We start from the raw sequence: 110,567 nt of genomic DNA, 5'->3' as shown, positions 1-110,567 counted from the left end.
CGGCTTGAAGACCTTCTGCTGCTCCGCGGTGGTCTGCCGGGCGTAGAGGGGGAGGATCTCGATGCCGGGGAAGTCGCGTTTGGCCAGGCCCTCCGCGGTGTCGCGGATCTCCCGCTCCCCGGGCAGGAACACGAGGATGTCACCGGGACCCTCGCGGCGCAGCTCGGTGATCGCGTCGGCGATGGCGTCGAGCTGGTCGCGGTCGGGATCGTGGTCCGGGTCGTCGAGGTCGACGATCGGGCGGTAGCGGATCTCCACCGGGTACGACCGGCCGCTGACCTCGATGATCGGCGCGTTGCCGAAGTGCTTCGAGAACCGCTCGGGATCGATCGTCGCCGAGGTGATGATCACCTTGAGATCGGGCCGGCGGGGGAGCAGCTGAGCCAGGTAGCCGAGGATGAAATCGATGTTCAGGCTGCGCTCGTGGGCCTCGTCGATGATCAGCGTGTCGTACTCGCGCAGCATCCGGTCGCCGGCCAGCTCAGCCAGCAGGATGCCATCGGTCATGAGCTTGACCAGCGTGGACTCACCGACCTGGTCGGTGAAGCGGACCTTCCACCCGACGGTCTCGCCGACTTCGCAGCCCAGCTCCTCGGCGATGCGGGCGGCGACGGTGCGCGCCGCGAGCCGCCGCGGCTGGGTGTGCCCGATGGTGCCGCGCACACCGCGGCCCAGCTCCAGGCAGATCTTCGGGATCTGGGTGGTCTTCCCGGAGCCGGTCTCGCCGGCGACGATCACCACCTGGTGGTCGCGGATGGCGGCCGCGATCTCGTCCCGCTTCGCGCTGACCGGTAGGTGCTCGGGGTAGGTGATGCGGGGGACCGCCGCGCGTCGGGCCGCGATCCGCCGCTCGGCCTCGTCGACCGCGGCCGCGAGCCCCGGGTCTCCGTGCCGGCGGGCGCTGTCGATGCGCCGCCGCAGCCGGGCCTCGTCGCGCAGGGTCAGCTCGGGCAGCCGGGCGGCCAGCGCGTCCAGCTCGGGGTCCGCGACCGGCGCCGGGCGGCGGCCGCTGCGGCGACGAGGCCTCCCGCGCCCCGGCCGCCGGTCACCCCGGGGCGGGACCGCGGTCTGCGCCTCGCCCTCGGAAGGGGGCGCGGACGGATCGACCGCCGCAGGGCGTGCGTCAGCAGCTCGGGGCGCGGGAGGGGCCATGGTGAGGAACAGTCTGCCTGGGTCGGCTACGCCGCCGAGCGTAGGGCGGCGCCCAGCTCGTCGGCCACCGGGTTTTCCGACGCGGGGTGTTCGACCAGCGCGATCACGCGGTTGGCCAGGAAGCGAGCGGTCCGCACGGGGGTGCCGCCGCGCGTGACCTCGGTGACCTCCACCGTGCCGCGCGTGTGTGAGATCTCCAGGCGGCGCCCGGCGCGCGTCGCCTCGATCTCGTAGGTACGGGTCGTGCCGCTACCGGCGTCGACGACGATCTCGACACGATCGCCCTTCATGGTTCGCCTCCGGGACGTTGGGGCGGCGCCGTTCGGGGAGACGGCGCCGCCGGGCAGCCGGGCGCGGCGGTGGCGGGAAGGCACCGCGGCCCGGCGGGTCTGGTCGGGTGGTGGGAAGAAGGATCCGAACCGGGCGCCGGTCGCCTCTCGGCGCGTGGCGCAACCCGTAGGCGGCAGTGAGTGAGACCCGGGGACTCGGAACGCCCGGCTCGGACAGTGACCTCAACGGTGCGGGCGCGCGGAACATTCCCGCAGTTGCCGCCGGGGGTGAGGGGTGGGTCTCAGCACGGCGAGTCGTGGGTCTCGGGATGCGTGCGCGCCCGGAGGGGACGACTCAGCGTCCTCGGGGGGCGACTCGCCCCCCTCGGGGGGACGACTCGCCCTCCACTGCGGGACAACTCGCCGGCGGGGGAACCGCGACTCGCGCGGTCAGAGGGCGGCGAGCACCGTGTCGGTCCAGCGCGGCCAGGCCTCGATCGCCCACTCGCCGAAGTCTCGATCGGTCAGGACGACGGCTGCGGCCCGGGCGTCCGGGTCGACCCACAGGAACGTGCCGCTCTGCCCGAAGTGGCCGAAGGTGCGCGGCGAGCTGGCCGAGCCGGTCCAGTGCGGGCTCTTTCCGTCGCGGATCTCGAAGCCCAGGCCCCAGTCGTTCGGCTTCTGCCGACCGAAGCCGGGCAGGATCCCGTCCAGCCCGGGGAACGCGACGGAGGTGGCCTCGACCAGCGTGTCCGGGTGCACCAGCGTGGGGGCCTGCAGTTCGGCGGCGAAGCGGGTGAGATCGTCGACGGTGGAGACGCCGCCGGCGCCGGGGGAGCCCGCCAGCCGGGTGGCCCGCATGCCCAGCGGGGTGAGCACCGCCTCGGACAGGTACTGCGCGAACGGCATGCCGGCCGCCTCGGCGATGGTGTCGCCGAGCACCTCGAACCCGCTGTTGGAGTAGATCCGGCGGGTGCCCGGTGCGGCCTGCACCACGGCCTCGGAGAACGACAGCCCGGACGTGTGCGCGATCAGGTGGCGGACGGTCGAGCCGGGTGGGCCGGCCGGGGTGTCCCACTCGACGGCCCCCTCCTCGACCGCGACGAGCACCGCGTAGGCGGTCAGCAGCTTGGTCACCGAGGCGAGCCGGAAGACGCGGGTGGTGTCGCCGGTCGTCGCCGCGACGGTGCCGTCCGTCCGGATGATCGCGGCCCCGACGTGGTCGACGGGCCAGTCGAGTGCGGTGCCCACGGCGCGGGAGAGGTCCACGCGGACATCCTGCCGCGCAGCGGGGATCATCGCCGGGATGACGCGTGTGATGGTGGGGACGTCCGGGTGGCGGTACCCGCCGTGGCGGCGCACGTTCTACCCACCCGGGCTGCCGCAGCGCCGCGAGCTGGAGTACCTGTCCCGGCGGGTGACCAGCATCGAGGTCAACGGCTCGTTCTACTCGCTGCAGCGCCCGGAGAGCTACGCGAGCTGGGCCGCCGAGACGCCCGACGGGTTCGTCTTCGCGGTGAAGGGCGCCCGCTTCGTGACCCACCTCAAGCAACTGCGCGACGTCGCGACGCCGCTGGCGAACTTCTTCGCGTCCGGCGTGCTGGCGCTGGGCCCGAAGCTGGGCCCGGTGCTGTGGCAGCTGCCGCCGCGCATGCGCTACGACCCCGACCGGGTCGAGGCGTTCCTCGAGCTGCTGCCGCGCTCGACCACCGAGGCCGCGGAGCTGGCCACCCACCACGACGAGCGGCTCGAAGGCCGCGCGCTCACGGTCGCCGACGCCGAGCGCCCGCTGCGGCACGCGATCGAGGTGCGCAACGAGAGCTTCCGCGCCCCGGCGTTCACCCAGCAGCTGCGCAAGCACGGGGTGGCGCTCGTGGTCAGCGACTCGGCGGGCACCTGGCCGGTGTTCGATGAGCGCACCGCCGACTTCGACTACGTCCGGCTGCACGGGATGGGCGAGCTCTACGTGGGCGGCTACCCGCCGGAGGCGCTGGACGAGTGGGCGGCGCGGATCCGGTCGTGGGGCCGTGACGCCTACGTCTACTTCGACAACGACGTGAAGGCGCGGGCGCCCTACGACGCAGTGGCCCTGCTGGAGCGGCTCTCCTCCGCGGCCTGACCGGTGATCTGGGTGATGGCCCACTCCGCCCAGCCGTGCACGGCCTCGTACTGCCGGCGGCCGTACTCGGCGGCGAGCAGGCCGAACTTCTCCGGGTCACCCTGGACGATCGGTCCGGTGGCGGCGAGCAGCTTCGCCAGCTCCGCAGCCTTCTCGGCGGACTCCTCGGCGATGCCGCGCAGGTACGCCACGGCGTCGTCGGGGTCGAGCGCGGAGATGAGGAACATCCGCAGGACTTCCTCGTTGCGCACCTTCCGGCTGCGGTCGCGGTCGAACATCCAGCGGCGCAGCTCTGCGCGGCCCGCCTCGGTGGCGGCGTAGGTGCGGCTGCCGCGGGCGCCTTCATGGGTGACCTCGACCAGGCCGTTCTCGGCCATGCGGTTGAGCTCGGGGTAGATGCTGGTGTGCCCGGCGGCCCAGGCGTGCCGGCCGATGTGGCTCTCGAACTCCTTCGTCAGCTCGTAGCCACTGCGGGGCCGGACGATGAGCAGGCCCAACAGGGCATGGGGGAGCGACATGTCGGCATCGTACATGAAAGTTCCAACATGTGGATATTGACACGTCAACCGCCTGCTGTCACGCTCCCTGCCATGACGACGACCGAGCTGCCATGGCACATGAGGGGGCACTACGCGCCGGTCCCTGACGAGATCAGCGCGACCGACCTGCCGGTCGAGGGAAGCATCCCGCCGGAGCTGTGCGGGCGCTACTTCCGCAACGGGCCGAACCCACTGCCGGGCGAGGTCAGCCCGCACTGGTTCGTCGGTCACGGGATGCTGCACGGCATCCGCCTCAAGGACGGCAAGGCCGAGTGGTACCGCAACCGCTGGGTCAAGACCAAGGCCCTCGAGGGTCAGGACTCGATCAACCGGGAGACCGGCGAGGTCGACTACACCGTCAGCCTCGCCAACACCGACGTCCTCCCGCACGCCGGCCGGATCATGGCCCTCGTCGAGTCCAGCTTCCCGACGCTGGTCACCCCTGAGCTGGACACGATCGGCCCGTTCGACTTCGACGGCCGGCTCAAGACGGCGATGACCGCGCACCCGAAGATCGACCCGGTCACCGGGGACATGCACTTCTTCGGCTACGGGTTCATGCCGCCGTTCCTGACCTACCACCGCCTCAACGCCAAGGGCGAGCTCGTGCTGAGCAAGGAGATCGAGGTCCCCGGGCCGACGATGATGCACGACTTCGCCATCACCGACCGGCACGCGATCTTCCTCGATCTGCCGATCACCTTCCAGATGCGGCTGCTCGAGCGGGGCATGCCCTACGGGTGGGACCCGAGCTACGGCGCGCGCCTCGGCGTCATGCCGCTGGACAAGCCGGGCGAGGTCACCTGGTTCGACGTCGATCCCTGCTACGTCTTCCACGTCGGCAACGCCCACACCGACGATCAGGGCCGCATCGTGCTGGACGCCGCCCGGTACGCCCCGGATGACGTCATCGCGATGTGGGAGTCCGACACCGGGCCCGCCGCCGAGGACGGCCCGGCGAAGGAGGCCGGTCCCGCCGCGGCCGCGGCCGCCACCGGGACGGCGCGGTTCTACCACTGGATCCTCGATCCGGCCTCCGGGAAGGTCGAGGAGACCCAGCTGGCCGACCGGTCCGTCGAGTTCCCGACCGTCGACGACACGCGGGTCGGCCGGCGCGCGCGCTACCGCTACGCCGTCGCCGAGGACCCCGGCAACCGCTCGGCCATCGTCAAGTACGACGACGAGCTCGGCACGGTCACCGCGCACGAGCTCGGCACCGAGGTGGTCGGCGGGGAGGCGGTGTTCGTGCCGTCGAGCGCGCCCGACCGGGCGGAGGACGACGGCTGGCTGCTGACCCTCACCACCCGCCGCGACGGGGCCGGCGCGCAGCTGCTGATCCTCGACGCGACGAACGTCGCCGCCAAGCCGGTCGCCGCCATCACCCTGCCGCGCCGGGTGCCGGCCGGGTTCCACGGCTCCTGGATCGACGACAGCGAGATCTGATCAGCTCGCCGGACGACCAGCACCGGATACCGACAGCGCCGGAGACGACGAACGGCCCTTTCGTCCACTTCGAGTGGACGAAAGGGCCGTTCGTCGCGATCGGCGCCGGGCGGGTCAGCCACGGATGCGGCTCGCCTCGCCCTGCCACTCCTTCTCGCGCAGTTCGAACTTCTGCACCTTGCCCGTCGAGGTCTTCGGCAGCTCGGTCACGAACTCGACGGCCTTCGGCGCCTTGTACCGGGCGATGCGCGACTTCACGTGCTCGATGATCTCGTCCTCGGTGGCCGTCTGACCCTCGGCGAGCACCACGAACGCCTTCGGCCGTTCGCCGAACTTCTCGTCCGGCACGCCGACGACCGCGACCTCCAGCACCGATGGGTGGCTCATGATCGCCTGCTCCACCTCGACCGTGGAGATGTTCTCGCCGCCGGAGATGACGATGTCCTTGGCGCGGTCGCGCAGCTCCACGTAGCCGTCGGGGTGCATCACGCCGAGGTCACCCGAGTGGAACCAGCCGCCGGCGAACGCCTTGGCGGTGCCCTCCGGATCCTCGAAGTAGCCCTTCATGACGTTGTTGCCGCGCATCACGATCTCGCCCATCGTGGTGCCGTCGGCGGGCACGTCGTCCATGTTCTCGTCGACGACGCGCAGCCGCTCCGCGCACACCATCCCGACGCCCTGGCGCGCCTGGCGCTTGGCGCGCTCCTCGGGGTCGAGGTCGTCCCACGCGCGCTGGTACTGGTTCACCGAGTACGGACCGTAGGTCTCGGTCAGCCCGTAGACGTGGACGATGCGGAAGCCCAGCCGCTCCGCCGACATGATCGTCGTCGGGCTCGGCGGCGCACCCGCGGTCGTGATCACCAGGGGCCGGTCGAGCTGCTTGGCCTCCTTCGCCCGCACCACCGTGGTGACGACGGTCGGCGCGCCGTTGAGGTGGGTGACCCCCTCCTCCTCGATGAGCCGCCAGATCACGTCGGCGCGCACCTCGCGCAGGCAGACGTGGGTGCCGCCGACGGCCGTCACTGCCCAGCCGGTGCACCAGCCGTTGCAGTGGAACATCGGCAGCGTCCACAGGTACACCGAATCGAAGGTGTGCCCGGAGTGGATGATCTCGCCGTACGAGTTCAGGTACGCGCCGCGGTGGCTGTACTGCACGCCCTTGGGCCGCCCGGTCGTGCCGGACGTGTAGTTGATCGAGATCGTCGCGTCCTCGTCCTCGACGGCCCAGGGCAGGGGCCCCTCCTCGCCGGAGCCGCGGGCCAGCAGGTCGTCGTAGCGGACGCCGCTGCCGACGCCGTCGCCCGGGTTCGCCGGGTCGATGACCGTGATGATCTCCTCGACGGTCTTCAGCTCGCTCGCGATCGGCGCGACCGCCGGGTACAGGGCGGCGTCGACCACCAGCAGCTTCGAGCCGGAGTGGTCGAGGATGTAGCGGATCTCCTCGGTCGACAGCCGGGTGTTGATCGCGACGAGCACCGCGCCGGCCAGCGGCACGGCGAAGTGCGCCACGAGCATCTCCGGCACGTTGGGCAGCAGGTACGCCACCCGGTCGCCCGGTTCGATGCCCGAGCCGCGCAGTCCCTTCGCGACCTGCTGGACCTCCGCCGCGAACTCGGCGTAGGTCGACCGGCGCTCGCCGTAGACCACGGCGGTCTTGTCGGCGAAGACGTCCGCCGACCGGCCGAGGAAGGACAGCGGGGTCAGCGCGGTGTGCCAGACGGGGTCCATACCGCGATCCTCTTGCGCCGCACCCCGGCGGGCAAGGGACGCGCGGGCCGTACCATCCGTCCGCTCAGGTGACGGACCGGCGCGGCCGAACGCAACGAACGGCACTCTCGTCCACTCCGAGTGGACGAGAGTGCCGTTCGTTGCAGACCGGGTGGTTCAGTGCGGGCCGGGAGTCAGTCCTCCTCGATCCGGATCGCGGCTCGCGGGCACGACCGCACCGCTTCCTCGATCTCCGGGCGCAGCGACTCCGGCGGGTGTTCGTCGAGGATGTACAGGAAGTCGTCGTCCCGCACCTCGAACACCTCCGGGGCGATGCCCATGCAGACGGCGTTGGACTCGCACAGATCGAAATCGACCACAACCTTCATGGAGACATCGTCCTCCGCCCGGGTGTGGCCGGCAGTACTCAGGCGAGCCTCACCCGGTCTTCTCCTTGCGCAGGATCGGGCGCAGCGCCTCCAGCACCTCGACGCTCTCGATCGTCGACGGCACCGGCTCGTCGAGCCCGTCGGCGATGCCGCGCATGGTCTTGCGCAGGATCTTGCCCGAGCGGGTCTTCGGCAGCGCCGGCACGACGTCGATCTCCTTGAGCGAGGCCACGGCGCCGATCTGGTCGCGGACCATCTGCACCAGCTCGGCCGCCAGCTCGGCGTGGTCGCGCTGCACGCCGGCCTTGAGCACGACGAACCCGCGCGGGATCTGCCCCTTGAGCGGGTCGGAGACGCCGATGACCGCGCACTCGGCCACGTCCGGGTGGGAGGCGAGGACCTCCTCCATCCCGCCGGTGGACAGCCGGTGCCCGGCCACGTTGATGACGTCGTCGGTGCGGCCCATCACGTAGACGTAGCCGTCCTCGTCGATGCGTCCGCCGTCGCCGGTGAGGTAGTAGCCCTGGAACGCCTTCATGTACGAGCTGACGAACCGCTCGTCGTCGTTCCACAGGGTCGGCAGCGCACCGGGCGGCATCGGCAGCTTGACGACGATGGCGCCGTCGGTGCCCGGCTCGACGGGGCGCCCGTTGATGTCGAGCACCTGCACGTCCCAGCCGGGCAGCGGGACCGTCGGTGAGCCGGCCTTGAGCGGGAGCAGCTCGATGCCGGCCGGGTTGGCCACGATCGGCCAGCCCGTCTCGGTCTGCCACCAGTGGTCGATCACCGGGATGCCGAGCAGGTCGGACGCCCAGCGGTAGGTCTCCGGGTCGAGTCGCTCGCCGGCGAGGAACAGGTACTTGAGGGAGGACAGGTCGTACTTGCGGGTGTACTCGCCGTCCGGGTCCTCCTTCTTGATCGCCCGGAACGCGGTCGGCGCGGTGAACAGCGTCTTGACGCCGTGCTCCTGCACGACCCGCCAGAACTGGCCGGCGTCGGGGGTGCCGACCGGCTTGCCCTCGTAGAGCACCGTCGCGGCGCCGGCCAGCAGCGGCCCGTACACGATGTAGGAGTGCCCGACGACCCAGCCGACGTCGGACGCGGTGAACATCGTCTCGCCGGCGCGGATGTCGTAGACGTTGGACATCGACCAAGCCAGCGCCACCGCGTAGCCGCCGCCGTCGCGCACCACGCCCTTCGGTTTCCCGGTCGTGCCGGAGGTGTAGAGGATGTAGAGCGGGTCGGTCGCCTTCATCGGCACGCAGTCGGCCGGGGTGGCCTCGGCCGCCGCCGTGGCCCAGTCGACGTCGCGCTCGCCCAGCTGCGCGGTGGCCTGCGGGCGCTGCAGCACGACCACCCGCTCGGGCTTGTGCTGCGCCATCTCGATGGCCTGGTCGAGCAGCGGCTTGTACTCGATGACGCGGGTGACCTCGATGCCGCACGACGCGGAGACGACCACCTTCGGGGCGGCGTCGTCGATGCGCACGGCCAGCTCCTTGGGGGCGAACCCGCCGAACACCACGGAGTGGATCGCGCCGATCCGCGCGCACGCCAGCATCGCGACGGCCGCTTCGGGCACCATCGGCATGTAGATCACGACCCGGTCGCCGCGCTGCACGCCGAGCCCGGTGAGCACACCGGCGAACGTCGCCACCTCGTCCCGCAGCTGCGCGTAGGTGTAGGTCCGCTTGCTGCCGGTGACGGGGGAGTCGTAGATCAGCGCTGTCGCATCGCCGCGCCCGGCGGCGACGTGCCGGTCGAGCGCGTTGTGGCAGACGTTCAGCTCGCCGTCGGGGAACCACCGGTAGAACGGCGGGTTCGAGTCGTCGAGCGCGGTGCGCGGAGCGACGTGCCAGTCGATCGCTTCTGCCGCGCGCAACCAGAACGACTCCGGGTCGTCCACGCTGGAGCGGTAGACCTCCTCGTAGGCACCCATGCCTCTCCTCCTCTCCGTGCCGCGCATCCCGCACTGTAGCCGCGCCGAGGCGCCGCGACCGGGACTCGAGCGGGGAAGGGATGGATCAACCTGACCGAGTGGTCGGCCTGCGGCTGAACACCCCGATCCGATGGTCCGCGACCCGGATGCGCGCACAGTGATCACGGAGGGTCATCGGGTCCACCCGATCGTCAGACTCACGATCGGGTGTCTGGCTCGTTCCACCGAACGTGACCAGTCGAGCACGTGGCGTCGACCTCGGCAAGACCGCGTCCCCGGCACCCGGCGAGGTCGGCTCACCGGACGGGGAGGTGCGGCGATGACCGAGGCGCTGCCGGCGCGCCCGACCGGGCTCCTCCCGCGCGTCGCCTGGACCCGCGAGCCCGCCCCGGGCTGGACCGTGCCCGCCCTCCCCGCGGCCCCGGCCCGGGGTGCTCACCGCGGTCGTCGCCGTCGCTGGTCGGCGGGGCTGGCCGGGCTGCTCGCCGTCCTGTGCGCCGTCGGGGTCACCGGGGGGGCCGACGCGCCGGTCCCCGCCCCGGCCGCGGTGGTCGCGCCCGCCGCCGATCCGTGCGGTCCGACGTGGGTGCGCGCCTGGCAGGCCAGCGTCCAGCCGGGCGGGGCCGAGCTCTCCGGCGCCACGCTGCGGATGGTCGTCCATCCTCAGGTCACCGGCGACGAGGTGCGGGTGCGGCTGTCGAACCGCTTCGGCGCCGGGCCGCTCGTGATCGGCAACGTCGCGGCCGGGCGCTCCGACGGAAGCGCGGGTGTGCTGCCCGGCTCGACGCGGGACGTCCCGTTCGGCGGCGCCCGCGGGGTCACGATCCCGCCCGGGGGCGAGGTGACGAGCGACCCCGTCCCCCTCGACGTCACCGCCGGCCGGCCGGTCGCGGTCAGCCTGCACGTGGTCGGTGCGCCCGGCGTCGTGGCGACGCACCCGGTCGCCCTGCAGACCAGCTACGTCGTGCCCGGCCGGGACGTGACCGCCGCGCCGACGGTCGCGGCGCTCGCCGAGGAGACCGGCTCCTGGTTCGTGCTCACCGGACTGGACGTGTGGACTGCGCGGCCGGTGTCCGCCGTCGTCGCGGTCGGGGACTCGATCACCGACGGGGTCGGCGCCCCGGTCGGGGCGGAGCAGCGCTGGCCGGACGCGCTGGCCGGGCGGCTGTCCGGTGCCGGCGGCAGCACCGAGATGGCGGTGCTCAACGCCGGGCTGGCGGGCAACCGGCTGCTCGCCCCCGATCCGGCCGCCGACGTCGACTCGCCGTTGGCCCGGTTCGCCGACGACGTGGCCGCGGCCGCGGGCGTCACCGACGTCGTGCTCAACATCGGCACCAACGACCTGGCCGCCGGCCGCTCCGCCGCGGAGGTCATCGCCGGGCTGCAGGCCTTCGCCGACCGGGCGCGCGCCGCGGGCAAACGGGTGCTGCTCTCCACCATCACACCGTCGACGACCGGCCCGCACGGCACCCGGGCGGCGATCGCGGCCCGCGAGGAGATCAACGAGTGGGTGCGCACGGAGGGCCTCGCGCACGCCGACGGGATCGTCGACTTCGCCGCGGCCGTGGCCGACCCGGCCGATCCGCGCCGCCTGGCCCCGACCTACGACGCGGGCGACGGGCTGCACCTGTCGGCGGCCGGGTACCGGGCGATGGCGGCGGCACTCGACCCGGCGCTGCTCTCCGGCAGCCCCTGCCGGGCCGACCGGACGTCCGCGGTGGTGGCGGCAGGATGATCGGGCCAGCTGATCGGCACGGCTCAGCGCCAGCCGAAGCGGCGCAGCCCGCGCCGGCGCTCCTGCGGGGCGGGCTCGCCGTCGTCGAGGACCGGCGGGAGCGGCCCGGTGGCGGTGTCCTCCTGGTCGAGTCGCTCGATCACCCAGTCGACGGCCAGTGCGCTCGGGCTGACCCCGCGCTCCTGCGCGAGCCGGCGCAGCTGCTCCATGCGCAGCTCGGGCAGCCGCAGGGTGAACACCTGGGCAGTGCCGAACCGGGTGTCGTCCGGCGTGGTCGTCGGCGCGAGCGCCGCCAGGTAGGAGTCCAGCTCGGGATCGGGCGGCGCCTCGTCGAACGGGCCGGGCTCCGGCTCGCTCGCCTTCCGGCGGGAGCGTCGCGCGGGTTCGGGTGAGCGGTGGCGGGCGCGCCGGTGCGGCTCGCGGGGCTGCGGCATGTGCGTCAGCTCACGACCGCGTAGCCGGCCACCGCGACGGCGGCCGCGATCTCGGCCGGATCCAGCTCGCGGGTAGACCGGATCGTGACCGTGCTCCCCTCCGGGCGGTCGTTGAGCGCCACGTCGACCGACCCGACCCCGGTGATCTCCTCGAGCTCCTCGGTGATCGACATCACGCAGTGCTGGCAGGTCAGCCCGGAGACGACCACCTCGGTGCGGAACGGTGCCTCGACGGCCACGGCGACCCTCCTGACGTGCGACGACGGTGTGCTTGCCAGCGCATACTCTCCACCTGCGCCGGCCGGGGGCTGCGCCCGGGGGTGGGGCTCGCCCGGTGTGCGCGGAGGGTGACGTACGCGGCGTTCCGCGACCCACCAAAGAGGGGTGCGACGACGCTCCGCGAAATGTAACGTCTCGGTCACGGCCGCCGGGGGGCGGCGGTGAGACGACTGGTCGGGGAGGCGTCGATGGGCGGTATCGGGAGCATCCGGCGAGAGATCGGTGAGGAGCGCGTCACCGGATCGGGCGGCGGGATCCCCGCGCAGCGCACGGCTGCGGACGCGTACCGGGTCACCGACGAGCAGCTCGACCGGGCGCGGCTGGTGGTCGCGCGCAACTCGTCCGATGCCGAGGACCTGCGCCGGCTCCTCGACATGCTGGGGTTGATCTCGACCAATCCGGACCTGCCGCCGCCGGTCCTGCGATGATCGTCGGCAAGTACTGGTCGCCGGTGCGGATCCAGGGCGCTGACCTGCAGCGTCGGCTCGGAACGGCGCCATAGGGGACCCCGGTTGCAGGGGCCGTTGCGGCGTTGTCCTATGCTTGAGCGGCACCCAACGGGACAGCCGTTGGGGGGTCGGGTTCGCTCCGGCGGGCCACGCCCCCATCGTCTAGTGGCCTAGGACGCCGCCCTTTCAAGGCGGTAACGCGGGTTCGAATCCCGTTGGGGGTACGGAGTACGCTTCGGTGCAGTACTGCAAGGCCCAGTGGCGCAGTTGGTTAGCGCGTCGCCCTGTCACGGCGAAGGTCGCGGGTTCGAGTCCCGTCTGGGTCGCTCCACCTCCCGGTTCCCCGGGCGGGGCCAGGTAGCTCAGTTGGTACGAGCGACCGCCTGAAAAGCGGTAGGTCGGCGGTTCGACCCCGCCCCTGGCCACCAGTCGATCAGCTCCACCTCACCGGTTGATGGTCGGCGGCTGCTGAAGTCGGCATCATGTGATGCTCCGCACGGCGGGCGTTGATCCGTGCGGGCTCGTCCGCAGCCGCACCGGTCGGAGTCCTGCGCTCGCCGCCCGATCCGGCAGCCCCGAGCAACCGGTGGGAGGATCGACGGCCATGGCCGACGTCAGGCGGACGAGCGCCGACGAGCCCGCGTTCCTCGCGGCCGTCCGCTCGGCCGATGCCACACGGTTCGCGGCCCTCACCGAGCGCTACCGCCGGGACCTGATGGTCCACTGCTACCGGCTGGTCGCGAACTACGACGACGCCCAGGACCTCACCCAGGAGACGTTCCTGCGGGCGTGGCACAAGCGGGGCTCGTTCCGGGGCAACGCGGCGCTGCGCACCTGGCTGCACCGGATCGCGACGAACGCCTGCCTGGACTTCCTGGAGGAGAAGGCCGAGCGCACGCCCACCCCGGCCGAGCCGGGCGGCGCGATCTTCGAGGTCCCGCACCTGCAGCCCTTCCCGGACCGGATGCTGCCGGCGGACCCGGCGGACTCGGTGGTCGCCCGGGAGACGATGGAGCTGGCGTTCGTCGCCGCCGTCCAGCACCTGCCGCCGCGTCAGCGGGCCGCGTTCATCCTGCGCGACGTCCTGGGCTGGCCCGCGGCCACGACGGCGAGCGCGCTGGGGCTGACCGTCGCCTCGGTGACCAGCGCGGTGCAGCGGGCCCGTGTGACGCTGCGGGCGCACCTGCCCGGCAGGCGCTCCGACTGGCACACCCCCACCACCCACGAGCTGTCCGAGGTGGAGCGAGCGGTCCTGCGGTCGTACATCGAAGCGCACGAGCGCAACGACCTCGACGGGCTCGCCTCCCTGCTGCGCGCGGACCTGCGCTTCACGATGCTGCCCGAGCCCGGCACGGTGGTCACGTCGGCCAAGGACGCGGTGGCCGGTTGGGTCGCCGGTGGCCTCTTCAGCCGCTACTGCGATCTGCGGGGCGTCCCGACGACCGTCAACCTCATGCCGACCGCCGCGCTGTACCTGCGCTCTCCCGGCCACCCGTCGCACCGGCTGTGGAACATCGCGGTCCTGCACGTCGTGGGCGGCAAGATCGCCGAGCTCACCGGGTTCGCCGCCGCCGACACGCCGTGGTTGGGCCTGCCCGCCGAGCTCTGACCGGCATCAACCTGCGATCGTGTACTGCAACAGCACCACTCCTCCGGGGAACGTCCGGGTCTCGCGCAGCTCCAGCGGTACCCGCGCGCCGAGCGCGGGGAAGAACGGGGCGCCGCCGCCGACGACGACCGGGTGGACGGCGAGGGTGAACTCGTCGACGAGCCCGGCCCGCACGGCCGCTGCGGCGAGCGTCGCGCCGCCGATGCTCATCGGGCCGCCGTTCCCGCTCTTGAGCTGGGTGATCTCGGCGACCGGGTCACCGGAGACGGCGCGCGCGTTCCAGCCGAGCGCGCCGCCGAGGGTGGCCGAGAACACGATCTTCGGGGTGTCCCGCCAGTGCCGCGCGAACGCGATCTCGTCCGGCGTGGCGCCGGGCTGCTCGTCCCCGGTCGGCCAGTAGGCGCTCATCGTCTCCCACAGCCTGCGCCCGTACAGCGTCAGCTCGGTCGCTCGCTCCTGGTCGAGCCACCACCGGAACAGATCGCTGCTCGGCGTGCTCCAGCTGATGTCGTCGCCCGGCGCGGCGACGTAGCCGTCCAGGCTCACGTTCATGCCGAAGAGGAGTTTCCGCATCGCCGACCACCCTTCGTGAGTCATCTCACATCAACAGACGGTCACGACGCGCAGAACTCATCGGTCCCCGGGCGTGCTGGAGACGTGCACGGTGCGTCGGATGCTCGTCACGGCTCGTCCGCGTCGGGTGTGGACGAACGCAGTTCGTGATCACTCACCGCTGCCCTACAGTGATCGTCGCTTCACCGACCGCCGCCGCGGGTCCTGTCGACGGGTGGTCGGCGCCGATACGATCGCCCAGATGGGGGGCTCGCGTGGGGGCGGAGGGTGCTCTTGACCGGTTCCGTGGTGCTGCGACGCCAGCGGCGTCGCCCGATCGGGATAGCGGGCTGGGCGCTGTGGTCGCTTCCGCGCCGGGTCCTGTGGGTGGTGCTGCCCGTCGAGCTGGTCACCGTCGTCACGGTGTTCGCGACCGCGGAGCGCTGCATCTCGGCGATGCCGGAGAACTGGCTCACGCGGATGGCCGTCCTCGTGCTGGCCGGCGTGATCAGCACCGAGGTGTCCCGCGGCGTCGAGCGCGTGCGGCACCGGCGGGAGACCGCCCCGCACATCGATCTCAGCTCGGTGTGGACGTTCGCCGCCGCCGCGCTGCTGCCGGGCATCGCGGCGGCCGCGGTCGTCGCGATCCTCTACGCGCACATCTACCTGCGCGTCGACCGGCCGGCCGGGGTGCGGGCCCACCAGGTGATCTACACCGTCTCCACGATCGTCCTCGCCGTCCAGACGGCGTCGGCGATCATGGGTGTGGCCGGCCCCAACCCGTACACGAGCGGGCTCGGGCTCGTGCTGGTCGCGCTGGCCGTGCTCGCCTACGCCGCGGTGAACATGGTGCTGGTCACCCTCGTCGTGCTGCTCATCGGTGAGCAGCACGACCTCGCCACGTTCCTGCGGCTGCTGCGCGGCGACAACGAGTGCGTGCTGGAGTTCGCGTCCCTCTCGATGGGGGCACTCGTCGGCGGGGCGATGGTGTCGCTCGGGCTCGGCTACGCCGTGCTCGTGCTGCCGCCGCTGGTGATGCTGCACCGCACGGTGCTCGTGCGGCAGCTCGAGGAGAAGGCGAACCTCGACGCGAAGACCGGCCTGCTCAACGCCGCGGCCTGGCACGAGCGCGCCGGGCACGAGCTGCGCCGCGCCGAGCGCGCCAACCAGCAGGTCGCCGTGCTGGTGCTCGACCTGGACCACTTCAAGCAGATCAACGATCGGCACGGGCACCTCGTCGGCGACACCGTGCTCGCCGCGGTCGCGGACGCGGTTCGCGCCGAGGTGCGTGACGAGGACGTCGTGGGCCGGTTCGGCGGCGAGGAGTTCGTGGTGCTGCTGCGCGACGTCGACGTCGCCGACGACCGCCGGCACGCCGAGGCCGTGGCCGAGCGCATCCGCCGCCGGGTGGCCGAGCTCGCGGTGGACATCAAGGGCCCGGACGGCACCACCGAGTGCATCGCCAACTTCACCGTGTCCATCGGCGGCGCGGTCCGGCCGCCGGACGGACCCGATCTCGTCCAGCTCCTGGAGACCGCCGACGCGGCCATGTACGAGGCGAAGAACACCGGCCGCAACTGCGTGCGGATCGGCGCCCCGGGCGGCTGACCCGTCGGTGGGCCCGCCGCGGCATGTCAGAATCGGCGTATCCGCGGGAGAGGGGCATGTCGGCTACTTCCATAGAACGGGTGCCCGGCCAGCGCCGGGCGGGCCGGCGTCCCGTCACATCCCGGTCGGAGATCGAGCACGTCGCGCTGGACCTGTTCACCCGCAACGGGTTCGAGACCACCACGGTCGACGACATCGCGGCGGCCGCCGGCATCGGGCGGCGCACCGTCTTCCGCTACTACGCCTCCAAGAACGACATCCCGTGGGGTGCGTTCGACGAGCAGCTCGGCCGCATGCGGTCGGTGTTCGCGGCGCTGCCGCCCGATGTCCCGGTGATGACGGGGATCCGGGAGGCGGTGCTGGACTTCAACGAGGTGGAGCCCGCCGAGCTGCCGTGGCACCGGCAGCGGATGCAGCTGATCCTCAACACGCCTGCGCTGCAGGCGCACTCGACGCTGCGGTACGAGGCGTGGCGGCAGGTCGTGGCCGACTACGCGGCCGACCGGCTCGGCCTGCCGTCGGACGCGTTGCTGCCGCAGACGATCGGGCACGCCAGCCTGGGTGCGGCGCTCGCGGCGTACGAGCGGTGGCTGCGGGTCGAGGGGGCGGAGCTGCGGAGCCTGCTCGACGAGGCCTTCCGGGCACTGGAGAACGGGCTGACCGGGGCCCCTTAGCGTGGACCCCGGTCAGCGCGGGTCGGGAGGTCAGGCCGTGCCGCCGCTCGGGGGCACCGTCACGGTCACACCCGGGGTGGGCACGTCCGTAACCGGTGCGGGGAGGGAGCCGACGGGCGGCAGCTCGGTCGGCGCACCCACCGCCGGCAGCTCGGGTACCGACGGCACGGAGGGCCCTGACGGGACGGACGGCACCGCGGGCAGGCAGTCGGCCGGGACGGCTGAGGTGACGGCCGCCGGGTCGCTGGCTGGGTCGCTGGCTGCAGTCGGGTCGGGCAGCTCCGTCGGGCACGGCACCGGCACGGTGGGGAGCGCCGGCGCGTCGGCCGGGAGCGCGGGGGCGGGCAGCGCCGGCAGCTGCGGCGCGGGCAGCGCAGCCGGGGCCGGAGCCGGGGCGCTCGGGTCAGCGGCCGCGGGAGCGGGCAGCTCCGGAACGGTCGGCAGCGCCGGGGTGGCCGGCAGCTCGGGTGCGGCGGGGAGCGCCGGGGTGGCCGGGAGGGCCGCCCCGACGTCGGGGACGGTGGGATCGGGAACGGGGATCGGCGGCGCGACCTGCTGGACGGCCGTGGCCTGCGGTGCCTGGGGGAGCGCCGGCAGGCCTGCGGCCGGGGCCGCGCCGGTCGTTCCCGGCAGCGAGATGGGCAGCAGGTTGGGCAGCAAGCCCGGGAGCAGCGAGTCGACCGTGCTGAGGAGACCGGTCAGCAGACCGGCGACCGGGCCGACGGGAAGGTCCGAAGCGGCGGCGGGCACCTCCGGGGCCGGCACCGGGAGCGGCGGCAGTGGTTCCTGAGCATGTGCGGTCGTCGCCGACGCGACGGTGATCAAGGCCCCCGTCGACACCGCGGCGATGGAGAGAGTCAGTCTGCGACCCCGCATCGGAGCCTCCCTGTGTGCTCGGACGGTGTTGCGCGGGGGAGATCATGCGACCCGTCCGGCGGGGGAGACCAGGGCGCGAAGATCACCGCAAAGGCGCTGGTGAGGACGATTTCGTGACCGCTGGTGGCGATCATGGACGGCGTCGCCGGTTCGGAGGACGCACGGCTGGGTGGCGCGCGCGGTCCGCTCACCCGGCGGTCGTGTGACTCACCCGACCGGGTCTGAGCCATCGGCGCAACCGATCACCCGACGGCATGGCGTGCGCGGATTCGTACCCGTCCGTGTCGCGTCGTGACCTTCCGTGTGCCGAACGGCGTCCGATCGTCACGATTCGTCGCAGTCGTCACACGCGTCTCACGCGCCACCGGGATCGCCGACCTCCTGGTGCAGCGCGCGAGGCCGGGACCGTGGTAGGTTCATCCACGGTTGCAGTACCGAGTTTTCCTCGATCGTTGTGAAGCGTCCGTGGAGAGTGACGGTGGGCTTCGCGGGCGTTCGAGGACTCCCTGCGTTCGACCCGTGAACCCGTGCAACCCCCGGCCGGCACGCAGTCGGCAGGGTCGGATTCACGTAGGAGAAACACGCATGCCGCAGGGCACCGTCAAGTGGTTCAACGCCGAGAAGGGCTTCGGCTTCATCGCCACCGACGACAACGGTCCGGACGTCTTCGTCCACTACTCGGCGATCCAGAGCGACGGCTTCCGCACGCTCGAGGAGAACCAGCGCGTCGAGTTCGAGGCGAGCCAGGGCGCCAAGGGTCCCCAGGCCGACTTCGTCCGCGCTCTCTGATCAGCTCGCGCTGATCGCACAACTTCAGCAGGACACTCCAGCACGACGCGGAGCCGGTGGTCCCTCGCGGGATCACCGGCTCCGCCGTGTTGTGGGGCCGGACCGATCCGCGCACCAGGCGGCGGTGAGCCGCACACCATCGGCGACGCCGCGCGGGGCGAACCCGAGCCGGCGTGCCCCCGCGTCGGCCACGCGCAGGGGTGGGAACCGGCCGTAGACCTCGGTGCGGGCCGCGAACGTCGGCGCGTCCGGTCCCAGGGACGATCCGGGCGGCAGCAGCGCGACCCGCCGGCCGCCCACGGCGTCGGCGAACGCGTGCAGCACCGCGCCCACCCGAGCCACCTCCCCGCAGAGCACGTAGCGGCGCCCCGGCTCGCCGCGGTCCAGGGCCAGCAGATGGCCGCGCGCGGCGTCCTCGGCGAGCACCCAGCCCATCGGGGCGTCGACCACGGCCGGCACCTCGCCCGCGGCCGCGGCCAGGAACAGCCCGGTGTAGGACTGCGGGCCGCGCGGGCTGGGGCCGTACACGCCGGCCGGGCTCACCACGACCGCCTCGACGTCCTCCGCGGCGAGCACCAGCTCCTCGGCGGCGACCTTGCTCGCCGAGTAGGGGTCGGTCAGCGCGGGCGGGGCCGCCGGCTCCTCGGCCACCGACCCGGTCGCGTCCATGATCGCGGCACCGGTGCTCGTGTGGACGAACCGCGTCACACCGGCCGCCCGTGCCGCGGTGAGGACCCGGTGCGTGCCCTCGACGTTGGCCGTGCGGATCTCCTCCGGCGTGCCGCCCACCGTCGCCGCCAGATGCAGCACCGCCGAGCAGCCCGCGGTCGCGCGGGCCAGCGCGTCGGGATCGAAGAGATCCCCCGCCACGACCTCGACGCCGGGCGGCAGCATCGCCCTGGCCCGCTCTGGGTCGCGCGCCAGCACCCGCACCGCCCGGCCCTCGTCGGCGAGCAGGGTGACGACGACGCTGCCGAGGTACCCCGTCCCGCCGGTCACGAGCAGCATCCTTCCTTCCTACCGCCCCCGCCGCTTGTCGAAGATCACGTTCGACGACCGGTCGTCGTCATCGATCGGAGTAGCCGCCCGTCGCACTCCGCTCGGCCGATCACCGGACGCCGAACGGAGGGCGAGCGTTCCGATGATCGTCGCGCTCCATTCGTCTCCGGCCGTCTGACGGTCGCCGCCCGGGCGCCCCACGGCCGCATCCGTCGCGGCATATTCGTGTTGCACCTCACAGCAGTGCAGGGAACGTCTTCGAGACGGAGTTGAGCAGATGTCGGGCTGGGACAGCTACCGCGCGGTGTACGGCGCGGAGCTGCGCGCGGCAGCGCGGGAGTACAGCGACCACGGATGGCCGGTGGTGGAGCCGGGCGCGGGGATCGGCGGCGCGACCGTGTCCGTCGTGACGGGCACCGTGCTCGACATCCTCGAGGTACCGGCGACGCTGGGGCGCGGGATCTGCGCCCACCTGCGGGCCGCGAAGCGCGTCGTCCCGGTGGCCGCCACGCCGACCGGGGTGTGGTTCTACCCGGTCCGCTCCGGCGCGACGCTGCCCGCCGAGCTGGCCGGCGAGCCCGGCGTCGTCCTCCGCAGCGGTGGTGAGCAGGTGCTCATGCCGCCCTCGACCGTCCCCGACGGGTGGGTGCACTGGCGGGTGGCCCCGGCGCTGTGCGGCTACGAGCTGCCCGACGCCGAGCCGCTCCTGCGCGCTGCCGTCCACGCCGCGCGCGAGCGCACCGACAAGATGATCATGAGCCCGGGTGCCCAGCGACCCGCAGGCATGATCCCCGTCGGTCCGCGGTCCTAGCGACCGCACGCTGCCGGCGCTCCCGGACTCCCGCTCCGCTGCCCGCGACCGCATCCGGTCGCGCCGGAGCCCGGGGTGCGCCGGTGGTGCGGCGCCCGAGCAGAGGGTTCCCCGGCCTACCCGCTCGCCGCGCAGCCGCACCACGGACCTTGGCCGGGGCCGGCAGGCATGCAGCCGCCGGCTCCGGCCATAGCCACGGTCCGGTCACAGCAACGGTCCGGCGACGTCCGCCCGCCACGCCCGGCCGGTTCCGGGCAGTATTGGTGCGTGCAGAATCCGCAGCCCGCACCGGCGGCCGCGCCCGAGCGGCCCCGGGCACGTCCGGCCGTCGCGGTGGGGTTGGGCGTCGGCCGCATGGACGCCGCCGCGAAGGCCGCCGATCTGCGGCGGATGAAGCGGCTGGCCACCGGGCTGCTGGTCGTCGCCACCCTGATCTTCTTGGGCTTCCGCTGGTGGGAGGTCAACGGCGGCCCGGCGTTCGCCGGGTACGTCCGGGCGATGGCCGAGGCCGGCATGGTGGGTGCGCTCGCCGACTGGTTCGCGGTCACCGCCCTGTTCCGCCGCCCGCTGGGCCTCCCGATCCCGCACACGGCGATCATCCCGACGAAGAAGGACGTGCTCGGCAACAGCTTGGGCGACTTCGTGGGGGAGAACTTCCTCGCTGAGGACGTCGTGCGCGACAAGCTGGCCTCGGTGCAGGCCTCCGCCCGGGTCGGGGAGTGGCTGCGGCAGGAGGCCAACGCGGAGCGGGTCACCGCCGAGCTGGCCAACATCGCCAAGGGCGTGGTCACCGTCCTGCGCGACGACGACGTGCAGGAGGTCATCGAGCAGGTCCTGGTGCGCAAGCTCGTCGAGCGGCCGATCGGCCCGCCGCTGGGCACGATCCTGGAGGGCGTGCTCGCCGACGGCGCACACCACCGGCTCGTCGACCTGGTCTGCGACCGCGCCTACGACTGGGTCAGCGCCAACCACGACCTGGTGCTGCGCGTGGTGACCGAGCGGGCGCCCGCGTGGTCGCCGCGGTTCGTCGACGAACTCGTCGCCGACAAGGTGTTCGTCGAGATCCAGAACTTCGCCTGGGCGGTCAAGACCGATCCCGAGCACCCGATGCGCAAGGCGGTCGACCGGTTCCTCGCCGAGTTCGCCGCCGATCTGCAGAAGGACGAGGACACGATCGCCCGGGCCGAGCGGATCAAGCAGCAGATCATCGCTCACCCGAACGTGCAGAACTTCATCGGGCAGGCGTGGGGAACGGTCAAGACGATCATCCTCGATGCCGCGGCCGATCCGTCGAGCGCGCTGCGCACCCGGGTCTGCGACGGGTTGCTGCGGTTCGGCGATCGCCTCGCCACCGACGCGGAGCTGCGGGCGAAGCTGGACGGGTGGCTGGTCGACGCCGCGGGGTACGTCGTGCGCCACTACCGCTCCGAGATCACCACGCTGATCACCGACACGGTGGCGCGCTGGGACGCGCAGGAGACCAGTCGCAAGATCGAGCTGCAGGTGGGCCGCGACCTGCAGTTCATCCGGATCAACGGGACCGTCGTCGGGTCCCTGGCGGGTCTGGTGATCTACACGGTCGGCCAGCTCGCGTTCGGCGGCTGATCACCCGGAAGATAGACGCGATGATCACCTCCGGTGTAGCCGGCCCTCCGCAAGGAGTACCCCGCCGGGACCGTCGGTGGGGCCGACTAGGCTGAACGAGTGCAGCGCTTCATCTCCCGACCGCCATCCCGGCCACGAGGCCCAGGGCGGCCGCGACCGACCCGGCCGACAATGTCCCGAGCGCGTTGAGGAGAGCCGCGCGGCGGTCGCCGCCGCGCGCGAGCGCCACGGTGTCCTGGGCGAGGGTCGACCAGGTGGTGAACGCCCCGCAGAACCCGGTGCCGACCAGTGCGGCGACGACGGGCGGTGCCGCAGCTCCGGCGACCACGCCCAGCACGAACGAACCCAGCACGTTCACGACGAGGATCCCGCGCGGGAACGCGCCGCCGTGGCGTGCCTGGACGTACCGGTCCAGCAGATAGCGGGCGGGCGCCCCGACGGCCGCGCCCAGCGCCACCCACAGCGCGGTCACGGCCGCACCAGCAGGGCGCCGAGTGCGGCCGCTCCGACCGCGCAGACCACCGTGCCCGCCGCGTAGAGCAGGCCCAGCGCAACCTGCAGCGGCGGGCCGGACAGCAGCTCGACCGTCTCCACGGCGAACGCGGAGAACGTGGTGAAGCCGCCGAGCACGCCGGTGCCGAGGAACGGCCGCAGCAGTGGATGCGCGCCCGGTGTGCGGGCGAGTGCCGCGACGAGCGCGCCCATCAGTGCACAGCCCACGACGTTGACCGCGAACGTCGTCAGCGGGAACGCGCCCGCTGCGGTGGGGAGTGCGACGCCCGCGCCGTAGCGGGCCAGTGCGCCGATCACGCCGCCCGCGGCGACAGCACCCGCGATCGCCGGCTGGGCAGTGGGTCCCGCGTCACCCGATCTCACGGTCCCAAACCTCCCACAACGGTTCCGTTCTGTGCGCAAGGCCACCTACCTGCGCAAGCAGAGTGCTTGCAAGAGTTAGCGCAGGTAGCTACCGTGGAGGTCATCGAGGACGGAGGTGAGCAGTTGCCGGAGTCGGACAAGGTGTCGGAAGCGGCTGCCAAGGCGGCCCGCCCGGTCGAGAAGACCGTCGAGCAGATGGGCCAGGTGGTCGAGCAGGCCGGACAAGTCGTCGGCGACATCGGCCGGGACATCGGGCGCGACATCGGCGCCTTCATCCGCGCACAGCGGGAGCACGCGCAGGTCTCGCTCCGCGAGCTCGCCCGCGCCGCCGGCGTCAGCAACCCCTACCTGAGCCAGATCGAGCGGGGGCTGCGCAAGCCGTCGGCCGAGATCCTGCAGCAGATCGCCAAGGGGCTGCGGATCTCCGCGGAGGCCCTGTACGTCAAGGCCGGGATCCTCGAGGAGAAGCCGGCGAGCGCCGTCGCCGACGCCGTCCTCGCCGACTCGACGCTCACCGAGCGCCAGAAGCAGGTGCTCCTCGACATCTACCGGTCCTTCCGCCGCGAGAACGGCGCGGACGGATCAGGTGTCGCGTCCACCTCCACCCGCCACGAGCCCACCACTGAGGAGTGATCACCATGGCCGTTTCGCTGCCCACTGCGGAGGACGTCCGCAAGGTCCGCGAGTCCGCCCGCAAGGCCGCCGCCGAGCGCGCCGAGCTCGTCCGTACGCCGGCGCTGGCCGTGCTCGGCGCCGCCGACGCCGCTGTCGCCGCCGTGACGAAGGCCGTCGCGCTCGCCCGGGCCCGCGCCACCGAGCAGGCCGGTCAGGCCCAGAAGGGCCTGACCGACGTGCAGATCCGCTTCGCCGAGCTGCCGCAGAAGCTCTCGGCCGAGGAGCTGCGCAAGAGCGTCGAGGAGCTGCGCAAGCAGGCGAGCAAGTCCTACGTCGACTTCGCCGCCCGCGGCGAGCAGGCCCTCGTCCGGCTCCGCGAGCAGCCGCAGGTCAAGCAGGCGCTCGAGACCATCGAGCAGGCCACCGAGCAGCTCGACGCGCGCGTCGACGCGTTCGTCGAGGACGCCCGTGAGGCCGCCGAGAAGGCGCTGTCCACGGTGAGCGCGCAGACCCGGTCCACCGGCGAGAAGGTCGCCCAGGCCGCCCAGCGCTTCACCGGACAGGCCGCCACCACCATCTCGAAGACCACCGAGGAGGTCTCCGAGACCGTCGCCGAGGCCGGTGCCGAGGCGGCTGCCGAGGTGACCGAGGCCGGCGCCGAGGTCGCGAAGGAGACCCGCAGCACCACTCGCCGGGCCGCCAACCGCACCGCGCCGAAGTCGCAGGCCAAGGCGCCGTCGGCCCGCACCCGCCGGACCACCACCGAGTGACCGCCTGATCCCGCGGCGTGACGCAGCGCCCCCGAGGGCTCCCGTGCCTCGGGGGCGCTGTCGTGTGGTTCGCGCGGTACCGGGGGTGTGCGAGCGCGTCCCGCCCCGTAGTCTGGGCTGGTGAGCTGGCTCTACCGTCTCGACAGCTGGATCCTCTTCGGCATCTGGCTGCTTGCCATCCCGGTGGGCGGCTACGCCTTCGTGCACGCGTTGCTGCAGCGCGCCGATGCCTTCACCGCCGCGGACAAGCTGACCAAGCCGGCGTGGCTGGGCATCACGGGCGCCAGCCTCGCCGTGCTCATCCTCTTCGAGGGCCCGCGCAGCAGCGGTCTGATGTTCTGGATCGCCGCGCTCGTCGCGGTGCTGGTCTACATCGTCGACGTGCGGCCGGCCCTCATCAAGGTCCAGGGGGGTGGCCAGCGCTGGTGAGCACGTCCCGCTGGTCCGTGCTCGGCACGCTGTCGGCTGAGCCCGCGCTGACCCGTCCCGATCTGCTCGGCGCGCCCGTCGCCGCCGCCCTCAAAGCGCTCGATCCCGCCGACGCCGCCCAGATCGGCGTGGCTGAGATCGATCCCGCCCTCGCCGACACGGCCGCGTTCTGCGAGGCCTACTCGTCGCCGCTGGAGGGCTCGGCGAACTGCGTCGTCGTCTCCGGCAAGCGCAGCGGCGAGATCCGCTACGCCGCGTGCTTGGTGCTCGCCACCACGCGCGCGGACGTCAACGGCTTCGTCCGCACGTACCTCGATGTGCGCAAGGCGTCGTTCGCGCCGATGGAGGACGCCTGCGAGCACACCGGCATGGAGTACGGCGGCATCACCCCGATCGGCCTGCCCGAGGGCTGGCCGATCCTCGTCGACGCCGCGGTCGTCGCCTCGCCCGAGGTCGTCATCGGCAGCGGCATCCGGGGGTCCAAGCTGGCTCTGCCCGGCTCGGTGGTCGCCCGGCTGCCCGGGGTGGAGGTCGTGGAGGGCCTCGCCCGCTGACCGGGCTTCGTCGGGGTGTGCACGTAGGCTCCGATGATGATCGGGCCGCACCCCGTGATCATGGCGGCGCCTCGGCAGCCTCGACGTCCGCCGCGTGGCAGCACCCGGCCGTTGAGGTCTGCGCCGGCGGGCGACCGGTCGGCTGGGTCCCCGGTCTCATGGTGGGCTTCGTGCGCACCGCGCGGCGTACGCGGAGCTGCGCCTGACGGTGACGCACGTCAACGGGTCCGACGCTCCGGCCCATCTCCGGGTGCTCGTGCGGCTGGAGGGTCGCGTGCCGCCCGGCTAGCGGCCGCTGACGGGGCAAGGGCCGGGAGCCGTTCGTCGTCGACCGAGGACTCGTCGCGGACGTCGTCGTCCTCGGCGCAGTGCACCCGGGAAGCACTGCCCGTCCTGCAGCGTTTGTGCGGGAATGGCGATCCATCCCGCTGCCGCGGCCATGCGTCGCTCTCACGACGCGCTGGCCGCTCTCGTGCCGACCCTCACCCCCGACCAGCTCACCGGCCCCGCGTACCCGAGCGAGTGGACCGTCTCGGACACGCTGTCCCACATCGGGTCGGGCGCGGTCATCGGGCTGATGGCCCTGGACGCCGCGCTGTCCGGGGAGCCGCCGCCGGACCGGTCGGCCTTCAGCGCCGTCTGGGACGAGTGGAACGCGAAGGACCCGCAGAGCCGGGCCGTCGATGCCGTCGCGGCGAACGCCAAGCTGACCGAGGCCTGGGCGGGCGTCGACGCGGACCGCGTCCCGGGCCTGGAGTTCCGGCTCGGTCCGATGCAGGTCGACGGGCCGACGATGGTGCGGATGCGCCTCGGTGAGCTGGCGCTGCACACCTGGGACGTCGCGGTCGTCGTCGATCCGGCCGCGATCGTCGAGCCCGCCGCCGTCGAGCAGCTCGTCGACGACCTGGGCCTGGTGGCTTCGTTCTCCGGCGTGCCGGTCGACGGGGTGCCCGAGGTCGTCGTCGCGACCACCGACCCGGAGCGCCGGTTCACGATCGGCATCACCGACTCGGTGTCGCTGGGCCCGGCGGGGGCCGGGTCCGGTGCGGCCGACGCGGTGCTGCCGGCGGAGGCGTTCGTGCGGCTGATCTACGGCCGGCTCGATCCCGCGCACACCCCCGCCGGGGCGACGGGCGGTGCGGTCCTCGATCGCCTGCGCACCGTCTTCCGAGGGTTCTGACTCTCAGCACTGAGCCGATCTCGCTCAAGGTTCTTGCGTTCGCTCGTGGCTGAACGGGAATCGGTCGGGCGCTTACAGCGTTGCAGCGGACATGAACGAGACGCTGCACCTGCCGGTGCTCCCGCTCGCCGATTCGGTGGTGCTGCCCGGCATGGTGGTTCCCGTCCGGCTCGACGAGCCGGAGATCCAGGCCGCGGTCGACGCCGCGCTCAGCGTCGACAGCGTCGACCGCCGCACCGAGCGCAAGGTCCTGGCGGTTCCGCGCCCGGACGGCAAGTACACCGCCGTCGGCACGATCGCCGTCATCGAGCAGGTCGGCCGGCTCCCCAACGGGGACAAGGCCGCCGTCGTGCGCGGCGAGCGCCGCGCACGGATCGGCACCGGCGTCCCCGGCCCGGGCACCGCGCTCTGGGTCGAGGCCACCGAGGTGGTCGACCCGCCCGCCACCGGGCGCACCCAGGAGCTGGCGAAGGAGTACAAGCAGCTCGTCGTCGGCATCCTGCAGCAGCGCGGGGCCTGGCAGGTGATCGACTCCGTCCAGCAGATCACCGATCCGGGACAGCTGGCCGACACCGCGGGCTGGGCGTCCTGGCTCGACCTCGACCACAAGATCCAGCTGCTCACCGAGACCGACGTGGCGAGGCGGCTGGAGCTGCTGATCGAGTGGAACAAGGCGCACATCGCCGAGCAGGAGGTCTCCGAGAAGATCTCCAACGAGGTCCGCGAGGGCATGGAGAAGGCCCAGCGCGAGTTCCTGCTGCGCCAGCAGCTGGCCGCCATCCGCAAGGAGCTGGGGGAGGACGACCCCGACGGGGCCGAGGACTACCGCAAGCGGGTCGAGGAGGCCGACCTGCCAGAGCACGTCCGCAAGGCTGCGCTCGTCGAGGTCGGCAAGCTGGAGCGGGCCTCCGACCAGAGCCCCGAGGCGGGCTGGATCCGCACCTGGCTGGACACCGTCCTCGACATGCCGTGGAACACGGTCACCGAGGACTCCCACGACCTGGAGGCCGCCCGCGCGATCCTCGACGCCGACCACGCCGGGCTCGACGACGTCAAGGACCGGCTGATCGAGTTCCTGGCCGTCAAGGCGCGGCGGGAGCGGGCCGGCAAGGGCAAGGTCGGCGGCCGCGGCTCGGGCGCCGTGCTGTCGCTGGTCGGCCCGCCCGGTGTCGGCAAGACCTCGCTGGGCGAGTCGGTGGCCCGCGCGCTGGGCCGCAAGTTCGTGCGCGTCGCCCTCGGCGGCGTGCGGGACGAGGCCGAGATCCGCGGTCACCGGCGCACGTACGTCGGGGCGCTGCCCGGCCGCATCGTCCGGGCGATCCGCGAGGCCGGCTCGATGAACCCCGTCGTGCTGCTCGACGAGATCGACAAGGTCGGCAGCGACTTCCGCGGCGACCCCACGGCGGCGCTGCTCGAGGTGCTCGACCCGGCGCAGAACCACACGTTCCGCGACCACTACCTCGAGGTCGACCTGGACCTGTCCGACGTGCTGTTCCTGGCTACCGCCAACTCGATCGACACGATCCCGGGCCCGCTGCTGGACCGGATGGAGGTCGTGACGCTCGACGGCTACACCGAGCAGGAGAAGATCGCCATCGCGCGCGATCACCTGCTGCCGCGCCAGATCGAGAAGGCCGGCTTGGAGCCGTCCGACGTGGAGTTCACCGACGTCGCGCTCGGCATGATCGCCGCCGAGTACACCCGCGAGGCGGGGGTGCGCCAGCTGGAGCGGGGCCTGGCCAAGGTGCTGCGCAAGGTCGTCGTCCAGATCGACGAGGGCGCGCAGACGCCGATCCACGTCGACGCGGACGCGCTGGTCACCTACCTCGGCCGGCCGAAGTTCACGCCCGAGTCGGCGGAGCGCACGTCGGTGCCCGGCGTGGCGACCGGCCTGGCCGTCACCGGCGCCGGTGGCGACGTCCTGTTCATCGAGGCCACCGCGATGGACGACGGCGAGCCGGGTCTGACCGTCACCGGGCAGCTCGGCGAGGTCATGACCGAGTCGGTGTCGATCGCGATGTCCTACCTGCGCTCGCGCGGGCTGGCCGGGGACCTGGCCAAGCGCCGGGTGCACGTCCACGTGCCCGCGGGCGCGGTGCCGAAGGACGGGCCGAGCGCCGGCATCACGATGACGACCGCGCTCGCGTCGCTGGCCAGCGGTCGGCCCGTGAAGTCGTCGGTCGGCATGACGGGTGAGGTCACGCTGCAGGGCAAGGTGCTCCCGATCGGGGGAGTCAAGCAGAAGCTCTTGGCCGCGCACCGGGCCGGGCTCACCGACGTGATCATCCCGAAGCGCAACGAGCCCGACCTGGACGATCTGCCGGAGAACATCCGCAGCGAGCTGCGGATCCACCCGGTGTCCGACGTCGCCGAGGTGCTGGAGCTGGCGCTGGAACCGACCCAGCAGGAGGCCAAGGCCGCGTGAGCGCACGGTCCTGAACGCAACGAACGGCCCCGTCGTGAGGAGAGGTGCTCACGAAAGGGCCGTTCGTCGTGTCTCGGGCTAGTGGAACACCACCGTGCGGTTCCCGTGCACCAGCACTCGGTCCTCCAGGTGCCAGCGCAACCCCCGGGCCAGCACGAGGCGCTCGATGTCGCGGCCGCGGCGCACCATGTCCTCCGCGGTGTCGGAGTGGTCGACGCGGATCACGTCCTGCTCGATGATCGGCCCGGCGTCCAGCTCCGGCGTCACGTAGTGGCAGGTCGCGCCGATCAGCTTCACACCGCGGGCGTGCGCGCGGTGGTACGGCCGCGCGCCGACGAACGACGGCAGGAAGCTGTGGTGGATGTTCATGGCCCGCCCGGCCCAGGCGTCGCACAGCTCCGGCGGCAGGATCTGCATGAACCGGGCCAGCACCACCGCGTCCGGGTCGTGCTGGTCGACGAGCTTGCGCACCTCGGCGAACGCGGCGGCCTTGTCGGTCTCCGGGAACGGCACGTGGTGGAACGGCACCCCGTGCGCCTCCACGATCTCCGCGGCGTTCTCGTGGTTGCCGATCACGGCGTCGATCTGCACGGGCAGCTCGCCGAGCGCGACCCGGCCGAGCAGGTCGTGCAGGCAGTGCAGTTCCCGGCTGACCAGGATCACCATGTGCTTGATGACGCCGGTGTCGGTGACGTTCCACGTGGCGTCGCCGAGATCGGCGGCGACGGCGGCGAACCGCTCACGCAGCTCCTCGACCCCGAACGGCAGCGAGTCGGCGCGCACCACCTGCCGGGTGAAGAAGCGCCCGGTGGCCGGGTCGGAGTGGTAACCGGCCTCGGTGATCCATCCGCCCGCATCGGCGAGGAACCCGGCGATGCGGGCCACGATGCCGGTCGTGTCCGAGCAGCTCAGCGTGATCACGTACTGGCGCTCGTTCGGCGGCTCGATACCTGCGGTCATACCACCCTCTGCTCCAGCCAGCGGTCGGTGAACTGCGACTCCAGTGCCAGCAGCTCCCGCACCTTGCCTGCGACGAACTCCTCAACCTTTCCACCGAACAGCGGCAGCGACACCGAGACGTCGGCCACGACCCGGTACTCGCTGCCCCCGCCCGCGTCGGCGACGGCGAGCCGGCCGCCCGCCTTCGCCGGCACCGGCGCGCCGATGACCTTCACGTCCACGGTGCCGGTGCGCGCGTCCGGACCGACCACCCACACCTCGGTGCGTTCCAGGGTGAGCTGACCGGGCAGGAAGCTGCGGATCGACGAGGGCAGCCCGTCGATCTCCAGCTCGTGGCGGAGCGTGAAGCGGGCACCGTTCGGGTCGGACCGGTGGGAGACGATCGCTGCCTCCCGACCGCCGAGCTCGCCGAGGCGAGCGCGCAGGAACTCCTCGTCCACCAGCGCGCCGTAGAGCGCGTCGGCCGGGAAGGCCGAGGTGTACCGGTAGTCGATCTGGGTGGGCATTCTGCGGAGGCTACCGTTGGCCATCGTGACCGTGCCCGACACAGCCTCCGTACCGACCGCCGCGCTCACCACGCTGCGGCTCGGCGGGCCGGCCGCGCGGTTCGTCGACGCCACCTCCGCCGAGGACGTCGTCGCGGCCGTCCGCGAGGCGGGCGACGAGGTGCTGCTGGTCGGTGGCGGCTCCAACCTGGTGATCGCGGACGAGGGCTGGCCCGGCACGGTCGTGCGGGTCTCCTCGACCGGGCACACGGTCGAGCGCAGCGGCGACACCGCGCTGGTCGTCGTCGAGGCGGGCACCGAGTGGGACACGCTCGTCGCGGCCACCGTCGCGGACGGACTCGGCGGACTGGAGTGCCTGTCCGGCATCCCTGGTCGCACCGGAGCCACGCCCGTGCAGAACGTCGGCGCCTACGGGGTGGAGATCGCCGAGGTGCTCGTCGACGTCGATCTCTACGACCGGCGCACCGACACCGTCCACGAGCGGGTGCCGGCCGCGGAGCTCGGCCTGGCCTACCGCACCAGCGTGCTCAAGGGCCGCTCCGACGCGGTGGTGCTGCGGGTGCGGCTGCGCCTGTCGACCGACGCCACCAGCGCTCCGATCCGGTACGCGGAGCTGGCTCGCGCGCTCGGCGTCGAGCAGGGCACCCGGGTGCCGGCGGAGGCCGCGCGGGAGGCCGTGCTCGCGCTGCGCCGCGGCAAGGGCATGGTCCTCGATCCCGACGACCACGACACGTGGAGCGTCGGCTCGTTCTTCACCAACCCGGTCGTCGACGAGGACCGCGCGCCCGCCGACGCGCCGCGCTGGCCGGCGGGGGAGGGCAAGGTCAAGCTGCCCGCCGCGTGGCTCATCGAGCGCAGCGGGTTCCCCCGGGGGTACGCAGGTCCAGGCGGCCGGGTGGCTCTGTCCACCAAGCACGTGCTCGCCCTCACCCATCGCGGAGGCGGCCGCACCGCCGACCTGTTGGCGCTGGCCAGGGAGGTGCGCGACGGGGTGCGCGCCCGGTTCGGGATCGAACTGGCGCCCGAGCCGGTGCTCGTCGGGTGCCGGCTCTGAGCGGCATCCGTACGGTGGATCCCAGGTTGCTCCGCGAGTCGGGCAACCGCACGCGCGAACCTGACGTCCTTGTAGGGGGCGTCCACGAGGGGGTAGGTGCATGCGTCGGCTGCTGCTCGTCCTGGCGGTGCTGATCGTCGGAGCAGGCGGGATCCTGTTCGCGACGACGGCGTCCGGCGGCGTGCCGCTGGCACCGTTCGCTCCGCCCCCACCCGTCCAGGTGGTCTACGAGCCGGCGGACGGCGCCACCGACGTCGACCCGAAGGCGCCGGTGAGCATCGCGGTCACCGACGGCCGGATCGTCGAGGTCACGCTGACCGGCGACAAGGGCGGCGAGATCGAGGGCACACTCAGCCCCGACGGGTTGCGCTGGGAGGCGCAGGGTCCGCTGCGCTACGGCGCGACCTACACCTGGTCGGGCACCGTCGAGGACACCGCGGGCACCCGCTCGCCGTTGCAGGGTTCGTTCACCACGAAGAAGCCCACGAAGGTCGTCCGCGGCACCCTCAACATCGGCGACGGACGCACCGTCGGCATCGCCGCGCCGATCCGCATCCAGTTCAACGCGCACGTCGCGGACAAGGCCGCGGTCGAGCGGGCGCTGAAGGTCACCACTTCCAAGCCGGTGGAGGGCTCGTGGGGCTGGCTGCCGGACGAGGGCGGCGGCTCCCGCGTGGACTTCCGCCCCAAGGAGTACTGGCCCGCGTACACCGAGGTGCGGGTCGAGGCGAACCTGGAGGGCGTCGACTACGGCGGCGGCGCGGTCGGCGCGGCTAACCTGACCAGCTCGTTCACCATCGGCCGGGCCCAGATCGTCAAGGCCGACGTGAACAGCTACCGGATGATCGTCATCCGCGACGGCAAGCAGGTCATGGACTTCCCGGCCAGCTACGGGCTCGACTCCGATCCCGAGCGCAACACCCGCTCCGGCATCCACGTCGTCAGCGAGAAGTTCACCGACAAGCGCATGGTCAGCGAACGCTACGACTACGACGTGGTCGTCAAGTGGGCCGTGCGCATCTCCAACAACGGCGAGTTCATCCACGCCAACCCCGACTCGCTCGCCGCGCAGGGCTCGTCCAACGTCACGCACGGGTGCGTGAACCTGTCGGTGGAGAACGCCAAGACCTACTACGACTCGGCGCTCTACGGCGATCCGGTCGAGGTCACCGGTACCCCGATCCAGCTGGGTCCGCGCGACGGCGACATCTGGGACTGGACGGTGCCCTGGTCGCAGTGGAAGACGATGTCCGCGCTGAACTGAGTCGGCCGGGCCGGTTCAGCCCGTGCGGTGCACGCGCATCGCGTCGGCCTGGTCGCGCGGCTTGAGCACGATCTGGTCGATGTTGACGTGGCTGGGTCGGGTCACCGCGAAGGTGATCACGTCGGCCACGTCCTCGCCGGTCAGCGGCGTCATGCCGCGGTAGACGCTCTTCGCCCGCTCGGCGTCGCCGTCGAAGCGGACCAGCGAGAACTCGGTCTCCACCAGGCCGGGCAGGATCTCGGTGAGCCGCACCGGCTGCCCGAGCAGCTCGCCGCGCAGCGTGCGGTGCAGCATCGCCTGCGCGTGCTTGGCACCGGTGTAGCCGGCTCCGTTGTCGTAGGGGGCGAGCGCGGCCACCGAGGTGACGGTGACGATGTGCCCGTCGCCCGAGGCGATCAGCTTGGGCAGCAGCGCCTTCGTCACGCGCAGGGTGCCCATGACGTTCGTCTCGAACATCCAGCGCCACTCGTCCTCGTCGGCCTCCGCGACCGGGGCGAGGCCCTTCGCGCCGCCCGCGTTGTTGACCAGCACGCGGGCCTCGGGCACCGCGTGGGCGAAGGCGGTGACCGACTCGGCGTCGGTGACGTCGAGGGGGAGTGCGGTGCCGTCGATCTCCTCGGCGATCGCCTTGCAGCGGTCGAGCCGACGGGCCCCGAGCACCACGTGGAACCCGGCGGCGCCGAGCGCGCGGGCCGTGGCCGCGCCGATGCCGGAGCTCGCGCCGGTGACGACGGCGGTCGGTCGGGCGGATGCGGCGGTGCTCATGCGTCCTCCAGGCCTTGTTGTGCCGTGCGCGAGCCGCGCCGGGCCGCGGAGCGCTGCCACCGGAAGATCCCGTAGCCGACCCCGCCGAGCGCGGCACCGACCACGCACGTGACGAACCAGATGTCGAGCGGGCGGCCCCCGAACAGCCACGCGAGGAAGAAGCCGACGGCGGCGAGCGCCCACAGCGCCGACCCGATCGCGACGACGTCGGTCACCCGGGTGAACCGGGCGGGGAGCGGCGGTGGATCGACCACGACACCACCGTAACCGTGATCACCGGTGCGGGTGCGATCAGATCGCTTGTACCGAGATCTTGCACGACAAGCGAGGTAAGGCTAACCTATATCTCGTCGCTTCGTGGTGGGAGCGGCGCGTCAGTTCGGGAAAGTATCGGGGCCCTGGTCGCGCGGCCAGGGCCCCGATACCGCGTTCAGCGCCGGATCAAGCGCCGGATCAGGGCAGCGGCCAGGTGTGGACCGGCTCGTTCGCCTGCGAGGCCGCCAGGTAGCCGTCCAGCATCGTCCGCAGCGCCTCCTGCCGCGAGTGCCCGCGGCTCTCCAGCGCGGCGACCGCGTCGAGCTGCCACGACGCACCCGAGCGCCGGGTCGCGCACCGCTGCTCGATCACCCCCAGGTAGCGATCGATCACCGAGCTCGCGACGCCCCAGCGGGTCAGGCCCTGAGCGGCGTCGGGCAGCAGCTTGCGCAGGATCAGCTCGTCGGGTCGGATCCAACCGGTGCCCGGCCAGTAGAGCGGTCCGTCCAGGCCGTGCCGGGCCGCGGTGGTGAAGTTCTCCTCCGCCGCCTCGAACGACATCGACGTCCACAGCGGGCGCTCGGCCTCCACCAGCCCGCGCAGCAGCCCGTAGAAGAACAGCGCGTTGGCGACCATGTCGATCGGGGTGGGGCCGGCCGGTAGCACCCGGTTCTCCACCCGCAGGTGCGGCTCCCCGTCGGCGACGTCGTAGACCGGCCGGTTCCACCGCCAGATGGTGCCGTTGTGCAGCCGCATCTCGTCGAGCGTCGGGATGCGGCCGGCGTCCAGCTCCTTCATCGGGTCGTCGTCCTGCGTGCGCGGCAGCAGCCCGGGGAAGTAGCGGCCGTTCTCGGCGAACAGGTCCAGCGCCGAGGTGATCCAGCGCTCCCCGAACCACACCCGCGGCCGTACGCCCTGGTTGCGCAGCTCCACCGAGCGCACGTCGCAGGCCTGCTCGAACAGCGGTACCCGCGTCTCCGCCCACAGCCGCGAGCCCAGCAGGAACGGCGAGTTGGCGCCCACCGCCAGCTGCACCCCGGCCAGGCACTGCGCGGCGTTCCAGTAGGCGGCGAACGAGTCCGGGTGCACCTGGAGGTGCAGCTGCAGCGACGTGCACGCCGCCTCAGGGGCGATCGAGTCGAAGTCGGCGGTCAGGTGGTCGGCGCCCAGCGGGTGCCTGCCCGACGCGTCGTCGCCGGCGATGTCGAGCCGGATCGGCTCGCCCCGCGCCGAGAGCAGCTGCTCGTTGAGCACGGTGTAGCGGGCGTCGGCGCACAGCGAGTCCTTCACCAGGTCGCTGCGCTGCAGCGTGGGCAGGATGCCGATCACGGCGAGCCGGGCCTTGTGGTCGGCCGCCGCGGCGCGCACCTTCGCCAGCTCGTCGACCAGCTGCTGTTCGAGCCGCAGCCACTCGTCGCCGGGCAGCGGCCGCGGCGGCAGGTTCAGCTCGAGGTTCCAGCGCCCCAGCTCGGTGGTGAACTCGGCCGCCCCCATCGTGTCGAGCACGTCCTGTCCGACGAGCGCGGGCCCGAGCGACTCGTCGACGAGGTTGAGCTCCAGCTCCAGGCCGGTCATCGGCTCGGCCTCCGCGAAGCGCTGCTCCCGCAGCATCACGGCGAGGGCCTCGACGCACCTCTGCACCTTGGCTCGGTAGTTCTGCCGATCCCGTCGACTGAAAGTGATCCGGTCGACGTCTTGGCCCACCGCGCACTGCCTCCTAGATGTTCCCCCCGGCCCCGCGAAGTGGCCGGGCGGTTGTCCACCGTGACATATCTGTGATCTCTTCGCTACGGCTGTACGGATGACGCCCTGCGCACGGTTCGCTCCGACGGGTGCGAACATCGCGGTCCGTGGCCACTCTCACGACGATCACCGACGCCGCCGATCCCCGGGTGGACGACTACCGCGACCTGACCGCGGCCGACCGCCGCCCGGACCGCCCCGGCGGCCGCGGCCTGGTGATCGCCGAGGGGGTCGTCGTCGTGCGCAGGCTGCTGGACTCGCCGTACCCGGTGCGGTCGCTGCTGGGAGTGCCCCGGCGGCTGGAGGAGCTGGCCGACGACCTCGCCGGCCTGGACGTGCCCGCCTACGCCACCGACGCCGAGACGATGGCGCGGGTCGTCGGGTTCCACCTCAACCGCGGCGTGCTCGCCGTCGCCGACCGGGCCCCGCAGCCGGCCCCGGCCGAGCTGGTGCGCACCGCGAGCACCGTCGCCGTCCTGGAGGGCGTGAACGACCACGAGAACCTCGGCTCGATCTTCCGCAACGCCGCCGGGCTCGGCGTCGACGCGGTCTTGCTCGGGCCGCGCTGCTCCGATCCGCTGTACCGGCGCAGCGTGCGCGTCTCCATGGGGCACGTGCTGCGGGTGCCGTTCGCGACGCTCGACGGGCTCTGGCCGGCGTCACTGGACCTGCTGCGGGACGCGGGCCTGCGGATCGTCGCGCTGACCCCGGCTGCCGATGCGGTGCCGCTGCGGGAGGCGGGCCTGGCCGGTGCGCGGGCCGCGCTGCTGCTCGGCGCCGAGGGGCCGGGCCTGACCCCGGAGGCGCTCAAGGCCGCGGACCTGCGGGTGCGCATCCCGATGGCCGAGGGGGTGGACTCCCTCAACGTCGCCACCGCGGCGGCGATCGCCTTCTACGCGGTGCAGCGCTGAGCCTGCCTCTAGGGTGTGCGCGTGGAGCTCGGCGACCGGCAACCCGGCGACCCACCGCTGCCGGCGGACCTGCAGGCCGCCGTCGACGAGTGGGTGACCTACGCCGGCGCGGTCGCCCGGTCCGGCCGGCCGGAGGAGCTGGAGCTGCTGCGCCGGCGCGGGCGCCAGCTCGCCTCCCGGGTCTCCGGGGTGCTCGGCCGCCCGGTGGAGTTCGTCGATCCGGTCAACGGGGCCGTGGAGCACGTGACGGTCGGCACCGGGCCGCTGCCCCGGCTGCGGGAACCCACCGGGCCGACGCCGTGGGGCACCGGCCTGGTGATCTCCGGGTTCACGGGGGTGTTCGTCGCACTCGCCGATGTGACGCTGTGCTGGGCGTTCGCGGACGCGTTCGGTGCCGTGTGGGTGCCGGCGAACCTGCTCGTCTGCTTCGGCCTGGCGCCGAGCCTGTGGCTGATGCGCCGGTTCGCGGTGTGGCGCTGGTTCGCCTACGGCGCCGCCGCGGGGCTCGCAGCGGCGTGGATCGTGCTCCTGCTGGGTTCCTTGGGGCCGGGCTGAACCCCGCTGCCGGCATCAGCGCTGGCCGCGAACCCCCAGCAGCACCTCGTCCCACGACGGCATGACCGGCTTGCCCTTCTTCGTCCGCTTCGGCGGCTGCTTCTCCGGCGCGGCGGGTGGGGGCTCGGGCGCCGGCTCGGGCTGCGCCGCGGGCGGTTCCGGCTCCGGAGCAGGTGGTGCAGGCGTTGTCGACGGCGCTGTCTCGGCGGCGGCCGGGGGCTCGGTATCCGGCTGTGCGGCATCCGGCGGGGCGGGCGGTGGCGTGGGTGCCGCGGGTGGCGGTGCTGGTGGCGGGGTGGGCGACGCCGTACGGGTGGCCGGCCGCGTGGTCGGCGGGGGAGCCGACTCGATCGGGTCGGCCTGGCGCGGCGCGGGCGGGCCCGCGTGCCGGTGCTCGGCGGCGCGGGTGGCCGGGGGCACCCCGGCGTGGTGGCCGGGTACATCGGTGCCGTCGGCGGTGCGGCGGCCGACCACCCGGACCTCGTCGTGGCCGGTGCCCGGGCCGTCGGCTCCGGGGCGGGCCATGTCGATGACCGCGGCCGTGCGCAGCTGCCGCTGCGGCAACCCCTCGACGAGGTCGCTCGCGTGCTCGTCGATCGCGGTGACGGTGCCGCCGTGCGCGCCGGGCTGGAACGTCCAGTGCGCGACGTTCTCCGACCGTCCTGCCCGCCAGGACAGGCTGACGATCCAGCGGCCGTCCTCGCCCTTCCAGGAGTCCCACTCGACGCCGGAGTACTCCAGCCCGCGCAGGCTGAACGTGTGCGCGACGACCTCGCCGAGCGTCCGCGAGTCGGGAGCGCCGTCGGTCCGCACCGGGTGCGCGTACTGCGCCAATTCGGCCGTGCGGGATCTCTCCAGCAGGACCGGGTAGGCGAACCGTTCGATCTTCGCCACCGGGACGCCCGCGGCGGCCGCAACCTGTTCCACGGACGCGCCCGCGCGGATTCGTGCCTGGATCTCGCGTGGCCGCAACTGGCTCTCCAACTCGATCGAGATCTGTCCGAGCCGCGTCAGGTCGCCTCGGGCGGCGGCGCGCAGCTTCTCGTCGGCGGGGACGATGAAGCGCTCCTCCTTGTGGGCGGGATCCTCGAGGACGACGGAGAGCACCCCGTTGTCCTCGGTGATGCCGACGACCCGTAGCGCGCGCATCTGATCCCCTGCCGCCCCGCTGTCTCGTGTACTTCTCCCCGTCCGAGTGACGGTAGATGCCGAATCGCAACCCGCCTCGGAGGCGCGCCGAACCGACATCCCCCGGTTCGGGGGGTACAACCGTGGACCCCGCCATGTCGGGCACACAACGTGGTGCCACCCAAACTATCGGTGACGCCCCGCTGTTGATCACTCCGGAGCGGGAGGTTCACCCGATGCGGTCGACCACCCAGTCGATGCACGCGGTCAGGGCGGCGACGTCGGCCGGGTCCACGGCCGGGAACATGCCGATGCGCAGCTGGTTGCGGCCGAGCTTGCGGTACGGCTCGGTGTCGACGACGCCGTTGGCGCGCAGCACCTTCGCCACCTTCGCCGCATCCACCTCGTCGACGAAGTCGATGGTGCCGACGACCTGCGAGCGCAGCGCCGGGTCGGCGACGAACGGAGTGGCGAACTCCGACTTCTCCGCCCACGTGTAGAGCGTCGTCGACGACTGCCGGGTGCGGGCGACGCAGGCGTCGAGGCCGCCGATGCCGAGCATCCACTCGATCTGCTCGGCCATCATGATCAGCGTGGCGATCGCCGGGGTGTTGTAGGTCTGGTCCTTCAGCGAGTTGTCCATCGCCGTGGCCAGGGACAGGAACGGCGGGATCCAGCGGTCCGACGCGGCGATCTCCGCGGCGCGCTGCAGCGCGGCCGGGCTCATCAGCGCGATCCACAGCCCGCCGTCGGCGGCGAAGCCCTTCTGCGGGGCGAAGTAGTACGCGTCGGCGTTGCGGATGTCGACCGGCAGCCCGCCCGCGCCGGACGTCGCGTCGATCAGCACGAGCTGGTCGGAGCTGGCCGACGTCGGCCGCACCACCGGCACGGCGACCCCGGTCGAGGTCTCGTTGTGCGCCCATGCCACCACGTCGCAGCTCGGGTCGCTGGTGGGCTCCGGGGCCGAGCCCGGCTCGGCCTTCACCACGACGGGGTCGGCGAGGAAGGGCGCGCCCTTCGTCGAGTCGGCGAACTTCGCCGAGAACTCGCCGTACACCAGGTGCAGGGAGCGCTCCTTGACCAGCCCGAACGCAGCGGCGTCCCAGAACGCGGTGGAGCCGCCGTTGCCGAGCACGACCTCGTAGCCGTCGGGGAGCGAGAACAGCTCACGCAGCCCGGTGCGCACCCGCCGCACGATCGACTTGACCGGCTCCTGCCGGTGCGAGGTGCCCAGCACGTCGCCGGCCGCGGCGAGCGCCTGCACCTGCTCGGGCCGGACCTTCGACGGGCCGCACCCGAACCGGCCGTCGGCGGGGAGGAGATCGGCGGGGATCGTGAGTTCGGCGGTCACGTCAGCCATCCTCGCATCCGCACCGGGCTCGTCGCGGCGTGCGGGTGGTCACCCCGCCCGGTCGCCCCGGTACGTCCTCCGGTACGCCAGCGGGGCCACCCCGATCGCGGCGTGCAGGTGCTGGCGCAGCGACGCGGTGGTGCCGAACCCGGCCTCGGCGGCGACCCGCTCGACCGGCAGATCAGTCTCCTCGAGCAGCTGCCGGGCCCGCTCCACCCGTCGGCCGATCAGCCACTGGGCCGGGCTCTGGCCCGTCTCCCGGCGGAACCGGCGGGTGAACGTGCGCACGCTGGTGCGGGCGTGGGCGGCGAGATCGGCGACGGTGAGCGGCTCGGTGAGGTGCTCCAGCGCCCACGCCTGGGTGGCGGCGGTGCTGCTGCCGCGCGGCTCGGGCAGCGGCTCGGCGAACTGGCTCTGCCCGCCCTCCCGCCACGGCGCGACGACGGACCGGCGGGCCACCCGCGCAGCGACGGCGGCGCCGTGGTCGCGGCGCACGAGGTGCAGCAGCAGGTCGATGCCGGCGGCGTTGCCGGCGGAGGTCAGCACGTCGCCCTCGTCGACGTAGAGCACGTCGGGATCGAGCTCGACCCGGGGGAACAGCCGCCGGAAGTGCTCGGCGTACATCCAGTGCGTGGTGGCCCGGCGCCCGTCGAGCCGCCCGGCGGCGGCGAGCACGAACGCGCCCGTGCAGATCGACACCAGCCGAGCGTCGAGCCCGGCCAGGGCCGCCGCGAGCTCGTCGGCGAGCTCGCCGCGCCGCACGGCGGGGTGGTCGGACACGCCCGGGATCACCACGGTGTCGGCCTCGCGCAGGATCGCCGCGTCGTGGTCGGGCAGCACCGTGTACTCGGCCGACGTGCGGACCGGCCCGCCGTCCAGGCTCGCGGTGCGCACCCGGTAGAGCGGGCGCCCGTCGGCGCCCACGGCGCTCCCGAGGAACTTGTGGGGCAGCCCCAGCTCGAACCCGATCACGCTCGGCAGGGCCAGCACCGCGACCTCGTACATGGCCTGATCCTTGCAGATATTGTCCTTTCGGCCACTGGTTCGTGATCGGACGGTGGGTGAGGGTGGATCCGATGTCCGTGATCTCCGCTCACCGCTCCCGCCGCGTCCACCCCGCGTGGTGGGTCGCCGCGGCCACGTTCCTGGCCCTCGTCGGCGCCGCCGGGTTCCGCGCCGTCCCGGGCGTGCTGCTCGATCCGCTGCAGGCCGAGTTCGGCTGGTCGACGGCCACGGTCTCGCTCGCCACCGCCGTGAACATGGCGCTCTACGGCTTGACGGCGCCGTTCGCGGCCGCGCTGATGGAGCGGTTCGGGATCCGGCCGGTGATCACCTCAGCGCTGCTGGTGGTCTCCGCCGGTAGCGGCCTGACCGTCTTCATGACGGCCAGCTGGCAGCTGGTGCTGTGCTGGGGCGTGCTCGTCGGGCTGGGCACGGGCTCCATGGCGCTGGCGCTGGTCGCGACCGTCACCGGGCGCTGGTTCGTCGCCCGCCGCGGGCTGGTCTCCGGTGTGCTGACGGCGTCCGGGGCGGCTGGTGGGTTGGTCTTCCTGCCGCTCGTCGCGCACGTCGCGCAGGACCAGGGCTGGCGGGCGGCATCGCTGTGGGTGGCGTCCGCTGCGCTCGCGGTGGTCCCGGTGGTGCTGGTGTTCGTGCGGGAGCGGCCGGCCGACGTCGGCGTCGCGCCCTACGGCGGCACGCCCGAGGACGACGTGCCCCCGGTGCGCACCGGCGCGGCGCGCACCGCCCTGCGGGGCCTCGCCACGGGCGTGCGCACCCGCGCGTTCTGGTACCTGGCCGTCGGGATGGTGATCTGCGGCGCGACGACGATGGGCCTGATCCAGCCGCACTTCGTGCCCGCCGCGCACGACCACGGCATGCCGGTCACCGCGGCCGCGGGCCTGCTCGCGCTGGTCGGGATCTTCGACCTGGCCGGAACCGTCGCCTCGGGCTGGCTGACCGACCGGGTCGATCCGCGTCTGCTGCTGCTCGCCTACTACGTGCTGCGCGGATGGGCGCTGCTCGCGCTGCCGGTGCTGTTCGGCCCGTCCGTGGAGCCGCCGATGCTCGCCTTCATCGTCTTCTACGGGTTGGACTGGGTGGCGACCATCCCGCCCACCCTGGCGCTGTGCCGGGAGGCGTTCGGCGCCGCCGCACCGGTGCTCTTCGGCTGGGTGTTCGCCGGGCACCAGGTCGGGGCCGCGTTGATGGCGCTGATCGCCGGCGTCGTCCGGGACGAGCTGGGCAGCTACGACCTCGCCTGGTACGCGGGCGGCGCGGTGTGCGTGCTGGCCGGGGTGATCTCGCTGTTCGTGCCGCGCCGGCGGGTGGTCGCGCCGGTCGCGCCGTGACGGGCGACGGTCCTCCCACTCGGGGGCGGGAGGACCGTCGCGGTCACCGGCTCACAGGTGGGCGATCTCGTCCCAGCCCTCGACCTCCTCGGGCCTGCGCGGGCCGGGGCCGACGTACTGGGCGGACGGGCGCACGAGCTTGTTCTCGCGCTTCTGCTCCAGGATGTGCGCGCTCCACCCGGCGGTGCGGGCGCTGGTGAACATCGCCGGCATCATGTGCGGCGGCACCTCGGCGAAGTCGAGGATCACCGCGGCCCAGAACTCGACGTTCGTCTCGATCGGGTGGTCGGGCCGCCGCTCGCGCAGGATCTTCAGCGCGGCCTGCTCCAGCGCGGCCGCGACCTCGTAGCGGGGCGCGTTGAGCTCCTTGCAGGTGCGGCGCAGCACCCGGGCCCGCGGGTCCTCGGCGCGGTAGACCCGGTGGCCGAAGCCCATGAGCTTCTCCTTGCGGTCGAGGATGCCCTTGACCAGACCCTCCGGGTCGCCGGTCCGCTCGACCTCCTCGATCATCGGCAGCACCCGGGCCGGCGCGCCGCCGTGCAGCGGGCCGGACATCGCGCCGATCGCGCCGGAGAGCGCCGCGGCCACGTCGGCGCCCGTGGAGGCGATCACCCGCGCGGTGAACGTGGAGGCGTTCATGCCGTGCTCGGCGGCGGAGACCCAGTAGGCGTCGATCGCCTTGATGTGCGCCGGGTCGGGCTCACCGCGCCAGCGGGTCATGAAGCGCTCGGTGATCGTCGTGCACTCGTCGATGCGCTTCTGCGGCACGGCCGGCACGCCGATGCCGCGCGCGGACTGGGCGACGTAGGACAGCGCCATCACCGAGGCCCTGGCCAGCTGCTCGCGGGCTTCCTCCACGGACGTGTCGAGCAGCGGCCGGTACCCCCAGTACGGTGCGAGCATCGCCAGCGCCGCCTGCACGTCGACGCGGACGTCGCCGGTGTGGACCGGGATCGGGAACGGCTCGGCGGGCGGCAGGCCGGGCCCGAAGCGCCCGTCCACCAGCAGCGCCCACACGTTGCCGAACGTGACCTTGCCCACCAGGTCCTCGATGTCGACGCCGCGGTACCGCAGCGCCCCGCCGTCCTTGTCGGGCTCGGCGATCTGCGTTCGGAAGGCGATCTGCCCCTCGAGACCGGGCTTGAACCCGGGCGGGGGCGGGGGTACCTCCCAGTCGCCCGACTCCGACTTCGGCTCCGTTGGCGCAGCGGTCACCGCGACCTCCTCGTTGTGGTCCCCTGACGCGGGCGGTCAGCCCCTGATCGCAGGGTGCTCGACGGCTAACGTGGTTGGCGTCACCCTGCCCCCCGGCGCCGCCACCTGCAACGGTGCAAGGGGGTGGCATCTGTCACCGGGTTTCGCCGTGAGACGGGGAGTGGATGGACGAGCCGCAGCTGGCCGGTATGCGCGTGGCCTACGACACGCCGGGGTTCGACGTCGGCGATCTGGCTCCCACCTGGCACGAACAGCTCGCCAGATGGCTGGCCGAGGCCGAGGCCGCCGGGGTCGCGGAGGCGAACGCGATGGTGCTGGCCACCGTCGACGAGGAGGGGCGGCCGAGCTCGCGCACCGTGCTGTGCAAGGGCCTCGACGAGCGCGGCGTGGTGTTCTACAGCAACTACACCTCGGCGAAGAGCCACCACCTGCGCACCTCCCGGTACGCGTCGGTGACGTTCCCCTGGTACCTGGTGCACCGGCAGGTGCACGTCCGCGGCCCGGTGGAGCGGGTCTCCCCGGCGGAGACGCAGGCGTACTGGGCGACGCGCCCGCGCGGCTCGCAGCTGGGCGCGTGGGCGTCGGCGCAGTCGACGGTGGTGCGCGACCGGCGCGCGCTCGACGAGGCGCTGGCCGCCACCGCGGCGCGGTTCGGGGGCCAGGAGGTGCCGGTGCCGCCGCACTGGGGCGGCTGGCGGATCGTCCCCGAGCAGGTGGAGTTCTGGCAGGGGCGGGCCGACCGGATGCACGACCGGCTGCGCTTCGAGGTCGATCCCACCTCGCGCGAGTGGACCGTCCACCGGCTCGCGCCGTGACGCACGTTGCGGTGTCCGAATTCGCCTCGCCGATCGTGGTAGGTCTCGGGGAGTGACAGCTTCCGAGCCACGCACCCGGCTGCGCCGGGTGCGTGGCGTGCTCGCGGACACCCGGCCGCTGCGGACGCCTGCCTACCGGCGGCTGTGGCTCGCCGCGATCGTCACCACGATCGGGGCGCAGCTGACCGTCGTGGCGGTGCCGTACCAGCTGTTCCAGCTCACCGACTCCTCGGCGTGGGTCGGGCTGACGGGCCTCTTCGGCCTGGTGCCGCTGATCGTGTTCGGTCTGTGGGGCGGAGCGATCGCCGACGTCGTCGACCGGCGGGCGCTGATGCTGGTCACCGTCTCCGGCATCGCGGTGACGTCGCTGCTGCTGTTCGTGACCGCCGCGACCGGCGTGGGCGGACCGTGGCTGGTGCTGGTGCTGTTCGGGGTGCAGACCGCGTTCATCGCCGTCGACCAGCCGACCCGGCGGGCGGTGCTGCCGCGGATCCTGCCCGAGGAGCAGCTGCCCGCCGCCAACGCGCTGACGATGACGGTGTTCCAGACCGGTGCGGTCGTCGGCCCGCTGCTGGCGGGTGCGCTGATCCCGGTGATCGGGCTGCCCGCGCTGTACCTGATCGACGCGATCGCGCTCACCGCCACGCTGTGGGCGTCGTGGCGGCTGCCGCGCATGCCCGTCGACCGCACCTCGGACGCGCGCCCGCGGGCTGGGCTGCGCGAGATCGCCGCGGGCTTCCGCTACGCGGCGATGCACAAGGTCCTGCTGGTGTCGTTCCTGATCGACATCGTGGCGATGGGCTTCGGCATGCCCCGCGCGGTGTTCCCCGAGCTCGCCGAGACGCAGTTCGCCGAGCCGCTCGGCAGCGACGCGGCGCTGGGTGCGCTCTACGCGGCGATCCCGATCGGGATGGTGGTGGCCGGGCTGTTCTCCGGCTGGCTCTCCCGGATCCGCCGGCAGGGTGTCGCCGTCGCGGCGTCGATCGGCGTGTGGGGGATCGGTGTCGCGCTGTTCGGGATGACCGGGTCGATCTTCCTCGCCGTCGCGTTCCTCGCGATCGCCGGAGCCGGCGACCTGGTCAGCTCGGTCTACCGGTCCTCGATGCTGCAGTCGGTGGCCACCGACGAGATGCGCGGCCGCATGCAGGGCGTGTTCATCGTGGTGGTGGCCGGCGGGCCGCGCCTGGCCGACCTGTGGCACGGAGCCGCGGCCGACTGGATCGGTCCGGGCGTCGCGGCCGCGGTGGGCGGGATCGCGACGCTGGTCGCGGCCGCCGCCGTGCTGGTCGCCTTCCCGGCGTTCTGGCGGTTCCGGGTCGACGAGCCCGGCGCCAAGGCGTAGCGGTCAGCGCTCGGTGCGGAGGTCGAGCGCCGGGTCGCGCCGCGGGCCGGTGCAACCGGCGGGCCGAGACCGCGTACCAGCCGCCCACCAGCGCCAGCGCGCCGAGCACCGCGACCGGCGCGTAGTTGACGTACTCCCAGGAGGACTCCGCGGTGCCCGGGATGCCGCGCGGGGAGAACAGCAGCGCGAACAGCACGCACACGACGATGACCCACAGCACGGCCAGCGGCGAGACCCAGCGGTGGTGGCCGCGCAGCGTCCACTCGCCCGCTGCGAACGCCCGGCCCCGCCGGATCCGCAGCAGGATCGGGATCCCGTACCCGACGTGCAGTGCGATCACCGCGATCGAGGCGCTCGCCGGGTAGCCGATCGGGCCGACGGCCGGCGTCGGCAGCAGCAGCACCCCAGGCCGCGAGGCAGACTGCGCGCACGGCGTTCACCGGCGTCCGCCGGGTCGAGACCCGCCGCCAGACGGGGGAGAACGGCACGGCGCGGTCGCGGGAGAACGCGAACGTCGTCCGCGACGCCGCCGTGACCGCGGCGGCGCCGCAGAACAGCTGTGCGACCACCGCGACGAGCAGCAGGAACCCCGCCCAGGTCGGGCCCATCGCCGTCCGCCGGATGTGGACCACGGCGATCTGGCCCGCCCGCGCGGTGGACGGCGGATCGACGAGCACGTACGTGATCGCCACCGGCAAGGCGAACCCGAACACCACCGCGACGACGACCGAGGCCACCACGCCGCGGGCCACCGCGCGGGACGCCGAGCGGGTCTCTTCGGCGAGGTGCGCCGACGCGGCGTAGCCGGTGAGCGTGAACTGCGCCATCTGCAGGACGAGCCCGAACACGAAGAAGAGCGCGGTGTCGGGGAACCCGGAGTTGTTCACGACCTCGCCGAAGACGAACGCGACCGACTGGTGCTCGCGCGGCACCACCACCAGCCGCACCACGATCAGCGCGACGCCGGCCATGTGCCACCACGCCGACACCGAGTTGAGCAGCGAGAGCACGTTGAGGTTCGCCAGGTTGAGCACCAGGTGCAGCGCGACGATCAGCGTGCAGACGACGAGATCGTCGGGCCGTCGGTGCCGACCGCGCCGGGGAACCCCAGGTTGAGCAGCGCCGTGGTGGAGATCGCCGCGCCGTGGCAGGCGGCGGCCGTGAGCGCGACCAGTCCGATCAGGTTGAACCACCCGGTGAACCAGCCCCACGCCCGGCCGCCCAGCTTCGCCGCCCAGTAGTGCAGCGCGCCCGCGGTGGGTATCGCCGAGGCGATCTCGGTCAGCGCCATCGCCACCACGCCGCAGAAGGCACTGACGAGCAGCCAGCCCCAGGTGATGACGACCGGGCCGCCGTTGGCGAGCGCGACGTGGTAGGAGGTCAGGCACCCGGCGAGCACCGAGACGACCATGAACGAGATCGCGAAGTTCGCGAACCCGCCGAACCCGCGGTGCAGCGTGCGGGGATAGCCCAACCGGGTGAGCAGGGCCTCGTCAGGATCGATCCCGGCGACGGCGGCGCCGGTCGCGGGGCCGGCGTCGTAGCGGCGCGCGAGTGCCGCCGGCGGGGGCGTGTGCGTGTCCGCGAGCGGTGCTCGTGTCATCCCGATGTCGCTCCCCCGATGCTCTGGGAGGCCGATCGCCACGGGCATGGTGCGACGGAGAGCAGACGAATTGCCGCTGAACGAGTGAACAGCGCTGCCGTAGATCACCAAATCGGTGACTATTCGTGATGACTCCGGCTGGGCCCGGTCACGATCACGAGCCTCGCGCACGGCCGCGACCGAACCTGCACCCGGCCGATGCGGGCCGTCCGGTCCTCGTCGGCGGGTGCGGGTGGACGCTGCGAGCGTCGATCCAGGAGGGCGCCGGCCGACAGGCGCGGGGCCAGCCGGCCGAGCGGCGCACACCACATCGGACCAGGGGTGGAACGCTCCTGACCGGCGCCGGAGGGCCGCGGCGTCCGGTAGATCACACGCCTCACCGGGCGCATCTGCGCTCCGGCGCACTAGCGTTGCACCGAACCCGGCAACCTTCAGTGCGAGGGAACCTCCACATGTCCGACGAGACCACCACGGCCGTCCTGCGAGTAGGCACGGACGAGTACGAGCTGCCGATCCAGCAGGCGACCGAGGGGGCAGATGCCTTCGACATCAACAAGCTGCTGTCCCAGGCGGGGATGACCGCGCTGGACTACGGCTACGGGAACACCGCGTCCTGCCGGTCGGCGATCACCTACATCGACGGCGACGCGGGCATCCTCCGCTACCGCGGATACCCGATCGAGCAGCTTGCCGAGAAGTCCACTTTCCTCGAGACCAGCTATCTGCTCATCTACGGCGAGCTGCCCACGCAGTCCGAACTGGACTCGTTCACCAACAAGATCCGGCGGCACACGCTGCTGCACGAGGACCTGAAGCGGTTCTTCGACGGATTCCCCCGGGACGCGCACCCCATGCCGGTGCTGTCCAGTGCCGTCAGCGCGCTCTCGACCTTCTACCAGGACTCGCTCGACCCGTTCGACCAGGAGGCGGTCGAGCTCTCGACCGTCCGGCTGCTGGCGAAGGTGCCGACGATCGCGGCCTACGCCTACAAGAAGTCGGTCGGCCAGCCGTTCCTCTACCCGGACAACTCGCTCGGCCTGGTCGAGAACTTCCTGCGGATGACCTTCGGCTTCCCCGCTGAGCCGTACGAGGTCGACCCGGTCTTCGTCAAGGCACTGGACACCCTGCTGATCCTGCACGCCGACCACGAGCAGAACTGCTCCACCTCGACGGTGCGGATGGTCGGCTCGTCGCAGGCCAACCTCTTCGCCTCGATCTCCGCCGGCGTGAACGCCCTGTTCGGCCCGCTGCACGGCGGCGCCAACCAGGCCGTGCTGGAGATGCTGCAGCGGATCGAGCGCGAGTTCGAGGGCGACGTCGACAAGTTCGTCGAGCGGGTCAAGAACAAGGAGGACAAGAGCGCCCGGCTGATGGGCTTCGGCCACCGGGTGTACAAGAACTACGACCCGCGGGCGAAGATCATCAAGCAGCAGGCCGACGAGATCCTCAAGGGCCTCGGCGTCAACGACCCGCTGCTCGACATCGCGATGCGCCTGGAGGAGCGGGCACTCGCCGACGACTACTTCATCGAGCGCAAGCTCTACCCGAACGTCGACTTCTACACCGGTGTCATCTACCGGGCCATGGGCTTCCCCACCCGGATGTTCACGGTGCTGTTCGCGCTCGGCCGGCTCCCCGGCTGGATCGCCCACAGGCGCGAGATGATCAACGACCCGACCACGCGGATCGGGCGCCCGCGCCAGCTCTACGTCGGGGCCACCAAGCGGGACTACGTGGAGATGTCCGCCCGCTGAGGCGCCCGGCCACTGCTGCCCTGACGACGCAACGAACGGCACTCTCGTCTACTCCGAGTGGACGAGAGTGCCGTTCGTCCACGTTCGGGACCGATCCCGACACCGATCCCGACGCTGCCCGTTCGAGCAGGTGAGGGGCCCTCGCACGGCCCGGGCTCGATAAGGTCCGGGCAGCGACGAGAGGAGGTCGAGGATGGCGGAGCGGAGGAGGCCGCGCCGGCGTCGCACGTGGATCCTGCTGCTGGCCGCGATCGCGATCGGTGCCTGGCTCGTACGGTCGCGCCGGGCCGTCGAACCGCAGCCGTGGGACCCGCCGATGCCCGTCCCGACGACGCCACCGGACGCCGCCGAGGCGATCGAACCCGAACCGGTGCCGACCGAGCCGCCGCTGGCCGAGATGCAGCCGCCCGCGCTGCCGGCTGCCGTGCCCACCGCCGAACCCAGGGTCGTCGAGCCCAGTGGGCCCGAGCTCAACGGTGCCGGACCGGCCGAGCCCGCACCCGACCCGCTCTTCACCCCCGCCCCGCCGGACGAGCCCGTCACGCCGCCGGAGCCGGGACCGAACCCGCTGTCCACCGAGGACCCGGCCGGGGAACCGGGTCCGGAATCGGCCCCGGAACCAGCTCCGGAACCGGCGGCCAACCCCTTGTTCACCCCGGCGCCGCCCGAGGAGCCCGCGAAGGGTGTTCCCGCCCTGCCGGACGGCTCCCCGCCCGGCCCGGAGTTCGTGATCAAGGGCAACGCCGGGTCGAAGCTGTTCCACACCGAGGACAGCCCGTACTTCCGCCGGACGAAGGCCGAGGTGTGGTTCCGCACCGAGGAGGAGGCCGTCGCGGCGGGCTACACCAAGTGGAACCGCCGCCGAACCAAGCGTTGACCATGGACATCCGCGAGATCAACCGCACGGTGATCACCCGCTTCCGCGCCGGCGAGGACCCGGAGGGGATGCACCGCGACCGGTTGCTCCTGCTCACGACCACCGGACGGCGCAGCGGCACCCCGCACACCGCGCCCATGGCGTTCTTCCGGCACGGCGACACCCCGGTCGTGTTCGCCTCGAACATGGGCGCGGCGCAGCACCCGCAGTGGTACCGCAACCTGCTGGCCGATCCGCACGTCACCGTCGAGCTGCCGGACGAGACCTACCAGGGCAGGGCCCGCACCGCTGCCGGCGAGGAGCGGGCTCGGCTGTGGGCGATGGCGGTCGAGCAGTACCCCTTCCTGCCCGACCACCAGCAGAAGGCGGGGGAGCGGGAGATCCCGCTCGTCGTCCTCGAGCGGGCCGGCTAGGCCGCCCGGCCCAGCGCCTCCCGCAGCGACACCCGCGCCCCGGTCCGCAGCACCGAGTTGCGGTACACCCGCCCGGCCAGCCGCACCACCACGACGATCGCCACCAGTGCCAGCAGCGCGGCGATCCCCACTTCCCACAGCTCCGCGGTGCCGAGCGCGTAGCGGGCCGGCATCACGGTCTGGGAGAAGAACGGGATGTAGGACAGCACCGTCGCCAGCGGGTTGCGCGGGTCGCCTGGCAGCAGGTTCACGGTGAGGATGAACGGGATGAGCAGCAGGAAGATCATCGGTGCGACCACCGAGTTGAGCTCCTCCTGACGGGACACCGTGGACCCGATCGCGGCGTAGAGCGAGGCGAACAGGAAGAACCCGAGCAGGTACCAGACGAGCACCATCGCGAACATGCCCAGCGCGGCGCCGGGCAGCGTGAGCAGGCCGAACGAGATCCCGGCGATCGCCGCGATCCCGCCGAGCACCACCAGGTTGAGCAGCCCGACCGCGCCCAGCCCGATGATCTTGCCGGCGAGCAGCTCCCACGGTTTGATCGTGGCCAGCAGCAGCTCCACCACGCGGCTCTGCTTCTCCTCGACGACGCCGGTGGCGACCAGCTGCCCGTAGCCGGAGAGCGAGATGAACAGCAGCACCGTGCCGACGATCGCCAGCGCCAGCCGCTGCCCGCGGTCCGGGTCGACGGGCTCGAGGGTCTCCTCCGCCACCGTGCTGCGCGCCTCGAGCGCGTCCGGGTCGGTGCCCGCCGCGCGCAGCGCTTCCGTCAGCTCCGTCTGGCGCACCGCCGTGCCGACGACCGCGGCGAGCCGCTCGTCCACCGCGTCCCGCCCGAGCAGGGTGTAGCGGCCGCCCGGGTCGGCGACCAGCAGCCCGTCGAGCTCGTCGGCGGCGAGCGCGGAGCGCCCGGCGGCCTCGGCGACGTCGCGGATCTCCAGCGTCAGGTCCTGCGTGCGGGCGGTCGCCTCCAGCGCGGGCGCGAGTGCGGAGGCGCCGGGGGTGACCCCCAAGGTGCTCGTCGACTGCTGCCCGGCGATGAACGCCGAGATCGCGCCGACCACGCCGAACAGCACGATCGTGACGATCAGGCCGATGACGAAGCTGCGCGAGCGCACCTGCGTGACGAACTCCCGCTTGGCCACCAGGCGGATCGCCTCGACGGACGACAGCGGCGCGCTCATCGGGCCCGCTCCGGCGCGGCGGCCGACACAACGTCGCGGTAGACCTCGGTGAGCGGGGGCCGGTGCCGGCGGAACTCGTGCACCGGGCCCGCGGCGAGCGCGGCGGCGAGCACCTGCTGGTCGTCGGCCCCCAGGAGGCGCACGGTCGTGCGGGTGCCGGCGGCCGCCACCACCTGCACCCCGGGTAGTGCGTCGGCCCAGCCGGCGGGCGGTCCCTCCACGACCAGGACGACGCCGTGGTCGCGGTCGCGCAGCTCCTCCACGGTGCCGACGGCGACCATCCGCCCGTCGGCGATGATCCCGATCCGGTCGCAGAGCCGCTCGACGAGATCGAGCTGGTGGCTGGAGAACACCGTGGGGATGCCGCCGTCGGCCTTGTCGCGCAGGACCTTGCTCATCACCTCGACGGCGGTCGGGTCCAGCCCGGAGAACGGCTCGTCGAGCACGAGCACCTCCGGGTCGTGCACCAGCGCGGCGGCGAGCTGCACCCGCTGCTGGTTGCCGAGGGAGAGCTTCTGCACCTCGTCGCCGAGCCGTGAGGCGATGCCCAGCCGTTCGGTCCAGTGCCGAGTGGAGCTGCGTGCCTCGCCCGGGCCGAGCCCGTGCAGCCGCGCCAGGTACTGCAGGTGGTCCTCCACCTTCATCTTGGGGTAGAGGCCGCGCTCCTCCGGCATGTAGCCGATGCGCCTGCGCACGTCCGCGTCGATCGGCGCGTCCTTCCAGCGCACCTCGCCGGAGTCGGCGGCGAGCACGCCCAGGACGATCCGCATCGTCGTGGTCTTGCCCGCGCCGTTGCTGCCCACGAACCCGAACACCTCGCCCGGCCGCACCGTGAACGAGACGTCGGACAGCACCGTGCGGGTACCGAACCGCTTGCTGATCCCCCGGATGTCCAGCACGAGGGGACCCTAGAGCACGGGCTCCGCCCGGCCCACCGGCCTCAGTGCCGTGATCGCCGCCCGCCACCCGGTTCGGTGATCGTGGTCGAGATGCCGTAGCCGCGGATCTTGCGGTAGATCGTCGCCCGCGACATGCCCAGGTGCCGGGCCGCCTCCGCCTTGTTGCCGTCGTTGTCGATCAGCGCGTCGACGATCGCGTCGCACTCGATCGCCTCCAGCGGCGTGAGCACTCGGCGGGTGATCGCGCGGGTCTCCGGCGGCAGGTCGTCGGGCATCAGCACCCCGGCGCGGCGGCGGGCCACGGTCTTGCGCAGCACCTGGTAGAGCTGCTCGACGTTGCCCGGCCAGCGGTTGCGCATGAGCACCCGCAGCGCGGCGGGGGAGCAGGTGAGCTCCGATCCGCGGGTCAGCCGCGCGATCAGGTGCGGCACCAGCTCCTCGACGTCCTCCAGCCGGTGCCGCAGCGGTGGCACCTCGACCGTGCGGGGAAAGAACTCCAGCAGGTCGACGCCGTCGTCGCCGAGCGGCAGCCCCTCCGGCCCGACGGTCGCCACGACCCAGGGGTCAGGCGACTCGCGGTGCGGTTCGAGCACCTCGGTGAGCGCTTGTCGGCCCTCGGGGCCCAGCTCGTCGAGGTGGGTGAGGACCAGCACCCCTGCCCCGTTGTCCAGCTCGGCCGCCACGTCGGCGATCCAGCGCGGGCCGTACTCGCGCGCGTCCAGCACCCGCAGGTGCGACGCGGGCGCGCGCATCTGGTGCGCAGCCTTCGCCAGCGTGGTCTTCCCGACGCCCGGCTCGCCCTGCAGGACGAGCCACTCCCGGCTGCGGAAGTGCCGGTCGGCGGCCTGGCAGCACTTCTGCCACAGCAGGCTGGAGCCGACGGCGGCGGTCGGCACCGGGGTGGACGCCTGCGCCGAGCGCCGGGAGTGCTGGGCCGGGGCGGATGTGGCCAGCTGCACGTTCAGCACGCCACCCGCGGCGCCGCGGTCGACCCAGCTGGGCCGGCACTGCACCCGGGCGACCGCCCCGCTGGGCAGGTCGAGCATGAGCAACCGCTGCCCTGAGGTGAGCGCTTCCGTGGCCGCGTTGATCAGCACGAGCTGGTCGGCCGGGGTGATCGTCTCGCGTGCGACGTCGTTCATCATCACGACGTCCGGGCCGACGGCGATCACCGCGCCGCGGGCGCGCCGCGCGGTGGTGAGGTAGTCGTGCAGCAGCGCCAGCTCACGCGGTCCGGATTGATCCAGGAGCGCCGACTCGATCTGGCGGGCGATCCGCGACACCGTGGTGGCCATGAACCGCCCGGCATCGGGCCGCCAGCAGGTCAGGTCGACGACTCCGAGCAGCTTGCCGCTGACCGGGTGCCAGATCGGCGCGCCCGCGCAGGCGAACGGGGCGAGCGGCTCGACGTAGTGCTCGTAGCCGAACACCTCGGCGGGCCGGCGGCCCTCCAGGGCGGTGCCGATGCCGTTGGTGCCGACGTACTTCTCGGCGTAGCTGAACCCCGGCGCGAGCCAGATCCGGTCCAGCGCCTGGCGCAGCTCGGAGTCGCCGGTCCGGCGGTCGAGGACCACGCCGTCGGCGTCGGTGAGGATCACGCTGACCGGTTCGGTGGCCAGCTCGTCGGAGATGTCGTTCAGGATCGGGCTCGCCGCGCGCACCAGCGGCGAGTCGGGTTCGAGGTCCCAGTCGTCGCTCAGTTCGACGCTGTGGACCGGGATCGCCCATTCCCGCGAGCGTGCCCACGACGCCAGGATCGTGTCGCGGACGATCCCGGTGGGCACGACGTCGTCCACGAGGAACGACGTCCGAGCACGAAGCAGCTGGTCACCCGTCAGCTCTGCCGGGTGATCGGATGTCCCGTCGGTCACGCGCCCCAAGCGGTGCCCTCCTCGGCGCAGCTCACGTTCCGTCGCGATGCGGAAGCTGGTGCACCTGAAGCTACTCGCTGCCGGGGCTCACGGACAGCATGCAGACGAAGGCTCATCGTCTCATATTGAGACCTCAGCCCGGCAGTGAGGGCGGTGTGATTCCGAGCACGAGGGAACCGCAACGGTGCTGGCCCACGCACCGGGACCGCTGCTGCACCTCGGGTCCTCCAGCGGCCGGCGCCACCCGCGCACGGCTCGGTTCGCGAGAGGGGGCGCACAGGAGGGACGAGCTGACGCTCCCGTCCTCCGGCCCGGTGGGGCCGGCGGACGGCCCGCGGGGCGGAACGCGCACTTCCTCAGCCCACCACCATGTGAGGAGACGACGTGAGTCGGCAGAGCTTGGCAAAGGCTCACCAGAAGATCCAGGAGCTCTCCTGGGAGCCGCAGTACCACGAGCCGTACATGAAGTACGGAACCGACTACACCTTCCGCAAGGCAGCGAAGAAGGACCCGCTCAAGCAGGTCCTCCGGTCGTACTTCCCCATGCAGGAGGAGAAGGACCACCGGGTCTACGGCGCGCAGGACGGCGCCATCCGCGGGAACATGTTCCGGCAGGTGCAGGAGCGCTGGCTGGAGTGGCAGAAGCTGTTCCTGTCCATCATTCCGCTGCCCGAGATCTCCGCTGCCCGGTCCATGCCGATGCTGTTCCACGCGGTACCGAACCCGGAACTGCACAACGGCCAGGCGATTCAGATGATCGACGAGGTCCGGCACTCGACGATCCAGCAGAACCTGAAGCGCCTCTACATGAACAACTACATCGATCCCGCGGGCTTCAACAACACCCTGCGTGGCTTCCACGGCGACTACTGCGGCACCATCGGCCGGCAGTTCGCGGAAGGCTTCATCACCGGTGACGCGATCACCGCGGCCAGCATCTACCTGACGATCGTGGCCGAGACGGCGTTCACGAACACCCTGTTCGTGGCCATGCCGGCCGAGGCGGCGGCCAACGGCGACTACCTGCTGCCCACCGTGTTCCACTCGGTCCAGTCCGACGAGTCGCGCCACATCTCCAACGGTTACGCGACGCTGCTGATGGCCCTGTCCGACGAGGACAACCGCCAGCTGCTCGAGCGCGACCTGCGCTACGCGTGGTGGAACAACCACCGCGTCGTCGACGCCGCCATCGGTACCTTCATCGAGTACGGCACGAAGGACCGCCGCAAGGACCGCGAGTCGTACGCGGAGATGTGGCGCCGCTGGATCTACGACGACTACTACCGGGCCTACCTGATCCCGCTGGAGAAGTACGGCCTGGTGGTTCCGCACGACCTGGTCGAGGAATCCTGGAAGCAGATCTGGGAGAAGGGCTACGTCCACGAGGTGGCGCAGTTCTTCGCTACCGGGTGGCTGGCGAACTACTGGCGAATCGACAGCATGACTGACGAGGACTTCGAGTGGTTCGAGTACAAGTACCCGGGCTGGTACGACAAGTACGGCAAGTGGTGGGAGAACTACAACCGCCTCGCGCTGCCCAACGGGCACAACCCGATCGTGTTCGAGGACGTCGACTACGTCTACCCGCACCGCTGCTGGACCTGCATGGTCCCGTGCCTGGTGCGTGAGGACATGGTCATGCAGGAGGTCGACGGCCAGTGGCGGACCTACTGCCACGAGGTGTGCCGGTGGACCGACGCCGAGGCGTTCCGGCCGGTGTACCAGGGTCGCGAGACCCCGAACATGGGCAAGCTGGTCGGCCACCGCGAGTGGGAGACGCTCTACCACGGCTGGAACTGGGCGGACGTCGTCTCCGACATGGGCTTCGTCCGCGACGACGGCAAGACGATGACGGCGCAGCCGCACCTGAACCTCGACCCGTCGAAGATGTGGACGCTCGACCACCTGCGGCGCTGCCCGCCGCTGCAGAGCCCGAACGTGCTCCTGAACGAGATGACCGACGAGGAACGCGCCGCCTTCGTCGACGACTACCACCGTCAGGGGCCCGCGGGACGTCCGGCGCCGAAGGCCGATGCCCGATAGGGCCGGCTGCCTGATCGCCTGAGCGCGGGTCAGGCGAGGGGGGAGGGCCCCGCGGGGCCCTCCCCCTGCTCGATCCTGCGCGCAAACCGGTCCGCCGGTTGGTTCACCCGGGTCCCCGCCCGAATCCAGATGAGGACACACATACATGGGAGAGAAGCACGTCGTCCGGTTCGAACCGGTCGGCATCGAGATCGAGGTCGACGAGGACCAGACGATCCTGCGCGCGGCCGCCGAGAACGGCGTCCAGCTCATGCACGGCTGCAAGGAAGGGCAGTGCGCGGCCTGCAAGTCGTTCGTGCTCGAGGGTGACATGGACGACATCGAGCTCGACCGCTACTCGACGTTCGCTCTTCCCGACTACGAGAAGGAGGAGGGCTCCACGCTCCTCTGCCGGGCGCACGCCTACGGCGATCTCGTCATCGAGCTGCTGCAGTACGACGAGGAGATCATCCGCAACGGCCTGCCGCTGACGCGCGGCGTGGTCGAGGTCGTCGCGATCGAGCCGGTCACGCACGACATGCGCCACCTCGTGGTCAAGCTGGTGGAACCGGCTGAGATCAAGTTCTTCCCGGGCCAGTACATGGACTTCCTGGTCCCGGGCACGGACGAGACCCGGTCGTTCTCCATGGCGAACACCCCGAACCGGGAAGGGATCTTCGAGTTCGTCGTCAAGGTCTACCCGGACGGGCTGTTCTCGCAGTTCCTCGACACGCGACTGCAGGTGGGGGACCGGCTGGAGGTCGAGGCCCCGTTCGGGACCTTCACCCTCCGGGAGAACCGGACGTCGGACATCGTCTTCGTCGGCGGCGGTGCCGGGATGGCGCCGGTGCTCGGCCTGCTGCGGTCGATGGCCGAGCGCGGCGTGCAGCGCCGAGCGAGGTTCTACTACGGCGCACGCACCACGAGGGACCTGTGCTTCGAGAAGGAGCTCGCTGAGCTCGGCGAGAAGCTCTTCGACTTCACCTTCGTACCCGCCCTCTCCGAGCCGGATCCCGGTGAGGAATGGGACGGCCACGTCGGGCTCATCACCGAGGTGGTCAAGAAGAACGAGACGAGTCTGGAGGGAATGGATGCCTACGTCTGCGGTCCGCCGCCGATGGTGGACGCGGCGATCGTGACGCTGACCGCACTGGGCGTGAACGAACACAACATCTATTACGACAAGTTCACCACCACCGGTGAACAAGAAGGCGAGGACGGCCAATGACCACCACCGAGCGGCCCGAACGCAGCGTTCCGAAGCCCGTCTTCACCGACGCGGAAGCCGGTGCGCGCGAATTCCCCGACTCCGGCCCGAGTGCGCGTCGGTACAACTACTTCAAGCCGGCGAAGCGCAAGCAGACCCACTACGAGGACGTCACCGTCGAGGTGCAGCCCGATCCGCGGCATTACCTGTCGCAAGGTTGGATCTACGGTTTCGCCGACGGGTCGGCCGGCTACCCGCTCAACTGGACGAAGTTGAAGGCCTGGGGCGTCGACGACCCTGAGCCGCAGCGCGGCATCGGATCCGGAGGGCTGCCGAAGGACTTCTCCTGGCCCGCCCACGGCTGGCACGAGTTCCGCGATCCCAACGAAGAGTGGGAGATGACGTTCTACCGCTACAACGCGAACGTCGTGCGGCAGATCAACCAGAACGTCGAGAACGCGCGCCAGGCCAAGGCGTTCGACCAGTGGACGGAGAACTGGAAGCGCTTCGTCGAGCGCAACGTCGGTGCCTGGATGCACATCGAGCACATCATCGGGCTGTACGTGTTCGCGGCGTGCAACCGGTCCGGCCCGACGAACATGCACAACACCGCGATGGCGGTGAACAGCATGCACAAGATCCGGTTCGCGCAGGACCTCGCCCTCTACAACCTCACGCTCTCCGAGGAGATCGAGGGCTTCGACGGCGCCGCGCACATCGCGGCGTGGGACTCCGACGCCGAGTGGCAGGGCGCCCGGGCCCTGACCGAGGCGCTCACGGCCGTCGAGGACGACTGGGGCGAGTCGGTGTTCGCCACGAACGTCGTGTTCGAGCCGCTGATCGGGGAGCTGTTCCGCTCCAACCTGGTCATGCAGTCCGCGGCTCCCAACGGCGACTTCGTCACCCCGACGGTGTTCGGCGCCGGCGAGTACGACTACGCCCAGCGCGACCTGCGCTGGACGATCGCCTGCTTCGCCCCGCTCACCGAGGACCGCGAGTTCGCCGACCACAACAAGCAGCTCATGCAGAGCTGGTTGGCGAAGTGGGTGCCGCAGGCGCTCGACGCCGCCCGGAAGATGCAGCCGCTGTGGTCGCAGCCCGACGCCAAGCCGCCGCGTTTCGAGGACTCGCTGGACAAGGCGAAGAACCGGTTCGCCGGGATCTGCACCGATCTCGGTCTGACCCCTCCCGAGGAGCTGAAGCAGTGACGACCTTCAAGGCGCCGGAAAGCCCGTTCAAGGCCGACAACACCGCGTCCGGTAAGGCCGGTGTCACACTGATGAACAACCAGATCGGTGTGGTCGTGGCCGATGTCATGAAGAAGCACGACAACGTCACGGTGACCTACCTGCCGTCGATGATCCGGGTCGACTGCGTAGGCCGGATGGACTTCGTCTACTCCGAGATCTCCGAAGCCCTCGGCGAGGACGAAGGGTTCTTCGACGCCGCCGAGTTCGAGGAGAACATGTCGACCCACTACGGGAAGATGATCCACATGGATGACCGGACGGTGATGTTCGGGAACCTCGAGGAGGCCGCCGCGTTCATCGGCGACATGCTCCCGCCCGAGGTCAGCCGGTAATCATCCAGCACGTCCGGCCGGGTCGTCGTCCGTGGGCAGACACGGGCGACGACCCGGGCTCGTTGTTCCGCACCCGCGCCGCAGACCAACGTTGAGCAACTTTTCCAGGAGGACGATTCATGGCCAAGGAACTACGTTTTGGTGAGGAGGCACGCCGGTTGTTGCAGGCCGGGGTGGATCAGCTCGCCGAAGCCGTCAAGAGCACACTCGGGCCGAAGGGCCGCAACGTCATCCTGGAGAAGATCACCGGGACACCGGAGGTCACCAACGACGGCGTCACGATCGCGCGGGAGATCCACCTGCGCGATCCGTTCGAGAACATGGGCGCCCAGATCCTCAAGGAAGCCGCCGTCAAGACCAACGACACCGTCGGCGACGGCACGACGACCGCCACCGTGATCGCTCAGGCGATCGTGCGCGCCGGCATGAAGGCGATCGCCGACGGCGGCAACCCGGTGCTGGTCAAGCGCGGCATCGACCTGGCCGTCGCCACGATCGTCGACCGGCTGGCCGAGGTCGCGCACCCGGTGTCGAGCGAGGAGGACCTCGCCCGCGTCGCGGCGATCTCCGCCAACGACGACGAGACGATCGGCCGCGTCGTGGCCCGGACCCTGCACACCGTCGGCGACGAGGGTGTCATCTCCGTCGACGACGGCCCGGTGCCGGGCATCACGGTGAACTTCGTCGAGGACTTCGAGTTCGACAACGGCTACGTCTCGCCGTACCTGGTCACCGATCCCGGCTCGATGACGGCCGTGCTCGACGATCCGTACCTGCTGTTCTCCGCGGAGAAGATCTCCGACGTCCGCACGCTGATGCCGGTGCTCGAACGGATCATGCGCAACCCGAAGCCGCTGGTCATCGTGGCCGAGAAGGTGGAGGGCACGGCGCTGCAGATGCTCGTGCACAACCACGTGAACGGCCACATCAAGGTCACCGCGATCCAGGCGCCCGGCTTCGGCGAGAAGCGGGTGCACCTGCTGGAGGACATGGCCGCGCTCTGCGGCGGCAAGGTGCACTCGAAGGCGGCGGCGTTCGCGCTGGAGCAGATGGGGCCGGAGCACCTGGGCACCGCGCGGCAGGTCCGTGCCACGAACGAGCGGACTGTGTTCATCGGGGGCGGGGGTGATCCGGGTCGGTTGGAGCAGCGGCTGGCGCAGCTGCGGGCCGAGCTGTCGCGGGCGGTCATCGGCACCGACCAGGACTGGCTATCGGACCGCATCGCGCGGCTGTCCGGCAAGGCGGCGATCGTGCTGGTCGGTGCGCCGACGAACGCGGAGCTGAAGGAGATCCGCCACCGCGTCGACGACTCGCTGCAGGCCACGCGGGCCGCGATGGCCGAGGGCATCGTCGCGGGCGGCGGCGCGGCGCTGCTGCACGCCGAGCCGGCGCTCGACGCGCTCGACGTGACCGGGGACTACCGCATCGGCGTGGAGATCGTGCGGACGTCGCTCACCGAGCCGGTGCACCTGATCGCCGAGAACGCCGGCTACGACGGCGACTCGGTGGTCAAGCAGGTGACCGCGCTCGGTGTCGACGAGGGCTTCGACGCGCTGGAGGGCCGCTTCGGCGACATGGTCGAGCTGGGCATCATCGATCCGCTGCGGGTCGTCCGCTCCGCCCTGCAGAACGGCGCGTCCGTGGCCGGGCTGATCCTCACCACCAACTCGCTGGTGGCTGAGGAGCAGACGCCGTGGAACAAGGCGCTCATGACCGAGTTCGGTCAGTTGGACGAGGGCATCCCGCAGCCGTCGCCGGACTCCAGCACTCCGCAGTCGCTGGGTCTCGGCCCGTCCATGGGCTGAGCCGGGCCGGATCAGGAGGTCGATCGTGTTCACCTACCGCGGCGAGACCTTCCGCGTCGTCGACGGTCAGGTGCACGTGTGGGACGCGAGCCCGCACAACCAGGCCATCCCGGACGGGGAGCTGTACGCCACTGATCTGCTGCGCCGCCACCGCGAGCTCGACGGGGTCGGGGTACCCCGGCACGAGGCGGAGCGGGTCTCCGAGGAGAGCCTGCTGCGCGACGTGTTCGACACCGGCTACGTCGATCGCGCGGTGCTGCAGCCGGTGGTTCTCGGCGATCTGTTCGTGCTGGGCTTCAGCCCGCTGGAGTGGCACGCGGAGATGGCCGAGTGGATGCCGGGCCGGTTCGTGCTGTCGGGCGAGCTGGACCCCGAGGGCGGGCAGCCGGGCGCGCGCGGGCTGGTCGCGCGGGTGCGCCGACACGATCTGCGCGGCATCACGCTGTGCGAGACGCGTCGTCCCACGGGGCAGCAGCCGCTGGGGGAGCCGTGGCTGCGCCGGGTGCTGGCCCGGTGCGCGGAGGCGGGCGCCGACGTCGTCCACGTCGGGGTGGGGCCGTCCACGCGGCCGGCTCCGTGGCGGCGCGATGAGCCCGATCCTCTGCCGCCGGGCCGGCGCCGCCCCCGCGTGCCGCGGTGGGCGGAGCCGCTGCAGTCCGGGTCGATGCTGCCGGTGCGCCGGGCCGCCGCGCGCATCGCCCCGCCCGGGTTCGATCCGGCGCAGCTGCGCACGCTGGCGTCCGATCTACCCGAGGTGTCGTTCGTGCTGGGGGCGGGCTGCCTGCCTGGCCAGCAGCTGTGCGCGCTCGCTGATCTGCCCAACGTGTACGTGCTGCTCACGGAGATCCTGCCGTGGATGGGATCGACGGACTTCGCGCACGCGTTCGGCGGGCTGCTGCGGGCGTTCGGGGCCCAGCGGCTGCTGTTCGGCAGCGGCTACCCGATGGTGCGGCCGGGCCGGCTGGTGCGGGAGCTCGCGGCGTACCGGTTCCCGCCCGAGCTGATCCACCGCTGTCCCCGGTGGGACACCGCGGCCGTGCGGGCCGTGCTGGGCGGCAACGCGGCTCGGCTGTACCGGATCGGCGGGCTGCCCGCTGCCGCGTCGGTGGCCGCGGCCGGTGCGTGAGATCCGATCGGTGGTTGCTCCGCCGAGCCGGTGCGCAGCGCGCCCGGGAGCGCAATCATGGCTCGATGGACGCCGTCGCGGAGTTCACCCGGCTCGTGCGCTCGGGCGAGCCGCCGCCGCTCGACCGGGGCGCCCTGCTCATCGCGGCAGCGGCCGAGCCCGACACGGACGTCGAGCGCTGGCTGCGCGCCCTCGACGGGCTCGCCGACGGGATCGATTCGCTCCCCGCACTGCGCCGCAGGCTGTTCGTCGACATCGGGCTGACCGGCAACCGCGCCGACTACACCGATCCGCGCAACTCGTTCCTGCCGCACGTGCTGGGCCGCGGCCTCGGCATCCCGATCTCGCTCGCCGTCGTCACGATCGAGGTGGGCCGGCGCGCCGGCATCGCGCTGGAGGGCGTCGGCATGCCCGGCCACTTCCTCGTCGGCATCCCGGGCACCGGCCGCTACCTGGATGCCTTCGACGGCGGTACCGAGCTGGACGCCGCCGGCGCTGAGGAGCGCTGGCGCGCACTCGGCGGCCAGGGCCCGTTCCAGGTGGGCTACCTCGACCCTGTGCCGACCACGGCGATCCTCGCCCGCATGCTGGAGAACCTGCGCGTCAGCTACCGCACCCGCCGCCGCCCCGCCGATCTCGAACGGGTGCTGCGCATGCGGCTCGCGCTCGGCGGCGAGCTCGACCACATCGTTGAGCTGGCCGATGCCCTCGGCGAACAGGCCCGCTGGCCCGAGGCCGCCGCCCTGCTGCGCGCCACCCCACCGGACTTCCCGCCTGAGCAGCGCTACGCCCTGGAGCTGCGGGCGAAGTCGATGCTGGCGAACCTCAACTAGCGCTGCTCCGAGTTGCCGGTCCCGGCACGTCCACTTAGCGTCGTCACGCTCGCAAGGGGGGCGCTGATGACGACGACGAAACCGGCCGAGGTCGATGAGGCCACCGTCCGCAAGGCGGTGGGCGCCGCCGCGATGGGCAACTTGGTCGAGTGGTTCGACTACGGCATCTACAGCTACGTGACGATCCAGATCGGCCTGGCCCTGTTCCCGCCGGGCGGTGAGTCGTCCAACCAGCTCCTCGTGCTGGCGACCTTCGCGATCGCCTTCCTCGTCCGGCCGCTCGGCGGCATCGTCCTCGGCCCGCTGGGCGACCGCATCGGCCGCAAGCGCGTCCTCGCGATGACGATCGTCACCATGTCGGCCGCGAGCTTCATCCTGGGCTGCTTGCCCACGTTCGCCGCGGTCGGCTGGTGGGCACCTCTGCTCCTCGTCCTCACCCGGCTCGTCCAGGGCTTCGCAACCGGCGGCGAGTACGGCGGCGCGGCCGCTTTCATCGCCGAGTACGCCCCCGACAAGCGCCGCGGCTTCTACTGCTCTTTCCTGGAGTTCGGCACCACCGGCGGGTTCGTCCTGGCGGCGGGCCTCGTCACCGTCCTGCAGGTGACCCTGCCCGAGGCCGCGATGAACGACTGGGGCTGGCGCATCCCGTTCTTCGTGGCCGGCCCGCTCGGCCTCGTCGGCCTGTGGCTGCGCTCGAAGCTCGAGGACACCCCGGCGTTCCTCGAGATGGAGGCCCAGAACGCCGGCTCCGCCTCTCCGCTCAAGGACGTGCTGACCAAGCACTGGCGCCCCGTCCTGGTCTGCGTGGGACTCGTGCTCTTCTACAACGTCGCCGTCTACACGGTTCTCTTCTACATGCCGGACTACCTGCAGCGGACGGTCGACCTGCCGGCCACCACCGCTCTGGTCTCCATCCTCGGCATGATGGTCCTGATCATGATCGTGATCATCCCGGTGGGCGCCCTGTCCGACCGCGTCGGCCGCAAACCGCTCATCACCACGGCCTGCGTCGGCTTCATCGTCCTCGGCTACCCGGCCTTCCTCCTGCTGGACACGGGCACGATCGCGGGCACCGTCGGCGGTCTGTTCGTCCTCGGCATGCTGCTCGTCCTGCTCCTCGGCACGATGTCGGCCACCCTGCCCGCCCTGTTCCAGACCGACACCCGCTACGCCGGCTTCTCCGTGGGGTACAACCTCTCGACGTCGATCTTCGGCGGCACCGCCCCGGCGGTCATCGCCGCCCTCGTCACCGCCACGGGCAACAACGCCATGCCGGGCGCCTACATCGCCGTCGCCTCGCTCATCTCGCTGACCACGGTCCTCATGCTCCGCGAGTCCGCGCGCAAGCCGCTACCGGGCGCCAGCGGTGTCCGCCTGGCACCCGCCCCGGCGTAGGGAACAAGGAACCTGATCATGGACTTGCGTCCTTGACCGACGCCTGGTGTGCAGATCCTGTTGGGTTGGTGCCGCGCACGCTCGTAGATGGGGTTGCGTAGGTCGTACCGTTGTTGTTGCGCCGTTCGCGCGCTCACGTTTCGAACCTCGACTTCTTGTCGTTGAGGAGAACTGGGTGGCAGTGACGTTCCTCTAGTGTGCTCTTCCGCCTCTACGGCTCGCCCTGTATTTGTTTTCGAGGCTCATGCTCGCGTAGCATTGTCGAGGGTTTTTCGCGAGTTCGGTGATTTCGAGGATGGCCGCGGTGTCTGTGACCGAATCGACTCGGCTTCTGCGGTCGGCGTTGTCATTGTGATTCGCGTCCAATGCGGTTGACGGGTGTGCCACGTTCGGCTCGACCGAATTCCTTGGTCCGGACATTGACTCGGTTCCGTCGATGTAGACGGCCGGTAGGCCGCGACCGTGTGCCGATCAGATCTCGATCCCATCGGCCGCACGGCGACGACGTTCGAGTCAACTTCTGCGAGCCCTGCAGGCCCCGAGGCAGCGCCCAGCGTCACGCCTCACGAACCCTACCCGCCGTCCAACCGCCGAAACCCGTTGACCGACCCTCGCCACGCGTAAGCCCAGCACACCCGCCCACCGGAGACCGCAACTCGGACCCGGGCGTACCCCGGCCCCTCGTACTCGTCCAACCGGCACAGGACCCGAGCCACCGACCGCACCGACACGACCCACCCCGGCGTGACCCCAAGGCAGGCCGGTACCCAAGCCGGATACCCCTGCCCCGTGTCGAACACGGCCCCCTGGACAACTGCTCGGGAGGGTGCTCCGAGGACGTGGGGCGCCAACAACCCCCAAGCGGACTGCCCGGGCTGCAGCGATCCGTAGACGAAGAGCGAAGAGGGCCAGGATGCGGGATCGGGCGCCCCGGTTTCGGTCGCAGCAGAGAGCCCGTCGGACGCAGCAGGCTCCCCGACGAGCCCAGCAGCGACGGACTGCGGAACCGAGGCGCACCGCACGAAGGACCCGGCAACGGCGAGCGGTCGCCGGATCGGCGAGGCCCCGAGGTAGCACCAGGGCCGCTCGATCAGCTGACCGTCCTCGGTGCGAACGGTCCCGGTGGACAGCCGAGCCAACCGATACCGATCCCCGCGCCCTTCACACCGATCCAGTACCGCGATCTGGGTCGGAGTCGCCAACCACAGGGCGTGCGACTCGACGACCCCAGGAGCAGCGGCGAGGACCGCAGGCCGCTGCCCGTCCCGCTTCCGCAGCCCCGACGCCCAGACGGCCGCCATCCCCGTGGTCCGCACCCGGAGGACCACGACCGGGTCCGCACCCAGCCCGTGCGTCCTCCGCAGCCACGTGATCTTCGACGGGCACTTGTTGGAGCCGTAGGTCAGCAGCGGCACCCGTTCCCGGCACGGCGGGGCACCGTGCCGGGCGAGCCAGGTGTCGAGCGGGACACCGTCGACGGTCCAACCGCCCGGGCCGGGCCGCAGCGGGTGGCTGTGCCCCGCGACGTGGACGAACGACTGCTCCGGCACCGCACCCGGGTAAGGGTCCTCGGGGAACAGTTCGTCCGGCCACACAACGGTTTCAGTGTGCGATCCCGGTGAGTGCGCTGGCGTCCAACGCGCGGTCAGCCCGGCAGGTCCGTCACCTGGTCGGCGGGCGGCGCTTCGACGCTGACCGGGGCGCCCCAGTCGGAGAGCTTCACGGTCGCGCTGACCGGCTGGCCCTGCGACGTGAACGAGGACCGGAACTGGCGGGGCAGGTCGGAGGAGTCGATCCACAGCTGCATGTCGACGTTCTGGACACCGGCTTCCTGCAGCGGCCGCAGCTGTTCGCGGGTCTGGGCGTCCGGCGCCTCGGCCAGCGCCTTCGCGACGTCGACCTTGACGTCGTAGCGGGTGGTGGCGGCGCCGTCGATCGTGTCCGGTGAACTGCCGGTCAGCTCGCCGCCGATCTTGAACTGGTCGAACTGCTTCGACACGTCCACCTGGTCGATGATCTGGGCGAACTCCGCGGTGCGCGGGTCGTTCGGGTCGATCGGCATCCGCAGCCACGCCGGGTTGGCCGGACCCGCCTTCACGTACAGCACGTTGTCGACGAGCCGCATCTCCATCTCGCCGGCCTGGGGGATGCTCATCGTGAGCCGCATCTTCACGTTCCGGCCCTCGATGGCGTAGGCCCCCTCGCCGGTCATCGACTGGCCGCCGAGCCCGATGTCCATCTGCATCGTGGCACTGTGCTTGTCCGCCGTGGCCTTCGCCATGGCCGCGGACAGTTCGTCGATCGAGGTGTAGGCGACGGGTGCCGGTGGGGCGCCGGCGGGCGCGGCGGTGCCGGCCGTGGCGCCCCCGCAGCCCGCCAGGGCCACCACCACCGCCGCGAAGGCTGCGAGCAGGAACGGTTTGCGCATCTGTGTTGAACCCCCAGGGTGTCGGCTCGGCCGGGCCCGAATGCCTGATCCTCCCATCGCCCGCCGGGAGGGTTCCCCGGGGTTCTAGGGTCGGGGCGTGCTGCCACGGGCGATCGACTGGGCCGGCGACAGGATCGTGCTGCTCGACCAGACCGCGCTGCCCCGCCTCACCACGGTCGAGGTGACCGACGTCGACACGTTGATCGACGCGATCCGCCGGCTCGTCGTGCGCGGGGCGCCCGCGCTCGGGGTCGCCGGAGCGCTGGGGGTGGCACTGGCAGCGCGCACGCTGGAGGGTGCGGAGCTGGAGACGGCGGCCGAGCGGATCGCCGTGGCCCGGCCGACGGCGGTGAACCTCGCCGGCGGGGTGCGGCACGCGCTCGCGGCGGCGGCCGAGGGTCCGGACGCGGTGCTCGCCGCGGCGCTGGAGCTGCGCGACGCCGACATCGCCGCCTGCCACGCGATCGGCGACCGCGGCGCGGATCTGCTCACCGAGCTGTGCGGTGATCGCCCGCTCCGGTTGCACACCCACTGCAACGCGGGCGCGCTCGCGTGTGTGGAGTGGGGGACCGCGCTCGGCGTCGTCCGGTCGCTGCACCAGCGCGGCAGGGTGGAGCTCGTGGTGGCGGACGAGACGCGCCCCTTGCTGCAGGGCGCCCGCATCACCGCGGTCGAGCTGGCCGCCGAGCAGGTCCCCTACCGCGTTGTCGTCGACGGCGCCGGCCCGTCGCTCATCGCGCGCGGGCTCGTGGACGCGGTGGTGGTGGGCGCCGACCGGGTGGCCGCGAACGGCGACGTCGCCAACAAGATCGGCACGTACCCGCTGGCGCTCGCCGCGGCCCGCGCGGGCATCCCGTTCGTCGTGGCTGCGCCCGAGACGACGCTGGACCCCGACACCCCGGACGGCTCGGCCATCGAGATCGAGGAGCGGGCGCCGGAGGAGGTGTTCACCGGGGGACCGGCGTGGAACCCGGCCTTCGACGTGACCCCGGCCGACCTGGTCACGGCCATCGTCACGGACGAACGGGTCTGGCGGCCGGGGTGAGTGATCAGCAGCGCGCCTCGTCGAGGGGTTCTGGCGCCGGTGACCCGGGCGTGCCGCGCTGCTCCGCCGGACGGATGCGGACGGCCGCGTCGTCGCCGCCGGACGAGTCGGGGGCGCTCATCGGTTCTCCGCAGCGCCCCCGACCGGGATCAGTACCCGCGCGCGATCCACTCCTCCAGGTGCGGCGCCTCGGCGCCGATGCTGGTGGAGTCGCCGTGCCCGGTGCGCACCGTGGTCTCGCCGGGAAGTGTGAGCAGCGTCGAGCGGATCGACTCGATGATCGTGTCGAACGACGAGTACGACCGTCCGGTGGCGCCGGGGCCGCCCTGGAACAGGGTGTCGCCGGTGAACACCGTGCCCAGCTCGGGCACGTACAGGCAGGTCGAGCCGGGCGAGTGGCCCGGCGTCACGAGCCTGCGCAGCTCGATCCCGCCAGCGGTGATCGTCTCGGGGATCTCGCCGTCCGGCTTGCGGTCCGGCCAGGTCATCTCCCACAGGACGGCCTCGTCCGGGCTCAGCAGGATCGGTGCGGAGAACCGGTCCGCCAGCGCGGGCGCGGCGTCGATGTGGTCGTTGTGCGCGTGCGTGCACACGACGGCCACGACCCGCCGGTCGCCCACTGCGGCGGCGATCGCATCGGCGTCGTGGGCCGCGTCGATGACGACGACCTCGTGCTCGTCGCCGACGATCCACACGTTGTTGTCGACGTCCCAGGTGCCGCCGTCGAGGGAGAACGTGCCGGACGTGACGACGTGGTCGATCGGGCTCATCAGAGGACGACCACCGATCGCAGGACCTCGCCGCGCTCCATCTTGTGGAACGCCTCCTCCACCTGGTCGAGGGAGATCGTCTCGGTGACGAACTTCTCCAGCGGCAGCCGACCCTGCAGGTGCAGGTCGATCAGCATCGGGAAGTCCCGGCTGGGCAGGCAGTCGCCGTACCAGCTGGACTTCGTGGCCCCGCCGCGGCTGAACACGTCGATCAGCGGCAGGTCGATCGTCATGTCCGGGGTGGGCACACCGACGAGGACCACGGTGCCGGCGAGGTCGCGGGCGTAGAACGCCTGCTTGAAGGTCTCCGGGCGGCCGACCGCCTCGACGACGACGTTCGCGCCGTTGCCGTCGGTCAGCTCCTGGACGGCCTCGACGACGTCGCGCTCACGGGCGTTGACGGTGTGGGTGGCGCCGAACTCCTTGGCCCACTCCAGCTTCCGCGGGTCGACGTCGACCGCGATGATCGTGGTGGCGCCGGCCAGCTTCGCGCCGGCGATCGCGGCGTCACCGACCCCGCCGCAGCCGATGACCGCGACCGAGTCGCCGCGGCGGACGCCGCCGGTGTTCATCGCCGCGCCGATGCCGGCCATCACGCCGCACCCGAGCAGACCCGCGACCTCAGGCTTCGCGGCCGGGTTGACCTTGGTGCACTGCCCGGCGTGGACCAGCGTCTTCTCGGCGAACGCGCCGATGCCGAGTGCGGGGGAGAGCTCCTGGCCGGACTCGAGGGTCATCTTCTGAGCGGCGTTGTGGGTGGAGAAGCAGTACCAGGGCTCGCCCCGGCGACAGGCGCGACAGGTGCCGTCCACGGCGCGCCAGTTGAGGATCACGAAGTCGCCGGGAGCCACGTCGGTGACGCCTTCACCCACGGACTCGACGACCCCCGCAGCCTCGTGGCCCAGGAGGAACGGGAAGTCGTCGTTGATGCCTCCCTCGCGGTAGTGCAGGTCGGTGTGGCAGACCCCGCAGGCCTGCACGGCGACCACGGCCTCGCCCGGGCCCGGATCGGGGATCGTGATCGTCTCGACGGTCACCGGCTTGCCCTTACCGGTCGCGACGACTCCCCGCACCTGCTGTGGCATCGGTCATCCCCTCTTCCATGAACTCATGCGTACCTTGCCACTCGACACGGAACTTGTACCGTTCCGTGTCGTGATCGAACGCGAGCGGGTGGACGGCATCGCCGTGGTGCGCCTGGCCCACGGCCCCGTCAGTGCGATGGACCTCGAGCTGTGCACGGCCATCACCGAGACCTTCCGGGCATTGGCCGACGACGACGCGCAGGCTGTCGTCCTCACCGGCACCGGCTCCGCGTTCTCGGCAGGCGTCGATCTGCGGCGCATCCTCGACGGCGGGGTGGCGTACGTCGACGAGTTCATGCCCGCGCTGAGCGAGGTCCTGCGGACCGCGTTCACGTTCGGCAAGCCCGTGGTCGCCGCGGTCAACGGGCACGCGATCGCCGGTGGGTGCGTGCTCGCCGCCAGCGCGGACACGGCGCTGATGGCTGAGGGGAAGGGCCGCATCGGGCTCGCGGAGCTGCAGGTCGGGGTGGCGTTCCCGCAGGTCCCGCTGCAGGTGATGCACCACGCGGTCGGCCCGGTCGTGGCGCGCAGGCTCGTCATCGGCGCGCAGACCTACGACCCGGCGACGGCGAAGGAGCTGGGCCTGGTCGACGAGGTGGTGGCCCCGGACGAGCTGCTCGACCGGGCGATCGCCGCCGCGAAGGCGCTCACGAAGATCCCCGCCGACACCTTCGCGATCACCAAGGAGCAGCTGCGCCGGCCGTTCGTGCAGGCCATGGACGAGTCGAAGGACGAGGAGCGGGTCGCGGAGATCTGGCGGCGCCGGGCGACGGACGGGATCATCGCCGACTACATGGCGCGGGCCACGGGGAAGAGGAAGAACTGAGCTCGACCCCACGCGAAACTCGGACGAACGGCCCTTTCGTGAGGAATGGTGCTCACGAGAGGACCGTTCGGAGTTTCGGTGCTGCGCGACGGTGATCGACTTCGCCGGATCTGCGGCTGACCTTCGGGTGAGGGCGCGGGGTGTCGCGTTCGTCCAATACGCCCGGCCGGTCGCGCGGTCATGATCGCCGGCATGTCGACCACCACGGGACGCTTCGACCTCACGCGCTGGGACGAGGACACCTACCACGACGAGCACGGCGTTCGGCTGGTCGCCGTCTCGGTGGCGAAGGCCTTCGAGGGCGGGATCTCCGGCACGAGCACCGCACGGCTGCTGCAGGCGCTCGCGAAGGAGGGCGCCGCGGCCTACGTCGGCATCGAGCACGTCAGCGCTGCCGTCGACGGGCGTTCGGGCACGTTCGTGCTCCAGCACTGCGCCGTCGCCTCGGACACGGGCCGGCAGCTCACCGTCGAGGTCGTGCCGAACTCGGGCAGCGGACAGCTCGCCGGCATCTCCGGCGAGCTCACGATCACCGTCTCACCCGAGGGCGAGCACACGTACTCGTTCACCTACGAACTCGGCTGACGTTCGTGTGGCCACCCCGCACAGGCCCTCGCCGTGTACGGGGTGGCCACTGCTCGTGAGGGGTCAGGCCGTGACCGGGCACCCCAGGTGGTGCGCGGCAGGCGACTTCAGACCCCAGCGTTCCCCGCACACCCGGCACATCCGGCTCGCGTTCTCCCCGTCCGCCAGGGGTACGACCGGGTCGCCGCCGGTCAGTGCGTTGTTCGCCAGCGTGTAGACGGCCAGCTCGGCGTCGGTCATCTCGGACCGCGGCTTGTCGACCAGCTCGCGGATGCGCATGAGCGCGTACTGCATCCACGCCGCACGGGTCAGTGGGCGGTCGAGCGTGGTGGACATCGAACCTCCGGGCTCAGTCGGGCTGCTCGGTAGTGTGCGGCATGCTCCGGGGTGCCGGATGTGCCGATGTGAGACAGCCCGCACGAGGTTCGCGCAACCGGAGGAGTCCGATCACCCGGGCAGCAGCGGCGCCGGCTCGCCGAGCGCCTCGGCCAGGACCGGCGGGATCGGCCGCTTGCCGGAGAAGTCCGCGGCCACCACGACGTAGACGTTGCGCCCGGTGGTGCACACCTCGTCGCCGCGCAGCACCTGGAAGTCCAGCGCGAAGCTGGTGTTGCCGATGCGCCCGGTGGAGACGGCGACCTCGACCTGGTCGCCCCACCGCACCCCGGCCTTGTAGTCCAGCTCCGAGTGCGCGACGTGGACGTCGAAGCCCGCCTCGATCAGCTTCTTGTACGGCAGGCCGCGGTGCGCCAGGTACGCGGCCATGGCCTCGTCGAACCAGGTGAGGTACCAGCCGTTGAAGACCACCCCCTGTGCGTCGACCTCCATGTAGCGCGGGGTGATCGGCATGCGGAAGGTCATGGCCCCTGACGTTAGATGGTCCGTTCCCGGATCGCGCGGTTCACCGCGCGGCCGAACGCGTTCACGACCCCGCGGACGGTGATCGGCTTGAGCCGGCTCAGCGTCTCGGCGAGGCGGCTGCGTTCCTCGGGCGGGCGGCCGCGGTCGCGGTAGGGCTGCAGGACCTCGGTCTGGAACAGCGTCATGAGGTCCTCGGCCAGCGCCGAGGTGTGCTGCTCGATCAGCTGGTGGGCCTTGCGCCACAGGTCGGTCGGCAGGCCGGAGTCGAGCACGGCCATCCCGGTGCCGAGCAGCGCGGCGCCGTGCAGCCGGATGCGGCCGTCGTCGAGCACCTCCAGCACGCCGAGCCCGACCAGCGTCTCGACGTCGTCGTCGGAGAGCGGGCGTCCGGCGCGCCGCTGTAGCTCGGCGCGGTCGACGTCCTCGATGTGCTCGGGCACCCACGGGGTGAGCAGGGCACGCTGCAGCGCCAGCTCGGCCGGTCCGGCGTCGGGCGGCAGCTTGCGCAGGTACGACTCGATCGCGCTGAGCGTGAACCCGAGCGCCGACAGCTCACTGACCAGCTGCAGCCGCGCCAGGTGCGCAGGCCCGTACAGCCCGGTGCGCCCGCGCAGCCGCGGTGGAGGGAGCAGGCCGCGCCCGGCGTAGAAGCGGATGTTGCGCACCGTGACGCCGCTGCGGGCGGCGAGCTCGTCGATGGTCAGCAGCTCCGGGTCCTCTTCCGCTGCCGTCATGGGTGAGAGGTATACCCGATCCTTGACCTATGTGACAGTACTGCTGTAACAAGGCGGCATGACCCAGATCCCCGAGGCGTACGTCTACGACGCGATCCGCACTCCACGCGGCCGGGGCAAGGCCTCCGGTGCGTTGCACGAGGTCAAGCCCGTCTCGCTCGTCATCGGGCTCATCGACGAGTTCCGTCGCCGGTACCCCGATCTCGATCCGAGCACCATCGACGATGTCGTCCTCGGCGTCGTGTCGCCCATCGGCGACCAGGGCGGTGACATCGCCAAGACCGCGGCCATCGCCGCGGGGCTGCCGGAGACCGTCGCGGGCATGCAGCTCAACCGGTTCTGCGCCTCGGGGCTGGAGGCGGTGAACACCGCCGCGCACAAGATCCGCGCCGGCATGGAGGACCTGATCCTCGCCGGCGGTGTCGAGTCGATGTCCCGGGTGCCGATGGGCTCCGACGGCGGTGCGTGGGCGATGGACCCGGAAACCAGCTACGCCACCGGGTTCGTGCCGCAGGGGATCGGCGCCGACCTGATCGCGACGCTGGAGGGCTTCTCCCGCACCGACGTCGACACGTACGCCGTCGAGTCGCAGTCGCGGGCGGCGAAGGCGCAGGCCAACGGGTACTTCAGCCGCTCGCTCGTGCCGGTGAAGGACCGCAACGGCCTCACCGTCCTCGACCACGACGAGCTGATCCGGCCCAACGCCAGCGTCGAGGGGATGGCCGCGCTGACCCCGTCGTTCGCGGCGATGGGCGAGCAGGGCGGTTTCGACGCCGTGGCCCTGCAGAAGTACCACTGGGTCGAGAAGATCAACCACGTCCACCACGCCGGCAACAGCTCCGGCATCGTCGACGGCGCCGCGCTCGTGCTCATCGGCAACGAGGAGGCCGGCAAGCGCAACGGCCTCACCCCGCGCGCCCGGATCGTCGCCACCGCGCTCTCCGGGGCCGACCCCACGATCATGCTGACGGCGCCGGCGCCGGCCAGCCGCAAGGCACTGGTCAAGGCCGGGCTGACCGTGGACGACATCGACCTGTTCGAGATCAACGAGGCGTTCGCCGCCGTGGCCATGCGCTACATGAAGGACATGGGGATCAGCCACGAGCAGACGAACGTCAACGGGGGCGCCATCGCGATGGGGCACCCGCTGGGCGCTACCGGGGCGATGATCCTCGGCACCCTCATCGACGAGCTGGAGCGCCGTGATCTCCGGCGTGGCCTGGCCACGCTGTGCGTGGGCGGCGGCATGGGTATCGCGACGATCGTGGAGCGGGTCTGAACCATGAGTGACCAGAAGGCAGTGCGCTGGGAGAAGGACGCCGACGGCATCGCGATCGTCACGCTCGACGATCCCGGCAGGAGCGCCAACACCATGAACGACCGCTACCGGGTCGCCATGGGTGAGGTCGTCGACCAGCTCGTCGCGGCCAAGGACGAGATCCGCGGCGTGATCATCACGTCGGCGAAGAAGACGTTCTTCGCCGGTGGGGACCTGGAGATGCTCTCGTCGGCGGGCCCGGACGACGCGCAGCGGGTCTTCGACATGGTCACCGAGGTCAAGGCCCAGCTGCGCAAGCTGGAGACGCTCGGCCGGCCGGTCGTCGCGGCCATGAACGGCACAGCGCTGGGCGGCGGCCTGGAGATCGGCCTCGCCTGCCACCACCGCATCGGGCTGGACGCGAAGGGCGTGGTCTACGGGCTGCCCGAGGTGACGCTGGGCCTGCTGCCCGGCGGCGGCGGGGTCACCCGCATCACCCGGATGCTCGGGATCATGAACGGGTTCATGAACGTCCTGGCCCAGGGCCAGCGGCACAAGCCCGCCAAGGCACTGGAGATCGGGATCATCGACGAGCTCGCGTCGACGCCCGAGGAGATGATGGAGAAGGCCAGGGCGTGGATCGCGGCCAACCCGGACGCGGCCCAGCCGTGGGACAAGCCCGGCTACAAGATCCCCGGCGGCACTCCGTCGAACCCGAAGCTCGCGGCGATCCTCCCGGCGTTCCCCGCGAACCTGCGCAAGCAGCTCAAGGGCGCGCCGATGCCGGCGCCGCGCAACATCCTCTGCGCCGCCGTCGAGGGCACGCAGGTCGATTTCGACACCGCGCTGCGCATCGAGAGCCGCTACTTCACCGAGCTGGTGATCGGCCAGACGTCGAAGAACATGACGAAGGCGTTCTTCTTCGACCTGCAGGAGATCAACAACGGCCGCTCCCGTCCGTCCGGCTACGAGAAGTGGCAGCCCACCAAGGTCGCCGTGCTCGGCGCCGGGATGATGGGCTCGGGCATCGCGTACGTGTGCGCGCTCGCCGGCTGGGAGGTCGTCCTCAAGGACGTCGCGCTGGAGAACGCCCAGAAGGGCAAGGCCTACGCCGAGAAGCTGGTCGCCAAGGGCATCGAGCGCGGCAAGACCACCAAGGAGAAGGGCGAGGCGCTGCTCGCGCGGATCACGCCCACCGCCGACTACGCCGATCTCGCCGGCTGCGACGTGATCATCGAGGCGGTCTTCGAGTCCGTGCAGCTCAAGCAGGAGGTCTTCCGGGAGGCGATGAAGGTCGTCAAGCCGGACGCCCTGCTGTGCTCCAACACCTCGACCCTGCCCATCACGGAGCTCGCCTCCGGGTTGGACCGGGCAGGCGACTTCATCGGCCTGCACTTCTTCTCGCCGGTCGACAAGATGCCGCTGGTCGAGATCATCAAGGGCCGCAAGACGTCCGACGCGGCGATCGCCAAGGCTTTCGACCTCACGCTGGGCATCAAGAAGACCCCGATCGTCGTCAACGACAGCCGCGGCTTCTTCACCTCGCGGGTGATCGGCACGTTCATCAACGAGGGCGTCGCGATGATCGCCGAGGGAATCGACCCGCAGACGATCGAGCAGGCTTCCGCGCAGGCCGGCTACCCGGCCCCGGTGCTGCAGCTGATGGACGAGCTGACGCTCACCCTGCCGCAGAAGATCCGCAACGAGTCGAAGGCGGCCGTCGAGGCGGCGGGCGGCACCTGGGAGCCGCACCCGGCCGAGGCCGTCATCGACCGGCTCGTCGACGAGTTCGGCCGCAAGGGCCGTTCGTCCGGCGCCGGGTTCTACGAGTACGAGAACGGCGAGCGGGTCCGGCTGTGGCCGGGGCTGCGCGAGCACTTCGGCGCCACCAACCACGACGTCGACCTGCACGAGCTGTCCGAGCGGATGCTGTTCGTCGAGTCGATCGAGACCGTCAAGTGCTTCGACGAGGGCGTGGTGGAGACCGTGCCGGACGCGAACATCGGCTCGATCTTCGGCATCGGCTTCCCGGCGTGGACCGGTGGCGTGATCCAGTACATCGAGGGCTACCCGGGCGGGCCGGCGGGCTTCGTCAAGCGCGCTGACGAGCTGCGCGCCAAGTACGGTGACCGCTTCGCGGTGCCGGAGAGCCTGCGCAAGCGGGCCGCGGAGGGGGCGCCCGCGGTGGCGTAGGCCTGGCCACCCTCTCCCGCAACGCTGCGAACGGCACTTTCGTGAGCAGCACCGCTCACGAAAGTGCCGTTCGTAGGTTTTCCGGAGTTGATCAGCCCGCCCCTGGCTGCACGGGCGAGATGAACGTGCCGGGGTGCGTGGCCGCGTCCTGCCGCAGGACCGCGCCGCCGGGCCACTGCAGGTGCGCGGAGTGCGTCTCGTCCGGCGGAGTGACGTTCATGCCGGTCGGGGTCCAGCCGGGCCCGTCCTGCGGCGGCTGCCAGGTGATCACGGTGTGGGCCACCCCTCCGGGCGGGAGGTGCACGGTCGTCGGGGTCGCGGACTGGCGGGGCAGCGAATAGGTCGGGCCGAACACCGGGTCGTTCGGGCCGACGAGATCGACGCCGCCGAATCCGTGCATGCTGCACGCCCTGTTCGAGTGGTTGGTCCAGACGATGACGGTGTGTCGGGTCCCGGCCTCACCGGTGGTGCGGCCGACCGAGGGTTTCACCTCGTTCAAGGTGCATTTGCCCTCGGTGGTTGCTGCTTGATGAGTGGGCGCCGCGGAATGGTGTGCGGGCGCTGCGGAATGTTCCGGGGTGGTCGGCGCCGCAGCGGTTGTGGTCTCCGTCGCCGCCGGCGTGGGAGAACCGCAAGCAGTCAGAAGTGCTGCTGCGCCAACCATCGCCAGGGCGACCGTTGCCCATCGAATGATCGACATGGCAACCATCTAGGAGATGACCAGGCTGCATCGGCAAGCCTAATCACTCGATCGTGTAAGAAACCCGATCCGGGTAGAACGCAACGTGGTCCTTGATGGCCGCGACTGCGTCGTGAGGTGTGCGGTAGATCCAGACGGCGTCCTTCTCCTCGCCGTCCCGGCCGAGATGGAAATAGTCGGCCTCGCCCTTGTACGGGCAGTAGGTGTGGTGGTCGCTCGGATGCAGAAAAGCAGGGTCGACCGCCCCGAGAGGCAGGTACTGCACGGCCGGGTAGGTCGACTCCTGCAGGGTCAGTGCCTCGGCGGTGTCGGCGATGACGACGCCGCGGAACTCCACCACGACCCGTTTCCCGGTCGGCGTGATCGTGATCGGGTGGGTGGCGTCCGGCAGCTTCTGGCGAGGATCCATACCCCGCCCAACACCGGCGGGGCACGGGAACTTCCTCGTCAGCCCTTGTTCTCGTGCGTCGCGACGATGACGGCGCGGGCCAGCGTGTGCGAGAACAGGTTGAACCCGAGGAACGCCGGGGTGGCGTTCTCCGGCAGGTTCAGCGACTCGACGTCGACCGCGTGCACGGCGAACCAGTAGTGGTGCACGCCGTGTCCGGGCGGCGGGGCGGCGCCGAGGAACCGCTTGAGCGAGGCGTCGTTGGTCAGCGTCACCGCGCCTTCGGGGAGGCCGGAGCCGGTCTCGTCACCCGCGTTGGTCGGCAGCGAGGTCACCGACACCGGGATGTCGGCGACGGCCCAGTGCCAGAACCCGGACCCGGTCGGGGCGTCCGGGTCGTAGCAGGTGACCGCGAAGGACTTCGTTTCCGCGGGGAAGCCGCTCCAGGACAGCTGGGGCGACGCGTCCTCGCCACCGGCGCCGAAGATGCCCGAGAGCTGCGGCTTCGCGAGCGGACCACCGTCGGTCAGATCGGTGCTGGTGAGCGTGAAGGACGGGACCTTCGGCAGATCTGCGTACGGATCACGAGACATGCGCTCAGGTTAGTCCCGGTACTGTCGTCCGCGGTCCGACTGCTCGGTGGCATCCTGCTCCGGTGGTCCGGCTGCGCGGGGCGGGCAAGCGCTACCGGCGCCGCGCGGTGCTCGCCGGGGTGGGCCTCGACCTGGACCCCGGTGCGCCGGTGGTCGTGACCGGGCGGAACGGGTCCGGGAAGTCGACGTTGCTGCGGATCGCCGCGGGCGCGGCAGCGCCCTCGGCGGGCACGGTGCGCGGACGCCCGCCCGTCGTCGGGTACCTGCCGGTGCCGTACCCGGCTTCGGCGCGGATGCCGGTGCGCGACCATCTGCGCCGTCTCGCCGCGGTGCACGGCCGCCCGGCGGAGCACACGCGGGTGCTCGCCGCACTGGGGTTCGACGGTGCGCTCGACGGACCGGTCGCGCAGCTGTCGACGGGCAACGCGCAGAGGGTGGGCCTCGCGCAGGCGATCGGCTGTGCGCCCGGCCTCCTCGTGCTGGACGAGCCGTGGACGGCGCGGCCGCCGTCGCACTGGAACGGCTCCTCGCCGACGTCGTCGAGGCCGGTGCCGCTGTGCTCGTCGCCGACCACACGGGCCGGGCGTTCACGCTGTCCGGGGTGGTGGCGTACGAGCTGGTCGACGGCAGCTCGTGCCGGTCGCACCGCCGGAGCCGGATCCGGCCACCGCCGTGATCGCGCTGCGCTGCCCCGGCGACCCCGCGGCCGTGCTGCGCACACTCCCACCGGTCGAGGTGGTGTGGTGCGACCGCGACTGCCGCACTGTCCGGGTCCGGGCAGTGCGGCACCGACGCCGTGCTGGCGGCGGCGCTCGCGGTGGGCTGCTCGGTGCTGTCGGTGCACCGCAACGACGTCTCCGCGGGGTGGCACCGATCGGGTGGCGCTGATGAGGACGGTGGCCTGCGCGCGGTTCCTGCTGGCCGACGTGCTGCGGTCGCAGCGGGTGCTGCTTCCGGTGATCCTCTGCGCCGGGGCGCTCGCCGTGTTGTACGGGGGCGATCCCGGTGCGCTGCCCGCGCCGTGGGCGGCGTCGGTGCTGGTGCTGTACCCGGTCGCGACGTGGCTGGCGCTGGTGGTCGCCAACACCGAGGATCCGCCTGCGCGGCCGGTCGTGATCGCCGCCGCGGGTGGGACGGGCCGGGTCGTGGTGGCGAGGCTCGCGCTCGCGCTGGCTGGAGGTGCTGCGGTCGTGGTGTGGGCGGTGGAGCGCCGTCGTTGAGCGTCCGCTCGGCAGGAATTCGTTCCTGATTGTCAGGATGCGCCGTGTTCTCGGCTGATCGCCCCCGAGAGAATGCGCCGTCGCATGTGGACGGTTCGCATGGACTGGACAAGGGGGGACCGAGATGCAGACGCTCGTCATGTACAACACCACGGTCGGCGTGATCGCCGGGCTCGTGCTCCTGCTCGTGCCGCGTTTCTGGGCGGTCGTCACCGGCGCGCAGGCGCCGCTGCTGCTGATCGCCCGGGACACGTTCTCCCGGACGGGGTGGGTCGCCGCGTTCGCCGCGCTGGCCCTCGTGCTCTACCCGCTCGCGCTGATCAGCACCGTCACGCATCCCCTGCACAGCGCGAAGACCTGGATCGACACCGTCTTCAGCGAGCCGGCGCTGATCCTGGCCGCCGTGCTCGTCGCCGCGACGTGGTGGCTGGCCCGGCACGCCCGCGCGGACGAGGGGGACCCCGAGCGCATCGACGTCGACCGGCTGCGCGCCGCGCTGGCCCCGGTCACCTGGATCGTGTTCTGGCTCGGCATCGTGCTGGTCGTGTGCGCCGTGGCGATCATCCGGTTCAACGCCGTCGGCGGTGCCCCCGAGGCCGAGCCGATCACCGGTCGGTTCGGTCACCTGCCGGTGCTGGAGAACCTGTTCTTCGGGATCGGGCTCTACGGGCTCTCCGCGATCGGCTGCCTCGTCTTCCCGCGAGCGGTCCGCGGAAACCACCGGGCCTGGCTCACCCTGTACTGGTGCTGGACGCTCGCCGGCCTGGGCTTCGCGGTGTTCAGCGCGCTGAACTTCTACACGCACACCGGAATGCTGATCAACTTCGCCAGCCTGGAGGCGGATCCGGCGAGCCCGATCTTCCTCTGGTGACGGGTCAGCTCGTGCGGCGGCGGAACAGCGCGCCCGCCGCCGCGACCCCGGCCACGAGCAGCCCGGCGCACCACAGCACCGCCGGGACGGCCGGGCTGCTCTCCGCGCCGCCGAGCAGCAGCGCCCGCAGCGTCTCCACCACCGGGGTGGTCGGCTGGTGCGCGGCGAACCCGCGCAGCACCGCGGGCATCGTCTCCGGTGGCACGAACGCGCTGCTCACGTACGGCAGGAACAGCAGAACGAACGCGAGCGCCCCGGCCGCTTCCGGGCCGCGCACGAACAGGCCCCACGCCGCGGCGATCGCCCCGAACGCAGCCATGAACAGCGCCAGCAGGCCCGTGGTCAGCACCCAGTCGAGCGGCGATGCGGCCGGTCGGAACCCGAGCAGCACCGCCACCGCGATCACCACCGCGGTCGAGACGAGGTTGCGCAGCACGCCCGCCACCACGTGCCCGACCAGCAGCGACGCGCCCACCACCGGGAGCGAGCGGATGCGGTCGACCATGCCGGTCGTCAGGTCGTGGTTGACCGACGTGGCCGTCATCGCCGAGCCGTGCGCCGCGCAGAGCACGACGATGCCGGGTACGACGTAGGTGAGGTAGTCGGTGCCGGTGTCGATCGCGCCGCCGAGTACGTAGACGAACGTCAGCAGGATCATCACCGGCAGCACGATCGCGACGATGGTGGCGTCGACGCTGCGCGCGGTGTGCCGCACGCTGCGTCCGATGAGCGTGCCGACCTCGGTCATGACCGTCATGCCGCGACAACCCCGCGGGGCCCGGTGAGGGCGAGGAAGACGTCGTCGAGGGACGGCCGGTGCACCGCGATCCGCTCGACGGGGACGTCGCGGGCGGCCATCAGCGCCAGCAGGTCGCGCACCGCGGCCGCACTGCCGTCCGTCGTGACGTGCAGGGAGAGTCCGGCCTCGTCGATGCGGGCCCGCCCGTCGACCGCGGTGAGCGCGGCGGACAGGGCGGCGGCATCGGGCAGCACCAGCTGCACGGTCTCGCCGCCGATCCGCGACTTCAGCTCGTCCGCCGTGCCCTCGGCGGCCACCTCCCCGCCGGCGAGGACGGTGATGCGGTCGGCGAGGCGGTCGGCCTCCTCCAGGTACTGGGTGGTGAGCAGCACCGTGACCCCCGATCCGGCCAGCTCCTCCACGGCTGCCCATACGTCGCGGCGGCTGCGCGGATCGAGCCCAGTCGTGGGCTCGTCGAGGAACAGCACCTGCGGTTCGCCGACGAGGCTGAGCGCGATGTCGAGCCGGCGCGCCGTGCCGCCGGAGTAGGTGCCCACCCGGCGGTCGGCCGCGTCGAGCAGGTCGAACCGGGCCAGCAGCCGATCGGCCGCGGCGCGCGCCTCCGCCCGGCTCGCGTGCCGCAGCCGCGCCATCATCACGAGGTTCTCCCGTCCGGTGAGCACCTCGTCGACGGCGGCGTGCTGGCCGGTGAGGCTGATGACCCGGCGCACCGCCGCGGGTTCCTCCGTGACGTCGTGCCCGGCCACGACGACCCGTCCGGCGTCGGGTGCGACGAGCGTGGCGAGGACCTTGACCGTCGTCGACTTCCCGGCCCCGTTGGGGCCCAGCAACGCATGCACGCTCCCCTTCGGGACGTGCAGATCCACCCCGGTGAGCGCCGGGTTCGCGCCGTAGGACTTCTGCAGTCCCTCGACGGCGATTGTGTATGTCATAAGCAAAGTATATGCCATACACATCGCATAGGATCAACACTCGATGAGCGACGTGACGCCACTCGAGGCGGTCTGGACGGCCACGCCGGGCCCGGCGCCCCGCGAAGGGCTGACGCTCGACCGCGTCGTCGAGGCCGCGATGGCGATCGCGGACGCCGAGGGTCTCGACGCCGTCTCGATGAGCCGCGTCGCCAAGCGCCTCGGCTTCACCCCGATGGCGATCTACCGGCACGTGGCCAACAAGGAAGAGCTGCTGCTGCACATGCAGAACCGGGCGGTCGGCGTCCCGCCGCCCGAAATCGCGCCCACCGGGGACTGGCGGGCCGACATCACCCGTTGGGCATGGGCAGGCCTCGCGGGCGTCCGCGCCCATCCCTGGTACGTGCAGACGCTCTCGCTGGTCGGCGCGCCGGCCACGCCCAACCAGCTGCTGTGGATCGAGGCCGCGCTGCAGGCACTCGCCCCGACAACGCTCACCGAGGCGGAGAAGATCGAGACGATCCTGCTGATCAACGCGCACGTCATCGCCGACACGACCTTCCGCGCGATCGACGACGCCGCGACCGCTACCGGCAGCAACGAGAAGGTGATGGCCCGGGCGATGGACCCCGAGCGGTTCCCGGCGTTCGTCCGCGCGGCGGCTGCCGGGGCGTTCGCACCCGGACCGGATCCCGCGGCCGAGCGCGACGAGCTGTTCCGGTTCGGCCTCGAACGGATCCTGGACGGGGTGGAGGCCTACCTCTCCCGCTCCGCCTGAGCGCGGGCGTCGTACTCCGCGCGGGCCCGGGCCACCTGCGGGCGGTGCCGCAGCGCCCAGTCCGTCAGGTCGGCGAGGATGGCGGCGAGCTCGCGGGCCTCGGGCGTCAGCGAGTACTCGACCTTCGGCGGCACCGTCGGGTGCACGGTGCGCACCAGCAGGCCGTCGCGCTCGAGGTTGCGCAGGGTCAGCGTCAGCATCCGGCGGCTGATGCCCCGCACGCCGCGCTCCAGTTCGGTGAACCGGATCGGGCCGCGGTCGCCGACCAGCGTCAGGATGCCGATCGCCCACTTCCCGCTGATCCGGTCGAGCAGCTCGTTGAGCGGGCAGATGTGGTCCAGCGGTCCTGCCTGGACGGTCACATCCGTGTGTCCCTGAGACATGAAAGTGCCTTCTTCCCAGCTCGCCAGCGGTGACAGAGCATCGCCTCAGTTACCAATCGTGCACCAAGGAGATGTTCTGTGCCCACCACCGTCCGGTCCCGGACCGGCTTGCGCATGACGGTGCTGGCCGTCGCCCAGTTCCTCGTCGCCGTCGACTTCGACATCGTGTTCGTCGCCCTGCCGCAGATCGGCCGGGCGCTCGGCTTCCCACCGGACGGGCTCCAGTGGGTGGTGTCGGCGTTCACCGTCGTGCTCGGCGGGTTCCTGCTGCTCGGCGGCCGCTGCGCCGACCGGCTCGGGAAGCGCCGGATGTTCGCCGTCGGGATGGCGGTGTTCGGCGCGGCGTCACTCGCGGGCGGGCTCGCCACCACGCCGGCCGCGCTCGTCGCGGCGCGCGCCGTGCAGGGGCTCGGCTCCGCGCTGATCGTGCCGGCGAGCCTCGCCCTGCTCGGGGCCACGTTCGCCGAGGGAGCCGAGCGCAACCGCGCGTTCGCGCTGTGGGGGGTGGCGGGCGCGTCCGGGGCCGCGGTCGGCGCTCTCGGCGGTGGCGCGCTCACCGCCGCGTTCGGCTGGCAGGCCGTGCTGCTCGTCGCCGTGCCGGTCGCGGCCGTGCTCGTCGCGGCCGCCCGGGTGTTCCCCGCCGACGGTCCAGGGCGGCCCGGTGCGTTCGACGCGCCGGGTGCGGTGGTGGCCACCGCCGGGGCGACCGCGCTGGTCTACGGCATCGTCACCCGGGGTTGGGCGATCGTCGCAGGGCTGGCGCTGCTGGTCGTGTTCCTGCTGGTCGAAGCGCGGACGGCGGATCCGCTGCTGCCGCCCCGGCTGCTGCGCGGGCGAGGGATCGCGGTGCCCACCGCTGCGGTGTTCCTCTTCATGGGCGCCGTCGCCGCCGCCTACTACCTGATCACCGTGTTCCTGCAGGACGTCCTCGGGTTCACCCCGCTGGCGGCGGGGCTGGCGTTCGCGCCGATGAGCCTGCTGTCGATGGCCGGGTCCGGATTGCTGTTCCCGCGGCTGCTCAACCGGTACGGCCCGGTGCGGGCGCTGGCCGTCGGGCTCGCCGGGATGGCGGCCGGAGTGGCCGGGGTCGCGATCAGCGTGCCCGCCGAGGACTACGTGGTGACGCTGCCCTGGCTCGTCTGGGCGCTGTTCGCCGGTGTCGCGTACCCGGCCGTCTACCGGGCAGTGGGGGCAGCCGCGCCGGCCGGGGAGCAGGGGGTGGCCGGGGCCGTCGCGTCGACGGCGCAGTACGTCGGCGGGGCCGTCGGGCTGGCCGCGATCCTCGCCGCGACCGGGCTCGACCACGCCGTCGGCGACGCGCTGCCAGGGGCCTTGAGCACCGCCGGGCTGGTGGCGGCGCTCGTCCTCGCCGCCGGGGCGGTGCTGGTGGTGGCGCTGCGTCCCCGCTCGTGATCCGCACTACCACTGACCGGCAGATCCCCCGCGCCCGTGGCGCCGTTGTGGTGGACTCGCCCCGTGGAGCCCTTCATCTACGACGCACTGCCCTCGCGGGTCGTGTTCGGCGCCGGTGCGGCGCGCACCCGGCTCGCCGCCGAGGTCGACCGGCTGGGTGCGAAAGCCGTCCTGCTGGTCGGGTCCGACCGGTACGCGGCGCTGGCCGAACCGTTCGCCGGCCGCGTCCACGGCCGGTTCACCGAGGTCCGCGAGCACGTGCCCGTCGGGACGGCGGAGGCGGCGCGGGCCGCGGCTCGGGGCGCGGACGCGGTGGTCGCGATCGGTGGCGGTTCGGCGATCGGGGCCGCCAAGGCCGTGGCGCTGACCGAGGGGTTGCCGATCGTCGCCGTCCCGACCACGTACGCGGGCTCGGAGATGACCCCGATCTGGGGGCTCACCGAGGGCGGCCGGAAGATCACCGGTACCGATCCGGTCGTGCTGCCGAAGGTGGTCGTCTACGACCCGGAGCTGGTGGCGTCCCTGCCGCGGGACCTCGCCGTGGCGAGCGGGCTGAACGCGATGGCGCACGCCGTCGACGGGATGTGGGCGCCGGGGCGCAACCCGATCAGCGCCGTGCTGGCCGAGGACGGGATCCGCGCGCTGGCCGCCGGCCTGCGCACGGTCGATCCCGAAGAGCTGCTGCGCGGGGCGTGGCTGGGCGCGGCGGCGTTCGCCGTCACGGGATCGGGGCTGCACCACAAGCTCGCGCACGTGCTGGGTGGGATGGGCATGCCGCACGCGCGGACGCACGCGGTGCTGCTGCCGCACGTGCTGGCGTTTAACGCCCCGGGCGCGCCGGAGGCCGCCGAGCGGATCGCCCGCGCGCTCGGGGCGGACGACGCCGTCGCCGGGCTGCGGGCGCTCGCCGACGAGCTGGGGGTGCCGCGCGGGCTGCGGGAGCTCGGCCTGGCCGAGGACCGGCTCGCCGAGGCCGCCCAGCTCGCCGCTCCCGCCGTGCCGAAGGACAACCCGGTCCCGGTGGACGAGACCGGGCTGCGAGAGCTGCTGCGGAGGGCCTGGGCGGGGTGAGGCCGCCGATGGGTGATGCGTCGAGAACGACGTTGCGGTCGTCCGAAACGATGGGATCCCGCCACGGGTTCGTTCTCGACGCTCGGCGGGTTCAAGCGGCCGGGCGCACCCTCCGATCGACGCGAGCCAGCAGCCGGTCGAGGGCCGCGGCGAACACGTCGGGCCGCTCGACCGGCGGCATGTGCGCGGCCCGCTCGACGACCGTGAGCTCGGCGCCCGGGATCTGCGCCAGTTCCTCGGCGGCGGGGAGCGGGGTCAGCTCGTCGTCGGCGCCGACGATCACCGCGGTCGGCACGGCGATGCCGGCCAGCCGGTCCCGGTGATCGGGGCACCAGGCACGCAGCCGGTGCGCCGCCGCGACCCCGGCCGGATCGGCGTCACGCATCATCGCGAGCACGTGCTCGACGATCCTCTCGGAGCAATCTGGTCGGACCATCCGGTACAGCGTCTCGACCGTGTACGGGTCCATGCCCTCGCGCTCCAGACGGTCGGCCAGCGCGTGCCGGGCGGCGGGGTCCGGGTCGGGGCCGGCGGTCGTGTCCACCAGCGCGAGGCCCGCGACCAGGTGCGGGTACCGGTCCTGCAGGTCCAGCGCGACGAGCCCGCCCATCGAGAACCCGACGACGACGGCCGGGGGCACGCGCCGGTCGGCGAGCAGCGTGGCCAGGTCATCCGCATACCCCGCCCAGCTCGCCGGCGGGCCGGAGCTCCGGCCGAAGCCACGCAGGTCGGGGACGATCACCCGGCGCTCGGCCGCGTACCGGTCGACGTGATCGCGCCACATCGTGCGGTCGAACGGCATGCCGTGCACGAACAGCAGCGGTGCGGGACCGTCCGGGCCGTCGTCGTCGAAGGCCAGCACGCCTCCGGGCCGGGACAGGGTGTGCATGCGGGCACCTCCTCGAGTTGACGCCTCGAGCATGACCGGTGCAATATCACAGTTCAATAGCGACAATGATCTCGGAGCAATCGTGGACGACTTCCGCGTCCTGGCTGATGCCGTGGCCGCCGACATCAAGGCCGGGCGGCTCAAGCCCGGAGACCGGCTGCCCACCCAGCGCCGATTCGCCCGCGAGCGCGGCATCGCCGTCTCCACGGCCTCCCGGGTCTACGGTGAGCTGACCCGGCGCGGGCTCGTCGTCGGCGAGGTCGGGCGGGGCACGTTCGTCCGCAGCGGGGACGCCGACCTGCGGCGGGGCGCCGTCGAACCCTCCCCGCGCACCCGGGTCGACCTGGAGCTGAACTTCCCCGTCCTGCCTGGACAGGCCCAGCTGCTGGCCCGCTCGCTCGACGGGATGCTGCGGCCCGAATCGCTCGGCGCCGGGCTGCGCGCCCCGCTCGCCGGCGGCACCCCGGCCGCCCGCGCCGCCGCCGCGGTCGCGCTCTCGCGCTCCGGCTGGACCCCCGCCCCGGAGTGCATCCTCTTCACCGGCAACGGCAAACAGGCGATCTCCACGGCGATCAGCGCGTTCGTCCCGGTCGGCGGGCGGCTCGGGGTGGAGGCGCTGACCTACCCGGTCGTGCGCGGTATCGGCCAGCGGCTCGGGGTGCAGTTCGTGCCGTTGGCCGTCGACGAGGAGGGCGTGCGCCCCGACGCCATCGCCGCGGCCGGTCCGCTCTCGGCGCTCTACCTGCAGCCAACGCACCACAACCCGCTCGGCGTCACGATGTCGCAGCAGCGGCGTGAGGAGCTCGCCGAGGTCGTCGCCGAGCTCGATCTCGTGGTGATCGAGGACCTGATCAACGCGTTCCTCGCCGTCGACGCCCCGCCGCCGCTGGCCGCGTTCGCACCCGAGCGCACGGTCGTCGTCGACAGCCTGAGCAAGCGGCTCGCCCCCGGGCTCTCCGTCGGGTACGTCGTGCCGCCCCCCGGCAAGGTCGGTCGGGTGGCCGGGGCGCTGCGGGCCGCCGGATCGCTGGCGCCGACGTTCGCCGTCGAGGCCACCACTCGGGTGATCAACGACGGCACGCTGCGCCGACTCGAGGAGGCCAAGCGGGCCGACGCCGCCGTGCGGCAGGCCCTCGTCGCGGAGAAGCTCGCCGGGTTCGCGGTGCGCGCCGATCCGCACGCCTACTACTGCTGGTGGGAGCTTCCGGCGCCGTGGCGGGCCGAGATGTTCGTCGCGGCTGCGGCCCGGGCGGGGATCGGCGTCACGCCGGCGGCGGCGTTCGCCGTCGGGTCCGCGCACGCGCCCAACGCGGTGCGCCTGGCGCTGGCCATCCCGCCGCTGCCCGTGCTCGGCGAGGCCCTCGACACGTTGGCGACGATCGCCCGCGGTAACCCGGGCGACGAGGGCGGGACTGAATGAGGGCGGGCGTGCTCGCCCGTGTCGTGCGCGGCGGGTTCGTCGAGTCCGTGCACCTCGGGCACGCGGTCGCCCGGGACGGCGGCGGGCGGACCGTCTGGTCGATCGGCGACCCCGCCACGACGTTCCTGCCCCGCTCCGCGCTCAAGCCGGTGCAGGCCGTCGCGATGCTCGAGCACGGCCTCGACCTGTCCGGTGAGCTGCTCGCCCTCGCCGCGGCCAGCCACTCCGGCGAGCCCGCCCACCGCGCCGGCGTCGCCGGGATCCTGGCCGGCGCCGGCTTCGCCGAGGCGGACCTGCAGAACACCCCTGCCCTGCCGTGGGACGCGCAGGCAGCGTTCGCGTGGCGAGCCGCCGGGCGCGGCCCCGAACCGATCGCGCAGAACTGCTCCGGCAAGCACGCGGCCATGCTCGCGACGTGCGTCGCCGCCGGTTGGGATCCCACCGGCTACCGCGATCCCGGGCATCCGCTGCAGCGCGCCGTCCGGGCCGCGATCGCCCGGCTGACCGGGGACGGCGACCCGGCGGTCACCACCGTCGACGGCTGCGGCGCCCCGCTCTTCTCCTGCACCGTGGCCGGCCTAGCCGAGGCGTTCGCCCGGATCGCTGCGGCCGCGCCGGACACCGCGGAGGGCCGCGTGGCTGCGGCGATGCGCGCGCACCCGTGGTGGGTGTCCGGCACCGGGCGGCTGGAGGTCGAGCTGGCCGCGGCCGTCCCCGGTGCGATCGGGAAGATCGGCGCCGAGGGCGTGTTCGCCGCCGCCCTGCCCGACGGCCGGGCGCTGGCCGTCAAGGTGCTCGACGGTGCGGCGCGGCCGCTCCCGGTCGTGGTCGCGGCCGCTCTGCGGGCGCTCGGCGAGACCGAGCTCGGCACGTTCGGCGAGGTGCCGGTGCTCGGCCACGGTGTGCCGGTCGGCCGGCTCGAGCTCTAGTTCTGCCCCGCCTTCTCGCCCGTGGGCGTGATCACCGACCAGCCGTTCTCGCCGTGGTGGCCCGCCGTGGTGAGGCCGGGCTCGTCGGTCGCGTTGTAGTACAGCGGCCAGCCGCCGAGGGTGAGCTGCACGGTCCCGTCCGGGCGGGTCAGCTGCCCGACCTTCGACCTGTCCACGCCCAGCAGCGCAGGCTCCTGCCCCTCGGGGAGCAGCACCGGCTTCCACGTCTCGGTGCAGGGGCCGGTGCAGTTGCTGGTCGGCGGCGTGGCGGAGTCGGCGTCGGAGCGGTAGAGCAACCGGCCCGCCCCGTCCGTGGTGACGACGCCGAGCGGTCCGCTCTGCACGGCCCACAGCTCGGGCAGGCCGCTGTCGTGCCCGGAGTGGCCGGCGGGCGCGGCGACGACGGGCTCGGGCGCCGGTTCCGCCGGCGCGCCGCCGCCGCAGCCGGACACCAGAAGGGCGGTGAGGACACCCGCCGCGGCCGCGGCGGGGATGCGGAATGGGGAGCGCATGCGGCCACCGTCCCTCAGGGCTGCCTGCCGTGACCGCCTCCGTCGCCCGGACGTCGCCGGCGCGCGGCGAGCGCGGCCCCGACTCGTCCGAGTGGTCGAACATCATCTGCTGACCTGCGGCTCGACGGTGAACGGTCGGCCGCTGACGGTCACCTGCCGTGATCGTCGCCGCTCCACCGCACCCTCGTTGGGTGGGTGCGCCGGGAGCCGCGGTGGGCGGTGGTGACAATGACCGCATGGGCAACCCGCTGGCCGAGACGTCCGACGAGTTCCGCGAGTTCTGGGCCGAACGCCGGGTCTGCCTGCTCGCCACGGTCTCCCCGGACGGCACCCCGCACGTCGTCGCCGTCGGGGTGACCGTCGATCCCGACGCCGGGCTGGCACGGGTGATCACGCGGCGGGGCTCCAAGAAGGTCCGCAACGTACTCGCGCACGGCGACGCCGGTGCCCGCGCCTCCGTCACCTGCCACGACGGGTTCCGCCGCTGGTCCACGCTGCAGGGCGTGGCGCACGTGCGCACCGACCGCGAGTCGGTCGCCGAGGCCGAGCGGCGCTACGCGCAGCGGTACCGTCAGCCGCGGGAGAACCCGGAGCGGGTCGTGATCGAGATCGCCGTCGATCGGCTGTTGGGCAGCGTGAAGTGAGCGGCGTGGAGGTCACCGTCGTCGGCGTCGGGGCCGACGGCTGGGCCGGGCTCACCGATCCCGCGCGCGCCGCGATCACCGACGCAGAGGTCGTGCTCGGCGGTCGGCGCCAGCTCGACCTGGTGGCCGGCCGCACCACCGCCGAGCTGGTGGCTTGGCCGTCGCCCATGCTGCCGCGGCTGGCCGCGTTCCTCGACGGCTTCGCCGGGCGCCGGGTCGTCGCACTGGCCAGCGGCGATCCCATGTTCTACGGCCTGGGCGGCACGCTCGTGCGGGTGCTGGGCACCGAGCGGGTCCGGGTGATCGGGCACCCGTCGTCGGTGTCGCTGGCCTGTGCCCGGCTGGGCTGGCCCGCCGACGACGTCGAGGTCGTCTCCGTCGTCGGGCGCCCGCTGGACCGGCTGCGCCGCGTGCTCGCCGACCGGCGGCGCATCCTCGTCCTGTCCGCGGGCGCAGACACCCCCGCGGAGATCGCCGCCCTGCTCATCGAGGCCGGGTTCGGCGCCACCGAGATGACGGTGCTGGAGCAGCTCGGCGGGCCGGACGAGCGCCGCGTCGACGGTGTGGCGGCCGAGTGGACGGCCGAGGTCGATCCGCTGAACATCGTCGCGCTGCAGTGCCGCGGCGACTCCGGGCTCGGCGAGACCCCCGGCCTGCCCGACGACGCCTACCAGCACGACGGGCAGCTGACCAAGCGGGAGGTCCGAGCGGTCACCCTGGCCCACCTCGCGCCGCGGCCCGGTGAGCTGCTGTGGGACGTCGGCGCGGGCAGCGGCTCGATCGGCATCGAGTGGATGCGCGCTCACCCGAGCTGCCGGGCGATCGCGATCGAGGCCGATCCCGGCCGCGCGACCGTGATCAGCGCCAACGCTGCTGCGCTCGGCGTGCCCGAGCTGCGGGTCGTGGTGGGCAGGGCCCCGGAGTCCCTGTCCGGGCTACCGCAGCCGGATGTGATCTTCATCGGGGGCGGACTCACCCGCGAGGGCGTGCTGCCCGCGTGCCTGGCCGCGGTGCGGCCGGGCGGGCGGATCGTCGCCAACGCCGTCACCGTCGAGTCGGAAGCCGCGCTCGCTGCTGCTCACGCTGCTCACGGCGGGCGGTTGGTGCGGATCTCGGTGGCGCGCGCCGGGCCCGTCGGGGGCTTCCACGGCTGGCGCCCGGCCATGCCCGTCACGATCTGGAGCGCGACCCGTCCCACCGAGCCCGCCTGACGCGCTGGTAGGACTGGTTCGTGACCGTGCACTTCATCGGCGCGGGTCCGGGCGCGGTCGATCTGCTCACCCTGCGCGCCCGCGACCTGATCGCCTCTTCCCCGGTGTGCCTGTACGCCGGCACCTACGTGCCCCCGGAGATGCTGGAGCTCTGCCCGCCGGGGGCGCGGCTGGTCGACACCGCGGACCTGTCCCTGTCCCAGATCGTCGACGAGATGATCGCCGCGCACGGCGAGGGCCTCGACGTGGCGCGGCTCGCGTCCGGCGATCTGTCGGTGTTCTCCGCGGTGGCCGAGCAGATGCGCCGGCTCGACGAGGCCGGGGTGCCCTACGACCTGTGTCCCGGGGTGCCCGCGTACGGCGCCGCGTCGGCGGTGCTCAAGCGCGAGCTGACGGTGCCGACGATCGCCCAGACCGTCACTCTGACGAGGATCGCGGCGGTGGCCACCCCGATGCCCGACGCGGAGGGGCTGAGCAAGCTGACCGCGGCCGCCGGGACGCTGGTGCTGCACCTGTCGGTGCACCGCATCGAGGAGGTCGTCGAGGCGATCGAGCACGTGCACGGGCCGGACGCGCCCGCGGCGGTGGTGGCGTGGGCGAGCCGGGAGAACGAGATCGTGCTGCGCGGGCCGCTGTCGACGATGCCGGACGCGGTCCGCGAGGCCGGCATCACGATGGCGGCGGTGATCATCGTCGGGCCGGCGCTCGCGGCCGAGCACTTCCCGGACAGCCACCTGTACTCGGACTCCCGGCCGCGGCACTCGTCGAGGACGGACCAGGCGTGACGGGACCGGTCCTGATCCTCGGTGGCACGACGGAGGCGCGCGAGCTGGCCGGTGACCTCGTCGGCGAGCACCGGGTGATCACGTCGCTGGCCGGGCGGGTGCGCGCGCCCAAGCCGCTGCCGGGCGAGGTGCGCATCGGCGGCTTCGGCGGGGTGGACGGGCTGGTGGAGTGGCTGCGGACGGAGCGCGTCGCAGCGGTCGTCGACGCCACGCATCCGTTCGCGGCCCAGATGACCGAGCACGCGGTCGCCGCGACCGCGCAGGCCGGGGTGCCGTACCTGCGGCTGGACCGGCCCGGGTTCCCGCCCGACCCGGCGTGGACGGTCGTGCCGACCTTGGCGGCGGCCCCGGCCGCGCTGACCGGCGACCGGGTGTTCCTCACGACCGGCCGCCAGCACCTCGCCGTGTTCGCCGACTGTCCGCAGTGGTTCCTCGTGCGCGCGGTCGATCCGCCGACCGGGCCCGCACCCGCGCGCATGCAGGTGCTGCTGGACCGCGGCCCGTTCACCGTCGAGGGGGAGCGGAAGCTGCTCCGCGAGCACCGCATCGACGTGCTCGTCACGAAGGACAGCGGCGGCGGTGCCACGGCGGCGAAGCTGGAGGCGGCCCGCACCGAAGAGGTCGCCGTGGTGCTGGTCGCCCGCCCGCCGGCCCCGGCCGGGGTGGCGACGGTCGCCGACGTGGCCTCGGCCGCGGAGTGGGTCCGCACCACCCTCGCGTCGAGAACGAACTCGTGGTGATCAATTCGGCCTGTTGATCACCACAGGTTCGTTCTCGACGGGGACCCAGCGCGGGGTGTAGACCGCCGGGCCGTCCGCGCGCTGCACCACCCGGGTGCGGGACGAGCCGATGATCACCAGCGTGCGCATGTCCACCTGCTCGGGATCCAGCTCGGCGAGCGTCGTGATCGTGATGCGCTCGCCCGGCCCGCCGACGTCGCGGCCGAGGACGACGGGGGTGTCGGGGGCGCGGTGTTGGAGCAGGAGGTCGCGGGCGGCGCCGAGCTGCCAGGGGCGGGCTGTGGAGCGGGGGTTGTAGATGGCGATGGCGAGGTCGGCTGCGGCGGCGGCGATGAGGCGGTTGGTGATGACTGGCCAGGGTTTGAGGCGGTCGGAGAGGGAGATGACGGCGTGGTCGTGGCCGAGGGGGGCGCCGGCGGCGGCGGCGACGGCGCTGGCGGCGGTGACGCCGGGGAGGACGCGGATCGGGATGTGGCGGTACTTGTCCTGGGCGGCGACTTCGTGGACGGCGGCGGCCATGGCGAAGATGCCGGGGTCGCCGCCGGAGACGACGGCGACGCGGCGGCCGGTGGCAGCGAGGTCGAGGGCGTGGGCGGCGCGGTCGGCTTCGACGCGGTTGTCGCTGGGGTGGCGGGTCTGGCGCGGGTTGGGTGGGACGCGGTCGAGGTAGGGGCCGTAGCCGATCAGGTCGTCGACGTCGGCGAGTGCGGCGGCGGCTTGGGGGGTCAGCCAGTCGCGTCCGGCGGGGCCGGTGCCGACCACGACGACTTCACCGACGGACTCGCCGCCGATTTCACCGGCGTTCTCGCGGGTGGTGGTGTTGGTGCTGTGGGGCTGGGTGGCGGCGGTGGTGCCGGGCACGATCGCGATCGCGAAGTAGGGCACGGAGGCGGGGTCGACGTCGTTGACGTGGGCGGTGTGTTGGTGGGGGGTGGTGGCGTGGGCGACGTAGAGGGCGTCGCGGCCGGAGTCGGTGATGGCGGCGGCGACGGTGGGGAAGGTACGGCCGAGTTTGAGGATCGCGGCGGCGTCGGTGTCGGCGAGGCGGCGGGCGAGTTCGTCGCGGGGCAGGGTGCCGGGCAGGACGGTGAGGACCTCGTCGCGTTCGACCAAGGGTTGGGCGAGGGCGGCGGTGGCGCCGGCGAGGGAGGTGACGCCGGGCACGATGTGGGTGCGGTAGCGGTGGGCGAGGCGTTTGTGCAGGTGCATGTAGGAGCTGTAGAACAGCGGATCGCCTTCGGCGAGCAGGACCACGTCGCGGCCGGCGTCGAGGTGTGCGGCGAGCCGGGTGGCGGCGTGGGTGTAGAACTCGTCGATGGCGCCTTGGTAACCGCCCGGGTGGTCGGTGGTTTCGGTGGTGACCGGGTAGATCAGGGGTTCTTCGATCTGTCCGGGCCGCAGGTAGGGTTCGGCGATGCGGCGGGCGTGTGAGCGGCCGTGGCGAGCGGCGTGGTAGGCGATCACCGGTGCGGCCGTGATCAGCCGGGCGGCTTTCACGGTGACCAGCTCCGGGTCTCCTGGGCCGACGCCGACGCCGTAGAGGGTGCCCTGCTGGACGGTCACAGGATTTCCTTCGCGGTGGCCAAGGCGTTGACGGCGGCGGCGGTGATGGCTGAGCCGCCGCGGCGGCCGTGCACCACCAGATGCTCCAGATCGGTGCGGGTGAGAGCGGACTTGGACTCGGCGGCGCCGATGAACCCGACCGGGATCCCGATCACCGCGGCGGGTCGGGGTGCGCCGGCGTCGAGCATGTCGAGCAGGTGGAACAGCGCGGTGGGGGCGTTGCCGATCGCGACCACCGCACCGGCCAGGTGCGGGCGCCACAGCTCCAGCGCCGCCGCCGAACGGGTGGTGCCCAGCTCGTCGGCCAGCGCGCCGACGTCGGGATGGCGCAGGGTGCAGATGACCTCGTTGTCGGCCGGCAACCGGGAACGGGTGATACCGGACGCGACCATCTGCGCGTCGCACAGGATCGGCGCCCCACCCTGCAGCGCGGTCCGCGCGGCGGTCACGACCCCCGGGCTGAACCCCACATCAGCGGCCAGATCCACCTGACCACACGCATGGATCATGCGCACCACCACCTGCGCCACATCCGCCGGGAACCGAGCCAGATCCGCCTCCGCCCGGATCGTCGCGAACGACCGCCGATAGATCTCCGCACCATCGCGGACGTAGTCCCTCACAGGTAGTGCTCTCCCGCCACGAACTCGATGTGCTCCCCGCGCGGCGCCCCGCAGCGGCGCGCGCAGCCCGACACGTGCACCCGCCCCGCGGGCAGCCGGCCCGCCGCCAGCGCCGCCCGGGTGTCGGCCCGGACGTCGGCCAGCGCCTTCGCGCAGCCCGGCCTCCCGGCGCACGCGGAGACCCGCGCGATCTCCGGATCCGTCGGCAGCCCGTCCGGGACGTGCGTGGGCTCGACCAGGATCACCGTCCGCCACGGGGTCACCACCGCGGACGGAGCGGCGTCGGCCATCGCGTGCACCTGCGCGGCCGTCAGCTCGCCGAGGACCGGGGCGACGACGACGTGCGGCGGGGGAGCGGCCGGAGATCCACCTCCCCGCCGGCTGGCAGGCAGGTCGCGTTCGCGCAGGACTCGCACCATCACCGACCGCTCCGCCTCGCCAAGCTCCTGCACCCGCCACTGCGTCGACCGCACCGCCAGGAACGCCTCCGCCGCGGCGAGCAGCGCCGCGACCGGGTCGACGTCCACCAACCCGGCGTCGCGCCCGGCGAGCAGCACCCGCCCCGTCTGCCAGCACACGTCCGGCTCCTGCGCGAGGATGTCGCCGCGACCGTCGTCGAGCCCGAAGAGGAACCGCCCGGGCAGCCGCGCCAGCCCCGGCCGTGCGCACAGTTGCCCGTCGAGCTCCCGCGCGACCTCGGCCAGCCCGGACAGCGGAGTCGCCTGGATGTTGCGCACCCGCTCGTGCGTCCGCGACGGCAGCAGGCCCGCCGCGGTCAGCCGCTGCGCCGCCGACGGGTCGGTGCGGTCCAGGCCGCGCAGCTGCAGATTGCCCCGCGACGTCAGGTGGACGTGACCGTCGCCCAGCTCGGCGGCCAGATCGGCCACCGCGTGCAGCTGGACGGAGGTGATCACCCCACCGGGCACCCGGATGCGCGCCAGCGCGCCGTCGGCGGCGTCGTGCGGCGCGAAGACGCCGGGGCAGGCGTCGGGTACGGCTCGGACGGACACCGGGTCACTGTAGGTCAGCACCGCGCCCCCGCCCCGCGATGCCGATCACGTCACCCCGCTACCACAACCATCGGGCAGTGCGCCCGTGGACCTGCGCCATAACGGTGACGCGGGAAACGTGGTTACAGTGCAGGCGAACCGACAACGGCGAGCGGTGCCAGGAAGCCGGTGCGAGTCCGGCGCGGTCCCGCCACTGTGACCCCCGTCGCGGGGGAGCCAGACACTGCCCCTCGCCGTCCGCCGTGACCCGGGACGCGGATCCCAGGAAGGTGCTCCCCGCGTGCAGCCATCGACCGAGCCCACGATCCTGCTGCTCTCCACGTCGGACACCGACTTGCTGTCGGCCAGGGCGTCGGGCGCGGCGTACCGGCTGGCCAACCCGGCCCGGCTGCTCCTCGACGATCTCCCCGCCCTGCTGGACGGGGCGGCGATCGTGGTCGTGCGGATCCTCGGCGGCCGCCGGGCCTGGGAGGACGGCCTCGCCGCCGTCCAGGCGTCCGGGGTGCCGCTCGTGGCGCTCGGCGGGGAGCAGTCGCCGGACGCGGAGATGCTGGAGCAGTCGTCGGTCCCGGCGGGTGTCGCGGCGCAGGCGCACACCTACTTCGCCCAGGGCGGCCCGGAGAACCTCGCCCAGGTCCACGCCTTCCTCACCGACACCGTGCTGCTCACCGGCCGCGGGTTCGCCCCGCCCGTCGAGCTGCCGAGCTGGGGGATCCTGGAACGCGACGCGCGCCGGGTCGACGGGCCGACGGTCGCCGTCCTCTACTACCGGGCCCAGCAGCTGGCCGGCAACACCGCCTACGTCGAAGCGCTCTGCAGCGCGCTCGAGGACGCCGGCGCCCGCCCGCTGCCCGTCTACTGCGCGTCGCTGCGCGCCGCCGAACCCGAGCTGATCGACGTGCTGCGCACCGCCGACGCGCTGGTCGTCACGGTGCTCGCCGCCGGAGGGACCCGGCCCGCGACCGCCGGCGCCGGTGGCGACGACGAGGCGTGGGACATCGGCGAGCTCGCGGCCCTCGACGTGCCGATCCTGCAGGGCCTGTGCCTGACCACCAGCCGCGCCGACTGGGCCGAGAACGACGACGGGCTCTCCCCGCTCGACGTGGCCACCCAGGTCGCCGTCCCCGAGTTCGACGGCCGGCTGATCACGGTGCCGTTCTCGTTCAAGGAGTTCGACGACGACGGCCTGTCGACCTACGTTCCCGATCCCGAGCGCGCCGCCCGCGTCGCCGGTATCGCGGTGCGCCACGCTCGGCTGCGCCACATCCCGAACGCCGAGAAGCGCATCGTGCTGATGCTCAGCGCGTACCCGACGAAGCACGCGCGGATCGGCAACGCCGTCGGCCTGGACACCCCGGCGAGCGCGATCGCGCTGCTCGACGCGCTGCGCGAGGCCGGTTACACCGTCGGCGAGCTGCCCCGCACCGGCGACGACCTGATGAAGGAGATCATCGCCGCCGGCGGCCAGGATCCGGACTGGCTCACCGAGGAACAGCTCGCCGGCAACCCCGTGCGGATCTCCGGGGAGACCTACCGCCGCTGGTACGACCAGCTGCCGCAGGACTTCCGCGAGGAGGTGGAGCGGCACTGGGGCCCGCCGCCCGGCGAGGTGTTCGTCGACCGCGGCGACATCGTCGTGGCCGCTCTCCTGGCCGGCAACGTCGTGATCATGGTGCAGCCGCCGCGCGGGTTCGGCGAGAACCCGGTCGCGATCTACCACGATCCCGATCTGCCGCCGTCGCACCACTACCTCGGCGCGTACCGCTGGATCGCCGCACCGCGCGAGGAGGGCGGCTTCGGCGCCGACGCGATCGTGCACCTGGGCAAGCACGGCAACCTCGAGTGGCTGCCGGGCAAGACGCTCGGCATGAGCGCGAGCTGCGCCAGCGACGCCGCACTCGGCGATCTGCCGCTGATCTACCCGTTCCTGGTCAACGACCCCGGCGAGGGTACGCAGGCCAAGCGGCGGGCGCACGCCACGCTCGTCGACCACCTGGTCCCGCCGATGGCCCGCGCGGAGACCTACGGCGACATCGCCCGGCTGGAGCAGCTGCTCGACGAGCACTCCACCGTCGCCGCGCTCGATCCCGCCAAGCTCCCGGCCGTCCGCCAGCAGATCTGGACGCTGATGCAGGCGGCCAAGCTCGACCACGATCTCGGCATCACCGAGCAGCCGGACGAGGAGCGGTTCGACGACTTCCTGCTGCACGTCGACGGTTGGCTGTGCGAGATCAAGGACGTGCAGATCCGCGACGGGCTGCACGTGCTCGGTGAGGCCCCGACCGGGCGGGCCCGCGTCGATCTCGTGCTCGCGATGCTGCGGGCCCGGCAGATGTGGGGCGGCGAGCAGACCCTGCCCGGGCTGCGCGAGGCGCTCGGCCTGACCGACGACGCGCCGAAGGCCCGCGTCGACGAGGTCGAGGCGCTGGCCCGCGCGCTCGTGGCGGACATGGAGGAGGCGGGCTGGGACCCAGCCGCCGTCCCCGAGGTGGTGGCGCGGCGAGAACGAACCTGTGGTGATCAACAGGCCGATTCGATCACCGCAACTTCGTTCTCGACGCAGCAGCGCGCACAGGTGGAGGCCGTGCTGCGGTTCGCCGCCACCGAGGTGGTGCCCCGGCTGAACGGGACCGCGCGCGAGATCCCGCAGGTGCTGCACGCCCTGGACGGCGGGTTCATCGAAGCCGGCCCGTCCGGCTCCCCGCTGCGCGGGCTGATCAACGTGCTGCCCACCGGCCGGAACTTCTACTCGGTCGACCCGAAGGCCGTCCCCAGCCGGCTGGCGTGGGAGACCGGGCAGGCGATGGCCGAGTCGCTCATCGAGCGCTACCGCGCCGACCACGACGGCGCGTACCCGCAGAGCGTGGGCCTGTCGGTGTGGGGCACCAGTGCGATGCGCACCGCGGGCGACGACGTCGCCGAGGTGTTCGCCCTGCTCGGCGTGCGCCCGGTGTGGGACGAGGCCAGCCGCCGCGTGACCCGCCTCGAGGTGATCGACCTCGCCGAGCTGGGCCGTCCGCGCATCGACGTCACCGTGCGCATCTCCGGCTTCTTCCGCGACGCGTTCCCGCACGTCCTGGCCCTGCTCGACGACGCGGTGCAGATGGTCGCCGCCCTCGACGAGCCGCCGGAGCAGAACTTCGTGCGCGCCGCCGGCGAGGAGCGGCCGCTGCGGATCTTCGGCTCCAAGCCCGGCACGTACGGGGCGGGGCTGCTGCAGCTGATGGACTCGCGCAACTGGCGCGACGACGCCGACCTGGCCGAGGTCTACACCACGTGGGGCGGCTACGCCTACGGCCGCGGGCTCGACGGTGTCCCCGCCCGCGACGCGATGGAGCGGGCGTACCGGCGGATCACGGTCGCGGCGAAGAACACCGACACCCGCGAGCACGACATCGCCGACTCCGACGACTACTACCAGTACCACGGCGGCATGATCGCCACGGTCCGCGCGCTCACCGGGCGGGCGCCGGAGGCCTACATCGGCGACTCGACGCGGCCGGAGTCGGTGAAGACCCGCACCCTGCACGAGGAGACCGCTCGGGTGTTCCGCGCTCGCGTGGTCAACCCGCGCTGGATCCAGGCGATGCGCCGGCACGGCTACAAGGGCGCGTTCGAGATGGCCGCCACCGTCGACTACCTGTTCGGCTACGACGCCACCGCTGGCGTCGTCGCGGACTGGATGTACGAGAAGCTGACCGCCGAGTACGTCCTCGATCCCGACAACCGCAAGTTCCTGCAGGAGTCCAACCCGTGGGCGCTGCACGGGATGGCGGAGCGGCTGCTGGAGGCCGTCGAGCGGAGGATGTGGGAGTCACCGGAGCCGGAGACGCTGGCCGCGCTGCGCCAGGCGTACCTGGAGACGGAGGGCGAGCTCGAGGGTGAGTGAAAGCCGACCGATTTTCCTATAGTGAACGGATGGAGTCGCTCACCGAGATCGTCGCATCGGTCCTCGCCAACCCCGGCCTCGCGGCGAAGGCCCGCATCGGGCCCGTCCTGGAGGAGCCCGGCACCGACTGGGTGAGCGGCCCTGGTGACGACGGCGCCGTGCTCGACGCGGGCGGCACTCGGGTGGTGGCCTGCGGGGAGGCGATCCTGCCGGCGTTCGTCGCTGCCGATCCGCACGGAGCGGGCGTCGCCGCCGTCCTCACCAACGTCAACGACCTGGCCGCGATGGGCGCGGTGCCGCTGGGCATCGTCGACACGATCGCGGCGAACGAGCCGGTGGCCCGCCAGGTGCTCGCGGGGATGCGGGAAGCGTGCGCGTTGTGGCAGGTCCCGCTGGTCGGCGGGCACCTCACGCTGCACGACGGGCCGCCGTCGCTGTCGGCGTTCGGCATCGGCCACGCGCCCGCGCCGCTCTCGGTCACCCGGGCCGCGCCCGGCCAGACGCTCGTGGTCGCCGCGGCGCTGGACGGTCGGATGCGCCCGGACTTCCCGTTCTTCCCCGCCTTCCGCGAGCGCGGCGAGCGCTGCGGCGGCGACGTGCGGCTGCTCGCACGGCTGGCCGCCGACGGGATCTGCGTCGCCGCGAAGGACGTGAGCATGGCCGGTCTGGTCGGCTCGCTCGCGATGCTGCTGGAGTGCGGCGGCTGGGGCGCCACGGTCGATCTCGACGTCCTCCCCGCGCCGGACGGGGTGCCGCTGACCCGCTGGCTGAACTGCTTCCCCAGTTTCACGTTCCTGCTGTGCGTGCCCGCGGGCCGGGAGGACGAGTGCGTCGCGGCGTTCGCCGAGCGCGACCTCGTCGCCGCCCCGGTCGGGGTGCTCGACGACACCGGCGTGCTGGCGCTGGCCAGGGGCGGCGCCGTCGAGAAGGTCCTGCACGTCGGCGAGATCGCGATCACCGGGCTGCCCCGCCCCTAAGCGGGGCGCTTGCCGATCTGCAGCAGCGGAGTGCTCGGGGTCCCGGCCGGTCCGCACGGCGGCCGGGATCCGGCCTGCTGCACCAGGTTCAGCGACGAGCAGGCCTGGCAGCGGGCACAGCCCGCGACGGCGGTGTCGGCGCCCAGCCCGCGCTGGGCGAGGTACGCGGCGACCTCGCGGTAGATCGGCTCGGTGTAGCTGCGCGGCGGGGCCGGGACGTCTTCCATCAGCGAACCCGCGACCGGCCGGAACGGCACCACGAACGGGTAGACGCCGATGTCGACGGCGCGCTTGCACATCTGCACGGTGAGATCGGGGTCCTCACCCATGCCGAGGATCACGTACGTCGAGACGCGGCCCTCGCCGAACAGCTCCACCGCCCGCTCCCACGTGCGGAAGTAGGTCTCGATGCCGGTGCGGAACTTGCCGGGGGCCACCCGGCGCAGCACCTCGGGGTCGAACGACTCGACGTGCACGCCGATCGCGTCGATGCCCATGGCGTGCACCTGCTCGAGCACGGTCGGGTCGCGCGGCGGCTCGAACTGCACCTCGACCGGCAGCCCCGCGGCCTCCTTCACGGCCTGCCCGCAGCGGGCCACGTAGAGCGCGCCGCGGTCGGGGGCGACGGACGAGCCGGTGGTGAGCGTCGCGTCGACCGCGCCGTCCAGCTCCTTGGCCGCCACCGCGACCTCGGCCAGCATCTCCGGGGTCTTCTTCGCGATCGTGCGGCCCGAGGCCAGCGACAGCCCGATCCCGCAGAAGCCGCACTGGTCGGAGGTCCCCCAGTAGTTGCACGCCTGCACCACCGTGGAGGCGAGCGAGTCCAGGTGCAGCAGCGCGATCTGGTGGTAGGGGATCCCGTCAGCGGTCGTCAGGTCGTAGAACCTCGGCCGGCTCGTCCCGGACACCGACGCCAGCTTCACGCCGTCGCGGTAGATCCCCTGGCCGTCGTCGTCGGCGAGCAGCCGGTACGGGGAGGTCGCACTGGGCGGCACCGTCACCGGCACGCCGTCGATCCACAGCATCCCCGAGTCGGACGGGCCGGCCCCGCCGGTGCGCGTGGTGGCGAGCGTGGTCTCGATCCGCAGGCCGACGGCCTGCAGGTCCATGATCAGGGCGGCCACATCGTGATCGAGCATCCATCTACTATAGTAGAATTCCGATCCGGTACCAGGCCGAGAGGTACGTGGTGAACCAGCTGTCGCTGCCGAGGTCCGTGGCCGTCGTGAACATCGGGTTGCCGATGTTCGCCGGCGCCGTCCGCGATCAGGGCGTCCCCGTCCAGCAGGTCGACTGGCGCGTGCCCGCGGACGGGGACCCGGCCGCGATCGACGCCCTCGTCGTGCTGCACGGCGAGCGCGCCGTCGCCGTCGCGGAGGCCAACGCCGAGGTCCTGCGCCGCCTCGACCAGGGACAGCCGAAGCTCGTCGGGGTCGCCACCGTCGCGGACACCCCGGGTTACCCCGGCCGCACGCTGCTGCACTGCGGCCCGCCGATCACCTACGCCGGGGCGTGCGACCCGCTGCGCCGCTCGATGCGCGCGGCCGTCGTCGCCGAGGGCTGGGCCGAGGACGTCGCCGGTGCGCACGCCCTGCTCGACGCCGGCGACGTCGGCCTCGCCCCGGCCAACCACCACGACGCGGTCGTCCCGATGGCCACCGCGGTCGGTCCGTCGCAGCCGATGCTCGTCGTGGAGAACGACCTGGGCGGCACCCGCGCCTACGCCCCGGTGAACCAGGGCCCTGGCGAGGTCGCCTGGTTCGGCCGCGAGACCGACGCCGCGATCGCCCGGCTGCGCTTCCTCACCGACACCGCGGGCCCGGCGATCGCCGAGATCCTCACCGCGGCCGGCCCGCTCGACGTGCTGGCCGTCGCTGCGCAGGGCATCAGCATGGGCGACGACCTGCACATGCGCACGCAAGCCGCGACGAACCTGCTCACCCGGCAGTGGCTGCCGCGCATCGCCGCGCTGCCCGGCCGGCTGCGGGAGCCGTTCGCGCACTTCCTGTCGGGCAACCACCTGTTCTTCCTGACCGTCGCCATGGCCGCGGCGAAGGCGCTGCAGCTGCACGCCGAGCAGGTGCCGGGCGCCACCATCGTCACGACGATGGCGCGCAACGGCACCACGTTCGGGATCAAGGTGGGCCGCAGCGACTGGTACGTCTGCCCGGCGCCACCGGTCGAGGACGCTCTCTACTACGCGGGCGAGGGTCCGGAGACCAGCGCACCCGACATCGGCGACAGCGCGGTGCTGGAGCTGACCGGGATGGGCGGGCCCGCCGCGGGTGGTTCGGGGGCGGTCGCGGCGTTCCTGGGCGGGCGGATGTCCGACGCCGCGGCGGCCACGGAGAGCTTCCGCACGATCTGCGCGGGCACCAGCAGCCGGTTCACGCTGCCGCCGCTGGAGTTCGCCGGGACCCCGCTCGGGGTCGACGTCCGCAAGGTCGTCGAGACCGGGGTGACCCCGCGGATCACCACGGGGATCCTGCACCGCGATGCCGGGACGGGCCAGGTGGGTGCCGGGGTCGCGACCGCACCGCTGGAGTGCTTCAAGGCCGCACTGCTCGACCTCGCCGGAAAGGGGCGCACATGACCACGGTCGACGATCTGGGCGGAGCCGAGGGGTTCGGCCCCGTCCGCCCGCCGGACCCGGACGAACCGGTGTTCACGGAGCGCTGGGAGGGCAGGGCGTTCGCGCTGACCCTGCTCACGATGGGCCGGATCTCCGGGCGCAACCTCGACGCGTTCCGCTACGCGCTCGGCCGGCTCGACGAGTCCGCCTACTTCGATCCCGACGGCTACTACGGACGCTGGCTCAACGCGGCCGAGCTGATGCTCACCGACAGCGCGATCCTCGCTCCCGGCGCGGTCGAGGCGCGGGCGCGGAAGCTGCGCGGCGAGGACGTCGAGGAGCCCCCGATCCCCGAGCCGAACAAGCCCGACTACGCGCCCACCGGGCCCGGCTCGCTGCGCCAGATCGACGAGCCGCCCCGGTTCGCCGTCGGTGACCACGTGCGCACCCGCACGGAGATGCCGGCCGACCGGCCGAACCGGCTGCCCCGCTACGTGCGCGGCCACGTCGGCGTCGTCGAGCTGATCCAGCCCGCGCACCTGCTCCCCGACACGCACGCCGTGTTCGAGGGGGAGAACCCGCAGCACGTCTACACCGTCCGGTTCGACTCCCACGACCTGTGGGGCGCCGACGCCGAGTCGTTCGCAGTGACCATCGAGCTCTACGACAGCTACCTGGAGCCGGCATGACCTCGCAGGATCAACTCACCGCAGCACAGCGCACCGAAGCGCTGGAGCAGCTGCTCACCGAGCGCGGACTCGTCGATCCCAAGGTGATGGACGGGTTCATCGAGACGTACGAGACCAAGGTCGGGCCGCTCAACGGCGCCAAGGTCGTGGCCAGGGCGTGGGTCGACCCCGAGTACAAGCAGCGGCTGCTGCAGGACGGCACCGCGGCGATCAAGGAACTCGGGTTCGGCGGGCCGCAGGGCGAGCATATCGTGGTCGTCGAGAACACCCCGACGGTCCACAACGTCACCGTGTGCACGCTCTGCTCGTGCTACCCGTGGCCGGTGCTGGGCCTGCCGCCGTCCTGGTACAAGGATCCGGCCTACCGCGCGCGCATCGTGCGCGAGCCGCGCACGGTGCTCGCTGAGATGGGCCTCGAGCTGGACGACGACGTCGAGATCATCGTGCGCGACTCGTCCAGCGAGGTCCGGTGGATGGTGCTGCCCGAGCGGCCCGCCGGCACCGAGGACTTCACCGAGGAGGAGCTGATCCCGCTGATCACGCGGGACGCGCTCGTCGGCGTGGCGAAGGTGACGCTGTGACCGCGCCGCTGGAGATCGACGGCCCCGCCGCGCCCCCGCGCAGCAACGGGGAGCTGCTGTTCACCGAGCCGTGGCAGTCGCGGGCGTTCGGCATGGTCGTGACGCTGTACGAGGCGGGCGCGTTCGAGTGGGCGGCGTTCCAGTCGGCGCTCATCGCCCGCATCGGCGAGTGGGAGCGGGCCCACCCCGACGGTTGCGGCTACAACTACTACGAGCACTGGCTCGGCGCGCTGGAGGACGTCCTCGCGGCGTCCGGCGCGGTCACGCCGGAGGAGGTGGCCGAGCGCGCCGCCCAGCTGGCCCAGCGCCCGCCGGGCCACGACCACCGCGACGACGAGCACGGTCACACCCACTGACCCGATCTCCGCGTCGAGAACGAAGTCGTGGTGATCGAACCGCCCTGTTGATCACCACGACTTCGTTCTCGACGCCGTCCGCCTACCCCGTGCAGTAGATCTCCCGGTGGCGGGTCGCGCTGGCCTCCCAGGAGTACCGGGGGAGCACCCCCCGGGCCGCGGCTGCCAGGCGGGCGCGCAGCTGCGGGTCGTCCAGCAGCCGCTCCAGGTCCTTCGCGATCGCCTCGGCGTCGCCCGCGGCCGGGAGCAGGGCGGTCTCGCCGTCGGTGAGGTACTCCTGGAACACCGGGATGTCCGAGGCGAGCACCGGCAGTCCGGCCGCGATCGCCTCCATCACCGCCAGCCCCCAGCCCTCCTTCACCGACGGGAAGCAGAGCGCGTCGGCGGCGTGGTACCAGCCGGCTAGCTCGGGATCGGGCACGGTGCCCAGCAGCACCACGTCCTCGCCCAGGACGAGGCCGAGGTCGGGCAGCGCGGCCAGGGCGGCCTCGCGGTAGGCGGTGTAGTCCTGGAACGAGTGCCCGCCGATGATCGCGAACGTCGCCACCGGGCCGCGGCGGCGCTTCAGCAGCGAGAACGCCTCGAACGCGTGCCGAGTGCCCTTGCGCGGCTCCACCCCGCCCATGCCGAGGAACACGAACCGGTCCTGCGGTAGCCGGTCGCGCAGCTGCGCGACGAGCCCAGGATCGGCCGTGCCGAACCGGACGACGTCGACCCCGTTCGGCACGACGTGGGCCGCGCGGCCGTACTCGGTGCGCAGTATCTCGCGCCACTGCTCGCTCACGACGAGCACGGTGTCGGGTTCGGCGATCGCCGCGCGCTGGCAGTCGATCAGCGCCCGGGTCGTGAAGTCATCGACGTGGTGCACCGTGCGGATCACGCGCACGGCCGCCCCGGCGTCGCGCACACGGGCCGCGGCCCGGGCGGCGATGCAGTCCTGGGCGTGCAGCACGTCGAACTCCCCGGCCAGCCCGGCGAGCCCGACCTGGAGCGTGTCGATCGCGGTGAACACCCGCTCCTCCAGTGCGGTGCCGGCGCGGCTCGGCGGGGCGAACAGCGTGACCGGCACGGACGTCGCCCTCGGCAGCCCGTCGCCGAGCGCGACCAGCCGCACGTCGGTGCCGGCCCGGTGCAGCGCCTCGGCGAGCCCGAGCGTGTGGACGAACCCGCCCCGCGGCTTGACGGAGTGGGTGATCAGCGCGATCCGCATGCGACCTCCTGCAGCGCGGGTGCTCACGACACCGCGCCGATGGCGGCGCCGGCCACGATGCGGGTGCCGGCCCCGCCCGGTTCCAGCGCGTACGGGGCGTGCGCGGCGTCGGTGATCACCGCGGGGTGCCCGGTGGTGCGGACGAAGCGGGTCGCCGCGCGGATCTTGGGTCCCATGCTCCCCTCGGGGAACTGGCCCGCCGCGGCGTGCGCCAGCGCCTCGGCCACGGTCATCTCGGCCACCTCCCGCTCGGCCGGCCTGCCGAAGTCGAGCTTCACCCGCGGGACGGCCGTGACGAGCAGCAGCAGGTCCGCGCCCAGATCGGAGGCCAGCCGCTCGGCCGCCAGGTCCTTGTCGATCACCGCTTCGACGCCGCGCAGCCCGCCCTCGTCCTCGACCACCGGGATGCCGCCGCCACCGGCTGCGATCACGACGCAGCCCCGCTGGGCCAGCAGCCGGATCGCCGGCAGCTCCACGATCCGCTGCGGTTCCGGGGAGGGGACGAGCCTGCGGAAGCCGCGCCCGGCGTCCTCGCCGACGACCCAGCCGCGCTCCAGCGCCTGCCACCGCGCGGTCTCCTCGTCGAGGAACGGGCCGATCGGTTTGGTCGGGTGGGCGAAAGCCGGATCGTCGGCCCGCACGACCGTGTGGGTCACGACGGGGACGACCGGCAGGCGCCCGGCACGGCGCAGCGCGAGGGAGAGCAGGCAGCCGAGGTGCCCCTCGGTCATCGCGCCGAGCCAGAACAGCGGCAGCTCCGGTACCCGGTGGGCGGCCTCCTCCTGCTGGATGGCCAGGTTGCCCACCTGCGGGCCGTTGCCGTGCACGACGACGACGCTCCACCCCGCCGCGTGGATGCGGCAGACGGCATCGGCCATGGCCTCGGCGTTCGCCGTCTGCTCGGCGTAGGTGCCCCGCTCGCCGCTGCGGGTGATGGCGTTGCCCCCGAGGGCGACCACGGCAATCCTGGGCATGACGGCGACGGCCTCCGGCGCAGTGTGCAGAGTGTTAATCTTGAGAAAATCTCTTCGCTTATAGTAGACGATCGTGGGGCGCTCCGGCGGCGGTAGAGTTCTGCGGATGAGTCCGCCGCTGCGCCTGCGGGTACTCGGCCCCTTCGGCGTGGACGGTGAGCCCGGTGCCCCCGTTCCCGCTGGCCAGGCCCGCCGGGTGCTCGCCGTCCTGGCCTGGCGGCGCGGCGAGTTCGTCACCGTCGAGGAGCTCGTCGACGCCCTGTGGGAGGGCAACCCGCCCGATCGCGCCGACCGCAACATCGCGTCGATCGTGAGCCGGTTGCGGCGTGCCTTCGGACCGGACCTGATCGAAGGCTCGGCGGCCGGCTACCGGCTGCCCGCGGACCGCGCGGCCGTGGACCTGCACGACGCGGCGGAGCTGGTCGAGACCGCCGAGCGGGAGCTCGGCCACGGCCGCTACGCGCTCGCCGCCACCGGTGCGGAGCAGGCGGCGAAGCTGCTCGACGCCGACCTCGCGCTGGCCGGCGAGCACGACGACCGCTGGGTGCGCGACCTGCGCGCGCAGGTCGCCGACCTGCTGCGCCGCGCCCGCGCGGTGTGGAGCTCCGCCGCACTGCAGATGGGCGCCTACGACACGGCGGTGGCGGTGGCGTCAGCGGCGCTGCAGGTCGATCCGTTCGACGAGGACTCCACCCGCACCGTGATGCTGGCCCACCAGCGGGCCGGCCGCCCCGGCGGCGCCCTGCGGGCCTACCGCGCCCTGCGCGAGGCTCTCGCCGAGCACCTCGGGATCGATCCCTCCCCGGCCACCGAGGCGCTGCACCTGGCCGTGCTGCGCGCCGAGGACCCCGGCACCGACCGCGCGGGCAGCACCGCCGAGGACTCCGGGATCGTCGGCCGCGACGGGGAGCTGGCCGTCCTGCGCAGGTCGTGGGACACCGCGGCGGCCGGGCAGCCGACCGTCGCGCTCGTGACCGGGGAGGCGGGCATCGGCAAGTCCGCGCTGGTCGCGGCGCTGGCCGAGGAGACCCGCCGGACCGGGGCGCTCGTCGTGCAGGCCACCTGCTTCGCCGCGGAGCGCTCGCTGTACCTGCAGCCCGTCGCTGATCTCGTGCGGGCGCTGCTGCGGCACATGACGCCCGACGACGTCCGCGAGTACGCCGGTACCCGGCTCGGCACCCTCGTCGAGCTGGTGCCCGAGCTGACCGACGTCGTCGGCACCGTTCCGTACGCGCGTTCCGCGCCGGAGGTCGAGCACCGCCGCAGCCTCGACGCGGTCAGCAGCCTCGTCACCCGCATCGGCGCTCGACGCCCGGTGCTGCTCGTCGTCGAGGACGTGCAGCACGCCGGGCAGGCCACCGTCGAGGCGCTGCACGTGCTCGCCGGGCACCGGCAGGGCAGCCGCACGATGCTCGTCCTCACCGAGCGCACCGGGGAGGGCCGGCCGCCGGTCGTGACCGCGCTGCGCGATCTCGCCGTGCGCATCGACCTGGGTCCGCTGCGCCGCGAGGACGTGCTGCGACTGGCCGCGCACACCGCCTGGGCAGAGGATCCCGACCGGCTGTGGTCGTGGACGGGCGGCTCGCCGCTGTTCCTCACCGAGCTGCTCCGGCTCCCGGTCGGGACCGGGCCACCGGTCGTGCCGGAGACCCTGCACGAGGTGGTCGAGACGCGCATCGACGCCGCCGGGGACGCCGTCGCGCACCTGCTGTCGCAGGGTGCGGTGCTCGGCACCACCTTCTCGCTGGAGGACGTCGCGGCCCTGTCCGGGCTCGGGGTGGAGGACTGCGCGGCCCGCGCCGACCGGGCCCTGCGCCTCGGTCTGCTCACCGCGGTGGGGGAGAACTTCCGCTTCGCCAACGACATCGTGCGTCTGGTGGCGTACGAGAGCGCACCGGAACCGGTGCGGATCAACCGGCACCGGCGCGCCGCGCGGATCCTGCACGACCGGCCGGAAGCCGCAGCCGAGCACCTCATGGCGGCGGGCGATCCGCGCGGGGCCGCGGACTGCTGGTTGCGCGCCGCCCAGGCGGCGTCCCTGAAGTTCTCCCACATCGACGCCGAGCGGCTGCTGGACCGTGCCGTCGCGGCCGCCGAACAGGGCGGGGACTCCGCACAGCTGATCACCGCGCACCTGCTGCGCGGACAGGCCCGCCGCGATCTCGGGCGCATCGACGACGCCCGCGCCGACCACGAGACCGCGCTCGCGCTCGCGCGCGACGTCGGCGACGTCGAGCAGGAGGCGCGAGCACTGGAACAGCTGGGCTGGACCGCCTTCTACGCCCGTGACGCGCTGGTCGCCGTCGAGTTCGCCGAACAGGCGTCGCACCTGGCCGAGTCGGCGGCCGCCGCGCCCGGCGCCCTGCCCAGTGCGACCCTGCTCGTCGGGCGGGTACGGCACTGGGACGGCGACTACGAGGGCGCCGCCACCGCGTACGGACAGGTGCTGGCGCGCACGGCGCCGGACGGCACCACCGCGGTCGCGCTCGCCTACCAGGGGGCGCTGCTGCAGCACCAGGACCGGTTCGCCGAGGCCAGGGCCGTTCTCGCCAGGGCGACGCTGCTCTGCCGGCGCACCGGCGAGTTCCGGCCGCTGCTGCAGGCGCTGTTCTTCACCGCGCTGGCCCGCGGCGACAGCGGCGACTTCGCCGGGGCGCTGCGGGCGCTGGAGAGCGCGCGCAAGCTCATCGACGCGGAGAACCTGGGCTTCTACCGGGCCGGCATCGAGACCACGTCGTCGTGGATCTGGCAGGAGCTCGGCCAGGTCGATCGCGCCCGCGCGCACGCACTGCAGGCGGTCGAGCTGGCCCGCCGCGGCGGCGGGGCACTGGAGCTGGAGCAGGAGCTGCACGCGCTGCTGGCCGTGGCCGACTGCGACCTCATGCAGGGCCGTGTCGACGACGCGGGTTCCCTCGTCGAACGCGCGGTTCCGATGCTGGACCGGTCGCTGCCGTTCCGGCCGCGGGCGGTGCTGCGGCTGGTCGAGATGCAGGCCCGCTTCGACGCCGGCCAGGCCGAGCGGCTGCTCGATCTCGCCCGCACGCACTCCTCGCCGAAGTACATCGCACTGGCGCTGCGCCACCTAGGGCGGCACGAGGAGGCGGCCGGGATCGCCGCGGCCACCGGCTCGGACCTGCTCGTCGCCCAGCTCGGCGCTCCGGCTGACCGAGCGGGCGCACTGCGCCGGATCGCCGCCACGCTGACCGCGGAGCAGCGCGCCACGTTCGTCACCGCGGGCCGGCTGCACCGCCCGCCGCCGCTCACCCGCTGAAGACGATCTCCATCGGCACGTGCGGCTGGCCGACGTAGTCGACGGTCGGGCCCGTACGGTGCCAGCCCAGCCTGCGGAAGAACACCTCGTTGGGCGGCTGGATCATCGCCGTCATCCGCTCACCGCCCCGGGCCGCCGCCGTCGCGACGGCGAAGCGGACGAGGTGCATCCCGAGCCGTCCGGCGCGGTGCTCGGGCAGGACCGCGAGCCGGTCGCCGCGCCACTCGGTGCCCTCCCGGACGTAGAGCCGCACCACACCCGCGACCTGCCCGTTCACGGTGCCGACCACGTGCAGCGTCGCGGGATCTGCGTCGTGGGCGTCCACGTCGGTGTCGGCGAACACGCCCTGCTCGACCACGAAGACGGCGTGCCGGACGGCGTGGTGGGCGGCCAGGTCCTGCGGTGCCTCGGCGATCCGGCAGGATTCGACGCGGACGGTCGTCTCGGCGGTCACGGCGTCTCCTCGATCATGCGCCGGCACCGGTGGTACTCCTCGAGGAACGGCTCGCGCCGATCGAAGGAGCGCCCCTCCGGGGGCACGACGCCGGGTCTGATCACATCGATGCGGTAGGGGGCGGGCGACCACGCGTCGACGCTGGCGCGGATCTCCGTGCCGGACGGGACGTGCAGGTGCGTGCAGCCGGCCACCCCCGCATCGCCGCCGGTGAGGTCCTCGATCGCGGCGGGGCCGTGCAGCACGGCCCAGGTGCTGCCGGAGGCGCGGGCCCGCTCGATCGCGGCGCGGTGCTCTGCGCGCACCCGCTCGGCGATCAGCTCCCGCTCCCGCATCCCGCACGCGACCCCGACCAGGAGCGCAGGAGGTACGCCCGCGGGCGGGCGGACCCCGGACTCGGCGAGGAGCGCTTCCGGATCGCCCATGGCAGCCACCAGGTCGTCGAGGCCGGCGCCGCGGCGGGCCAGCGCGGCCGCGAGGACGCCGATCGCCTCGACCGCGCGGGCGTAGGAGGTGGGGTCGGTGGTCAGCGTCGGGAACAACGCCTCACCTGAGGCGCGCCATTGCGCGCGGCGACGGGCGAGCTCGTCCAGGGGCGCGGTGGCGGGTTGGTTCATGGTGGGCTCCTCGCGCGCCGCGGGCCGGGACCGCTGCGGCGGTCCCGGCCCGGCGGACCGCCCGCGGTCAGACGGTCCAGGTCTGCATCACCAGCGCACCCTCACGGCGGGCGGTGAGGGTGGCGTCGAGCACGTCGAGCGGGTGGATGGGCTTGACGCCCTCGAT

The 110,567-nt window shown here is 72.5% G+C and carries 109 protein-coding genes, 3 tRNA genes, 2 pseudogenes and 1 riboswitch (1 of these 115 running past the window's edge); of the genes and pseudogenes, 63 read left to right on the top strand and 51 right to left on the bottom strand.

Annotated elements, in window-relative coordinates:
• The 3 genes from hrpA to BUE41_RS23545 all read right to left on the bottom strand — a co-directional run.
• A protein-coding gene (gene hrpA, locus BUE41_RS23555) for an ATP-dependent RNA helicase HrpA (protein ID WP_084755711.1) crosses the window boundary here: on the bottom strand, positions 1-1,152 show its beginning. Its footprint begins 2,880 nt before the window's first position; 1,152 of the gene's 4,032 nt are visible here — the first part of the coding sequence; the start codon lies at positions 1,150-1,152; its stop codon lies off the left edge, out of view.
• 26 nt (positions 1,153-1,178) lie between these two features.
• The gene (locus BUE41_RS23550; RefSeq protein WP_073459488.1) at positions 1,179-1,442 is read right to left on the bottom strand and encodes a hypothetical protein; all 264 of its coding nucleotides are present in this window, start codon (positions 1,440-1,442) and stop codon (positions 1,179-1,181) included.
• 429 nt (positions 1,443-1,871) lie between these two features.
• Complete coding sequence (locus BUE41_RS23545; protein WP_234997513.1) at positions 1,872-2,690, bottom strand: serine hydrolase domain-containing protein; 819 nt, start codon at positions 2,688-2,690, stop codon at positions 1,872-1,874.
• Between the two features lie 37 nt (positions 2,691-2,727).
• Here BUE41_RS23545 and BUE41_RS23540 point away from each other — a divergent pair, with 37 nt between their 5' ends.
• Positions 2,728-3,540: a DUF72 domain-containing protein gene (locus BUE41_RS23540; protein ID WP_073459487.1), complete on the top strand. Its 813-nt coding sequence runs from the start codon at positions 2,728-2,730 to the stop codon at positions 3,538-3,540.
• On the opposite strand, the gene BUE41_RS23535 is transcribed toward BUE41_RS23540, so the two are convergent.
• On the bottom strand, positions 3,495-4,058 hold the full coding sequence (locus tag BUE41_RS23535) for a PadR family transcriptional regulator (protein ID WP_073459525.1): 564 nt from the start codon (positions 4,056-4,058) through the stop codon (positions 3,495-3,497). The two genes, BUE41_RS23540 and BUE41_RS23535, sit on opposite strands and share 46 nt — an antisense overlap.
• A gap of 72 nt (positions 4,059-4,130) precedes the next feature.
• Between BUE41_RS23535 and BUE41_RS23530 the strand changes: the two genes are divergently transcribed.
• Positions 4,131-5,522 (top strand): carotenoid oxygenase family protein, encoded by a 1,392-nt coding sequence (locus BUE41_RS23530; RefSeq protein ID WP_073459486.1) that lies wholly within the window; start codon positions 4,131-4,133, stop codon positions 5,520-5,522.
• Between the two features lie 114 nt (positions 5,523-5,636).
• On the opposite strand, the gene BUE41_RS23525 is transcribed toward BUE41_RS23530, so the two are convergent.
• The 3 genes from BUE41_RS23525 to BUE41_RS23515 all read right to left on the bottom strand — a co-directional run bounded on the left by BUE41_RS23525 (position 5,637) and on the right by BUE41_RS23515 (position 9,554).
• Positions 5,637-7,250, bottom strand: coding sequence for an acyl--CoA ligase family protein (locus tag BUE41_RS23525; RefSeq protein WP_073459485.1), 1,614 nt, complete (start codon positions 7,248-7,250; stop codon positions 5,637-5,639).
• Positions 7,251-7,423: 173 nt separating this feature from the next.
• On the bottom strand, positions 7,424-7,618 hold the full coding sequence (locus tag BUE41_RS23520) for a ferredoxin (RefSeq protein WP_073459484.1): 195 nt from the start codon (positions 7,616-7,618) through the stop codon (positions 7,424-7,426).
• A gap of 49 nt (positions 7,619-7,667) precedes the next feature.
• Complete coding sequence (locus BUE41_RS23515) at positions 7,668-9,554, bottom strand: propionyl-CoA synthetase (protein ID WP_073459483.1); 1,887 nt, start codon at positions 9,552-9,554, stop codon at positions 7,668-7,670.
• 319 nt (positions 9,555-9,873) lie between these two features.
• Here BUE41_RS23515 and BUE41_RS23510 point away from each other — a divergent pair, with 319 nt between their 5' ends.
• Entirely contained in the window at positions 9,874-11,289 is a 1,416-nt protein-coding gene (locus tag BUE41_RS23510) for a GDSL-type esterase/lipase family protein (RefSeq protein ID WP_084755708.1), read from the top strand.
• 23 nt (positions 11,290-11,312) lie between these two features.
• On the opposite strand, the gene BUE41_RS23505 is transcribed toward BUE41_RS23510, so the two are convergent.
• Both BUE41_RS23505 and BUE41_RS23500 read right to left on the bottom strand, forming a co-directional pair.
• Positions 11,313-11,723 (bottom strand): hypothetical protein, encoded by a 411-nt coding sequence (locus BUE41_RS23505; RefSeq protein WP_073459482.1) that lies wholly within the window; start codon positions 11,721-11,723, stop codon positions 11,313-11,315.
• A 5-nt stretch (positions 11,724-11,728) separates the two neighbouring features.
• A complete protein-coding gene (locus BUE41_RS23500; protein ID WP_073459481.1) occupies positions 11,729-11,962 on the bottom strand; it encodes a heavy-metal-associated domain-containing protein in 234 nt (77 codons plus the stop codon).
• Positions 11,963-12,163: 201 nt separating this feature from the next.
• On the opposite strand from BUE41_RS23500, the gene BUE41_RS23495 reads away from it, so the two are divergent.
• The 5 genes from BUE41_RS23495 (at position 12,164) to BUE41_RS23475 (ending at position 14,060) form a co-directional block, all read left to right on the top strand.
• Positions 12,164-12,430, top strand: a complete 267-nt coding sequence (locus BUE41_RS23495; protein ID WP_143172313.1) for a hypothetical protein — start codon at positions 12,164-12,166, stop codon at positions 12,428-12,430.
• A gap of 172 nt (positions 12,431-12,602) precedes the next feature.
• Positions 12,603-12,675 (top strand) — tRNA-Glu (locus tag BUE41_RS23490).
• A 28-nt stretch (positions 12,676-12,703) separates the two neighbouring features.
• Positions 12,704-12,777, top strand: a tRNA-Asp gene (locus tag BUE41_RS23485).
• A 25-nt stretch (positions 12,778-12,802) separates the two neighbouring features.
• Positions 12,803-12,879, top strand: a tRNA-Phe gene (locus BUE41_RS23480).
• Positions 12,880-13,055: 176 nt separating this feature from the next.
• Positions 13,056-14,060, top strand: coding sequence for an RNA polymerase subunit sigma-70 (locus BUE41_RS23475; RefSeq protein ID WP_073459479.1), 1,005 nt, complete (start codon positions 13,056-13,058; stop codon positions 14,058-14,060).
• 6 nt (positions 14,061-14,066) lie between these two features.
• Here the strand turns inward: BUE41_RS23475 and BUE41_RS23470 are convergent, their stop codons facing one another.
• Positions 14,067-14,633, bottom strand: coding sequence for a dihydrofolate reductase family protein (locus BUE41_RS23470; protein WP_073459478.1), 567 nt, complete (start codon positions 14,631-14,633; stop codon positions 14,067-14,069).
• Between the two features lie 273 nt (positions 14,634-14,906).
• Between BUE41_RS23470 and BUE41_RS23465 the strand changes: the two genes are divergently transcribed.
• A complete protein-coding gene (locus tag BUE41_RS23465; RefSeq protein ID WP_143172312.1) occupies positions 14,907-16,220 on the top strand; it encodes a GGDEF domain-containing protein in 1,314 nt (437 codons plus the stop codon).
• A gap of 56 nt (positions 16,221-16,276) precedes the next feature.
• Positions 16,277-16,894: a mycofactocin system transcriptional regulator gene (gene mftR, locus BUE41_RS23460; protein ID WP_073459477.1), complete on the top strand. Its 618-nt coding sequence runs from the start codon at positions 16,277-16,279 to the stop codon at positions 16,892-16,894.
• Positions 16,895-16,924: 30 nt separating this feature from the next.
• Here the strand turns inward: mftR and BUE41_RS23455 are convergent, their stop codons facing one another.
• Positions 16,925-17,770 (bottom strand): hypothetical protein, encoded by an 846-nt coding sequence (locus BUE41_RS23455; RefSeq protein WP_143172311.1) that lies wholly within the window; start codon positions 17,768-17,770, stop codon positions 16,925-16,927.
• Positions 17,771-18,355: 585 nt separating this feature from the next.
• Here BUE41_RS23455 and BUE41_RS23450 point away from each other — a divergent pair.
• A complete protein-coding gene (locus BUE41_RS23450) occupies positions 18,356-18,559 on the top strand; it encodes a cold-shock protein (RefSeq protein WP_073459475.1) in 204 nt (67 codons plus the stop codon).
• A 72-nt stretch (positions 18,560-18,631) separates the two neighbouring features.
• Here the strand turns inward: BUE41_RS23450 and BUE41_RS23445 are convergent, their stop codons facing one another.
• Positions 18,632-19,567 (bottom strand): NAD-dependent epimerase/dehydratase family protein, encoded by a 936-nt coding sequence (locus BUE41_RS23445; protein ID WP_073459474.1) that lies wholly within the window; start codon positions 19,565-19,567, stop codon positions 18,632-18,634.
• A gap of 268 nt (positions 19,568-19,835) precedes the next feature.
• Here BUE41_RS23445 and BUE41_RS23440 point away from each other — a divergent pair, with 268 nt between their 5' ends.
• Positions 19,836-20,369 carry a bifunctional DNA primase/polymerase gene (locus BUE41_RS23440; protein WP_073459473.1) on the top strand — a complete coding sequence of 178 codons (534 nt, stop codon included), beginning with the start codon at positions 19,836-19,838 and terminating at the stop codon, positions 20,367-20,369.
• A gap of 354 nt (positions 20,370-20,723) precedes the next feature.
• Positions 20,724-21,974, top strand: coding sequence for a DUF445 domain-containing protein (locus tag BUE41_RS23435; RefSeq protein ID WP_073459472.1), 1,251 nt, complete (start codon positions 20,724-20,726; stop codon positions 21,972-21,974).
• A gap of 109 nt (positions 21,975-22,083) precedes the next feature.
• On the opposite strand, the gene crcB is transcribed toward BUE41_RS23435, so the two are convergent.
• Entirely contained in the window at positions 22,084-22,446 is a 363-nt protein-coding gene (gene crcB, locus BUE41_RS23430; RefSeq protein WP_073459471.1) for a fluoride efflux transporter CrcB, read from the bottom strand.
• Positions 22,443-22,850 (bottom strand): fluoride efflux transporter FluC, encoded by a 408-nt coding sequence (locus BUE41_RS23425; protein WP_073459470.1) that lies wholly within the window; start codon positions 22,848-22,850, stop codon positions 22,443-22,445. The genes crcB and BUE41_RS23425 overlap by 4 nt, the downstream gene beginning before the upstream one ends.
• A gap of 195 nt (positions 22,851-23,045) precedes the next feature.
• On the opposite strand from BUE41_RS23425, the gene BUE41_RS23420 reads away from it, so the two are divergent.
• The 6 genes from BUE41_RS23420 (at position 23,046) to lon (ending at position 28,823) form a co-directional block, all read left to right on the top strand.
• Complete coding sequence (locus BUE41_RS23420) at positions 23,046-23,483, top strand: helix-turn-helix domain-containing protein (protein ID WP_073459522.1); 438 nt, start codon at positions 23,046-23,048, stop codon at positions 23,481-23,483.
• Positions 23,484-23,488: 5 nt separating this feature from the next.
• Complete coding sequence (locus tag BUE41_RS23415; RefSeq protein ID WP_073459521.1) at positions 23,489-24,235, top strand: hypothetical protein; 747 nt, start codon at positions 23,489-23,491, stop codon at positions 24,233-24,235.
• Between the two features lie 120 nt (positions 24,236-24,355).
• Entirely contained in the window at positions 24,356-24,664 is a 309-nt protein-coding gene (locus tag BUE41_RS23410; protein ID WP_073459469.1) for a DUF2516 family protein, read from the top strand.
• Positions 24,661-25,218 (top strand): YbaK/EbsC family protein, encoded by a 558-nt coding sequence (locus BUE41_RS23405; RefSeq protein ID WP_073459468.1) that lies wholly within the window; start codon positions 24,661-24,663, stop codon positions 25,216-25,218. The genes BUE41_RS23410 and BUE41_RS23405 overlap by 4 nt, the downstream gene beginning before the upstream one ends.
• Before the next feature lie 412 nt (positions 25,219-25,630).
• Entirely contained in the window at positions 25,631-26,398 is a 768-nt protein-coding gene (locus tag BUE41_RS23400) for a maleylpyruvate isomerase family mycothiol-dependent enzyme (protein WP_073459467.1), read from the top strand.
• 91 nt (positions 26,399-26,489) lie between these two features.
• Positions 26,490-28,823 carry an endopeptidase La gene (lon, locus tag BUE41_RS23395; protein ID WP_073459466.1) on the top strand — a complete coding sequence of 778 codons (2,334 nt, stop codon included), beginning with the start codon at positions 26,490-26,492 and terminating at the stop codon, positions 28,821-28,823.
• A gap of 78 nt (positions 28,824-28,901) precedes the next feature.
• Here lon and purU read toward each other — a convergent pair whose 3' ends face one another.
• Positions 28,902-29,783 (bottom strand): formyltetrahydrofolate deformylase, encoded by an 882-nt coding sequence (gene purU / locus BUE41_RS23390; protein ID WP_073459465.1) that lies wholly within the window; start codon positions 29,781-29,783, stop codon positions 28,902-28,904.
• Positions 29,780-30,289 carry a DUF2505 domain-containing protein gene (locus BUE41_RS23385; protein WP_073459464.1) on the bottom strand — a complete coding sequence of 170 codons (510 nt, stop codon included), beginning with the start codon at positions 30,287-30,289 and terminating at the stop codon, positions 29,780-29,782. The genes purU and BUE41_RS23385 overlap by 4 nt, the downstream gene beginning before the upstream one ends.
• A 16-nt stretch (positions 30,290-30,305) precedes the next feature.
• On the opposite strand from BUE41_RS23385, the gene BUE41_RS23380 reads away from it, so the two are divergent.
• Both BUE41_RS23380 and BUE41_RS23375 read left to right on the top strand, forming a co-directional pair.
• Positions 30,306-31,343: a UDP-N-acetylmuramate dehydrogenase gene (locus tag BUE41_RS23380; protein WP_084755699.1), complete on the top strand. Its 1,038-nt coding sequence runs from the start codon at positions 30,306-30,308 to the stop codon at positions 31,341-31,343.
• Positions 31,344-31,443: 100 nt separating this feature from the next.
• Entirely contained in the window at positions 31,444-32,607 is a 1,164-nt protein-coding gene (locus BUE41_RS23375; protein ID WP_073459463.1) for a L,D-transpeptidase, read from the top strand.
• 15 nt (positions 32,608-32,622) lie between these two features.
• Here BUE41_RS23375 and BUE41_RS23370 read toward each other — a convergent pair whose 3' ends face one another.
• From BUE41_RS23370 to BUE41_RS23360, 3 genes are all read right to left on the bottom strand, one after another.
• Positions 32,623-33,372: an SDR family NAD(P)-dependent oxidoreductase gene (locus tag BUE41_RS23370; RefSeq protein ID WP_073459462.1), complete on the bottom strand. Its 750-nt coding sequence runs from the start codon at positions 33,370-33,372 to the stop codon at positions 32,623-32,625.
• Complete coding sequence (locus BUE41_RS23365) at positions 33,369-33,626, bottom strand: DUF2530 domain-containing protein (protein ID WP_073459461.1); 258 nt, start codon at positions 33,624-33,626, stop codon at positions 33,369-33,371. The genes BUE41_RS23370 and BUE41_RS23365 overlap by 4 nt, the downstream gene beginning before the upstream one ends.
• A gap of 199 nt (positions 33,627-33,825) precedes the next feature.
• Complete coding sequence (locus BUE41_RS23360) at positions 33,826-35,331, bottom strand: glutamate-cysteine ligase family protein (RefSeq protein WP_073459460.1); 1,506 nt, start codon at positions 35,329-35,331, stop codon at positions 33,826-33,828.
• A 146-nt stretch (positions 35,332-35,477) separates the two neighbouring features.
• Here BUE41_RS23360 and BUE41_RS23355 point away from each other — a divergent pair, with 146 nt between their 5' ends.
• A complete protein-coding gene (locus tag BUE41_RS23355) occupies positions 35,478-36,281 on the top strand; it encodes a TrmH family RNA methyltransferase (protein WP_073459459.1) in 804 nt (267 codons plus the stop codon).
• A 21-nt stretch (positions 36,282-36,302) separates the two neighbouring features.
• Complete coding sequence (locus tag BUE41_RS23350) at positions 36,303-36,836, top strand: DUF2537 domain-containing protein (RefSeq protein ID WP_084755697.1); 534 nt, start codon at positions 36,303-36,305, stop codon at positions 36,834-36,836.
• A gap of 15 nt (positions 36,837-36,851) precedes the next feature.
• Here BUE41_RS23350 and sepH read toward each other — a convergent pair whose 3' ends face one another.
• The 3 genes from sepH to BUE41_RS23335 form a co-directional block, all read right to left on the bottom strand.
• Entirely contained in the window at positions 36,852-37,985 is a 1,134-nt protein-coding gene (gene sepH / locus BUE41_RS32515; RefSeq protein ID WP_073459457.1) for a septation protein SepH, read from the bottom strand.
• A gap of 208 nt (positions 37,986-38,193) precedes the next feature.
• Complete coding sequence (gene serC / locus BUE41_RS23340) at positions 38,194-39,324, bottom strand: phosphoserine transaminase (protein WP_073459456.1); 1,131 nt, start codon at positions 39,322-39,324, stop codon at positions 38,194-38,196.
• Between the two features lie 39 nt (positions 39,325-39,363).
• Positions 39,364-40,320, bottom strand: a complete 957-nt coding sequence (locus tag BUE41_RS23335; protein WP_073459455.1) for a GlxA family transcriptional regulator — start codon at positions 40,318-40,320, stop codon at positions 39,364-39,366.
• 71 nt (positions 40,321-40,391) lie between these two features.
• Between BUE41_RS23335 and BUE41_RS23330 the strand changes: the two genes are divergently transcribed.
• On the top strand, positions 40,392-41,666 hold the full coding sequence (locus tag BUE41_RS23330) for an MFS transporter (protein ID WP_073459454.1): 1,275 nt from the start codon (positions 40,392-40,394) through the stop codon (positions 41,664-41,666).
• A 51-nt stretch (positions 41,667-41,717) separates the two neighbouring features.
• Here the strand turns inward: BUE41_RS23330 and BUE41_RS23325 are convergent, their stop codons facing one another.
• Complete coding sequence (locus BUE41_RS23325) at positions 41,718-42,881, bottom strand: citrate synthase 2 (protein WP_073459453.1); 1,164 nt, start codon at positions 42,879-42,881, stop codon at positions 41,718-41,720.
• Between the two features lie 164 nt (positions 42,882-43,045).
• Between BUE41_RS23325 and pdxH the strand changes: the two genes are divergently transcribed.
• From pdxH to BUE41_RS31470, 3 genes are all read left to right on the top strand, one after another.
• Complete coding sequence (pdxH, locus tag BUE41_RS23320) at positions 43,046-43,696, top strand: pyridoxamine 5'-phosphate oxidase (protein ID WP_073459452.1); 651 nt, start codon at positions 43,046-43,048, stop codon at positions 43,694-43,696.
• A 52-nt stretch (positions 43,697-43,748) separates the two neighbouring features.
• Positions 43,749-45,038, top strand: coding sequence for an MFS transporter (locus BUE41_RS23315; protein ID WP_073459451.1), 1,290 nt, complete (start codon positions 43,749-43,751; stop codon positions 45,036-45,038).
• Between the two features lie 125 nt (positions 45,039-45,163).
• Entirely contained in the window at positions 45,164-45,403 is a 240-nt protein-coding gene (locus BUE41_RS31470; RefSeq protein ID WP_200804084.1) for a hypothetical protein, read from the top strand.
• Between the two features lie 99 nt (positions 45,404-45,502).
• Here BUE41_RS31470 and BUE41_RS33010 read toward each other — a convergent pair.
• A pseudogene (locus BUE41_RS33010) lies at positions 45,503-46,048 on the bottom strand (amino acid permease); the annotation flags it as partial.
• A gap of 41 nt (positions 46,049-46,089) precedes the next feature.
• A complete protein-coding gene (locus tag BUE41_RS32505; protein ID WP_073459449.1) occupies positions 46,090-46,641 on the bottom strand; it encodes an amino acid permease in 552 nt (183 codons plus the stop codon).
• A gap of 452 nt (positions 46,642-47,093) precedes the next feature.
• Here BUE41_RS32505 and BUE41_RS23300 point away from each other — a divergent pair, with 452 nt between their 5' ends.
• The 3 genes from BUE41_RS23300 (at position 47,094) to BUE41_RS23290 (ending at position 49,685) form a co-directional block, all read left to right on the top strand.
• Complete coding sequence (locus BUE41_RS23300; protein ID WP_073459448.1) at positions 47,094-48,395, top strand: citrate synthase; 1,302 nt, start codon at positions 47,094-47,096, stop codon at positions 48,393-48,395.
• A 193-nt stretch (positions 48,396-48,588) separates the two neighbouring features.
• On the top strand, positions 48,589-49,272 hold the full coding sequence (locus BUE41_RS23295) for a sunset domain-containing protein (protein WP_073459447.1): 684 nt from the start codon (positions 48,589-48,591) through the stop codon (positions 49,270-49,272).
• Between the two features lie 2 nt (positions 49,273-49,274).
• Positions 49,275-49,685, top strand: coding sequence for a nitroreductase/quinone reductase family protein (locus tag BUE41_RS23290; RefSeq protein WP_073459446.1), 411 nt, complete (start codon positions 49,275-49,277; stop codon positions 49,683-49,685).
• On the opposite strand, the gene BUE41_RS23285 is transcribed toward BUE41_RS23290, so the two are convergent.
• Genes BUE41_RS23285 through BUE41_RS23275 form a run of 3 tightly spaced genes read right to left on the bottom strand, consistent with a single transcriptional unit; the run spans position 49,682 to position 53,642 of the window.
• The gene (locus tag BUE41_RS23285) at positions 49,682-50,872 is read right to left on the bottom strand and encodes an ABC transporter permease (RefSeq protein WP_073459445.1); all 1,191 of its coding nucleotides are present in this window, start codon (positions 50,870-50,872) and stop codon (positions 49,682-49,684) included. The two genes, BUE41_RS23290 and BUE41_RS23285, sit on opposite strands and share 4 nt — an antisense overlap.
• Complete coding sequence (locus tag BUE41_RS23280; protein ID WP_073459444.1) at positions 50,869-51,771, bottom strand: ABC transporter ATP-binding protein; 903 nt, start codon at positions 51,769-51,771, stop codon at positions 50,869-50,871. The genes BUE41_RS23285 and BUE41_RS23280 overlap by 4 nt, the downstream gene beginning before the upstream one ends.
• 41 nt (positions 51,772-51,812) lie before the next feature.
• Positions 51,813-53,642: a sigma-54-dependent Fis family transcriptional regulator gene (locus BUE41_RS23275; protein ID WP_073459443.1), complete on the bottom strand. Its 1,830-nt coding sequence runs from the start codon at positions 53,640-53,642 to the stop codon at positions 51,813-51,815.
• Between the two features lie 399 nt (positions 53,643-54,041).
• Between BUE41_RS23275 and BUE41_RS23270 the strand changes: the two genes are divergently transcribed.
• The 8 genes from BUE41_RS23270 to BUE41_RS23235 all read left to right on the top strand — a co-directional run bounded on the left by BUE41_RS23270 (position 54,042) and on the right by BUE41_RS23235 (position 63,612).
• Positions 54,042-55,685, top strand: a complete 1,644-nt coding sequence (locus BUE41_RS23270; protein WP_073459442.1) for a ferritin family protein — start codon at positions 54,042-54,044, stop codon at positions 55,683-55,685.
• Between the two features lie 145 nt (positions 55,686-55,830).
• A complete protein-coding gene (locus BUE41_RS23265; RefSeq protein WP_073459441.1) occupies positions 55,831-56,892 on the top strand; it encodes an FAD-binding oxidoreductase in 1,062 nt (353 codons plus the stop codon).
• On the top strand, positions 56,889-58,079 hold the full coding sequence (locus BUE41_RS23260) for a ferritin family protein (RefSeq protein ID WP_073459440.1): 1,191 nt from the start codon (positions 56,889-56,891) through the stop codon (positions 58,077-58,079). Before BUE41_RS23265 ends, BUE41_RS23260 begins: the two co-directional genes overlap by 4 nt.
• Positions 58,076-58,453 carry a propane 2-monooxygenase effector subunit MimD gene (mimD, locus tag BUE41_RS23255; protein ID WP_073459439.1) on the top strand — a complete coding sequence of 126 codons (378 nt, stop codon included), beginning with the start codon at positions 58,076-58,078 and terminating at the stop codon, positions 58,451-58,453. The genes BUE41_RS23260 and mimD overlap by 4 nt, the downstream gene beginning before the upstream one ends.
• A 119-nt stretch (positions 58,454-58,572) precedes the next feature.
• Positions 58,573-60,258 (top strand): chaperonin GroEL, encoded by a 1,686-nt coding sequence (gene groL / locus BUE41_RS23250; RefSeq protein WP_073459438.1) that lies wholly within the window; start codon positions 58,573-58,575, stop codon positions 60,256-60,258.
• 25 nt (positions 60,259-60,283) lie between these two features.
• Positions 60,284-61,384 carry an amidohydrolase family protein gene (locus tag BUE41_RS23245; RefSeq protein WP_073459437.1) on the top strand — a complete coding sequence of 367 codons (1,101 nt, stop codon included), beginning with the start codon at positions 60,284-60,286 and terminating at the stop codon, positions 61,382-61,384.
• A gap of 65 nt (positions 61,385-61,449) precedes the next feature.
• A complete protein-coding gene (locus tag BUE41_RS23240) occupies positions 61,450-62,217 on the top strand; it encodes a transglutaminase family protein (protein WP_073459436.1) in 768 nt (255 codons plus the stop codon).
• Positions 62,218-62,283: 66 nt separating this feature from the next.
• Positions 62,284-63,612 (top strand): MFS transporter, encoded by a 1,329-nt coding sequence (locus tag BUE41_RS23235; protein WP_084755694.1) that lies wholly within the window; start codon positions 62,284-62,286, stop codon positions 63,610-63,612.
• 572 nt (positions 63,613-64,184) lie between these two features.
• On the opposite strand, the gene BUE41_RS32730 is transcribed toward BUE41_RS23235, so the two are convergent.
• A complete protein-coding gene (locus BUE41_RS32730; RefSeq protein ID WP_327194780.1) occupies positions 64,185-64,913 on the bottom strand; it encodes a gamma-glutamylcyclotransferase family protein in 729 nt (242 codons plus the stop codon).
• Between the two features lie 344 nt (positions 64,914-65,257).
• Positions 65,258-66,040 carry an SCO4651 family lipoprotein gene (locus BUE41_RS23225; RefSeq protein WP_073459435.1) on the bottom strand — a complete coding sequence of 261 codons (783 nt, stop codon included), beginning with the start codon at positions 66,038-66,040 and terminating at the stop codon, positions 65,258-65,260.
• Positions 66,041-66,140: 100 nt separating this feature from the next.
• On the opposite strand from BUE41_RS23225, the gene mtnA reads away from it, so the two are divergent.
• Complete coding sequence (gene mtnA / locus BUE41_RS23220; protein ID WP_143172318.1) at positions 66,141-67,085, top strand: S-methyl-5-thioribose-1-phosphate isomerase; 945 nt, start codon at positions 66,141-66,143, stop codon at positions 67,083-67,085.
• A gap of 149 nt (positions 67,086-67,234) precedes the next feature.
• Here mtnA and BUE41_RS23215 read toward each other — a convergent pair whose 3' ends face one another.
• Together BUE41_RS23215 and BUE41_RS23210 are read right to left on the bottom strand one after the other, a co-directional pair.
• Positions 67,235-67,855, bottom strand: coding sequence for an MBL fold metallo-hydrolase (locus BUE41_RS23215; protein WP_200804076.1), 621 nt, complete (start codon positions 67,853-67,855; stop codon positions 67,235-67,237).
• The gene (locus tag BUE41_RS23210; RefSeq protein ID WP_073459432.1) at positions 67,855-68,940 is read right to left on the bottom strand and encodes an S-(hydroxymethyl)mycothiol dehydrogenase; all 1,086 of its coding nucleotides are present in this window, start codon (positions 68,938-68,940) and stop codon (positions 67,855-67,857) included. The genes BUE41_RS23215 and BUE41_RS23210 overlap by 1 nt, the downstream gene beginning before the upstream one ends.
• A 70-nt stretch (positions 68,941-69,010) precedes the next feature.
• Here BUE41_RS23210 and BUE41_RS23205 point away from each other — a divergent pair, with 70 nt between their 5' ends.
• Both BUE41_RS23205 and BUE41_RS23200 read left to right on the top strand, forming a co-directional pair.
• The gene (locus tag BUE41_RS23205; protein ID WP_084755689.1) at positions 69,011-69,766 is read left to right on the top strand and encodes an enoyl-CoA hydratase/isomerase family protein; all 756 of its coding nucleotides are present in this window, start codon (positions 69,011-69,013) and stop codon (positions 69,764-69,766) included.
• A gap of 192 nt (positions 69,767-69,958) precedes the next feature.
• Positions 69,959-70,351: a DUF3224 domain-containing protein gene (locus tag BUE41_RS23200; protein ID WP_073459518.1), complete on the top strand. Its 393-nt coding sequence runs from the start codon at positions 69,959-69,961 to the stop codon at positions 70,349-70,351.
• 63 nt (positions 70,352-70,414) lie between these two features.
• On the opposite strand, the gene BUE41_RS23195 is transcribed toward BUE41_RS23200, so the two are convergent.
• From BUE41_RS23195 to BUE41_RS23185, 3 genes are all read right to left on the bottom strand, one after another.
• Positions 70,415-70,687: a hypothetical protein gene (locus BUE41_RS23195; RefSeq protein WP_073459430.1), complete on the bottom strand. Its 273-nt coding sequence runs from the start codon at positions 70,685-70,687 to the stop codon at positions 70,415-70,417.
• 111 nt (positions 70,688-70,798) lie between these two features.
• The gene (locus BUE41_RS23190) at positions 70,799-71,212 is read right to left on the bottom strand and encodes an acyl-CoA thioesterase (protein ID WP_073459429.1); all 414 of its coding nucleotides are present in this window, start codon (positions 71,210-71,212) and stop codon (positions 70,799-70,801) included.
• An 11-nt stretch (positions 71,213-71,223) separates the two neighbouring features.
• A complete protein-coding gene (locus BUE41_RS23185; protein ID WP_073459428.1) occupies positions 71,224-71,946 on the bottom strand; it encodes a MerR family transcriptional regulator in 723 nt (240 codons plus the stop codon).
• 58 nt (positions 71,947-72,004) lie between these two features.
• Here BUE41_RS23185 and BUE41_RS23180 point away from each other — a divergent pair, with 58 nt between their 5' ends.
• Together BUE41_RS23180 and BUE41_RS23175 are read left to right on the top strand one after the other, a co-directional pair.
• On the top strand, positions 72,005-73,225 hold the full coding sequence (locus tag BUE41_RS23180) for an acetyl-CoA C-acetyltransferase (protein ID WP_073459427.1): 1,221 nt from the start codon (positions 72,005-72,007) through the stop codon (positions 73,223-73,225).
• A 3-nt stretch (positions 73,226-73,228) separates the two neighbouring features.
• On the top strand, positions 73,229-75,397 hold the full coding sequence (locus BUE41_RS23175; protein WP_073459426.1) for a 3-hydroxyacyl-CoA dehydrogenase NAD-binding domain-containing protein: 2,169 nt from the start codon (positions 73,229-73,231) through the stop codon (positions 75,395-75,397).
• 91 nt (positions 75,398-75,488) lie between these two features.
• On the opposite strand, the gene BUE41_RS23170 is transcribed toward BUE41_RS23175, so the two are convergent.
• From BUE41_RS23170 to BUE41_RS23160, 3 genes are all read right to left on the bottom strand, one after another.
• Positions 75,489-76,061, bottom strand: a complete 573-nt coding sequence (locus tag BUE41_RS23170) for a DUF4232 domain-containing protein (RefSeq protein WP_268794541.1) — start codon at positions 76,059-76,061, stop codon at positions 75,489-75,491.
• Positions 76,062-76,140: 79 nt separating this feature from the next.
• Complete coding sequence (locus tag BUE41_RS23165; protein ID WP_073459425.1) at positions 76,141-76,506, bottom strand: DUF427 domain-containing protein; 366 nt, start codon at positions 76,504-76,506, stop codon at positions 76,141-76,143.
• Between the two features lie 38 nt (positions 76,507-76,544).
• Entirely contained in the window at positions 76,545-77,078 is a 534-nt protein-coding gene (locus tag BUE41_RS23160; protein WP_073459424.1) for a YbhB/YbcL family Raf kinase inhibitor-like protein, read from the bottom strand.
• Positions 77,079-77,140: 62 nt separating this feature from the next.
• Here BUE41_RS23160 and BUE41_RS33005 point away from each other — a divergent pair.
• The 4 genes and pseudogenes from BUE41_RS33005 to BUE41_RS23150 form a co-directional block, all read left to right on the top strand.
• Positions 77,141-77,512 (top strand): annotated as a pseudogene (locus tag BUE41_RS33005) (ABC transporter ATP-binding protein); the annotation flags it as partial.
• Positions 77,513-77,568: 56 nt separating this feature from the next.
• Complete coding sequence (locus tag BUE41_RS32160) at positions 77,569-77,754, top strand: hypothetical protein (RefSeq protein WP_234997508.1); 186 nt, start codon at positions 77,569-77,571, stop codon at positions 77,752-77,754.
• A gap of 211 nt (positions 77,755-77,965) precedes the next feature.
• Positions 77,966-78,298, top strand: coding sequence for a hypothetical protein (locus BUE41_RS32155; protein WP_234997506.1), 333 nt, complete (start codon positions 77,966-77,968; stop codon positions 78,296-78,298).
• Between the two features lie 124 nt (positions 78,299-78,422).
• A complete protein-coding gene (locus tag BUE41_RS23150; protein ID WP_073459422.1) occupies positions 78,423-79,169 on the top strand; it encodes a DUF981 family protein in 747 nt (248 codons plus the stop codon).
• Positions 79,170-79,173: 4 nt separating this feature from the next.
• On the opposite strand, the gene BUE41_RS23145 is transcribed toward BUE41_RS23150, so the two are convergent.
• Positions 79,174-79,926, bottom strand: a complete 753-nt coding sequence (locus BUE41_RS23145; protein WP_200804075.1) for an ABC transporter permease — start codon at positions 79,924-79,926, stop codon at positions 79,174-79,176.
• Positions 79,923-80,861, bottom strand: a complete 939-nt coding sequence (locus tag BUE41_RS23140) for an ATP-binding cassette domain-containing protein (protein WP_073459420.1) — start codon at positions 80,859-80,861, stop codon at positions 79,923-79,925. The genes BUE41_RS23145 and BUE41_RS23140 overlap by 4 nt, the downstream gene beginning before the upstream one ends.
• 43 nt (positions 80,862-80,904) lie before the next feature.
• On the opposite strand from BUE41_RS23140, the gene BUE41_RS23135 reads away from it, so the two are divergent.
• Complete coding sequence (locus BUE41_RS23135) at positions 80,905-81,618, top strand: TetR/AcrR family transcriptional regulator (protein ID WP_073459419.1); 714 nt, start codon at positions 80,905-80,907, stop codon at positions 81,616-81,618.
• On the opposite strand, the gene BUE41_RS23130 is transcribed toward BUE41_RS23135, so the two are convergent.
• Positions 81,597-82,001: a winged helix-turn-helix transcriptional regulator gene (locus tag BUE41_RS23130; protein ID WP_073459418.1), complete on the bottom strand. Its 405-nt coding sequence runs from the start codon at positions 81,999-82,001 to the stop codon at positions 81,597-81,599. The genes BUE41_RS23135 and BUE41_RS23130 overlap by 22 nt on opposite strands.
• A gap of 78 nt (positions 82,002-82,079) precedes the next feature.
• Between BUE41_RS23130 and BUE41_RS23125 the strand changes: the two genes are divergently transcribed.
• On the top strand, positions 82,080-83,414 hold the full coding sequence (locus BUE41_RS23125) for an MFS transporter (RefSeq protein WP_073459417.1): 1,335 nt from the start codon (positions 82,080-82,082) through the stop codon (positions 83,412-83,414).
• 63 nt (positions 83,415-83,477) lie between these two features.
• A complete protein-coding gene (locus tag BUE41_RS23120) occupies positions 83,478-84,485 on the top strand; it encodes a maleylacetate reductase (protein WP_073459416.1) in 1,008 nt (335 codons plus the stop codon).
• A 91-nt stretch (positions 84,486-84,576) separates the two neighbouring features.
• Here BUE41_RS23120 and BUE41_RS23115 read toward each other — a convergent pair whose 3' ends face one another.
• A complete protein-coding gene (locus BUE41_RS23115; protein ID WP_073459415.1) occupies positions 84,577-85,374 on the bottom strand; it encodes an alpha/beta fold hydrolase in 798 nt (265 codons plus the stop codon).
• 82 nt (positions 85,375-85,456) lie between these two features.
• Between BUE41_RS23115 and BUE41_RS23110 the strand changes: the two genes are divergently transcribed.
• The gene (locus BUE41_RS23110) at positions 85,457-86,794 is read left to right on the top strand and encodes an aminotransferase-like domain-containing protein (protein WP_200804074.1); all 1,338 of its coding nucleotides are present in this window, start codon (positions 85,457-85,459) and stop codon (positions 86,792-86,794) included.
• An 8-nt stretch (positions 86,795-86,802) separates the two neighbouring features.
• Entirely contained in the window at positions 86,803-87,723 is a 921-nt protein-coding gene (locus BUE41_RS23105) for an asparaginase (RefSeq protein ID WP_234997505.1), read from the top strand.
• On the opposite strand, the gene BUE41_RS23100 is transcribed toward BUE41_RS23105, so the two are convergent.
• On the bottom strand, positions 87,720-88,235 hold the full coding sequence (locus BUE41_RS23100; RefSeq protein ID WP_073459412.1) for a hypothetical protein: 516 nt from the start codon (positions 88,233-88,235) through the stop codon (positions 87,720-87,722). The genes BUE41_RS23105 and BUE41_RS23100 overlap by 4 nt on opposite strands.
• 236 nt (positions 88,236-88,471) lie before the next feature.
• Here BUE41_RS23100 and BUE41_RS23095 point away from each other — a divergent pair, with 236 nt between their 5' ends.
• Genes BUE41_RS23095 through BUE41_RS23080 form a run of 4 tightly spaced genes read left to right on the top strand, consistent with a single transcriptional unit; the run spans position 88,472 to position 91,615 of the window.
• Positions 88,472-88,879 (top strand): pyridoxamine 5'-phosphate oxidase family protein, encoded by a 408-nt coding sequence (locus BUE41_RS23095; RefSeq protein ID WP_073459411.1) that lies wholly within the window; start codon positions 88,472-88,474, stop codon positions 88,877-88,879.
• Positions 88,876-90,090: a precorrin-6y C5,15-methyltransferase (decarboxylating) subunit CbiE gene (gene cbiE, locus BUE41_RS23090; RefSeq protein WP_073459409.1), complete on the top strand. Its 1,215-nt coding sequence runs from the start codon at positions 88,876-88,878 to the stop codon at positions 90,088-90,090. The genes BUE41_RS23095 and cbiE overlap by 4 nt, the downstream gene beginning before the upstream one ends.
• Positions 90,091-90,110: 20 nt before the next feature.
• Positions 90,111-90,875, top strand: a complete 765-nt coding sequence (locus tag BUE41_RS23085; protein ID WP_073459407.1) for a cobalt-precorrin-4/precorrin-4 C(11)-methyltransferase — start codon at positions 90,111-90,113, stop codon at positions 90,873-90,875.
• A complete protein-coding gene (locus tag BUE41_RS23080) occupies positions 90,872-91,615 on the top strand; it encodes a cobalt-precorrin-6A reductase (protein WP_073459405.1) in 744 nt (247 codons plus the stop codon). The genes BUE41_RS23085 and BUE41_RS23080 overlap by 4 nt, the downstream gene beginning before the upstream one ends.
• Here the strand turns inward: BUE41_RS23080 and BUE41_RS23075 are convergent, their stop codons facing one another.
• Genes BUE41_RS23075 through BUE41_RS23065 form a run of 3 tightly spaced genes read right to left on the bottom strand, consistent with a single transcriptional unit; the run spans position 91,616 to position 94,811 of the window.
• Positions 91,616-93,178 carry a precorrin-2 C(20)-methyltransferase gene (locus BUE41_RS23075; protein ID WP_073459403.1) on the bottom strand — a complete coding sequence of 521 codons (1,563 nt, stop codon included), beginning with the start codon at positions 93,176-93,178 and terminating at the stop codon, positions 91,616-91,618. It abuts the gene before it with no gap.
• On the bottom strand, positions 93,175-93,801 hold the full coding sequence (locus BUE41_RS23070) for a precorrin-8X methylmutase (RefSeq protein WP_073459401.1): 627 nt from the start codon (positions 93,799-93,801) through the stop codon (positions 93,175-93,177). The genes BUE41_RS23075 and BUE41_RS23070 overlap by 4 nt, the downstream gene beginning before the upstream one ends.
• Entirely contained in the window at positions 93,798-94,811 is a 1,014-nt protein-coding gene (locus BUE41_RS23065; RefSeq protein ID WP_143172305.1) for a precorrin-3B synthase, read from the bottom strand. The genes BUE41_RS23070 and BUE41_RS23065 overlap by 4 nt, the downstream gene beginning before the upstream one ends.
• A gap of 114 nt (positions 94,812-94,925) precedes the next feature.
• Positions 94,926-95,057: riboswitch (cobalamin riboswitch) on the top strand.
• A 34-nt stretch (positions 95,058-95,091) separates the two neighbouring features.
• Between BUE41_RS23065 and cobN the strand changes: the two genes are divergently transcribed.
• Entirely contained in the window at positions 95,092-98,700 is a 3,609-nt protein-coding gene (gene cobN, locus BUE41_RS23060) for a cobaltochelatase subunit CobN (protein ID WP_084755685.1), read from the top strand.
• 29 nt (positions 98,701-98,729) lie between these two features.
• The gene (locus tag BUE41_RS23055) at positions 98,730-99,677 is read left to right on the top strand and encodes an AIR synthase related protein (protein ID WP_073459399.1); all 948 of its coding nucleotides are present in this window, start codon (positions 98,730-98,732) and stop codon (positions 99,675-99,677) included.
• On the opposite strand, the gene BUE41_RS23050 is transcribed toward BUE41_RS23055, so the two are convergent.
• Complete coding sequence (locus tag BUE41_RS23050) at positions 99,674-100,816, bottom strand: MSMEG_0568 family radical SAM protein (RefSeq protein ID WP_084755683.1); 1,143 nt, start codon at positions 100,814-100,816, stop codon at positions 99,674-99,676. The two genes, BUE41_RS23055 and BUE41_RS23050, sit on opposite strands and share 4 nt — an antisense overlap.
• A 50-nt stretch (positions 100,817-100,866) precedes the next feature.
• Here BUE41_RS23050 and BUE41_RS23045 point away from each other — a divergent pair, with 50 nt between their 5' ends.
• From BUE41_RS23045 to BUE41_RS23030, 4 genes are read left to right on the top strand one after another with little or no spacing between them, the layout of a single operon-like run.
• Complete coding sequence (locus BUE41_RS23045) at positions 100,867-102,270, top strand: YlbE family protein (protein ID WP_073459514.1); 1,404 nt, start codon at positions 100,867-100,869, stop codon at positions 102,268-102,270.
• Positions 102,267-102,938, top strand: coding sequence for a nitrile hydratase subunit beta (nthB, locus tag BUE41_RS23040; protein ID WP_073459397.1), 672 nt, complete (start codon positions 102,267-102,269; stop codon positions 102,936-102,938). The genes BUE41_RS23045 and nthB overlap by 4 nt, the downstream gene beginning before the upstream one ends.
• A complete protein-coding gene (nthA, locus tag BUE41_RS23035) occupies positions 102,935-103,519 on the top strand; it encodes a nitrile hydratase subunit alpha (RefSeq protein WP_073459395.1) in 585 nt (194 codons plus the stop codon). The genes nthB and nthA overlap by 4 nt, the downstream gene beginning before the upstream one ends.
• A complete protein-coding gene (locus BUE41_RS23030; RefSeq protein ID WP_073459393.1) occupies positions 103,516-103,875 on the top strand; it encodes a nitrile hydratase accessory protein in 360 nt (119 codons plus the stop codon). The genes nthA and BUE41_RS23030 overlap by 4 nt, the downstream gene beginning before the upstream one ends.
• An 82-nt stretch (positions 103,876-103,957) precedes the next feature.
• Here the strand turns inward: BUE41_RS23030 and BUE41_RS23025 are convergent, their stop codons facing one another.
• Together BUE41_RS23025 and BUE41_RS23020 are read right to left on the bottom strand one after the other, a co-directional pair.
• Positions 103,958-105,085, bottom strand: a complete 1,128-nt coding sequence (locus BUE41_RS23025; protein ID WP_073459391.1) for an MSMEG_0565 family glycosyltransferase — start codon at positions 105,083-105,085, stop codon at positions 103,958-103,960.
• 23 nt (positions 105,086-105,108) lie between these two features.
• Positions 105,109-106,059, bottom strand: a complete 951-nt coding sequence (locus tag BUE41_RS23020; RefSeq protein WP_073459389.1) for a carbamate kinase — start codon at positions 106,057-106,059, stop codon at positions 105,109-105,111.
• A gap of 106 nt (positions 106,060-106,165) precedes the next feature.
• On the opposite strand from BUE41_RS23020, the gene BUE41_RS23015 reads away from it, so the two are divergent.
• The gene (locus BUE41_RS23015) at positions 106,166-109,330 is read left to right on the top strand and encodes an ATP-binding protein (RefSeq protein ID WP_073459387.1); all 3,165 of its coding nucleotides are present in this window, start codon (positions 106,166-106,168) and stop codon (positions 109,328-109,330) included.
• Here BUE41_RS23015 and BUE41_RS23010 read toward each other — a convergent pair.
• Positions 109,320-109,784 (bottom strand): MSMEG_0567/Sll0786 family nitrogen starvation N-acetyltransferase, encoded by a 465-nt coding sequence (locus tag BUE41_RS23010; protein ID WP_073459386.1) that lies wholly within the window; start codon positions 109,782-109,784, stop codon positions 109,320-109,322. The genes BUE41_RS23015 and BUE41_RS23010 overlap by 11 nt on opposite strands.
• Complete coding sequence (locus tag BUE41_RS23005) at positions 109,781-110,401, bottom strand: hypothetical protein (protein WP_073459384.1); 621 nt, start codon at positions 110,399-110,401, stop codon at positions 109,781-109,783. The genes BUE41_RS23010 and BUE41_RS23005 overlap by 4 nt, the downstream gene beginning before the upstream one ends.
• Positions 110,402-110,567 lie beyond the last annotated feature (166 nt).

The organism is Pseudonocardia thermophila, assembly GCF_900142365.1.
Classification (GTDB): Bacteria; Actinomycetota; Actinomycetes; order Mycobacteriales; family Pseudonocardiaceae; genus Pseudonocardia; species Pseudonocardia thermophila.
The sequence above is the reverse complement of the archived record's forward strand: the minus strand, read 5'-3'. Positions and strand labels throughout refer to the sequence as shown.

Excerpts from the sequence above, each read along its gene's own strand:
- BUE41_RS23550 (WP_073459488.1), bottom strand. The coding sequence starts at position 1,442 with ATGAAGGGCGATCGTGTCGAGATCGTCGTCGACGCCGGTAGCGGCACG.
- BUE41_RS23540 (WP_073459487.1), top strand. The coding sequence starts at position 2,728 with ATGACGCGTGTGATGGTGGGGACGTCCGGGTGGCGGTACCCGCCGTGG.
- BUE41_RS23535 (WP_073459525.1), bottom strand. The coding sequence starts at position 4,058 with ATGTCGCTCCCCCATGCCCTGTTGGGCCTGCTCATCGTCCGGCCCCGC.
- BUE41_RS23530 (WP_073459486.1), top strand. The coding sequence starts at position 4,131 with ATGACGACGACCGAGCTGCCATGGCACATGAGGGGGCACTACGCGCCG.
- BUE41_RS23525 (WP_073459485.1), bottom strand. The coding sequence starts at position 7,250 with ATGGACCCCGTCTGGCACACCGCGCTGACCCCGCTGTCCTTCCTCGGC.
- BUE41_RS23520 (WP_073459484.1), bottom strand. The coding sequence starts at position 7,618 with ATGAAGGTTGTGGTCGATTTCGATCTGTGCGAGTCCAACGCCGTCTGC.
- BUE41_RS23515 (WP_073459483.1), bottom strand. The coding sequence starts at position 9,554 with ATGGGTGCCTACGAGGAGGTCTACCGCTCCAGCGTGGACGACCCGGAG.
- BUE41_RS23510 (WP_084755708.1), top strand. The coding sequence starts at position 9,874 with ATGACCGAGGCGCTGCCGGCGCGCCCGACCGGGCTCCTCCCGCGCGTC.
- BUE41_RS23505 (WP_073459482.1), bottom strand. The coding sequence starts at position 11,723 with ATGCCGCAGCCCCGCGAGCCGCACCGGCGCGCCCGCCACCGCTCACCC.
- BUE41_RS23475 (WP_073459479.1), top strand. The coding sequence starts at position 13,056 with ATGGCCGACGTCAGGCGGACGAGCGCCGACGAGCCCGCGTTCCTCGCG.
- BUE41_RS23470 (WP_073459478.1), bottom strand. The coding sequence starts at position 14,633 with ATGCGGAAACTCCTCTTCGGCATGAACGTGAGCCTGGACGGCTACGTC.
- mftR (WP_073459477.1), top strand. The coding sequence starts at position 16,277 with ATGTCGGCTACTTCCATAGAACGGGTGCCCGGCCAGCGCCGGGCGGGC.
- BUE41_RS23455 (WP_143172311.1), bottom strand. The coding sequence starts at position 17,770 with ATGCGGGGTCGCAGACTGACTCTCTCCATCGCCGCGGTGTCGACGGGG.
- BUE41_RS23450 (WP_073459475.1), top strand. The coding sequence starts at position 18,356 with ATGCCGCAGGGCACCGTCAAGTGGTTCAACGCCGAGAAGGGCTTCGGC.
- BUE41_RS23445 (WP_073459474.1), bottom strand. The coding sequence starts at position 19,567 with ATGCTGCTCGTGACCGGCGGGACGGGGTACCTCGGCAGCGTCGTCGTC.
- BUE41_RS23440 (WP_073459473.1), top strand. The coding sequence starts at position 19,836 with ATGTCGGGCTGGGACAGCTACCGCGCGGTGTACGGCGCGGAGCTGCGC.
- BUE41_RS23435 (WP_073459472.1), top strand. The coding sequence starts at position 20,724 with ATGGACGCCGCCGCGAAGGCCGCCGATCTGCGGCGGATGAAGCGGCTG.
- BUE41_RS23420 (WP_073459522.1), top strand. The coding sequence starts at position 23,046 with ATGGGCCAGGTGGTCGAGCAGGCCGGACAAGTCGTCGGCGACATCGGC.
- BUE41_RS23415 (WP_073459521.1), top strand. The coding sequence starts at position 23,489 with ATGGCCGTTTCGCTGCCCACTGCGGAGGACGTCCGCAAGGTCCGCGAG.
- BUE41_RS23400 (WP_073459467.1), top strand. The coding sequence starts at position 25,631 with ATGGCGATCCATCCCGCTGCCGCGGCCATGCGTCGCTCTCACGACGCG.
- lon (WP_073459466.1), top strand. The coding sequence starts at position 26,490 with ATGAACGAGACGCTGCACCTGCCGGTGCTCCCGCTCGCCGATTCGGTG.
- purU (WP_073459465.1), bottom strand. The coding sequence starts at position 29,783 with ATGACCGCAGGTATCGAGCCGCCGAACGAGCGCCAGTACGTGATCACG.
- BUE41_RS23385 (WP_073459464.1), bottom strand. The coding sequence starts at position 30,289 with ATGCCCACCCAGATCGACTACCGGTACACCTCGGCCTTCCCGGCCGAC.
- BUE41_RS23375 (WP_073459463.1), top strand. The coding sequence starts at position 31,444 with ATGCGTCGGCTGCTGCTCGTCCTGGCGGTGCTGATCGTCGGAGCAGGC.
- BUE41_RS23370 (WP_073459462.1), bottom strand. The coding sequence starts at position 33,372 with ATGAGCACCGCCGCATCCGCCCGACCGACCGCCGTCGTCACCGGCGCG.
- sepH (WP_073459457.1), bottom strand. The coding sequence starts at position 37,985 with ATGCGCGCGCTACGGGTCGTCGGCATCACCGAGGACAACGGGGTGCTC.
- serC (WP_073459456.1), bottom strand. The coding sequence starts at position 39,324 with ATGGCTGACGTGACCGCCGAACTCACGATCCCCGCCGATCTCCTCCCC.
- BUE41_RS23335 (WP_073459455.1), bottom strand. The coding sequence starts at position 40,320 with ATGTACGAGGTCGCGGTGCTGGCCCTGCCGAGCGTGATCGGGTTCGAG.
- BUE41_RS23330 (WP_073459454.1), top strand. The coding sequence starts at position 40,392 with ATGTCCGTGATCTCCGCTCACCGCTCCCGCCGCGTCCACCCCGCGTGG.
- pdxH (WP_073459452.1), top strand. The coding sequence starts at position 43,046 with ATGGACGAGCCGCAGCTGGCCGGTATGCGCGTGGCCTACGACACGCCG.
- BUE41_RS32505 (WP_073459449.1), bottom strand. The coding sequence starts at position 46,641 with ATGACACGAGCACCGCTCGCGGACACGCACACGCCCCCGCCGGCGGCA.
- BUE41_RS23300 (WP_073459448.1), top strand. The coding sequence starts at position 47,094 with ATGTCCGACGAGACCACCACGGCCGTCCTGCGAGTAGGCACGGACGAG.
- BUE41_RS23295 (WP_073459447.1), top strand. The coding sequence starts at position 48,589 with ATGGCGGAGCGGAGGAGGCCGCGCCGGCGTCGCACGTGGATCCTGCTG.
- BUE41_RS23290 (WP_073459446.1), top strand. The coding sequence starts at position 49,275 with ATGGACATCCGCGAGATCAACCGCACGGTGATCACCCGCTTCCGCGCC.
- BUE41_RS23285 (WP_073459445.1), bottom strand. The coding sequence starts at position 50,872 with ATGAGCGCGCCGCTGTCGTCCGTCGAGGCGATCCGCCTGGTGGCCAAG.
- BUE41_RS23265 (WP_073459441.1), top strand. The coding sequence starts at position 55,831 with ATGGGAGAGAAGCACGTCGTCCGGTTCGAACCGGTCGGCATCGAGATC.
- BUE41_RS23260 (WP_073459440.1), top strand. The coding sequence starts at position 56,889 with ATGACCACCACCGAGCGGCCCGAACGCAGCGTTCCGAAGCCCGTCTTC.
- groL (WP_073459438.1), top strand. The coding sequence starts at position 58,573 with ATGGCCAAGGAACTACGTTTTGGTGAGGAGGCACGCCGGTTGTTGCAG.
- BUE41_RS23240 (WP_073459436.1), top strand. The coding sequence starts at position 61,450 with ATGGACGCCGTCGCGGAGTTCACCCGGCTCGTGCGCTCGGGCGAGCCG.
- BUE41_RS23235 (WP_084755694.1), top strand. The coding sequence starts at position 62,284 with ATGACGACGACGAAACCGGCCGAGGTCGATGAGGCCACCGTCCGCAAG.
- BUE41_RS32730 (WP_327194780.1), bottom strand. The coding sequence starts at position 64,913 with ATGGCGGCCGTCTGGGCGTCGGGGCTGCGGAAGCGGGACGGGCAGCGG.
- BUE41_RS23225 (WP_073459435.1), bottom strand. The coding sequence starts at position 66,040 with ATGCGCAAACCGTTCCTGCTCGCAGCCTTCGCGGCGGTGGTGGTGGCC.
- BUE41_RS23215 (WP_200804076.1), bottom strand. The coding sequence starts at position 67,855 with ATGAGCCCGATCGACCACGTCGTCACGTCCGGCACGTTCTCCCTCGAC.
- BUE41_RS23210 (WP_073459432.1), bottom strand. The coding sequence starts at position 68,940 with ATGCCACAGCAGGTGCGGGGAGTCGTCGCGACCGGTAAGGGCAAGCCG.
- BUE41_RS23200 (WP_073459518.1), top strand. The coding sequence starts at position 69,959 with ATGTCGACCACCACGGGACGCTTCGACCTCACGCGCTGGGACGAGGAC.
- BUE41_RS23195 (WP_073459430.1), bottom strand. The coding sequence starts at position 70,687 with ATGTCCACCACGCTCGACCGCCCACTGACCCGTGCGGCGTGGATGCAG.
- BUE41_RS23190 (WP_073459429.1), bottom strand. The coding sequence starts at position 71,212 with ATGACCTTCCGCATGCCGATCACCCCGCGCTACATGGAGGTCGACGCA.
- BUE41_RS23185 (WP_073459428.1), bottom strand. The coding sequence starts at position 71,946 with ATGACGGCAGCGGAAGAGGACCCGGAGCTGCTGACCATCGACGAGCTC.
- BUE41_RS23180 (WP_073459427.1), top strand. The coding sequence starts at position 72,005 with ATGACCCAGATCCCCGAGGCGTACGTCTACGACGCGATCCGCACTCCA.
- BUE41_RS23175 (WP_073459426.1), top strand. The coding sequence starts at position 73,229 with ATGAGTGACCAGAAGGCAGTGCGCTGGGAGAAGGACGCCGACGGCATC.
- BUE41_RS23170 (WP_268794541.1), bottom strand. The coding sequence starts at position 76,061 with ATGGTTGGCGCAGCAGCACTTCTGACTGCTTGCGGTTCTCCCACGCCG.
- BUE41_RS23165 (WP_073459425.1), bottom strand. The coding sequence starts at position 76,506 with ATGGATCCTCGCCAGAAGCTGCCGGACGCCACCCACCCGATCACGATC.
- BUE41_RS23160 (WP_073459424.1), bottom strand. The coding sequence starts at position 77,078 with ATGTCTCGTGATCCGTACGCAGATCTGCCGAAGGTCCCGTCCTTCACG.
- BUE41_RS32155 (WP_234997506.1), top strand. The coding sequence starts at position 77,966 with ATGAGGACGGTGGCCTGCGCGCGGTTCCTGCTGGCCGACGTGCTGCGG.
- BUE41_RS23150 (WP_073459422.1), top strand. The coding sequence starts at position 78,423 with ATGCAGACGCTCGTCATGTACAACACCACGGTCGGCGTGATCGCCGGG.
- BUE41_RS23145 (WP_200804075.1), bottom strand. The coding sequence starts at position 79,926 with ATGACGGTCATGACCGAGGTCGGCACGCTCATCGGACGCAGCGTGCGG.
- BUE41_RS23140 (WP_073459420.1), bottom strand. The coding sequence starts at position 80,861 with ATGACATACACAATCGCCGTCGAGGGACTGCAGAAGTCCTACGGCGCG.
- BUE41_RS23135 (WP_073459419.1), top strand. The coding sequence starts at position 80,905 with ATGAGCGACGTGACGCCACTCGAGGCGGTCTGGACGGCCACGCCGGGC.
- BUE41_RS23130 (WP_073459418.1), bottom strand. The coding sequence starts at position 82,001 with ATGTCTCAGGGACACACGGATGTGACCGTCCAGGCAGGACCGCTGGAC.
- BUE41_RS23115 (WP_073459415.1), bottom strand. The coding sequence starts at position 85,374 with ATGCACACCCTGTCCCGGCCCGGAGGCGTGCTGGCCTTCGACGACGAC.
- BUE41_RS23100 (WP_073459412.1), bottom strand. The coding sequence starts at position 88,235 with ATGCGCTCCCCATTCCGCATCCCCGCCGCGGCCGCGGCGGGTGTCCTC.
- BUE41_RS23095 (WP_073459411.1), top strand. The coding sequence starts at position 88,472 with ATGGGCAACCCGCTGGCCGAGACGTCCGACGAGTTCCGCGAGTTCTGG.
- BUE41_RS23055 (WP_073459399.1), top strand. The coding sequence starts at position 98,730 with ATGGAGTCGCTCACCGAGATCGTCGCATCGGTCCTCGCCAACCCCGGC.
- BUE41_RS23050 (WP_084755683.1), bottom strand. The coding sequence starts at position 100,816 with ATGCTCGATCACGATGTGGCCGCCCTGATCATGGACCTGCAGGCCGTC.
- nthB (WP_073459397.1), top strand. The coding sequence starts at position 102,267 with ATGACCACGGTCGACGATCTGGGCGGAGCCGAGGGGTTCGGCCCCGTC.
- nthA (WP_073459395.1), top strand. The coding sequence starts at position 102,935 with ATGACCTCGCAGGATCAACTCACCGCAGCACAGCGCACCGAAGCGCTG.
- BUE41_RS23025 (WP_073459391.1), bottom strand. The coding sequence starts at position 105,085 with ATGCGGATCGCGCTGATCACCCACTCCGTCAAGCCGCGGGGCGGGTTC.
- BUE41_RS23020 (WP_073459389.1), bottom strand. The coding sequence starts at position 106,059 with ATGCCCAGGATTGCCGTGGTCGCCCTCGGGGGCAACGCCATCACCCGC.
- BUE41_RS23015 (WP_073459387.1), top strand. The coding sequence starts at position 106,166 with ATGAGTCCGCCGCTGCGCCTGCGGGTACTCGGCCCCTTCGGCGTGGAC.
- BUE41_RS23005 (WP_073459384.1), bottom strand. The coding sequence starts at position 110,401 with ATGAACCAACCCGCCACCGCGCCCCTGGACGAGCTCGCCCGTCGCCGC.